The organism is Arthrobacter sp. BB-1, assembly GCF_006151685.1.
Lineage (GTDB): Bacteria > Actinomycetota > Actinomycetes > Actinomycetales > Micrococcaceae > Arthrobacter.
In genome coordinates this window covers 1-112,628 of record NZ_VDEV01000026.1, presented here as the reverse complement: position 1 = coordinate 112,628, position 112,628 = coordinate 1, and the positions used below count along the sequence as shown (strand labels likewise).

Annotated in this window: 116 protein-coding genes and 1 tRNA gene; 72 read left to right on the top strand and 45 right to left on the bottom strand. The window is 63.6% G+C overall.

The window, feature by feature from the left end; genetic code table 11:
- The first annotated feature begins 164 nt into the window (after positions 1 to 164).
- From FHJ30_RS14655 to FHJ30_RS14645, 3 genes are all read left to right on the top strand, one after another.
- On the top strand, positions 165 to 1,232 hold the full coding sequence (locus FHJ30_RS14655; RefSeq protein ID WP_139029973.1) for a UDP-N-acetylmuramate dehydrogenase: 1,068 nt from the start codon (positions 165 to 167) through the stop codon (positions 1,230 to 1,232).
- Positions 1,233 to 1,327: 95 nt separating this feature from the next.
- Positions 1,328 to 2,464: a winged helix DNA-binding domain-containing protein gene (locus tag FHJ30_RS14650; RefSeq protein ID WP_139029972.1), complete on the top strand. Its 1,137-nt coding sequence runs from the start codon at positions 1,328 to 1,330 to the stop codon at positions 2,462 to 2,464.
- A gap of 163 nt (positions 2,465 to 2,627) precedes the next feature.
- A complete protein-coding gene (locus FHJ30_RS14645; RefSeq protein WP_171059066.1) occupies positions 2,628 to 3,590 on the top strand; it encodes a type IV toxin-antitoxin system AbiEi family antitoxin domain-containing protein in 963 nt (320 codons plus the stop codon).
- Positions 3,591 to 3,677: 87 nt separating this feature from the next.
- On the opposite strand, the gene asd is transcribed toward FHJ30_RS14645, so the two are convergent.
- The 11 genes from asd to FHJ30_RS14590 all read right to left on the bottom strand — a co-directional run bounded on the left by asd (position 3,678) and on the right by FHJ30_RS14590 (position 13,815).
- The gene (gene asd / locus FHJ30_RS14640; protein ID WP_139029970.1) at positions 3,678 to 4,820 is read right to left on the bottom strand and encodes an aspartate-semialdehyde dehydrogenase; all 1,143 of its coding nucleotides are present in this window, start codon (positions 4,818 to 4,820) and stop codon (positions 3,678 to 3,680) included.
- A gap of 103 nt (positions 4,821 to 4,923) precedes the next feature.
- On the bottom strand, positions 4,924 to 5,340 hold the full coding sequence (locus FHJ30_RS14635; RefSeq protein ID WP_139029969.1) for a hypothetical protein: 417 nt from the start codon (positions 5,338 to 5,340) through the stop codon (positions 4,924 to 4,926).
- A 2-nt stretch (positions 5,341 to 5,342) separates the two neighbouring features.
- Positions 5,343 to 5,981 carry a hypothetical protein gene (locus tag FHJ30_RS14630; RefSeq protein WP_139029968.1) on the bottom strand — a complete coding sequence of 213 codons (639 nt, stop codon included), beginning with the start codon at positions 5,979 to 5,981 and terminating at the stop codon, positions 5,343 to 5,345.
- 23 nt (positions 5,982 to 6,004) lie between these two features.
- Positions 6,005 to 6,991: a WXG100 family type VII secretion target gene (locus FHJ30_RS14625; RefSeq protein ID WP_240793712.1), complete on the bottom strand. Its 987-nt coding sequence runs from the start codon at positions 6,989 to 6,991 to the stop codon at positions 6,005 to 6,007.
- Between the two features lie 111 nt (positions 6,992 to 7,102).
- Positions 7,103 to 7,321 carry an NF038396 family protein gene (locus FHJ30_RS14620; protein WP_139029967.1) on the bottom strand — a complete coding sequence of 73 codons (219 nt, stop codon included), beginning with the start codon at positions 7,319 to 7,321 and terminating at the stop codon, positions 7,103 to 7,105.
- A 3-nt stretch (positions 7,322 to 7,324) separates the two neighbouring features.
- Positions 7,325 to 7,909, bottom strand: coding sequence for a dihydrofolate reductase (locus FHJ30_RS14615; RefSeq protein WP_139029966.1), 585 nt, complete (start codon positions 7,907 to 7,909; stop codon positions 7,325 to 7,327).
- Positions 7,906 to 8,709, bottom strand: coding sequence for a thymidylate synthase (locus FHJ30_RS14610; RefSeq protein WP_139029965.1), 804 nt, complete (start codon positions 8,707 to 8,709; stop codon positions 7,906 to 7,908). The genes FHJ30_RS14615 and FHJ30_RS14610 overlap by 4 nt, the downstream gene beginning before the upstream one ends.
- Before the next feature lie 44 nt (positions 8,710 to 8,753).
- On the bottom strand, positions 8,754 to 9,722 hold the full coding sequence (locus FHJ30_RS14605) for an NUDIX hydrolase (RefSeq protein WP_139029964.1): 969 nt from the start codon (positions 9,720 to 9,722) through the stop codon (positions 8,754 to 8,756).
- Positions 9,723 to 9,733: 11 nt separating this feature from the next.
- The gene (locus FHJ30_RS14600; RefSeq protein WP_139029963.1) at positions 9,734 to 11,983 is read right to left on the bottom strand and encodes an RNA degradosome polyphosphate kinase; all 2,250 of its coding nucleotides are present in this window, start codon (positions 11,981 to 11,983) and stop codon (positions 9,734 to 9,736) included.
- A gap of 128 nt (positions 11,984 to 12,111) precedes the next feature.
- Entirely contained in the window at positions 12,112 to 13,083 is a 972-nt protein-coding gene (mshD, locus tag FHJ30_RS14595) for a mycothiol synthase (protein WP_139029962.1), read from the bottom strand.
- Between the two features lie 33 nt (positions 13,084 to 13,116).
- Positions 13,117 to 13,815 (bottom strand): response regulator transcription factor, encoded by a 699-nt coding sequence (locus FHJ30_RS14590; protein WP_139029961.1) that lies wholly within the window; start codon positions 13,813 to 13,815, stop codon positions 13,117 to 13,119.
- A 338-nt stretch (positions 13,816 to 14,153) separates the two neighbouring features.
- Between FHJ30_RS14590 and FHJ30_RS14585 the strand changes: the two genes are divergently transcribed.
- The 5 genes from FHJ30_RS14585 (at position 14,154) to FHJ30_RS14565 (ending at position 18,059) form a co-directional block, all read left to right on the top strand.
- Positions 14,154 to 14,921, top strand: a complete 768-nt coding sequence (locus FHJ30_RS14585; RefSeq protein WP_139029960.1) for a permease — start codon at positions 14,154 to 14,156, stop codon at positions 14,919 to 14,921.
- A 174-nt stretch (positions 14,922 to 15,095) separates the two neighbouring features.
- A complete protein-coding gene (locus FHJ30_RS14580; RefSeq protein WP_139029959.1) occupies positions 15,096 to 15,704 on the top strand; it encodes an FABP family protein in 609 nt (202 codons plus the stop codon).
- A gap of 17 nt (positions 15,705 to 15,721) precedes the next feature.
- Positions 15,722 to 16,459, top strand: a complete 738-nt coding sequence (locus tag FHJ30_RS14575; RefSeq protein WP_373683153.1) for a flavodoxin family protein — start codon at positions 15,722 to 15,724, stop codon at positions 16,457 to 16,459.
- Between the two features lie 98 nt (positions 16,460 to 16,557).
- A complete protein-coding gene (locus FHJ30_RS14570; protein WP_171059064.1) occupies positions 16,558 to 17,643 on the top strand; it encodes a folate-binding protein YgfZ in 1,086 nt (361 codons plus the stop codon).
- Positions 17,640 to 18,059 carry an ankyrin repeat domain-containing protein gene (locus tag FHJ30_RS14565; RefSeq protein WP_139029958.1) on the top strand — a complete coding sequence of 140 codons (420 nt, stop codon included), beginning with the start codon at positions 17,640 to 17,642 and terminating at the stop codon, positions 18,057 to 18,059. The genes FHJ30_RS14570 and FHJ30_RS14565 overlap by 4 nt, the downstream gene beginning before the upstream one ends.
- Before the next feature lie 51 nt (positions 18,060 to 18,110).
- Here the strand turns inward: FHJ30_RS14565 and FHJ30_RS14560 are convergent, their stop codons facing one another.
- From FHJ30_RS14560 to FHJ30_RS14540, 5 genes are all read right to left on the bottom strand, one after another.
- On the bottom strand, positions 18,111 to 18,827 hold the full coding sequence (locus FHJ30_RS14560) for a GNAT family N-acetyltransferase (protein ID WP_139029957.1): 717 nt from the start codon (positions 18,825 to 18,827) through the stop codon (positions 18,111 to 18,113).
- 99 nt (positions 18,828 to 18,926) lie between these two features.
- Entirely contained in the window at positions 18,927 to 19,952 is a 1,026-nt protein-coding gene (locus FHJ30_RS14555) for an ATP-dependent 6-phosphofructokinase (RefSeq protein WP_139029956.1), read from the bottom strand.
- A gap of 164 nt (positions 19,953 to 20,116) precedes the next feature.
- Positions 20,117 to 20,371, bottom strand: a complete 255-nt coding sequence (locus FHJ30_RS14550; protein ID WP_139029955.1) for a PspC domain-containing protein — start codon at positions 20,369 to 20,371, stop codon at positions 20,117 to 20,119.
- Positions 20,372 to 20,374: 3 nt separating this feature from the next.
- Positions 20,375 to 20,674 carry a hypothetical protein gene (locus FHJ30_RS14545; RefSeq protein ID WP_240793711.1) on the bottom strand — a complete coding sequence of 100 codons (300 nt, stop codon included), beginning with the start codon at positions 20,672 to 20,674 and terminating at the stop codon, positions 20,375 to 20,377.
- 1 nt (position 20,675) lies between these two features.
- Entirely contained in the window at positions 20,676 to 22,262 is a 1,587-nt protein-coding gene (locus tag FHJ30_RS14540) for a PspC domain-containing protein (protein WP_139029954.1), read from the bottom strand.
- Positions 22,263 to 22,386: 124 nt separating this feature from the next.
- Between FHJ30_RS14540 and FHJ30_RS14535 the strand changes: the two genes are divergently transcribed.
- Both FHJ30_RS14535 and FHJ30_RS14530 read left to right on the top strand, forming a co-directional pair.
- Positions 22,387 to 23,814 carry an ATP-binding protein gene (locus tag FHJ30_RS14535; protein WP_139029953.1) on the top strand — a complete coding sequence of 476 codons (1,428 nt, stop codon included), beginning with the start codon at positions 22,387 to 22,389 and terminating at the stop codon, positions 23,812 to 23,814.
- Positions 23,811 to 24,500 carry a response regulator transcription factor gene (locus FHJ30_RS14530; RefSeq protein WP_139029952.1) on the top strand — a complete coding sequence of 230 codons (690 nt, stop codon included), beginning with the start codon at positions 23,811 to 23,813 and terminating at the stop codon, positions 24,498 to 24,500. The genes FHJ30_RS14535 and FHJ30_RS14530 overlap by 4 nt, the downstream gene beginning before the upstream one ends.
- 139 nt (positions 24,501 to 24,639) lie before the next feature.
- Here FHJ30_RS14530 and FHJ30_RS14525 read toward each other — a convergent pair whose 3' ends face one another.
- Positions 24,640 to 25,857, bottom strand: a complete 1,218-nt coding sequence (locus FHJ30_RS14525) for a pyridoxal phosphate-dependent aminotransferase (RefSeq protein ID WP_139029951.1) — start codon at positions 25,855 to 25,857, stop codon at positions 24,640 to 24,642.
- A gap of 274 nt (positions 25,858 to 26,131) precedes the next feature.
- Here FHJ30_RS14525 and FHJ30_RS14520 point away from each other — a divergent pair.
- The 9 genes from FHJ30_RS14520 to rplL all read left to right on the top strand — a co-directional run bounded on the left by FHJ30_RS14520 (position 26,132) and on the right by rplL (position 32,685).
- Positions 26,132 to 26,204 (top strand) — tRNA-Trp (locus tag FHJ30_RS14520).
- A gap of 82 nt (positions 26,205 to 26,286) precedes the next feature.
- Positions 26,287 to 26,571: a preprotein translocase subunit SecE gene (gene secE / locus FHJ30_RS14515; protein ID WP_139029950.1), complete on the top strand. Its 285-nt coding sequence runs from the start codon at positions 26,287 to 26,289 to the stop codon at positions 26,569 to 26,571.
- 114 nt (positions 26,572 to 26,685) lie between these two features.
- Positions 26,686 to 27,498 carry a transcription termination/antitermination protein NusG gene (nusG, locus tag FHJ30_RS14510; protein WP_139029949.1) on the top strand — a complete coding sequence of 271 codons (813 nt, stop codon included), beginning with the start codon at positions 26,686 to 26,688 and terminating at the stop codon, positions 27,496 to 27,498.
- Positions 27,499 to 27,627: 129 nt separating this feature from the next.
- Positions 27,628 to 28,059, top strand: coding sequence for a 50S ribosomal protein L11 (rplK, locus tag FHJ30_RS14505; RefSeq protein WP_003803853.1), 432 nt, complete (start codon positions 27,628 to 27,630; stop codon positions 28,057 to 28,059).
- A gap of 186 nt (positions 28,060 to 28,245) precedes the next feature.
- A complete protein-coding gene (gene rplA, locus FHJ30_RS14500; RefSeq protein ID WP_115525236.1) occupies positions 28,246 to 28,953 on the top strand; it encodes a 50S ribosomal protein L1 in 708 nt (235 codons plus the stop codon).
- A gap of 123 nt (positions 28,954 to 29,076) precedes the next feature.
- The gene (locus FHJ30_RS14495) at positions 29,077 to 30,216 is read left to right on the top strand and encodes a GNAT family N-acetyltransferase (protein WP_240793710.1); all 1,140 of its coding nucleotides are present in this window, start codon (positions 29,077 to 29,079) and stop codon (positions 30,214 to 30,216) included.
- An 8-nt stretch (positions 30,217 to 30,224) separates the two neighbouring features.
- Positions 30,225 to 31,343, top strand: a complete 1,119-nt coding sequence (locus FHJ30_RS14490) for a GNAT family N-acetyltransferase (protein ID WP_139029948.1) — start codon at positions 30,225 to 30,227, stop codon at positions 31,341 to 31,343.
- A gap of 308 nt (positions 31,344 to 31,651) precedes the next feature.
- A complete protein-coding gene (gene rplJ / locus FHJ30_RS14485; protein WP_139029947.1) occupies positions 31,652 to 32,233 on the top strand; it encodes a 50S ribosomal protein L10 in 582 nt (193 codons plus the stop codon).
- Between the two features lie 77 nt (positions 32,234 to 32,310).
- Positions 32,311 to 32,685 (top strand): 50S ribosomal protein L7/L12, encoded by a 375-nt coding sequence (rplL, locus tag FHJ30_RS14480; RefSeq protein ID WP_139029946.1) that lies wholly within the window; start codon positions 32,311 to 32,313, stop codon positions 32,683 to 32,685.
- A gap of 137 nt (positions 32,686 to 32,822) precedes the next feature.
- Here rplL and FHJ30_RS14475 read toward each other — a convergent pair whose 3' ends face one another.
- Entirely contained in the window at positions 32,823 to 33,335 is a 513-nt protein-coding gene (locus tag FHJ30_RS14475; protein WP_139029945.1) for an aminoacyl-tRNA deacylase, read from the bottom strand.
- On the bottom strand, positions 33,335 to 34,534 hold the full coding sequence (locus FHJ30_RS14470; RefSeq protein WP_139029944.1) for an acetyl-CoA C-acetyltransferase: 1,200 nt from the start codon (positions 34,532 to 34,534) through the stop codon (positions 33,335 to 33,337). The genes FHJ30_RS14475 and FHJ30_RS14470 overlap by 1 nt, the downstream gene beginning before the upstream one ends.
- Before the next feature lie 249 nt (positions 34,535 to 34,783).
- Between FHJ30_RS14470 and FHJ30_RS14465 the strand changes: the two genes are divergently transcribed.
- The 8 genes from FHJ30_RS14465 to FHJ30_RS21875 all read left to right on the top strand — a co-directional run bounded on the left by FHJ30_RS14465 (position 34,784) and on the right by FHJ30_RS21875 (position 48,271).
- A complete protein-coding gene (locus FHJ30_RS14465; protein WP_139029943.1) occupies positions 34,784 to 35,266 on the top strand; it encodes a hypothetical protein in 483 nt (160 codons plus the stop codon).
- 324 nt (positions 35,267 to 35,590) lie between these two features.
- Positions 35,591 to 39,100, top strand: coding sequence for a DNA-directed RNA polymerase subunit beta (rpoB, locus tag FHJ30_RS14460; RefSeq protein WP_139029942.1), 3,510 nt, complete (start codon positions 35,591 to 35,593; stop codon positions 39,098 to 39,100).
- A 98-nt stretch (positions 39,101 to 39,198) separates the two neighbouring features.
- On the top strand, positions 39,199 to 43,098 hold the full coding sequence (locus tag FHJ30_RS14455; RefSeq protein WP_139029941.1) for a DNA-directed RNA polymerase subunit beta': 3,900 nt from the start codon (positions 39,199 to 39,201) through the stop codon (positions 43,096 to 43,098).
- 460 nt (positions 43,099 to 43,558) lie between these two features.
- Positions 43,559 to 43,933 carry a 30S ribosomal protein S12 gene (gene rpsL / locus FHJ30_RS14450; protein WP_009358312.1) on the top strand — a complete coding sequence of 125 codons (375 nt, stop codon included), beginning with the start codon at positions 43,559 to 43,561 and terminating at the stop codon, positions 43,931 to 43,933.
- Between the two features lies 1 nt (position 43,934).
- Positions 43,935 to 44,405 carry a 30S ribosomal protein S7 gene (gene rpsG / locus FHJ30_RS14445; RefSeq protein WP_026531948.1) on the top strand — a complete coding sequence of 157 codons (471 nt, stop codon included), beginning with the start codon at positions 43,935 to 43,937 and terminating at the stop codon, positions 44,403 to 44,405.
- A gap of 69 nt (positions 44,406 to 44,474) precedes the next feature.
- The gene (fusA, locus tag FHJ30_RS14440; protein ID WP_139029940.1) at positions 44,475 to 46,589 is read left to right on the top strand and encodes an elongation factor G; all 2,115 of its coding nucleotides are present in this window, start codon (positions 44,475 to 44,477) and stop codon (positions 46,587 to 46,589) included.
- 263 nt (positions 46,590 to 46,852) lie between these two features.
- Entirely contained in the window at positions 46,853 to 48,043 is a 1,191-nt protein-coding gene (gene tuf / locus FHJ30_RS14435; protein ID WP_104998637.1) for an elongation factor Tu, read from the top strand.
- A 102-nt stretch (positions 48,044 to 48,145) separates the two neighbouring features.
- Positions 48,146 to 48,271 (top strand): hypothetical protein, encoded by a 126-nt coding sequence (locus FHJ30_RS21875; RefSeq protein ID WP_255707989.1) that lies wholly within the window; start codon positions 48,146 to 48,148, stop codon positions 48,269 to 48,271.
- Between the two features lie 38 nt (positions 48,272 to 48,309).
- Here the strand turns inward: FHJ30_RS21875 and FHJ30_RS14430 are convergent, their stop codons facing one another.
- Complete coding sequence (locus FHJ30_RS14430) at positions 48,310 to 49,746, bottom strand: GH1 family beta-glucosidase (protein WP_139029939.1); 1,437 nt, start codon at positions 49,744 to 49,746, stop codon at positions 48,310 to 48,312.
- A 411-nt stretch (positions 49,747 to 50,157) separates the two neighbouring features.
- Here FHJ30_RS14430 and rpsJ point away from each other — a divergent pair, with 411 nt between their 5' ends.
- From rpsJ to FHJ30_RS14275, 31 genes are all read left to right on the top strand, one after another.
- Entirely contained in the window at positions 50,158 to 50,466 is a 309-nt protein-coding gene (gene rpsJ / locus FHJ30_RS14425) for a 30S ribosomal protein S10 (RefSeq protein WP_003803825.1), read from the top strand.
- Between the two features lie 17 nt (positions 50,467 to 50,483).
- Positions 50,484 to 51,134 carry a 50S ribosomal protein L3 gene (gene rplC, locus FHJ30_RS14420; RefSeq protein ID WP_013601833.1) on the top strand — a complete coding sequence of 217 codons (651 nt, stop codon included), beginning with the start codon at positions 50,484 to 50,486 and terminating at the stop codon, positions 51,132 to 51,134.
- A gap of 4 nt (positions 51,135 to 51,138) precedes the next feature.
- Entirely contained in the window at positions 51,139 to 51,762 is a 624-nt protein-coding gene (gene rplD, locus FHJ30_RS14415) for a 50S ribosomal protein L4 (protein ID WP_139029938.1), read from the top strand.
- Positions 51,759 to 52,064 (top strand): 50S ribosomal protein L23, encoded by a 306-nt coding sequence (gene rplW, locus FHJ30_RS14410; protein WP_009358306.1) that lies wholly within the window; start codon positions 51,759 to 51,761, stop codon positions 52,062 to 52,064. The genes rplD and rplW overlap by 4 nt, the downstream gene beginning before the upstream one ends.
- A gap of 29 nt (positions 52,065 to 52,093) precedes the next feature.
- On the top strand, positions 52,094 to 52,933 hold the full coding sequence (gene rplB, locus FHJ30_RS14405; protein WP_066277871.1) for a 50S ribosomal protein L2: 840 nt from the start codon (positions 52,094 to 52,096) through the stop codon (positions 52,931 to 52,933).
- 12 nt (positions 52,934 to 52,945) lie between these two features.
- A complete protein-coding gene (rpsS, locus tag FHJ30_RS14400; protein WP_003803803.1) occupies positions 52,946 to 53,227 on the top strand; it encodes a 30S ribosomal protein S19 in 282 nt (93 codons plus the stop codon).
- A gap of 38 nt (positions 53,228 to 53,265) precedes the next feature.
- A complete protein-coding gene (gene rplV / locus FHJ30_RS14395; RefSeq protein WP_009358304.1) occupies positions 53,266 to 53,631 on the top strand; it encodes a 50S ribosomal protein L22 in 366 nt (121 codons plus the stop codon).
- On the top strand, positions 53,632 to 54,468 hold the full coding sequence (gene rpsC / locus FHJ30_RS14390; RefSeq protein WP_104184333.1) for a 30S ribosomal protein S3: 837 nt from the start codon (positions 53,632 to 53,634) through the stop codon (positions 54,466 to 54,468).
- Positions 54,469 to 54,885: a 50S ribosomal protein L16 gene (gene rplP / locus FHJ30_RS14385; protein WP_013601829.1), complete on the top strand. Its 417-nt coding sequence runs from the start codon at positions 54,469 to 54,471 to the stop codon at positions 54,883 to 54,885. It abuts the gene before it with no gap.
- A gap of 2 nt (positions 54,886 to 54,887) precedes the next feature.
- Entirely contained in the window at positions 54,888 to 55,217 is a 330-nt protein-coding gene (rpmC, locus tag FHJ30_RS21925) for a 50S ribosomal protein L29 (RefSeq protein ID WP_013601828.1), read from the top strand.
- A complete protein-coding gene (gene rpsQ / locus FHJ30_RS14375; protein ID WP_013601827.1) occupies positions 55,214 to 55,519 on the top strand; it encodes a 30S ribosomal protein S17 in 306 nt (101 codons plus the stop codon). Before rpmC ends, rpsQ begins: the two co-directional genes overlap by 4 nt.
- 724 nt (positions 55,520 to 56,243) lie before the next feature.
- Complete coding sequence (gene rplN, locus FHJ30_RS14370) at positions 56,244 to 56,612, top strand: 50S ribosomal protein L14 (protein ID WP_009358299.1); 369 nt, start codon at positions 56,244 to 56,246, stop codon at positions 56,610 to 56,612.
- A 3-nt stretch (positions 56,613 to 56,615) separates the two neighbouring features.
- Positions 56,616 to 56,978, top strand: coding sequence for a 50S ribosomal protein L24 (rplX, locus tag FHJ30_RS14365; protein ID WP_013601824.1), 363 nt, complete (start codon positions 56,616 to 56,618; stop codon positions 56,976 to 56,978).
- Positions 56,978 to 57,559 (top strand): 50S ribosomal protein L5, encoded by a 582-nt coding sequence (gene rplE / locus FHJ30_RS14360; protein ID WP_102975105.1) that lies wholly within the window; start codon positions 56,978 to 56,980, stop codon positions 57,557 to 57,559. Before rplX ends, rplE begins: the two co-directional genes overlap by 1 nt.
- 95 nt (positions 57,560 to 57,654) lie before the next feature.
- Positions 57,655 to 58,053 (top strand): 30S ribosomal protein S8, encoded by a 399-nt coding sequence (gene rpsH / locus FHJ30_RS14355; RefSeq protein WP_041652213.1) that lies wholly within the window; start codon positions 57,655 to 57,657, stop codon positions 58,051 to 58,053.
- 18 nt (positions 58,054 to 58,071) lie between these two features.
- Complete coding sequence (gene rplF, locus FHJ30_RS14350; protein WP_050054319.1) at positions 58,072 to 58,608, top strand: 50S ribosomal protein L6; 537 nt, start codon at positions 58,072 to 58,074, stop codon at positions 58,606 to 58,608.
- 2 nt (positions 58,609 to 58,610) lie between these two features.
- Positions 58,611 to 58,994 carry a 50S ribosomal protein L18 gene (rplR, locus tag FHJ30_RS14345; RefSeq protein ID WP_079596676.1) on the top strand — a complete coding sequence of 128 codons (384 nt, stop codon included), beginning with the start codon at positions 58,611 to 58,613 and terminating at the stop codon, positions 58,992 to 58,994.
- Entirely contained in the window at positions 58,991 to 59,713 is a 723-nt protein-coding gene (gene rpsE / locus FHJ30_RS14340) for a 30S ribosomal protein S5 (protein ID WP_139029937.1), read from the top strand. The genes rplR and rpsE overlap by 4 nt, the downstream gene beginning before the upstream one ends.
- 2 nt (positions 59,714 to 59,715) lie before the next feature.
- A complete protein-coding gene (rpmD, locus tag FHJ30_RS14335; RefSeq protein ID WP_078027228.1) occupies positions 59,716 to 59,922 on the top strand; it encodes a 50S ribosomal protein L30 in 207 nt (68 codons plus the stop codon).
- Positions 59,923 to 60,408, top strand: coding sequence for a 50S ribosomal protein L15 (gene rplO / locus FHJ30_RS14330; protein ID WP_066277850.1), 486 nt, complete (start codon positions 59,923 to 59,925; stop codon positions 60,406 to 60,408).
- 215 nt (positions 60,409 to 60,623) lie between these two features.
- A complete protein-coding gene (secY, locus tag FHJ30_RS14325) occupies positions 60,624 to 61,934 on the top strand; it encodes a preprotein translocase subunit SecY (RefSeq protein ID WP_139029936.1) in 1,311 nt (436 codons plus the stop codon).
- A 5-nt stretch (positions 61,935 to 61,939) separates the two neighbouring features.
- Positions 61,940 to 62,509 carry an adenylate kinase gene (locus FHJ30_RS14320; protein WP_013601815.1) on the top strand — a complete coding sequence of 190 codons (570 nt, stop codon included), beginning with the start codon at positions 61,940 to 61,942 and terminating at the stop codon, positions 62,507 to 62,509.
- A 72-nt stretch (positions 62,510 to 62,581) separates the two neighbouring features.
- Complete coding sequence (gene map / locus FHJ30_RS14315) at positions 62,582 to 63,409, top strand: type I methionyl aminopeptidase (protein WP_139029935.1); 828 nt, start codon at positions 62,582 to 62,584, stop codon at positions 63,407 to 63,409.
- A gap of 103 nt (positions 63,410 to 63,512) precedes the next feature.
- Positions 63,513 to 64,448, top strand: coding sequence for a P1 family peptidase (locus tag FHJ30_RS14310; protein ID WP_139029934.1), 936 nt, complete (start codon positions 63,513 to 63,515; stop codon positions 64,446 to 64,448).
- Positions 64,449 to 64,615: 167 nt separating this feature from the next.
- Positions 64,616 to 64,837, top strand: coding sequence for a translation initiation factor IF-1 (infA, locus tag FHJ30_RS14305; RefSeq protein ID WP_009358723.1), 222 nt, complete (start codon positions 64,616 to 64,618; stop codon positions 64,835 to 64,837).
- A gap of 70 nt (positions 64,838 to 64,907) precedes the next feature.
- Positions 64,908 to 65,021, top strand: coding sequence for a 50S ribosomal protein L36 (gene rpmJ, locus FHJ30_RS14300; protein ID WP_009358722.1), 114 nt, complete (start codon positions 64,908 to 64,910; stop codon positions 65,019 to 65,021).
- Positions 65,022 to 65,204: 183 nt separating this feature from the next.
- Entirely contained in the window at positions 65,205 to 65,579 is a 375-nt protein-coding gene (rpsM, locus tag FHJ30_RS14295) for a 30S ribosomal protein S13 (protein ID WP_003803743.1), read from the top strand.
- A 57-nt stretch (positions 65,580 to 65,636) separates the two neighbouring features.
- A complete protein-coding gene (gene rpsK, locus FHJ30_RS14290) occupies positions 65,637 to 66,038 on the top strand; it encodes a 30S ribosomal protein S11 (RefSeq protein ID WP_018760435.1) in 402 nt (133 codons plus the stop codon).
- A 131-nt stretch (positions 66,039 to 66,169) separates the two neighbouring features.
- Positions 66,170 to 67,180 (top strand): DNA-directed RNA polymerase subunit alpha, encoded by a 1,011-nt coding sequence (locus FHJ30_RS14285; RefSeq protein WP_013601812.1) that lies wholly within the window; start codon positions 66,170 to 66,172, stop codon positions 67,178 to 67,180.
- A gap of 72 nt (positions 67,181 to 67,252) precedes the next feature.
- Entirely contained in the window at positions 67,253 to 67,822 is a 570-nt protein-coding gene (gene rplQ, locus FHJ30_RS14280) for a 50S ribosomal protein L17 (protein ID WP_139029933.1), read from the top strand.
- Positions 67,823 to 67,854: 32 nt separating this feature from the next.
- Positions 67,855 to 68,748 carry a tRNA pseudouridine(38-40) synthase TruA gene (locus FHJ30_RS14275; RefSeq protein ID WP_171059063.1) on the top strand — a complete coding sequence of 298 codons (894 nt, stop codon included), beginning with the start codon at positions 67,855 to 67,857 and terminating at the stop codon, positions 68,746 to 68,748.
- A gap of 67 nt (positions 68,749 to 68,815) precedes the next feature.
- Here FHJ30_RS14275 and FHJ30_RS14270 read toward each other — a convergent pair whose 3' ends face one another.
- On the bottom strand, positions 68,816 to 70,486 hold the full coding sequence (locus tag FHJ30_RS14270; protein ID WP_139029932.1) for a cell wall metabolism sensor histidine kinase WalK: 1,671 nt from the start codon (positions 70,484 to 70,486) through the stop codon (positions 68,816 to 68,818).
- 253 nt (positions 70,487 to 70,739) lie between these two features.
- Here FHJ30_RS14270 and FHJ30_RS14265 point away from each other — a divergent pair, with 253 nt between their 5' ends.
- Positions 70,740 to 71,531, top strand: coding sequence for a response regulator transcription factor (locus tag FHJ30_RS14265; protein WP_139029931.1), 792 nt, complete (start codon positions 70,740 to 70,742; stop codon positions 71,529 to 71,531).
- A gap of 7 nt (positions 71,532 to 71,538) precedes the next feature.
- Here FHJ30_RS14265 and FHJ30_RS14260 read toward each other — a convergent pair whose 3' ends face one another.
- The 19 genes from FHJ30_RS14260 to FHJ30_RS14170 all read right to left on the bottom strand — a co-directional run bounded on the left by FHJ30_RS14260 (position 71,539) and on the right by FHJ30_RS14170 (position 87,684).
- On the bottom strand, positions 71,539 to 72,003 hold the full coding sequence (locus tag FHJ30_RS14260) for an Hpt domain-containing protein (RefSeq protein ID WP_171059060.1): 465 nt from the start codon (positions 72,001 to 72,003) through the stop codon (positions 71,539 to 71,541).
- Between the two features lie 95 nt (positions 72,004 to 72,098).
- Positions 72,099 to 72,983 (bottom strand): type II secretion system F family protein, encoded by an 885-nt coding sequence (locus tag FHJ30_RS14255; protein WP_139029930.1) that lies wholly within the window; start codon positions 72,981 to 72,983, stop codon positions 72,099 to 72,101.
- A gap of 7 nt (positions 72,984 to 72,990) precedes the next feature.
- Positions 72,991 to 73,923: a type II secretion system F family protein gene (locus FHJ30_RS14250; protein ID WP_139029929.1), complete on the bottom strand. Its 933-nt coding sequence runs from the start codon at positions 73,921 to 73,923 to the stop codon at positions 72,991 to 72,993.
- A gap of 8 nt (positions 73,924 to 73,931) precedes the next feature.
- The gene (locus FHJ30_RS14245) at positions 73,932 to 75,437 is read right to left on the bottom strand and encodes a CpaF family protein (protein WP_139029928.1); all 1,506 of its coding nucleotides are present in this window, start codon (positions 75,435 to 75,437) and stop codon (positions 73,932 to 73,934) included.
- Positions 75,437 to 76,633, bottom strand: coding sequence for an AAA family ATPase (locus FHJ30_RS14240; RefSeq protein WP_139029927.1), 1,197 nt, complete (start codon positions 76,631 to 76,633; stop codon positions 75,437 to 75,439). The genes FHJ30_RS14245 and FHJ30_RS14240 overlap by 1 nt, the downstream gene beginning before the upstream one ends.
- Positions 76,630 to 77,388, bottom strand: coding sequence for a Flp pilus assembly protein CpaB (locus FHJ30_RS14235; RefSeq protein WP_171059058.1), 759 nt, complete (start codon positions 77,386 to 77,388; stop codon positions 76,630 to 76,632). Before FHJ30_RS14235 ends, FHJ30_RS14240 begins: the two co-directional genes overlap by 4 nt.
- Positions 77,389 to 77,422: 34 nt before the next feature.
- Positions 77,423 to 78,460, bottom strand: coding sequence for a TadE/TadG family type IV pilus assembly protein (locus tag FHJ30_RS14230; RefSeq protein WP_139029926.1), 1,038 nt, complete (start codon positions 78,458 to 78,460; stop codon positions 77,423 to 77,425).
- Positions 78,448 to 78,822 carry a TadE family protein gene (locus FHJ30_RS14225; RefSeq protein ID WP_139029925.1) on the bottom strand — a complete coding sequence of 125 codons (375 nt, stop codon included), beginning with the start codon at positions 78,820 to 78,822 and terminating at the stop codon, positions 78,448 to 78,450. Before FHJ30_RS14225 ends, FHJ30_RS14230 begins: the two co-directional genes overlap by 13 nt.
- 149 nt (positions 78,823 to 78,971) lie before the next feature.
- Positions 78,972 to 79,163: a Flp family type IVb pilin gene (locus FHJ30_RS14220; RefSeq protein ID WP_104998616.1), complete on the bottom strand. Its 192-nt coding sequence runs from the start codon at positions 79,161 to 79,163 to the stop codon at positions 78,972 to 78,974.
- Positions 79,164 to 79,432: 269 nt separating this feature from the next.
- Entirely contained in the window at positions 79,433 to 80,311 is an 879-nt protein-coding gene (locus tag FHJ30_RS14215) for a type II secretion system F family protein (protein WP_139029924.1), read from the bottom strand.
- Positions 80,312 to 80,320: 9 nt separating this feature from the next.
- Positions 80,321 to 81,262, bottom strand: a complete 942-nt coding sequence (locus tag FHJ30_RS14210; RefSeq protein WP_171059056.1) for a type II secretion system F family protein — start codon at positions 81,260 to 81,262, stop codon at positions 80,321 to 80,323.
- A gap of 2 nt (positions 81,263 to 81,264) precedes the next feature.
- Positions 81,265 to 82,737, bottom strand: a complete 1,473-nt coding sequence (locus FHJ30_RS14205; protein WP_139029923.1) for a CpaF family protein — start codon at positions 82,735 to 82,737, stop codon at positions 81,265 to 81,267.
- Complete coding sequence (locus FHJ30_RS14200) at positions 82,734 to 83,933, bottom strand: AAA family ATPase (RefSeq protein ID WP_139029922.1); 1,200 nt, start codon at positions 83,931 to 83,933, stop codon at positions 82,734 to 82,736. The genes FHJ30_RS14205 and FHJ30_RS14200 overlap by 4 nt, the downstream gene beginning before the upstream one ends.
- Entirely contained in the window at positions 83,930 to 84,541 is a 612-nt protein-coding gene (locus FHJ30_RS14195; RefSeq protein ID WP_240793709.1) for a Flp pilus assembly protein CpaB, read from the bottom strand. Before FHJ30_RS14195 ends, FHJ30_RS14200 begins: the two co-directional genes overlap by 4 nt.
- 166 nt (positions 84,542 to 84,707) lie before the next feature.
- A complete protein-coding gene (locus FHJ30_RS14190; RefSeq protein WP_240793708.1) occupies positions 84,708 to 85,754 on the bottom strand; it encodes a Tad domain-containing protein in 1,047 nt (348 codons plus the stop codon).
- A complete protein-coding gene (locus tag FHJ30_RS14185; RefSeq protein ID WP_139029919.1) occupies positions 85,751 to 86,158 on the bottom strand; it encodes a TadE/TadG family type IV pilus assembly protein in 408 nt (135 codons plus the stop codon). Before FHJ30_RS14185 ends, FHJ30_RS14190 begins: the two co-directional genes overlap by 4 nt.
- An 87-nt stretch (positions 86,159 to 86,245) precedes the next feature.
- Positions 86,246 to 86,440, bottom strand: coding sequence for a Flp family type IVb pilin (locus tag FHJ30_RS14180; protein WP_139029918.1), 195 nt, complete (start codon positions 86,438 to 86,440; stop codon positions 86,246 to 86,248).
- A 112-nt stretch (positions 86,441 to 86,552) separates the two neighbouring features.
- Positions 86,553 to 86,744 carry a Flp family type IVb pilin gene (locus FHJ30_RS14175; protein WP_240793707.1) on the bottom strand — a complete coding sequence of 64 codons (192 nt, stop codon included), beginning with the start codon at positions 86,742 to 86,744 and terminating at the stop codon, positions 86,553 to 86,555.
- A 277-nt stretch (positions 86,745 to 87,021) separates the two neighbouring features.
- Positions 87,022 to 87,684 carry a prepilin peptidase gene (locus tag FHJ30_RS14170; RefSeq protein WP_139029917.1) on the bottom strand — a complete coding sequence of 221 codons (663 nt, stop codon included), beginning with the start codon at positions 87,682 to 87,684 and terminating at the stop codon, positions 87,022 to 87,024.
- A gap of 295 nt (positions 87,685 to 87,979) precedes the next feature.
- Between FHJ30_RS14170 and rplM the strand changes: the two genes are divergently transcribed.
- Both rplM and rpsI read left to right on the top strand, forming a co-directional pair.
- Positions 87,980 to 88,423: a 50S ribosomal protein L13 gene (rplM, locus tag FHJ30_RS14165; protein WP_015937805.1), complete on the top strand. Its 444-nt coding sequence runs from the start codon at positions 87,980 to 87,982 to the stop codon at positions 88,421 to 88,423.
- Between the two features lie 38 nt (positions 88,424 to 88,461).
- Positions 88,462 to 88,968: a 30S ribosomal protein S9 gene (rpsI, locus tag FHJ30_RS14160; RefSeq protein ID WP_050684362.1), complete on the top strand. Its 507-nt coding sequence runs from the start codon at positions 88,462 to 88,464 to the stop codon at positions 88,966 to 88,968.
- Between the two features lie 383 nt (positions 88,969 to 89,351).
- On the opposite strand, the gene FHJ30_RS14155 is transcribed toward rpsI, so the two are convergent.
- Complete coding sequence (locus FHJ30_RS14155) at positions 89,352 to 91,064, bottom strand: glycosyltransferase family 39 protein (RefSeq protein ID WP_171059054.1); 1,713 nt, start codon at positions 91,062 to 91,064, stop codon at positions 89,352 to 89,354.
- Positions 91,065 to 91,273: 209 nt separating this feature from the next.
- Positions 91,274 to 92,512: a glycosyltransferase gene (locus tag FHJ30_RS14150; RefSeq protein WP_139029915.1), complete on the bottom strand. Its 1,239-nt coding sequence runs from the start codon at positions 92,510 to 92,512 to the stop codon at positions 91,274 to 91,276.
- 89 nt (positions 92,513 to 92,601) lie between these two features.
- Between FHJ30_RS14150 and FHJ30_RS14145 the strand changes: the two genes are divergently transcribed.
- Both FHJ30_RS14145 and glmM read left to right on the top strand, forming a co-directional pair.
- Positions 92,602 to 94,548, top strand: a complete 1,947-nt coding sequence (locus tag FHJ30_RS14145) for a DUF6541 family protein (protein ID WP_179997641.1) — start codon at positions 92,602 to 92,604, stop codon at positions 94,546 to 94,548.
- Between the two features lie 52 nt (positions 94,549 to 94,600).
- Entirely contained in the window at positions 94,601 to 95,962 is a 1,362-nt protein-coding gene (glmM, locus tag FHJ30_RS14140) for a phosphoglucosamine mutase (protein WP_139029913.1), read from the top strand.
- 64 nt (positions 95,963 to 96,026) lie between these two features.
- Here the strand turns inward: glmM and mscL are convergent, their stop codons facing one another.
- Positions 96,027 to 96,416: a large conductance mechanosensitive channel protein MscL gene (gene mscL, locus FHJ30_RS14135; protein ID WP_139029912.1), complete on the bottom strand. Its 390-nt coding sequence runs from the start codon at positions 96,414 to 96,416 to the stop codon at positions 96,027 to 96,029.
- Positions 96,417 to 96,596: 180 nt separating this feature from the next.
- Here mscL and FHJ30_RS14130 point away from each other — a divergent pair, with 180 nt between their 5' ends.
- Positions 96,597 to 97,661, top strand: coding sequence for an acyltransferase (locus FHJ30_RS14130; protein WP_139029911.1), 1,065 nt, complete (start codon positions 96,597 to 96,599; stop codon positions 97,659 to 97,661).
- A 53-nt stretch (positions 97,662 to 97,714) separates the two neighbouring features.
- Here the strand turns inward: FHJ30_RS14130 and FHJ30_RS14125 are convergent, their stop codons facing one another.
- Both FHJ30_RS14125 and coaA read right to left on the bottom strand, forming a co-directional pair.
- Positions 97,715 to 98,590: a D-alanyl-D-alanine carboxypeptidase family protein gene (locus tag FHJ30_RS14125; RefSeq protein ID WP_139029910.1), complete on the bottom strand. Its 876-nt coding sequence runs from the start codon at positions 98,588 to 98,590 to the stop codon at positions 97,715 to 97,717.
- Between the two features lie 5 nt (positions 98,591 to 98,595).
- Complete coding sequence (gene coaA, locus FHJ30_RS14120; RefSeq protein ID WP_171059052.1) at positions 98,596 to 99,591, bottom strand: type I pantothenate kinase; 996 nt, start codon at positions 99,589 to 99,591, stop codon at positions 98,596 to 98,598.
- A gap of 116 nt (positions 99,592 to 99,707) precedes the next feature.
- Between coaA and glmS the strand changes: the two genes are divergently transcribed.
- The 8 genes from glmS to FHJ30_RS14080 all read left to right on the top strand — a co-directional run bounded on the left by glmS (position 99,708) and on the right by FHJ30_RS14080 (position 112,572).
- On the top strand, positions 99,708 to 101,594 hold the full coding sequence (gene glmS / locus FHJ30_RS14115) for a glutamine--fructose-6-phosphate transaminase (isomerizing) (RefSeq protein WP_139029908.1): 1,887 nt from the start codon (positions 99,708 to 99,710) through the stop codon (positions 101,592 to 101,594).
- 206 nt (positions 101,595 to 101,800) lie between these two features.
- Positions 101,801 to 102,148, top strand: a complete 348-nt coding sequence (locus FHJ30_RS14110; RefSeq protein ID WP_013601780.1) for a holo-ACP synthase — start codon at positions 101,801 to 101,803, stop codon at positions 102,146 to 102,148.
- 24 nt (positions 102,149 to 102,172) lie between these two features.
- Positions 102,173 to 103,768, top strand: a complete 1,596-nt coding sequence (locus FHJ30_RS14105; protein ID WP_139029907.1) for an NAD(P)H-hydrate epimerase — start codon at positions 102,173 to 102,175, stop codon at positions 103,766 to 103,768.
- 67 nt (positions 103,769 to 103,835) lie between these two features.
- Positions 103,836 to 106,091: a glycogen debranching protein GlgX gene (gene glgX, locus FHJ30_RS14100; protein WP_139029906.1), complete on the top strand. Its 2,256-nt coding sequence runs from the start codon at positions 103,836 to 103,838 to the stop codon at positions 106,089 to 106,091.
- Complete coding sequence (gene treY / locus FHJ30_RS14095; protein WP_139029905.1) at positions 106,088 to 108,415, top strand: malto-oligosyltrehalose synthase; 2,328 nt, start codon at positions 106,088 to 106,090, stop codon at positions 108,413 to 108,415. Before glgX ends, treY begins: the two co-directional genes overlap by 4 nt.
- Positions 108,412 to 110,181, top strand: a complete 1,770-nt coding sequence (gene treZ / locus FHJ30_RS14090; protein WP_139029904.1) for a malto-oligosyltrehalose trehalohydrolase — start codon at positions 108,412 to 108,414, stop codon at positions 110,179 to 110,181. The genes treY and treZ overlap by 4 nt, the downstream gene beginning before the upstream one ends.
- 102 nt (positions 110,182 to 110,283) lie before the next feature.
- The gene (gene mgrA / locus FHJ30_RS14085) at positions 110,284 to 111,324 is read left to right on the top strand and encodes an L-glyceraldehyde 3-phosphate reductase (protein ID WP_139029903.1); all 1,041 of its coding nucleotides are present in this window, start codon (positions 110,284 to 110,286) and stop codon (positions 111,322 to 111,324) included.
- Positions 111,325 to 111,486: 162 nt separating this feature from the next.
- A complete protein-coding gene (locus FHJ30_RS14080) occupies positions 111,487 to 112,572 on the top strand; it encodes an inositol-3-phosphate synthase (protein ID WP_139029902.1) in 1,086 nt (361 codons plus the stop codon).
- Positions 112,573 to 112,628: the final 56 nt, after the last annotated feature.

Sequence of the window (112,628 nt, the reverse complement as noted above, 5' to 3'; positions counted from 1 at the left end):
ACCCAAGTGTGTGATCCGCTGGCTTGAAGGTACGCAGATATGACAAATTTGTAAATATCAAATACTAACTATGTTAGTTAATTGTCGATCTTGTTACTGAGCGGTGAGGGTGCACTTCGGCGGACGCCGTGAGGGCCCTTCCGGTTCCCTAGTATTGTGGTCTGGTGACTTCCACCCTGCTTTCCGAGCTGACCACGGCCGCCGTCGGAGGCCCCGCCGGCACCTACGTCGAGGCCCGCACCGAGGCTGAGATCATCGAGGCCGTCCGGTCTGCCGACGCAGCCGGGGAGCCTCTGCTGATCATCAGCGGCGGCTCCAACCTGCTGATTTCCGACGACGGGTTCCCCGGTACCGTGGTGAAGATCGCCTCGGAAGGCTTTACGGTCAACGCCGAGGATTCCTGCGGCGGCGTGGCAGTGGTGGTGCAGGCCGGCCACAACTGGGACAAGCTGGTGGAGTACGCGGTTCTTCACGCCTGGTCCGGGATTGAAGCCCTCGCCGGAATCCCGGGCTCCACGGGGGCCACGCCCGTGCAGAACGTGGGCGCCTATGGCTCGGACGTCTCCCAGACCATCGCCGCCGTCCGGACCTGGGACCGCGGGCGCAACGCCGTCAAGACCTTCACGAACTCTGAGCTGAAGTTCGGTTACCGGGATTCCATTCTCAAACAGACCACCACCAAGGGATCGCCGCGTTACGTGGTGCTGACCGTGGAGTTCCAGTTGCCCATCGGCCGGATGAGCGCACCCATCCGGTACGCGGAGCTGGCCCGCTCACTGGGAGTGGAGCAGGGCAAGCGCGCCTATTCCACGGACGTGCGCCGGGAAGTGCTGCGGCTGCGGGCATCAAAGGGTATGGTGCTGGACCCGGCCGACCGGGACACCTACTCCACGGGGTCGTTCTTCACCAACCCGATTGTTCCCGCAGAGGTCGCAGAAGCCCTGCCCGAAAACGCACCCCGTTACCCGGCAGGCAAGGACGGGCTGGTGAAGCTGTCTGCGGCATGGCTCATCGACCAGGCGGGCTTCGGCAAGGGCTTTGGACTGGAGCCGGGCAGCGTGAGCGGGGGCCGGGCGTCCCTGTCCACCAAGCACACGCTCGCCATCACCAACCGTGGCTCGGCCAGCGCCATGGACGTGGTGGCGGTGGCGCGCGAGGTGCGTGCCGGCGTCGAAAAGCGCTTTGGCATCGAGCTGCACCCGGAACCCCTGCTTATCGGCGTGCAGCTTTAGCGGCTTTCCCACACAGGGGCCTTTCCCGTGCATCAGTGCTGCCCCAGTTGCCGGGTGGCCATGGTCCGGGCCTGTACGGCGCATAGGATGGGGCCATGGCCGGGAAGCGCATCAGCCGCAAAACGATGGGCAGGCTGCGGCTGGTGTCGCAGCGGCTGGTGCCGGTCCCGGCGGGCCGGGTGCAGCCAAGAGAGCTGGGGCCAGACGTGCCGGGCTCCATTGCCGCGACCGTCCGCTGGATGACCGCCATGCAGGCCCAGGACCTGCAGGCGGCAGCGTGGGCTGTGGGCGCCAGGGTCCCTGAAGCGGGCCTGTCAGATGTCCGCTCCGCTCTCGATGCCGGCGCTGTGGTCCGCTCCTGGCCCATGCGCGGGACTTTGCACCTGGTGGCACCGGAGGACCTTCGGTGGATGCTTGGCCTCACAGCGGAGCGGCTCACCAAGGGCATCGCCTCCCGGCACCGCGAACTCGGCATCGCTTGGGCGGACGTGGAGAAATGCCGGGACATCGCGATGGAGCAGATTGCCGCCGACGGTCCCGCCAGCCGCGCTGAACTCTTTGGGATTTTCGACGCTGCCGGGCAGCCCACGCGCGGCCAGCGGGGCATCCACATCCTGGGGACCCTGTGCCGGCACGGCTGGCTGGTCCTGGGCCCGCTGGCCGGGAACCAGCAGCTGTTTGCGGCCTTCGACGACTGGATTCCCGTCTCGCGGACCCTGTCGCGGGAAGAGGCCGTGGCGGAGTTCCTGCTGCGCTACCTCCGCAGCCATGGCCCGGCAACCCTGCGCGACTTCGCCTGGTGGACGCAGCTACCCCTGACCGAGGTCCGGGCGGCTTTCGAGGATGTAAAAGACCAGCTGGTGGGGCTTGGCTACGACGGGACAAGCTACTTGCTGTCCCCGGAAACGGCATCACTGCTCGACGGCGGAGTCCCCGGCCAGCGGTCTGTCCTCCTGCTGCCCGGCTTCGACGAATTTGTGTTGGGGTACCAGGACCGGAGCCTGGTCCTGGCAGCGGAGCATGCCGGCAAGATCGTGCCGGGCGGCAATGGCGTCTTCAAAAAGACCCTGGTAGTCGGGGGAGAGGTGATTGGCACCTGGTCCCGCAGCGGTACCGGCCCTCGCGCCGCCGTCGCGCCTGAACTGTTCGATGGGACCCAGCCACTCGGTCCTGCCGCCACGGCTGCCCTCGCCAAGGAGGCCCGGCGCTACCTGGCCTTCCTCGAAGGCTGACCGCTTCCCGGAACTGCACGGGCGGCCCTGCCCCGCTTAACCGGTGCCGGGCAGCACCGTTCATGCGGGGCACGGCCGCTGTTGCAGTTGGAGGGCCACCGGGTTATCCACATCCGGCGCCTCGGGGCTTCGTATGAAGCCCGCGGCCCCGGAACCTAGGACCATGAAGCTTGAAATGATCCGGGAATTGGTGGATGGGCGCTGGCCGGCAACACCCCTGGCGTCAACCGCGCAGCTGGCGCGGGCCGGAATTGGGGACCGCCTCCTGACATCGGCAGTCCGGAGCGGCCTGATTCTCCGCCTGTTCCGTGGGGCCTACGTCCGGAGCTCGTACTGGCTGGGGATAAAGCCGTGGACCCGGGACAGGGTGCTCGTTCACGCTCATCATGCCGCCACAGGAGGGACCTCCCGCTACAGTCATGAGAGCTCCGCACGGCTCCACGAATGCCAGGTGTGGAATGCCGGACCGCTGATCCACGTCACAACCAGCTATGCCAATTCCCGGACGAGCGCGGGAAAGGACGTTCGGACGCACCGGGCGGAGTTGACTGAACGGGATATCACCACGCTCTGGACCGCGGACGGCAGGGAAATCCGGACTACCAGCCTGGAAAGGACGGTCCTGGACTGTGCCCGCATCCTGCCGCTCGAGCAGGCGGCCGTGATTGGTGATCACGCATTGCGCATGGGTGCCAGCCTCTCCGAGATCACGAGGCGCCTTGACGAAAGGCCGGAGAAGCGGGGGAGCCGGCGGGCGCGGCTCCTGCTCGATGCGCTTGATGGACGGTCCGAATCTGCCGGTGAGACACGGACCAGGCTCCTGTTGGACTCCTTGGGCCTGCGCGGTTTCATCCCCCAATTCGAGATTCCCACTGCCTCTGGATTGTTCCGGGCGGACTTCGCTGACCCGGAGTCGCGGCTCATCATAGAGTTTGACGGCGCCGGGAAGTACTCGGACTACCGCCCAACAGCGGATGTCCTCCTGGCAGAGCGCCACAGGGAGAACGCGATCATCGAGGAGGGATGGCTGGTTCTTCGGCTCGTCTGGAAGCACCTCGACCAGCCTGCGGACCTGAAACGCCGTGTCCTGGCTTTGGCGGAGCGCGCTCGACGCATTCCTGCTTGAAACAAAAAGCGGCCGTGCCCCGCATGAGCGGTGCTGGGCAGCAACGCTTGTGCGGGGGACGGCCGCTCTTGGGCAGCTGTGAAGAGGCTACAGGTTCCCGGTGGCGATGTTGAGCATGCGGCGCAGCGGCTCGGCGGCGCCCCAGAGAAGCTGGTCGCCCACGGTGAAGGCGCTGATGTACTGCGGGCCCATTTCCATCTTGCGGATACGGCCCACCGGAATGTCCAGGGTGCCGGAGGCGGCGACGGGGGTCAGGTCAGCCATGGAGGCTTCCTTCGTGTTCGGAACCACCTTGGCCCACTCGTTGTCCTCGGCCAGCAGCTTCTCGATCTCGGCAACAGACAGGTCCTCGCGGAGCTTGAGGGTGAGCGCCTGGGAATGGGAGCGCATGGCGCCGATCCGGACGCAGAGGCCATCCATGATGACGCGGTTTTCCTCGGAGGTGCCCAGGATCTTGTTGGTCTCAACCCCGGCCTTCCACTCTTCCTTGGACTGTCCGTTGCCCAGGTCCGCGTCGATCCAGGGGATCAGGGAGCCGGCCAGGGGGACGCCGAACTGGGTGGCGTCGATGTCCGTGCGCTGGTGGGCCAGGACCTTGCGGTCGATGTCCAGGATGGCCGACGCCGGGTCGTCCAGTTCCGTGCTGACCTCGGCATTGAGCGTCCCGAACTGGCTGAGCAGCTCACGCATGTGCCGGGCGCCGCCGCCGGAGGCAGCCTGGTAGGTCATGGACGTGCCCCACTCAACGAGCCCGTTCTTGAACAGGCCGCCAAGTCCCATGAGCATGCAGGACACGGTGCAGTTGCCACCGATGAAATCCTTGGTGCCGTTGACCAGGCCCTTGTCGATGACGTCCCGGTTGATCGGGTCCAGCACGATGATGGAGTCATCGTTCATGCGCAGGGTGGACGCTGCGTCGATCCAGAGGCCGTCCCAGCCGCGGCTGCGCAGTTCGCCGTGGACCTGCTTGGTGTAGTCGCCGCCCTGGGCGGTGACAATAATGGGCAGCTTGGCCAGCGTGTCGACGTCGAACGCGTCTTCGAGCCTGCCCGCGCTGCCTGCTGCTGTTCCAGCAAGCGTCGGCGCGGCACCTCCCGCATTGGACGTGGAGAAGAACACCGGGTTGATGTTGGCGAAGTCGCCCTCGTCCTGCATGCGCTGCATGAGGACGGAACCGACCATGCCGCGCCATCCGACCAGGCCGACGGAAGGGGTAGCTGCTGTAGTCATTGGTCCAGTTTAGACTTCGGAGCCGGCAGGGCGCAGTCGGTTACGTCACTGCCGGACCAGAAGGAGGCCACCGGCGGACGGCGCCGGGTGCCTGGCGGGAGGATCACTGGGAGACATGCCCTGCTCCTGGCTCAGGGGCCTGCCGTTCCTTCCTTATCTTCTTGGCCCGATACTCGTCCCTGGCCATGCCAAAGGTGTACCAGGCGCCGAAACCCCCCAGCACGATAGGGAACAATGCACCCCACTCCGGCCCCCCACCTTGCCCGAACGAGGCAAGGAACACCACCGAAGAACCGAGGAACAGGAGGCCCAGAAAGGCTGACACAATTCCCATGCCCCACCAGGATCGGACCTGCACCTGGCCCCGGCCGGGAGAAAAACCGATTTCGTCGCCGGGGTAGCTGTGCAGCTCGCCGGCATCGGTTCGCCGCAGGACGCGCTTCTCTCCCCGGGCGAGGGCCGCCTTGTGCTCGGCATAGACCTCATCGTTGCGGCGCTCACGCTCGCGATCGAATGTCATTGTCAGTCCTGGCGGATGGTGCGGATCTGGTCAAGCAGGGCAGCGTCATCAAGGCCAGTGGCCTCAACAATGTCCTTCTGCTGAGCGTTGGAGGTGCCGATGGTCCAGGTTCCGCCACCGCCATTCTTCACGTAAAGGGTCTGCCCCGTGGGTTCCTCCCGGCGGCGAACTGTTGCGCCGCCCTGCGGGTTGCTGTGCAGGTGCTGCTTGATGACCATGAGGTTGGCCTCGGCAGCTGTGACGTCTGGCCTCTGCGCCATGGCCCACCAGGTGAAGTAGGAGCGCGGCTGGAACAGAAGGTGGATGTCCGCACTTTCCATCGCGATCACGCTGTCGCCTCCTTCTGCAGTGAGCAGCGCAATCTCCATGCGGCGGCTGGCCGAAGAAAGGACAGTGGCAACTGCCGCGGTGGGTCCTGCCACCGCCAGAAGCCCGTCACTTCCGGCGGTTGCCAGGCCGCGGGCCACCAGGGAGGATGCGCCTGCGCTCACCATGTCCCTATCGCCAAGGTAGCTGCCAACCCGCAAGGCCTCCGCGCTGAGCACAGCTGCGTCACCGCCCCGCAGGCTCGCCAGGGCGGCCATCTCGGCAAATCCATAACCGATGGCGTCGGGGATGGCTTGTGCTGGTGTTTCAGTCATCGTCAGTACCTCTCTTAGTGTGCTCAGAACCCGAAGAAGTCGCCGACATTTTCGGCCGCGTCCCCGGCACCTTCCCACGCCGCTTTGGCACCGTCAGCGATGGATCCGCCGATGGCATTGACACTCTCCTTGACCACCGGGACGTTGTCGTAGATGGCGAGCGCGCCGGATGCAACCATTGCGGCGGTTCCAACAGGTGGCGGCGCGAAGCCCAATACGCCCAGGGCTGCCTTTGCGGTCGAATAGTAGGCTGCGCCGTTGTCATCCTGGTTGCCGTTGCTGAAGTTGTTGAAAGCGTCGAGGGCATCGAGTCCAACCCCCAGCCCGCCGAGGGCCTTGCCGCCGAACTCGAAGAACGTTGCAGCCTTGCCGCCGTCAACGAGGTTCAAGGCAGTATCCCACCGGCCGTCGAACAGCTCGGACGAAGTGTTGAAATACTGGCTGAGCATGTTGGTGTCCTGAAATGCCTTTGCCACGTCGCGGAAGTCCTTGGAGAAGAACTCGGCGAAGCTGTCTGCCTTCGTGATGAAGTGTGGCAGATCAAAGAGACCAGCCCGAAGGTTGGGAAGGGCCTTGGCCAGGTTGTAGATGTCCCAGCCCTTGCGGAAGGGAGAGTTGTCATTGTCGGCAATCCAGTCGGGGCCGAGCTGGAAGGGTGCACCGGGCGCGCCGGAGGGGCGGCCCGGGAAGCCCGCCGGGAGGACACCCTGCAGGCCGCCGCCAGATCCTGCACCTTCGGAACGGCTCGCATTCTCCTGCTCTTCGGCGTTGGTGAGCAAAAGCTTCGATTCCTGCTTCAGGCGTGCAGCCGTCTTTTGGAGGAGTGCCCGGTGGTTGCCGTTCCAGTCGGAACGGAAATGTTCCGCGTCCTGGCCTTTCCATGCCGGATTGTTGTTGATCTGGCTGCTCAGCTGCGTGGACTGCTGCAGCAGGAGGTCTGCCGTTGAGCTGAACTGCCGCGCGAGCGTCCGCAACTGGGCTGCGTCCGCGCCCCACAAGTTTCCTGCCACCAGGCATCCCCCAATCTTCGAAAACAGCCGTCCCTGACGCTGCAGGCCCCAGCCTAGTGAACAACCCGGGACGTGCGCGATGGGGTGTCCTCCCCATGTGCGCGAGGGCGGCTAGCCGCGGTCAGATTCCTCCCGCACGGCGGTTTTTCGGGCGCGCAACGCGAAGAACGCACCGAACGCGAACACCTGGGTGACCACCACCAGCACGATGGCTCCCGCGATCTTGTTGCCGCCCAGGATCATGGTCAGCCCGACAATTGCGGAGAGGAGCGCCAGCAGCGGGAGCAGCATGTAGCCCAGCACAAACAGGGTTTCGGGTTTCTTCAGCATGTCCTAGCCCTCCGTCCTTGACCATTTGGTGAACCTGTAGCGCGTGCCGTTGGCGGCGGTGAGCCAGCCGTCGGGAGGGACGGAGGCGGACGCCTCCCAACTGGTGCCCAGCTCGGGGGCGAACGTGTCGCCGTCGGCCTTCACGTCAATGGTAGTGACCACCGCAACGTTGGCGAGCTCAGTGGACTGCTGGAAAATCTCGCCGCCGCCCAGGATCCAGACCGTGTCCCCGCCGTCCACGAACTGGGACTCAAGCAGGGCGTCATCCAGGGAAGGAACCACGACGGCGCCCTCCGCCTCGGGCGTTTCGGCCCAGCTTTTCTGCCGGGTGACCACGATGTTGGTGCGGCCGGGCAGGGGGCGGAACTTGTCCGGAAAGGACAGCCAGGTTTTGCGGCCCATGATCACGGGGTGGCCCATGGTCAGCCGGTTGAAGTGCTTGAGGTCCTCGGGGAGGTGCCAAGGCATGTCCCCGTCCTTGCCGATCACGCCGTCCGGGGTCTGCGCCCAGACCAGGCCGACGCCCGTCACCGAGGCGGCGAGCTCTTCAGTAAAGGACTGCGGGTCGGTGAAGTTCTCTGTGCTCATACGGCGATCGGGGCCTTGATCGTGGGGTGGTGCCGGTAGCCCACCACTTCGAAGTCCTCAAGCGTGTAGTCGAAGATCGACGCCGGCTTGCGGGTGATCTTCAGCTGCGGGTACTCATACGGCTCCCGCTCGAGCTGCTTGAGGACCTGGTCCATGTGGTTCTCGTAAATGTGGACATCCCCGCCGGTCCAGATGAACTCGCCGGGCTCCAGCCCCACCTGTTGGGCCACCATGCAGGTGAGCAGCGCGTAGGAGGCAATGTTGAAGGGGACGCCCAGGAACATGTCCGCGGAGCGCTGGTACAGCTGGCAGGACAGCTTGCCCTCCGCCACGTAGAACTGGAAAAACGCGTGGCACGGGGGCAGGGCCATGTCATGGAGTTCGGAGACGTTCCAGGCGGACACAATATGCCGGCGTGAGTCCGGGTTGGACTTCAGGTTCTCAATGAGCTCGGCGATCTGGTCGATGTGGCCGCCGTCGGGGGTGGGCCAGCTGCGCCACTGCACACCGTACACCGGGCCCAGGTCGCCGTCGGCGTCGGCCCATTCGTTCCAGATGGTGACGCCCTGGTCCTGCATCCATTTCACGTTCGTCTCACCGCGCAGGAACCACAGGAGCTCCACTGCCACGGACTTGAAATGCACCCGCTTGGTGGTGATCAGCGGGAAACTCTTCGTCAGGTCAAAGCGCATCTGGCGCCCGAAAACGCTGGTGGTTCCGGTTCCCGTGCGGTCCGATTTGTGCGTGCCTGAAGCCAGAACATCGCGCAGGAGGTCTTCATAGGGGGTTGGGATGCTCACGCCTAAAGTCTACTTGGCTGATCCCTGGAGCAGCTGCGCGACATTCAATCATCGAACGGCTTGAACTGCTCCACCGCCACAACCCGCTTCCGCCCGTCCAGGGCCACGTGGCACACCAGCAACTCGCCGGGGGTAAGGTACGGCTCCTTGCCCGGGAGGAGGTCACGCAGGTGCGGCGGCATGTGCTCGCCGAGCTGGCTGAACACGGTGGGCAGCGCAGGGCGGTGCGTGCAGACCACCACTGGCCGCTGCTTGTCGAACAGGCCCTCGATGACGGCGGCCGTTTTCTTGGGGCTGCGCTGGTGCCGGTGCTCCGTGAGCGCTTCCGCCAGCTTCACCTTCGCGCCGGCGGCTTTTGCGTAGGGCGCCACCGTTGCGACGCACCGCAGCCAGGGGCTGGTCACCACGCGGAGCGGCATCCAGGTGTGCAGCAGCCGGCTGACCGCCTGCGCCTGCCGTGTCCCCGTGGCGGCCAGGGGCCGCTCGCCCTCGGCCTTGCTCCAGGATGAGCGGGGCTTCGCCTTGGCATGGCGGAGCACCACCAGCGGCCAGGTGTCCAGCTCCCCGCGCTTATGCGCCGCGGAAAGGTACTGGAGGGGCACGACGTCGGAGGGGTTGGACAGCAGCGCGGCCGCCTTCTCGGGGGCGCACCACATGACGCTGTCCACCTCGTTGCCATCGGGAAGCAGCCTGACCCCGTTGGCCTTGACGGCCCAGTAGTGGACAACCTTGAGGCCGGAGGCCACGTGGTAGTGGATGGGCGGCAGGGGAATGCCCAACTGCGCGACGAGCCCGATTTCCTCCCGCACCTCCCGGACCGCGCACTCAGGCACCGTTTCGCCGTCGTCAATCTTGCCTTTGGGCCACGACCAGTCGTCGTAGCGCGGGCGGTGGATCAGCAGGACCTCAAGCTTGTCCTTCACCACCCGCCAGGGCAGGGCCCCGGCAGCTGTTACGGCTACTGGTTCCCCCGGGTGGTCTGTTTGGTCTGCTACAAGTGCATCGCTCGACAAAACAGTGGCCCTTACCGGCGGCTCAGGCTGCGCTGCCGGGGGCGGGAAGCCAGCAGCCAGGACTGGACATCCTCCAGTGGGTTGCCGTCGTCGTCCAGGTGGTGCCGGGTCCAGACCCCCTGGTTGTCCAGGTGCCAGCTGGCGGTTTCCGGAGCCATGTAGCGCCGCAGCAGGTCAAGGACGTAGGTGATGTCGTCGGCGCTGGCCAGCTGGACCAGGGCCTCCACCCGGCGGTCCAGGTTGCGGTGCATCATGTCCGCGGAACCGATATACACCACAGGATCCCCACCGTTGGCGAAGGCGAACACCCGGGAGTGCTCCAGGAACCGGCCCAGGATGGAGCGGACGGTGATGTTGTCGCTGAGGCCCGGCACTCCCGGGCGGAGGGAACAGATCCCGCGGACCACCACGTCCACCTTCACTCCGGCCTGCGAGGCGCGGTACAGGGAATCGATGATGGCCTCGTCCACCATGGAATTGACCTTGATCTGCACGCGGCCGGGGATCCCGGCCCGGGCGTTGCGGATCTCGGTTTCAATGCGGTCGATCAGCCCGGAACGGACGGAACGAGGCGCCACCAGCAGCCTCTTGAACGTTGACTTGGGGGCGTAGCCGGAGAGCTGGTTGAACAGCTTGGACAGGTCCTCGCCCACCTGCTCGTTGGCGGTCAGCAGGCCCAGGTCCTCGTAGTAGCGGGCAGTCCGGGGGTGGTAGTTGCCGGTGCCGATGTGGCAGTAGCGGCGCAGCCCGTCCACCTCCTGACGGACCACCAGCGAGAGCTTGCAGTGCGTCTTGAGGCCCACGATGCCGTAGACAACGTGCACGCCGGCCTGTTCCAGCTTGCGGGCCCAGGAGATGTTCGCCTGCTCGTCGAACCGCGCCTTGATCTCTACCAGGGCCAGGACCTGCTTGCCGGCCTCGGCGGCATCGATCAGCGCGTCCACGATGGGCGAGTCGCCGGATGTGCGGTACAGGGTCTGCTTGATGGCCTGGACCTTGGGGTCCGCGGCGGCCTGCTCCAGGAACGCCTGGACGGAGGTGGAGAACGAGTCGTAGGGGTGGTGGAGCAGGATGTCACGCCGGCGCATGGCCGCAAACACGTTGGCAGCCTTGGACGTCTCCGACTCGTTGAGGTACCGGGACGTGTGCGGGACGTGCTTGGGGTAGTGGAGGTCGGCACGGTCGATGCCGGCGATCACGGACAGTCCGCGCAGGTCCAGTGGGGCCGGAACGGAGTACACCTCGGATTCCTCGACGCCCAGCTCCCGGATCAGCAGCGCGCGGATGTTCGGGTTGATGTCGTTGGTGACCTCAAGCCGCACGGGCGGGCCGAAGCGGCGCCGCAGCAGCTCCTTTTCGAGGGCCTGCAGGAGGTTCTCGGCGTCGTCCTCCTCCACCTCCACGTCCTCGTTCCTGGTGACGCGGAAGGTGTGGTGCTCCAGGACCTCCATCCCGGGGAAGAGCTTGTCCAGGTGGACGGCGATGACTTCCTCAAGGGCGATGAACCGGGCCACGCGCCCGGCCACGGCGCCGGCACGGGGACCGTCGATGGAGATCAGGCGCGGGAGCTGGTCCGGCACCTTGACGCGCGCGAAGAGCTCCTTGTCGCTGACCGGGTTGCGGACCACCACGGCGAGGTTGAGTGAAAGCCCGGAAATGTAGGGGAAGGGGTGGGCCGGGTCCACTGCCAGGGGCGTGAGGATGGGGAACACCTTCTCGGCGAACATCAGGCTGAGCTGCTGCTTGGCGGTCTCATCCAGCTCGTCCCAGTGCATGAGGTGGATGTGTTCGTAGGCCAGGGCGGGCCGGATCTGCTCGGCGTAGACCTGCGCGTGCCGCTGCTGGAGCCGGTGGGCCTCTTCGCTGATCCGCTCCAGCACCTCCACCGGGCTGAGGCCTGCGGGGGAGGGGACGGCCAATCCCGTGGCGATGCGCCGTTTGAGGCCGGCAACCCGGACCATGAAGAACTCGTCCAGGTTGGAGGCGAAGATCGACAGGAAGCTGACGCGCTCCAGCAGGTGGAGGGTGGCGTCCTCGGCCAGTTCCAGCACGCGGGAGTTGAAGCTGAGCCAGCTCAGCTCGCGGTCCAGGAAACGGTCCGGCCGGATGTCGCCCTCAGGCTGCAGGTTCGGCGCGAACTCGGGGATGTCAATGCGGTCCTGGGTGGCCCTGGACGCTGGAACCTCCGAGGAGCCGAAGCGGGCACGCACCGGCACTGCAACATCCTGTGACGTGGCTGATCCGGAAGGTTCCGGGTTCATGGCATCTCCTTTACCTGGCGGTTGATGCTGGCGCTTCCGGCCTGCGCGGTCCTGCTTCAACCTTACAAGCATTCAGCACGCCGACGACCGCTGATTTCCAGCCCGCACCGGATAATCCGCCTGCAGGACTACCCCGCTGCCACCGGCCCGTACATCACGTCCATGTCCCAACGGGTGAACCCCAGCCGCCGGTACAGCGAAACGGCCGGGGCGTTGTCCGCGTCGGTGTAGAGCATGACGGCGTGCAGCCCCAGGTCCTGGAGGTACCTGATCCCGGCCACGGTAAGTGCCTTGCCGAGGCCCATGCCCTGGGCTTCGGGCGCAACGCCTACCGCGTAAACCTCGCCGATGGCGGGGTGCGGACCATGTTTGGGGTGGACCTTGGTCCAGTGGAAACCAAGCAGCCGTCCCTGCCGGTCCTCGGCCAGCAGGAAGCCTTCGGGATTGAACCAGTCCTCGGCCATCCGGGCTTCAAGGTCGGCCCGGGTCAGGCTGCCCTGTTCCGGGTGGTGGGCGAAGGCGGCCCGGTTCAGGGCCAGCCAGGCGTCCTCATCCTGGCCGGGGACAAAGGCCCGGAGGGACACGCCCTCCGGCAGGACGGCCTCGGGAAGGTCCGCCCCCGCCGTCGTCATCCTCATCTTCCACAGCTCACGGACAGGCCCAAATCCGTAGCGGGCGGCCAGCTCCGCGGCGGCCTCATGGTTGCCGTGGGACCACGCCTTCAGCCCGTCCAGGCCGCGGCTGTCCTTCAGCGCACCCACCAGGCGGTCCGCCACTCCCTGGTTACGGTAGCTGGGGTGGACGGCGATCTCCAGCACCCCGCTGCCGTCCGCGGATTCCACCACCACGGCAAACCCGGCCAGGTCCTGCCCGCTGGAGGGATCGTTGTCCTCGTCCGGGGCATACAGCGCCAGGGTCAGCACCGAGTGCTCCGCAGAATCGCCGGCGCGCATGGTCACCTGGGTCTGCTCCGAAATGGAGGGGTTGCCGTCCGATTCCTCTGCCGCGGCCAGGAGGTCCCGGCAGTCCTTCAGGAGCTGCCGGTCAACCCCGCCCCGTTCAGCATGGACGGGCCACTTCTCTGGGTGCGCTGGAGTCATGAGGCAAGGCTATACGGGAAGCGGCGCCGGCGCTCAGGCCTCGGTGAGCTCGTCTTCCTGCTGCCGCACCAAGGTCAGGCGGTAGCCCACGTTGCGTACGGTGCTGATGAGGTTCTCGTGATCGGCGCCCAGCTTCGCCCGCAGGCGCCGGACGTGGACATCCACGGTGCGCGTGCCGCCGTAATAGTCGTAGCCCCACACTTCGGTGAGCAGCTGCTGCCGGGTGAAAACACGGCCGGGGTGCTGCGCCAGGTACTTCAGCAGCTCAAATTCCTTGAAGGTCAGGTTCAGCGGTGCGCCGTTCACGCGGGCGGTGTAGCTCGCTTCGTCGATGACGACGCCCGCGGCGCGGATCTCTGTTGGCGTGTCCTCCTGGTCGGGGACGGCACGGGCAACGGACAGCCTGATGCGGGCTTCCACTTCAGCCGGCCCGGCGGAGTCCAGGACGATGTCGTCCACGGCCCACGCTGAGGAAACAGCGGCCATGCCGCCTTCGGTCAGGATCAGCACCAGGGGAGCGCTCAGGCCGGTGGCCTTCAGCAGCTGGGTAAGGGAACGGGCGCCCACCAGGTCCTTGCGGGCATCCAGCAGCACGATGTCGCAGGGATCGGTCTCCAGCAGCGCCGTGGGCTCGGCAGGGAGGATGTGGACCCGGTGGTTCAGCAATTCCAAGGCAGGCAGGATGTCCACCGAAGAGCCAGAGCTGTTCGTCAAGAGCAGGATGTGCGACATTGTTCCTCCAAGGGCCGTCCGCGCATCATTGGGCGACTGAACCGGGTTTCCACCGGCCGGTACTGGCTTCCTGCTGGGGTTTGGGCCATTGTTCAGGGCGCCGGCCGGCCACCTCAGCAGGGAGCGTAGCTGAGCTTTGAGTATACCCGGCGGCGCCTTCGCAGCCATGGATCCGGCCTGGATGAGGGTACGTTTTGCGACATATGCCGTTCATATAAGGCAGGATTGAGCCAGGGGCCCCGACGCCCTCCGCGAAGGGCGGCCCGCCTTTCCAGGTCGACGCCAGGATGGGATTGCAGCGCAGTGAGTGCAGAAACTAAGTCCAGGCCGGGTTCCGCATGACGGCGGAACTGCAGGCTCCTGCGCGGTCCTTGGGCTCGTGGACCATCGGCGTGGTGGGAATGGCCGGCCTGGCCGCGATCATTGCCGGCGTCTACACGTCCCGCGAGGTCCTCGTGGGTGTCGCGGTGGCCATCGCCGCCGCCATCGGGGCCGGTTGGCCCCACTTCCTCCGTATTCCTGCCAAGAAGACCCTGGCCGCTGTGATTGCCGTGCCCGGAGCCGGCGCCGCGGTTGGTGCGGCCCTCGCTCCCGCTCCCGGGTACCTGGACTGGACCCCCGCGTTCATCGCGCTGGGCATGATCGCCGTGTTCGTGGTGCAGCTGATCCGCGGAACCGGGCAGGCGCAGCGGCTGGAATCCACCCTGGGATGCTGCGCAGGAGTGCTGCTCGCGTGCCTGGGCTCCGGATGGATAGCGGGCGCACGGTTCAACGGTGTCCGCGAGATGCTCCTGGTGGCGGCCATCAGTGCCGCCGTCGCCCTGCTCGCGGGGCTGATCCGCTGGCCGGACAGCATCGTGGCGCCCCTCGGAATCGTGATGGCCGGACTTGCCGGGCCCCTCGCCGGGCTGGTGCTCTCAGACATAGCGGTCCTGCCGGCCGCCATCTTCGGTGTGGTGGTGGGCGCTGTGTTGGCAAGCTTCCGGCGGCTGGTCACGCTCCGGGGTGCACCCCTGAACGTCCAGGCAGCCCTTAGCATTGGCCTTGCCCCCGTTGCTGCGGTGGGTTCACTGGCCTACTTCATAGACAAACTACTCATCTACTAACGCGTTAGGATGGCATCATGTCCGTACTTGCATTTGAAATCTTCTTCCTTGTCCTGCTCGGCGTTGCCAGCCTCGCCATGGCCTGGTTTGCCGGCTTCGTGGTCTACCGCCTGTTCAAAGGCCAGAAGTAGTCCCCTTCCTTTCCGGAGCTAGCCGTTTCCCGAGGTAATCGCAGTGCCCATTGAGATTCCTACAGACCTGACTCCAGAACTTGTTCCGCTTTCCTGGCTCATTGGTGAGTGGGAAGGCCGCGGCCGCCTCGGCAGCGGGGACGAGGACTCGGAGCATTTCCTGCAGCACGTTTCCTTTACGCACAACGGGCTGCCGTACCTTCAGTATCGCGCGGAGAGCTGGCTGACGGACGACGACGGCACGCGCCTGCGGCCGCTCACGGTCGAGACCGGCTTCTGGGCGCTGGAGCGCAAACAGCTTGATGCCGACGGCGGCCCCGGCCTGATCCCCGCGGACATCGTCCCCGCGCTGAAGAGTGCCGACGAGGTGGAGGCCCTCCGCAACAGCGAGGGCGGGTTCGACATCTCGGTGTCGATCTCGCACCCCGGCGGCATTTCGGAGCTCTATTACGGCCAGATCAAGGGCCCGCAGATCCAGCTCACCACGGATATGGTGATGCGGGGCAGCCATTCCAAGGACTACAGCGCCGCCACGCGCATCTTCGGCCTTGTGGACGGAAACCTCCTGTGGCGCTGGGACGTCGCCGTTGGCGGCAAGGAAGGAAAAGGCCTGGAAGCGCATGCCTCGGCCTTCCTGAAGAGGGTTTCCTAGGCAGAGGGAGCGTTGCCGTGGATGACGTGGGAAACCTCAGGGACTACAGCGACCTCAAGGCTGTCTTCTTCAACGGCACACTGAAGCGGTCGCCCCAGGTCAGCAATACTGACGGCCTGATCGCCATCAGCCGGCGGATCATGGAAAAGCAGGGCGTCAGCACCCGCCTGATCCGCACCGTGGACCACGACATCGCCAGCGGCGTCTACCCCGACATGACGCAGTACGGCTGGGAGACCGACGAGTGGCCGGAGCTGTACCCTGCGGTCCAGGAGGCAGACATCCTGGTGGTTGCCGGGCCCATCTGGCTTGGCGACAACTCGTCCCAGACCAAGAAGCTGATAGAACGCCTGTACGCCCACTCCGGCCAGCTCAACAGCAAGGGCCAGTGGGCTTTCTACCCGAAAGTGGGCGGCTGCCTGATCACCGGCAACGAGGACGGCATCAAGCACTGCTCCATGAACATTCTCTACAGCCTGCAGCACATCGGGTTCAGCATTCCGCCCCAGGCCGACGCGGGCTGGATCGGGCCGGTGGGTCCGGGACCCAGCTACCTCGACGAAGGTTCGGGCGGTCCCGAAAGCGACTTCACCAACCGGAACACCACCTTCATGACCTGGAACCTCCTGCACCTCGCCCGGATCCTCAAGGATGCGGGCGGGCTGCCCGCCTACGGCAACCTGCCGCAGGAATGGTCGGCAGGAACCCGGTTCGGCTTCGAAAATCCGGAATATCGCTCCCCAACCTCTCCCTAACCTCGCAGGCTCGGCCAGGGAACCCCTGCGGTCGGGGCCCTGGCGAGTGAGCCTCCGAAAACCGGAATACCCACTGACTGAAGGACGTTGCCCCAAGTATGACTACTCCCAGCCCACTGTTGTCGCGCCCTGGCGCCGTCGAGGCGGCCGGTGCCGACGCCGGTGTTGCCGCCCATTACGGCGAGCCGCTCCGCGAGCAGCGCGCCCTCGCGGCCGGAACCGCCGTCGTCGACCTCTCCTCCCGGGGCGTGGTGACGGTGACCGGCCCGGACCGCCTCAGCTGGCTCAACACTCTCTCTTCGCAGCAGGTCACGGGCCTGCAGCCGGGTGAGTCCAGCGAGATGCTCCTCCTGAGCGTGCAGGGCAGGATCGATTTTGACGCCCGGGTCATTGACGACGGCGGCACCACCTGGCTGATCGTCGAGGCCGCCGAGGCCGCCCCGCTGGCCGAGTTCCTCAACAGGATGAAGTTCATGCTGCGCGTGGAGATCGCCGATGTCTCAGCCGACTGGGCGGTTGTTGGCAGCACGAAGGCAGTCCCCGAATGGCAGGACCTGCTGTCCTGGCAGGACCCGTGGCCGCATGTGGGGGCGGGCGGCTACTCCTACGCCACGATTCCGGAGTCGAGCCATCCCGGGCTGGAACGGCCCTGGTTCGAGTACCTGGTGCCGGCCAACGAGCTGGAGCAGAGGGTGGGAGAGCGCCCCCTTGCCGGCGTCCTCGCCGCCGAGGCGCTGCGCGTGGCCGCGTGGCGTCCCCGGATCGGGGCCGAGACGGACGACAAGACCATTCCGCACGAACTCGACCTCCTCCGGACTGCCGTGCACCTGGCCAAGGGCTGCTACAAAGGCCAGGAAACCATCGCCCGGGTGCACAACCTGGGCCACCCGCCCCGGCGGCTCGTCTTCCTCCAGCTGGACGGCTCCCAGCACACGCTGCCCCAGGCCGGCAGCCCCGTGCTGGCGGGCGAGCGGAAGGTGGGGACCGTAACGTCCGTGGCGCAGCATTACGAGATGGGCCCAGTGGCCCTGGCAGTCATCAAGCGTTCGGTTGCACCCGATGAGATACTGACGGTCCTGGACGGCGACGAGCCGTACCCCGCTGCCCAGGAACTCATCGTTGCCCCGGACGCCGGCCAGGTGGTGGGGCGCCAGACCGGATTCCTCAGGGGGCCACGCTCATGACCGAAGACGCCGAACCGAACCCAGCAACGCAAAACACAGCGCCCGACGACGAGACGCTGGCTCTGGCGCAGACGCTTTTCCAGGCGGCGCGGGAGGGGGAGACTGCACTGTTGCGTGCCTATCTCGACGCAGGTGCTCCCGCCACCTTGACCAATGCGGCGGGGGATTCGCTGCTGATGCTGGCCGCCTACCACGGCCGCGCGGAGACCGTTCAGCTCCTCCTGAAACACGGTGCCGACGCGAACTCCGCCAACGACCGGGGCCAGACCCCGCTCGCTGGGGCCGCATTCAAGGGCTACACGGACGTTGCCCGCGTCCTGCTCGACGCCGGAGCCGATCCGGAGGCGGGCTCGCCGTCCGCGCGCGCAGCTGCCCAAATGTTCGCCCGCACGGAGATCCTGGACCTCCTGGGCTAGGTGGACGTCAGCCCGGTCATGTGGGTGACCGGGCGCGGCGCCAGTCCGGGGTCAGCCAATATGGACGCTGGTCTGGATTCCGCCGGCTGACATGCCGAGCTTGCGCGCCAGCGCCAAGGCTCCGGTGTTGCTGACGTCCGTCCGCCATTGCAGGGTAAGCCCGGCGGCCAGGGCCTCGTGCGCCGCGATGGAGGCAGCCAGGGTGCCCAGGCCCCGGCGCCGCCATTCCGGATCCACCAGGACACCCAAGTGGGCCAGCAGGCCCTCCCACTCGGAGTAGGCTCCGCAGGCAAGCGGCACGCGCCGGCCCTCCACTTCGTGGACGATCGTGTAGCGGTTCTCAAGGTCCGACAGGCCCACCTCATTGACGTCGTCCGGCGGGCAGTTGCCTTCCAGCTCGATAGCCTCCGGGTTGCCGTGCGAAACAGTCATCTCTTCCGGGGGCTGCTTCAGGGGGAGGTCGTCAGCGAAGAACAAGGCCGCTGCGCCCAGGCCGTGGCCGCCGTGGGTCCGCGTCAGTGTCAGGAGCGTGACATGCTGGGCCATCTCCTCGTCGGAGATGCCCTCCGCGGCGTCAATGACCCACTGCGGCCCCACCAGGGCCGAGCTGCCAAAGAGCCTGACAAATTCCACTGTCCGCGCGTCGTTGTCTGCGCGGACGATCCGTTCCCCGGACGCCAGGGCGGACCCAAAGGCGTCGTCGTCGAGTCCCAGGTGCCGGGCCCACGCGAGCTGGATGATGGCGGCGGAACCGGGGTCAAGTGTCATGCCTCCAGCCTAGGGCGGGCAACGCGTGCCGCCGAACAGGACCACACGCGCCGCCAGGGAGAACCGCACTTACATGGAGGGCCGGCGTCCCGGGGCAACTCAGCCGAACAGGACGGCGGCTTCGTCGTAGCGCTTCTGCGGCACCGTCTTGAGCTGGCCGAGGGCCTCCTGGAACGCAACGTGCTCGATGTCCGTCCCCTTGAGCGCCACCATGGTGCCCCAGTAGCCTTCCACCACGGAGTCGATGGCCGCCATGCCCAGGCGGGTGGCCAGGACGCGGTCGAAAGCGGAGGGCACGCCGCCGCGCTGGATGTGGCCAAGGATGGTGGCTCGGGTCTCGATGCCGGTCCGGGCTTCCAGTTCCGGGGCGAGCTGGTCTGCGATGCCGCCCAGGCGGGGCCGGCCGAACGTGTCCAGGCCGCGCTCGGAATGCGGGGTTTCCATGTGTTCCGGGACGAAACCTTCCGCCACCACCACCAGCGGCGCACGGCCGCGGGCATGGGCTTCCTTCACCCATTCGGTGATCTGGTCGATGCTTACTTTCTGCTCCGGGATGAGGATGGCGTGGGCGCCTGCGGCCATGCCGGCGTGAAGGGCGATCCAGCCCACGTGCCGGCCCATGACTTCGGCAATCATGCAGCGGTGGTGGGACTCGCCGGTGGTGCGCAGGCGGTCGATCGCTTCGGTGGCGATCTGCACGGCGGTGTCGAAGCCGAACGTGTAGTCCGTGGCGTCAAGGTCGTTGTCCACGGTCTTGGGGACGCCCACGATCTTCAGGCCAGCGTCGGTGAGGCGCTTCGCCGCGGCCAGGGTTCCCTCACCGCCGATTGCGATGATGGCATCAATTCCCAGCCGGTCCATGTGGGCCTTGATGACCTCAGGGCCGCCGCCGTTTTCGAACGGATTGGTGCGTGAGGTGCCAAGGATGGTGCCGCCCTGCTTGGCGATGCCGCGGACCATGGTCCGGGGGATGTCGATGATGTCGCCCTCAACAACGCCGCGCCAGCCGTCGAGGAAACCAACGAACTCGTGGCCATGGATAGCGATGCCTTTGAGGACGGCGCCGCGGATGACCGCGTTCAGTCCGGGGCAGTCGCCACCGCTGGTAAGGATTCCAATTTTCATGTCTCGCTCAAATCCTGGGGAGAGGGTTTACAGGCAGAGCGCCACGCTGAGCTCACATAGAGTCTAGTGGCGTGTGTGGGGTACGACACAAACCGGTTACACAAGGCCCCCGCTCCGTTTCAGTCGGAGCGGGGGCCTTTGAATGCTGTTGCCGGGGACGGTTCCTAGCCGTTCAGGGACCGCCTCTCGAGGAATACCTGGAGCGGGATGACGTCCTTCTGGTCCGGGAGGACCGCCCAGGCGAGGAGGTAGAAGATGACGGCCGGGCCGGGGAGCAGGCAGAAGACCAGGAAAGCGATGCGGACGAAGGCGACGTCCACGTTGAGCTTGGCCGCTATGCCTCCCAGCACGCCTCCGAGCCAGCGTTCCGGTCCGCGTTTCAGGCCGAGGCCCCTGACGATGCTGAAAAACTTGTCCATGATTCAAGACTTCCGTGTTGTTGGGTTGTTGTCACGTTTCCGGGCGGACAGGAGGCCGCCCAGCACCAGGGCCGCGCCCGCTCCGATCATCAGTCCGATCAGGACGTAGGTCCCGTTGAGGGTGACGATGCCCAGTTGGGCGATGATGATCAGTGCGGCGAGGGCCAGGACGATCAGGCCCCAGACGATGGTTCCCACGCGTGCCCCGGAAGCTGGGGCAGGAGAGGCGCCTGCCGCCGTCGTGCTTGCCTGCGCAGAGGGATCTGGAACGTACGGGTTTGGGCCCGGAGTTTGGCTGCTCATGTCAGTTGCCTTCCTGGATGGTGACGTTGCTGACGGTGCCGTTGATCTGGACGACCAGATGGCTGCCGGGCTTGTCGGAGTTGTAGCTGCTTTGCCGGGTGGTGATGCCGCCCCGTTGGTTCCCTCGTTCGTTCAGGTTTCCGAGGGTCATGTCTGCCTTGATGTCCACGGGCACGTCGCCCGGAATGATCACCGTGACGTTGCTGGCGGTGATGTCCAGGGGGACGCGGACCTCCGACGTGAGCGGAGTATCCAGGGACATGGCCGTGAGGTCCACGGTTCCGCTGCCGGCCGTGATGTCGAACCCGCCGCTGGCCTGCTGGATGCTCGTCGGCGCCCAGTCAACCTGCTGGAAGCGGACGCGGTCTCCGTTATTGCCCACCACGTTGAAGATTCCCCCTGTGATCAGGGCCGCCACCGCCAAGAACGAGAGGATTCCGGCGGTGCGGCCGCGGAGGCCAAGGATGAGGATGCCCAGGCCCAGGACGGCTGCCGCGCTGGCCCAGGCAACTGCATTGGCGGAGTTACCGAGGTCGATCACGTTGGTGATGTCCAGGGCTTTCAGGCCAGCGCCCACCAACAGGGCACTGCCTGCGGCGATTGCGACGGCGGGTGTGCCGGGACCTGCGGCCCGCACCTTGGGTGCGGGGGGCGGAACAGGCGAGGGCTGGCTGCCGCGGTACCCGCCGCCGGCCCATCCGCCACCGCCGGAACCGGCGCCTGTGGCGCTGCCTGTACCGCTGCCTCCGTACGCGTTGCCGGCAAAGGGGCCGCTGCCGGCGACGTCCGAGTATGGCGGCGTCGTTGGGGTGGACGTGCCCGCTGAGTAGGCGGTGGTGCCGGCCGCGGCGGAATGCGTCGGCGTGCCGGCGGCTGTTTTGTTGCGCTGCACCAGGTAATAGACCAGGTAGATGGCACCGCCAACCCACAAAAGGGACCACAGGAAGGGGCCCACACCCTGGTTGCCCCAGCCCCAGAAGCCGTTGCCGAGGCCGCTGAATCCTGCCACGACCGCGATCAGGGAACCCGTCATGCCGGTGGTCCAGCGCCCCGCGCCGGCCTCCTGGACGTGGATCCGCCCGTCGGGCTCGGGCAGGAAGGCCCAGGCAAGGCCGTAGAGGAGCACGCCGATCCCGGCGAAGAGGGCAAGGATGATGAAGATGCCGCGGACAATCAAGGGGTCGATTCCCATACGTTGCGCGATGCCGCTGGAAACGCCGCCCACCCAGCGGTCTTGGCCGCGCGTTATTCCCTGGCTGCGGACCCAGGTGAAGAAATCAGTTTGCTGGCCCGGGATCCCGGCATAGGAGTAGCCGCCTCCGCCCGGGGTTTCCTGCCGCGGAGGATCCTGGGACCGGGGAGCATGCGGATAGTCCTGGGCGGATTCCTGCTGCGTGCCAAAGGCCGTTTCCTGTGCCGGGCCCGGAATGGAGGACTCCTGTGAAGATGCGGACGGGGAAGGATGCGGCACCAGGGGCTGCGTTGGGTTTTCCCGCCGGGGGAGCGGCTCCGTGGGGTTTTCTTTTTCCGGGCTGGTTGGGGGCTCGTCCGGCTGGCCGTCATGGGGGTTTGGGGTTAGCGAGTTCATACCTCGATCCTGCCGCTGCCTCCCTGTCCGCTCTACTGGGGGACACCCTGAGCCGTCCCTGAGAGGCCCCCGGTTCCCGTGCCAACCCGGTCCGGGGGGCCCTGATCCGTGCTTGGATTGAACCATGACATCCGCCCCCGCCCGCCCACCGCTGGTCCGGAGCAGCGACCGCTTCATCGCGGGCGTCTGCTCAGGCCTCGCTGCCCATCTTGGGCTGCCGGTGAATACCGTGCGCGTGGCGATGGTGCTGGCGTCATTCGCAGGAGGGGCCGGCGTCGTGTTTTACGCCTGGCTCTGGATTATGGTGCCCACCGCCTACGAAAGCGCCCGGCGCCAGGAACGGCGGCCGGCGTCGCCCATTGCTCCAGCCGTGAGCCTCGAGCCCGTGCCCGCCGGGATCCCGGTGGAGCACCTTCAAGGAGCGGGCGGCGCCGGGACAGCAGGAGCCGGGACGGGCGGCGCCGGATTAGGCGCGCCGCCGGCGGATGCCGGCCCGGGCAATGTTCCTGGCGCCGCGCTCCCCGCGGAGGCCGTGCCCGCGCCGTGGTTCCGCTTCCGCGAGATGCGGTACGGCAAGGAGATCCTGCTCGGTGTGGGGCTGCTCCTGGTGGCGGGCATCCTGAGCGCGCAGCTGCTGGGCGTCGACGTCCCGCTGGGAACCATCATTCCCGCGGCTGCGGTCCTGGGCGGAGCCTCCATCGCGTGGATGCAGCTTGATGAGACCCGGAGGGCCGGGCTGGTGGACAAGACCAAAGCCAACCAGGCGGGCGGCTGGGCCCGGCTTGCCGCCGGCCTGGCATTGGTGGTGGCAGGCGTCCTGGTGATGGTTTCCGGTTCCGGTTCCTGGGAGCAGACCTGGCTGGCGCTGCTGGCATCCGTGGCGGTTCTTGGCGGGGTGGTGCTGGTCCTGCTGCCGTGGGCGCTGAAGTTCTGGCGGGACCTCGAAGCTGAGCGCGCGGGCAGGATCCGCGAAACCGAACGCGCGGAAATCGCGGCACACCTCCACGATTCGGTACTGCAGACGCTGGCACTCATCCAGCGGCGCGCCGCAAACGAGCACGACGTCATCCGCCTGGCCCGGGCGCAGGAGCGCGAACTCCGGGGCTGGCTGTTCGAGGACCCCGGAAAGGACGCCGGGCAGCTCTCGGACAGGATCAAGGCAGTCGCCGCGGAAGTTGAGGACCTGCTGGGCAACGCGGTGGAGGTGGTCAGCGTGGGAGACACTGCAGTCACCGAAGGCCACGAAGCGCTGATCCAGGCCAGCCGTGAGGCCATGCTTAACGCCTCCCGGCACGGCGGCGGTGCGGTTGCGGTCTATCTTGAGGTCACCGGCGGACGCGCCGAAGTGTTCGTCAAGGACCGCGGCCCCGGCTTCGAGCTCCAGGATGTCCCCGAAGACCGGCTGGGCGTGCGGGAATCCATTATCGGCCGGATGAACCGGCACGGAGGCTCGGCCATCATCACCAGCACCAGTGAAGGCACGGAAGTCCGGCTGGGATTCCCGGCCGCGCAGGCGGACAAGCAACTGCAGAACATGGAAGGCAAGCCATGAACCCAGCACAAGGAGCCGGCAGCGGGACCGGCCGCGCCGCACAGTCTGTCCGGGTGGTGCTCGTGGACGATCATGCGATTTTCCGTTCGGGGTTGAAAGCGGACCTCGACCCCAGCGTCCAGGTGGTGGGCGAAGCTGCCACGGTGGAGCAAGCCATCGCCGTCATCGCGCAGGAGCGGCCGGACGTGGTGCTGCTGGATGTCCACCTCCCCGGCGGCCTCGGCGGCGGTGGCCGGGAGGTCATCGCCGGCTCTGCCGCCCTCCTGTCCACTACGAGGTTCCTGGCGCTCAGCGTCTCCGACGCCGCGGAGGACGTGGTGGCGGTCATCCGGGCCGGAGCCCGGGGCTACGTCACCAAGACCATCTCCGGGGCCGAAATCACCGACGCCGTATACCGGGTGGCCGGGGGAGACGCCGTCTTCTCGCCGCGGCTGGCCGGTTTTGTCCTGGACGCCTTTGGCACCGCGCCAGCGGACATCGCCGATGACGAGCTGGACAGGCTCTCCGCGCGGGAGCTCGAGGTGATGCGCCTCATCGCCCGCGGTTACAGCTACAAGGAAGTGGCCAAGGAGCTCTTCATCAGCATCAAGACGGTGGAAACCCACGTCTCGGCAGTGCTCCGCAAACTCCAGCTGTCCAGCCGCCACGAGCTGACCAAGTGGGCCGCCGAACGCCGCCTCCTCTGACCCAGTCCCTCTCTCACTTGACGCGGCTTTTCCCCCGACGCTCTCTCACTCGATGCGCATTAAACCCAAACGCTCTATCACTCTCCCGAAGGGAGTGATAGAGCGTTTGCGTTTTTCCCGCGTTAAGTGAGAGAGGGTCTTACTGCGCCTTGCCCAGGAAGTCCTGCAGGCGCTGCACACCTGTGGCCAGGTCGTCGTCGCCCAACGCGTAGGAAAGGCGGACGAAACCGGAGGGGCCGAAGGCCTCGCCGGGAACCACTGCCACCTCAACCTCGTCCAGGATCAATGCAGCCAGCTCGGCGGAGGTCTGCGGCGTGGCGGTGCCGGACGCCGTCGGAAATTCCTTGCCCAGCAGCGCGCGGACATCCGCGTACACGTAAAAGGCGCCCTTCGGCGTCGGGCATTCCACCCCGTCGATGGCGTTCAGGCCCGCGACAATGGCTTTGCGGCGGCGGTCGAAAGCAACCTTCATCTCGTCGACGGCGGTCAACGGGCCGGACACCGCGGCGAGGGCGGCAATCTGCATGATGTTGGAAACGTTGGACGTGGCGTGCGACTGCAGGTTGGTGGCGGCCTTGATGACGTCGGCCGGGCCGATCATCCAGCCCACGCGCCACCCGGTCATGGCATAGGTCTTGGCAACACCGTTGAGGATGACCACCTTGTCGCCCAGCTCGGGGGCGGCGGTTGCGATGGAGGTGAAAGGAACGCCGTCATAGGTCAGGTGCTCGTAGATCTCGTCGGTGACAACCCACAGGCCCTTCGCCGCGGCCCACTTGCCGATCTCCGCCACCTGCCCGGGGGAGTAGACAGAACCGGTAGGGTTCGACGGCGAGACGAACAGCAGGATCTTCGTCTTGTCCGTGACAGCAGCCTCAAGCTGTTCAACCGTGACGAGGTAGTCCTGCTCCGGCCCGGCGAAGACCTCCACGGGCACGCCGCCGGCGAGCCGGATGGCCTCCGGGTAGGTGGTCCAGAAAGGAGTGGGAACAATGACCTCATCGCCCGGGTCCACCAACGTGGCGAAGGTGTTGTAGACGGCCTGCTTGCCGCCGTTGGTCACCAGGACCTGGGAAGGCTCGACGGCGTAGCCGGAGTCCCGCAGGGTCTTCTCGGCGATGGCCTTCTTCAGCTCGGGCAGCCCGCCAGCAGGGGAGTAGCGGTGGTACTTGGGCTGGCCTGCCGCTTCAATGGCAGCCTGGACGATGTAGTCCGGGGTGGGAAAGTCGGGTTCACCCGCACCGAAGCCAATAACCGGCCGTCCTGCTGCCTTCAGCGCCTTCGCCTTGGCATCAACGGCGAGGGTTGCGGATTCGGCAATGGCGGAAATGCGCTGGGAAACGCGGGCGGCAGACATGGCAGGTCCGTTCTTCGCTTGCAGCCTGGCGGCTGGAATGTGGGATTCGACGAGTTCTACTCTATGCTGTTCACCGGACCCTCCGGGTTGCCCGTTTTGATTTGTGACTGTTGCAGTCAGTGTCAGCCAGGGCGACGGTTGGGGGCCGGAAACGGGCCGGTTCGACGAACGCGAAGTTGTTGCGTAGACTGGTTCACCGGTGTTGAAACACGGATGATGACGTGCGCCCCAGTGCAGCTGGCGGTCGGTCATCGGAGAGTGGCATTCACTCCATAGGGTAGTGGCGCAATTGGTAGCGCAGCGGTCTCCAAAACCGCAGGTTGCAGGTTCGAGTCCTGTCTGCCCTGCGCAAGCTGCCCCGGACCAGGGTCCGGGGCACGCGCAGCAACCATGGTTCTGATCAGGGCCGGGTAATCCAACATTGCAAAGATGAGCGAGGACCAGGTGACCGAAACAGCTGCCAGCAGCTCCAAGGGCCGCCCAGCTAAGAAGGACGCCAAGGCAAACTTCTTCGCCCGCATTGCACTCTTTGTCCGCCAGATCATCGGCGAACTGAAGAAGGTTGTTGCACCAACCCGCAAGGAACTGATTAATTACACACTCGTGGTGCTGGTGTTCGTGGGCATCATGATGGTCATCGTCAGCCTGCTGGACGTTGGTTTCGGATCCGCCGTCGGCTGGCTCTTCGGCGGTAAAGGCCCCACGGACAGCTAAGGCTGCACCGTCCGCAGGCCGAGTGTTCCGTCCGGGAATCCGGAGGGAAGCACCGGTGTGCGGAATTGAGCCATTTAAATAGGCATGTTAGGCAATGAGGAAGCAGGAGACCAAGTGTCTGAGCAGGAGCTCGAGGTAACCGAGACTGAGCTGGAAGAGTCCGCGGACATCACGGCAGAAGCCGGTAACGAGTCTGAGGTTGAGTCCTCCGCGCCCGAATCCGATGACGCCGATTCCGATGACTTCGACGCAGAGGCTGATGACGAGGCCGGCACCGAGGAAGAGTCCACCGACGCCCTCGCCGCTGCCGCCGCCAAGGCTGACGTTGACCCCGCAGAAGAGTTCAAAGCCAAGCTGCGCCGCCAGGAAGGTGACTGGTACGTCATCCACTCCTACGCAGGTTACGAAAACCGCGTGAAGGCCAACCTGGAAACCCGCATCCAGACCCTGGACATGGAAGATTACATCTTCGAGATCCAGGTGCCGATGGAAGAAGTCGTTGAGATCAAGAACGCTCAGCGCAAGGTCATCAACCGCGTCCGGATCCCGGGCTACGTGCTGGTCCGTATGGACCTGACCGACGCCTCCTGGGGCGCCGTCCGGCACACCCCCGGCGTGACCGGCTTCGTGGGCAACGCCCACAACCCGGTGCCGCTGCGCCTCGACGAGGTCTTCTCCATGCTCGCCCCCGTCTTCGAGGAAGAGCAGGCGGAGAAGGGCAAGCCGGTCAACAAGCAGAACCAGGCCCCGGTGGACGTCGACTTCGAGGTCGGCGAGTCCGTCATCGTCAAGGAAGGCCCGTTCGAGACCCTTCCCGCCACGATCTCCGAGATCAAGGTCGAATCCCAGACCCTCGTGGTGCTGGTTTCCATCTTCGAGCGCGAAACGCCGGTCACCCTGGCGTTCAACCAGGTCACCAAGATCTGATTATCCAAAGAATTCGTCCCGGCGCTGCCCGCTTAGCAGCACCGGAACGGCCGGCCGCCTCGCCATGGCGGCCAAAAACCTGAGGCACGCTCCTGTGCCCCAGGACGTTATTGAGAGAAGGACCCTACATTGGCTCCCAAGAAGAAGGTCACCGGCCTCATCAAGCTGCAGATCCAGGCAGGTGCCGCTAACCCGGCTCCGCCGATCGGTCCTGCACTTGGCCAGCACGGTGTCAACATCATGGAATTCTGCAAGGCGTACAACGCTGCGACAGAAGCCCAGCGCGGAAACGTCATCCCCGTGGAAATCACGGTCTACGAGGACCGTTCCTTCACGTTCATCACCAAGACCCCGCCGGCTGCAGAGCTCATCAAGAAGGCTGCAGGCGTTGCCAAGGGTTCAGCTACCCCGCACACCGTCAAGGTGGCCAAGCTGACCCAGGCCCAGGTCAACGAGATCGCTTCCACCAAGATGGAAGACCTCAACGCAACCAGCCTCGAAGGCGCCGCGAAGATCATCGCCGGCACCGCCCGCTCCATGGGCATCACCGTCGAAGGCTAGTCGCTTCCGCCGCTTGGGAGTTTGGCTCGGGGAACCGATCACGACGACGGGCGGCACCGCCGGGACAACCGGCACCATCACTATTGAGATGTTGGACATCCGGCACGGATAACGGTCCGGAGCACCAACTGTGGCAGGGCCCAGCGCGGTCCGCAGACCACAACTGCACAAGGAGAAACAAGCAGCATGGCAAAGCGCAGCAAAGCATATGAGGCAGCAGCCGCCAAGATCGACGCGGAGAAGTTCTACGCGCCGTTCGAGGCAGTAACGCTCGCCAAGGACACCAACCCGTCCAAGTTCGACGCCACCGTTGAGGTTGCATTCCGCCTCGGCGTCGACCCCCGTAAGGCTGACCAGATGGTCCGCGGCACGGTCAACCTGCCCCACGGCACCGGTAAGACTGCCCGCGTCCTGGTTTTCGCCACGGGTGACAAGGCTGAGGCAGCAATCGCTGCCGGCGCCGACTTCGTTGGTTCCGATGACCTGATCGAAAAGATCGCCGGCGGCTGGACCGACTTCGACGCCGCCGTCGCCACCCCTGACCTCATGGGCAAGGTTGGCCGCCTCGGTAAGGTTCTGGGTCCGCGTAACCTGATGCCGAACCCCAAGACGGGCACCGTGACCCCCGACGTCACCAAGGCCGTCAACGACATCAAGGGTGGAAAGATCGACTTCCGCGTTGACAAGCACTCCAACCTGCACTTCATCATCGGCAAGGTGTCCTTCGACGCCGTCAAGCTGGCCGAGAACTACGCAGCAGCACTGGAAGAGGTGCTTCGCCTGAAGCCGTCCGCTTCCAAGGGCCGCTACATCCAGAAGGCCACCGTTGCCACCACGTTCGGTCCCGGCATCTCGGTTGACCCGAACGTCACCAAGGTTCTGACCGAGGCGTAAATCCTCACCTGAACTTTTGCTGCGGACCCGTCCGCAGCAAACACAACCGCCCGGCACCCGTGCCGGGCGGTTGTGTTTTAACGTGCCTGTCCCGGAAGGGGTGCGTTTGCCTAAGCTGGAGAAATGGCTGAACCGGAACTGGACGCCGTCCCAGGAATGCCCCCTGACCTCACCATCTCCCCGGTGGACGTCCTCCTGGCGCCAGGCAGCGGAACAGTGGCGGATCCCGGGGAGGTAACCGCCGACTTCAACGCCTGCCACGCCATGCGTGTGGCACACGAGCTGGAGCTTTGGGGCAACCTGGACCGCTGCCCCACGCTGGCGGAAGCTGTGGAATTCTGGCGGGGCAATGAGTACGAGGAACGGCAGATTTTCCTTGCCAGGCTGGGCGGGGATCCAGTAGGCCTTTGCTCCGTGACGCTCCCGCTCCGGGAGAACACGTCCACCGCCGGAATCGACGTCCTCATTTCCCCGGCCCACCGGCGCCACGGCTTTGGGCGCATCCTTCTGGAGCACGCCGAGGCCATAGCCAGGGAGCGGGGGAGGACATCCTTGGACGCCTATCATGAGGTTCCGCTGGAAAGTGGGGACGGAGCCGAACTGCTGCCGGCCAAATCCGGTGCGGGTGCCCTGCCGCTCGCTGAGCCCGCCGTGGCCTTTGCCGTTGCTTCCGGCTATGAGCTGGAGCAGGTGGAGTGCTCCAGCCGCCTTCCGTTGCCGGTGGCGCCGGAACTGCTGGACCGGTTGGAGACTGAAGCCTCTTCCCGGGCTGCAGGCTACGAACTCACCGGCTGGGACGACCACTGCCCGGAGGGCCTGGTTGACGCCTACGCCCGGCTCAAGGCCACGATGACCGAGGACGTTCCCATCGCCGGCATGGACTGGGAAGGGGAGGACTGGGATGCGGCCCGGGTGCGTGAAGAGGAACGGGCGCTGGTCCAGGGCGGAGTCCAGTCCGCTGTGACGGCGGCCCGCCACCAAACTACGGGAGAACTCGTTGCCTACACCGTCCTGAACTGGCGGTCCGGAGTCCCCGACACGATGGTCCAGCAGGACACGCTGGTCGTCGGAAGGCACCGCGGCCACCGGCTCGGGCTCCTGATCAAAGCGGCGAACCTCCGGCGGGCCCAGGACCGGTGGCCCTCGGCCCGCTCAGTGTTGACATGGAATGCCACCGAAAACCAACATATGCTGGCCATTAATATTGCCCTTGGATTCAGGCCCGCCGGCTATGAAGGTGAGTGGCAGAAACGGCTGGGATGAAGACGCCAATGGCAAAAGACGTGAAGATCGAACAGCTCTGGATCCCGGACTCCCTGGACTCACCGGACGCCGCGGACTTCCTTGCCGCTGTGGAGGTGGGCCGGAAGGTCCGGATGCAGACGTGGGGGAGCGACGACCTCGCCTACGGGCCGCTGGAAAAGCTCCTGGAATTTGAAGATCCCTACGAGCGGCAGCTCATCCTGGTGGCCAAGATTGACGGCGACATCGTGGGCACGGTGGACATCGCCCTGCCCCTCACCGACAACCTGGACCTCGCGGAGTTCACGCTCGACATCCTGCCGGAGTTCCAGCGCCAGGGCGTGGGCAGGCGGCTGCTCCAGGCCGCCGAACAGCTGGCCCGCGCCGAAGGCCGCACCATGATCCTGGTGGACACCAACCATCCGGGCGCGTCCCTTCACGAGTTCGAAAAGGCGCAGCTGGTCCCCGGCTCGGGGCAGGGCTTCGTGCCCCTGGAAAGCCGCGAAGTGGAGTTCGCGCAGAAGACCGGGTACACGCTGCAGCACATCGAGCAGTTCAGCTCGTGCCTCCTGCCGCTGGACTCGAAGCTGGTGGCTGACCTGCAGGCGGAGGCGGAGGAGGCCAACAACGGCCGGTACCGGCTGCATCACTGGACGGACCGATGCCCGGAGGAGTGGCTCGAAGCTGTCGCCGTCCTTGAGAACCAGGCGGGCGCCGACGTCGATCCCGCCTTGGAAGCGCCCGTAGAGCAGGACATGGTGTTCGACGGCGGCATCCTCCGGGAAGCGGAAGACGTCGCCATCGCGCAGGGACGGCGCACGGTGGTCACCGCCGTCGAGCATCTCGCCACCGGAGCCCTCGTGGGCCTCACCACCATCACTGTCCTGGCGCACCGCGCCGATGTTGTCTTCCAGGACGACACGCTGGTGCTGCAGGAACACCGAGGCAACAAGCTCGGCCTGCTGATCAAGGTCGCCAACATGGAACGGCTCACCGAACAGTTCCCCGACGCCCGGATCATCTACACCTGGAATGCCCCGGAAAACCGGTACCTCCTCACGGTCAACAAGCAGTTGGGGTTCCAGACGGCAGGCGTGACCGGCATCTGGCAGAAGGAACTCCCGCACCTGGGCACAAGCACCAGCTGAGGGCGCGATTTGACCCGATTTTGCGGAGCTGCAGGCTCTCCCGTAGACTTGGAGGACCAAAGACCGTCGGTTGTTGGAAATCCACTCTCTCGAACATGGCTCAACTCTGCAGTTGTGCGCGGGAGATGCAGTGGATTTCTGGACGAAGGACCCTCAACGTAGGGCGGCCAGCGCAGGTGAACGAAGCAGCAGCTCCATGGATTATCCGTGTTGAGCCAAGCCCCGTGCATCTGCGCGGGGCGTTTTTAGTTTTAGCTCACCTTGAGCGGGGACCGTCGAATACCGGCACTATCCCCGGAAGGAGGGTTATGGCAACGCCTACCAAGGTTTCAGCAGTAGCTGAGATCACTAACGATTTCAAGGAATCGAACGCCGCTGTCCTGACCGAATACCGCGGGCTCACCGTTGCACAGCTCAAGCAGCTGCGTGTTTCTCTCGGCCAGGACACCAAGTTCGCGGTCGTCAAGAACACCCTGACCGCCATTGCAGCCAAGGAAGCCGGCGTTGAAGCATTCAACGACCAGCTCTCCGGCCCCACTGCAATCGCGTTCATCAAGGGTGACGCAGTTGCCGCTGCCAAGAGCCTGACGGATTTTGCCAAGACCAACAAGCAGCTCGTCATCAAGACCGGCTACTTCGAGGGCAAGGCACTGAACGCCAGCGAGGTTGCCGAACTGGCAGCCCTCGAGTCCCGTGAGCTGCAGCTCGCCAAGGTTGCAGGCGTCCTCAAGGCCCCTGCCGCCGCCGCTGCACGCATCATTGACGCACTGCGCCTCAAGCTTGAAGAAGAGAACGGTGCACCGGCAGCTGCCGAGGCGCCCGCCGCTGAAGAAGCACCTGCCGCAGAAGCTGAAGCCCAGGCTGAAGCTCCCGCAGCTGAAGAGAACTAAGACTCTTCACCCCACCAGACTCCGGTGTGATGCCCGGCCCCGCGCCGCTGAACACCACAACAGGAAGGACGCCTACCATGGCGAAGCTCAGCAACGAAGAGCTCATTGAAGCTTTCAAGGAACTGACCATCATCGAGCTCTCCGAGTTCGTCAAGCTCTTCGAAGAGACCTTCGAAGTTACCGCTGCTGCCGTAGCTGTTGCTGGCCCCGCCGGCGCTGCTGCTGAAGAGGTTGAAGAGAAGACTGACTTCGACGTCGTCCTCGAAGCAGCCGGTGACAAGAAGATCGCAGTGATCAAGGAAGTTCGCGCCATCACTTCCCTGGGCCTGAAGGAAGCAAAGGACCTGGTTGACAGCGCTCCCAAGGCTGTCCTCGAAGGTGCTACCAAGGAAGCTGCCGAGAAGGCCAAGGAGCAGCTCGAGGCTGCAGGCGCCACCGTTACCCTCAAGTAACAACGCCTTTTCCGCGAAAAGCCCCGTCCACGTTGTGTGGGCGGGGCTTTTGCGTTCCCAGCCCAAGTAGGTAGCGCCAAGTGTCGTTTTGGGGCTTCAAAACGACACTTGGCGCTACCCAGTTGGGTCCGGGGAGGTCAGGCGGGGTCGCTGATGTCCGCGACCACGGCACCCAGGGCTGCGGTCAGGGCGTCGGCGTCCACAAAAGCGCTGTAGCCATGGGCGCCCGCACCCATTGAGATCCTGCGTCCGGTGACGGTGGCGTCCGCATACACCGGCCAACTGTTGGTGCTGCCCAGCGGAGTGATGGTCCCGCGCTCGTAGCCGGTGGCGTCCAGGGCCACGTCCGCGGGCGGCAGCGACAGCTTGTTGACGCCCACCAGGGTCCGCAGCTTGGGCCACGAGATCTGGCGGTCGCCGGGGATCAGCGCAAACAGGAACGAGCCGTCCTTGTGCTTGACCACCAGCGACTTCACGATGTCCGCCGGCGTGATTCCCAGGATGCCGGCCGCCTCCTCCAGGCTCCTGGCGGCTGGCCGTTCCACAACGTCAACCTGCAGTCCGCGCGCGGCGGCGTCCGCCAGGAAGCGTTCCCGGCCGACGGCGGCGCCATCCTGGGTGCCATTGCCGGCGGCAGTTGCCTCCGCCATCAGTCGCGGTACAGCAGGAGAGCTTCGCCCTGCCCGCCGCCGCCGCACAGGGACACCGCCGCCTTGCCCGTTCCGCGGCGCTTGAGCTCATGCGCGGCGTGCACGGCCAGGCGCGCGCCCGAAGCCCCGATGGGGTGGCCCAGCGCAATGGCCCCGCCATGGATATTGCACTTCTCGAGGGGGTAGTCCAGGTCCTTCAGGGACTGAACCGCCACCGAACCGAAGGCCTCGTTGATTTCAATGAAGTCGAGGTCGGCGGTGGTCCAGCCCGCCCGCGCCAGGGCATTACGGATGGCGTTGGACGGCTGGGAGTGCAGGGAGTTGTCCGGCCCAGCCACCTGGCCGGGCTTCCCCACCAGAGCCAGGTACTCCAGGCCGTGCTTCTCCGCATAGCCACGGGAGGCGAGCACCAGTGCCGCGGCCCCGTCGGACAGGGGAGAGGAGTTGCCCGCGGTGATGGTGCCGTCCGTGACGAAGGCCGCGCGCAGGCCGGCGAGTGAATCCACCGACGTATTGGGCCGGACCCCCTCGTCCGTGGCCACCACGATGGGGTCGCCCTTGCGCTGCTTCACGCTGACCGGGACGATTTCGTCGTCGAACGTCCCATTCTTGGCAGCCAGCGCGGCACGCTGGTGGGACTGGGCAGCCACGTTGTCCTGGGACGTCCGGTCGATCCCCAGTGCCAGGTTGCGGGTTTCGGTGGAAAGGCCCATGGACTGCCCATCGAAGGCGTCGGTCAGGCCGTCGTGGGCGGCGGCGTCCAAGGCCTGGATTGAGCCGTAGGTCCACCCCTGCCGGGATCCGGGCAGCAGGTGCGGGGCCCGGGTCATGGATTCCTGGCCGCCGGCCACCACAACTTCGGCTTCCCCGCTCCGGATCAGCCGGGCGGCGTCAATCACCGCAGTGAGCCCGGAGAGGCACACTTTGTTGACGGTCACGGCAGGGACGTCCCAGCCGATGCCGGCGCCGATGGAACTTTGCCGCGCGGGGTTCTGGCCGGCGCCCGCCTGCAGCACCTGTCCCATGATCACGGCGTCCACATCGGCGGCGTCCACGCCGCTGGCCTCCAGTGCAGCCGTGATGGCGCGGGCACCAAGCTCCACCGCTGAGAAGCTTGCAAGTTGCCCGTTGATCCGGCCCTGCGGTGTGCGCGCTGCTGCGAGTATGACAACGTCAGTGTTGTCAGGAGAGTTGCCCATGGTTATCTCTTCCGGTCCGTTTTCGGTCTAGGCCATCAAGGCTACCGTGACCCTGGTCACCTAACTATTCAAACGCCTGTGCCGCCGGCTGCATTCCGCGAGGGGCATTCCGGAAAGCGGACGGCACTGTGGGGGAGGGGTCCCCATCCGCGCAGAGTGCACGACGACGGCGGCCTGCGTAGGGTAGGCAGCGGAAACTTTTGCAGGGGTACGGCAGGTCCGTGTTCCGGAGGCGGTTGGAGCAGCAGCGTGACAAGATTCCTGGCCACGGCGGCGGTCGCCGCCCTCGCGGGGCTGACCGCCTGCTCCGGATCCGCTCCCGTCCAGGAGGACCGCGTAACGGCGCCCGTCCAGCCGGAGCCAACCGCCGCCCAGTCCGCCCCCTCCACAGGCGCGGGAGGCGGCACTGCCAGGCCGCCGTCGTCGTCCGCTTCGAGCGGCGCCAAGGAAGCATGCCTGCTCTTCAACTCCCTTTTTGCTGGCTACGCAGCGGTCCCTTCCGGGGACGCCGAAGGGTATGAGGACATCTACCGGAGGGCCGTGGGCGCCAAGGACACTGTGTCAGGCGACCTCCGCGGACTGTTCGCCTCGCTCAGCCTCCTCGCGATTGACCATTCAGCCGCGGCCGCGTCCGGTGGGGAGCCCCAGCAGGAATCAAAGGACGCCGTGCGGGATGCCGTCTTCGCGAATGCGGGGACGTGCACCGCGGAGGGCGTCATCCTGACGCTCTAGCGGCCCGTCGGAGCGGGCGTCGCGGACCTGCGCAGGAGCTGCCCCGGATTCAGTGCTTGCAATCGGGCCGGATGTGGGGTAGACATGTAGGTTATTTTGCCGTATCGTAGATATTTGCGTCTTCCCTGTTTACCTTCAGCCTTCATATAGCGGTGGGCTTTGCCTGGCAGCTGACAATCAACGTGCCGTCAACAACGTCACAGCATGGTCAGCACGGGCCCCGGGTCATATAGCGGAACCGGACTGGTAGCACTGCGGAGCATTCCGCAGGGTGCACAGCGGGGGAGATCTGAAAACGCCTGAAGGTCTGTGGAAGGATCCCTCTTGGTCGCCTCGAGCACCTCTAATAACGAAACCGCTAACACCGCCGACAGCACTGATGGTGCCACTCGCCGGCTCTCATTCGCAAAGATTCACGAACCTCTTGACGTTCCGAATCTGCTTGCCCTCCAGACGGACAGCTTCGACTGGCTGGTCGGAAATGAGCGCTGGCAGGCACGCGTAGCGAAGGCTGTCGAAGAAAACGATCTCAGCGTCGCCACCACGTCCGGCCTGTCGGACATCTTCGAAGAGATCTCCCCGATCGAGGACTTCCAGGGCACCATGTCCCTGAGCTTCTCCGATCCGGAGTTCGCTGACCCCAAGTACACCATGGCCGAGTGCAAGGACCGGGACGCTACGTACTCGGCTCCGCTGTACGTCAAGGCCGAGTTCATGAACAACAACACGGGCGAAATCAAGCAGCAGACCGTGTTCATGGGTGACTTCCCGCTGATGACCGAGAAGGGCACCTTCGTCGTCAACGGCACCGAGCGTGTCGTTGTCTCCCAGCTGGTCCGTTCCCCGGGCGCCTACTTTGAGCGTGCCGCTGACAAGACCAGCGACAAGGACATCTTCACGGCGAAGATCATCCCGTCCCGCGGCGCCTGGTTCGAGCTCGAGATCGACAAGCGCGACCAGGTGGGCGTGCGCCTTGACCGCAAGCGCAAGCAGTCCGTCACCGTCCTGCTGAAGGCCCTCGGCTGGACCGAAGGCCAGATCCTCGAAGAGTTCGGCCAGTACGACTCCATGCGGGCAACCCTGGAGAAGGACGCCACCGAAACCCGCGAAGACGCGTTGCTGGACATCTACCGGAAGCTGCGCCCGGGCGAGCCGCCCACCGTCGAGGCTGCCCAGTCGCTGCTGGACAACCTGTACTTCAACTCCAAGCGCTACGATCTGGCCAAGGTTGGCCGCTACAAGATCAACCGCAAGCTTGGCATCGACCGCTCCCTTGGCGACAAGGAAGCCTCGGTCCTGCACGTTGAAGACATCGTTGCCATGATCAAGTTCCTCGTGGCGCTGCACGCCGGCGAGAAGACCATCAAGGGCACCCGCGATGGCCAGGAAGTGGACCTGCGCGTCGAAATCGACGACATCGACCACTTCGGCAACCGCCGCATCCGCGCCGTCGGCGAGCTCATCGAGAACCAGGTCCGCACCGGCCTGTCCCGCATGGAGCGCGTTGTCCGCGAGCGTATGACCACCCAGGACGTCGAGGCCATCACGCCGCAGACCCTGATCAACATCCGCCCCGTGGTCGCCGCGATCAAGGAGTTCTTCGGAACGTCCCAGCTCTCGCAGTTCATGGACCAGAACAACCCGCTCTCGGGTTTGACCCACAAGCGCCGCCTGTCGGCCCTTGGCCCGGGTGGTCTGTCCCGTGACCGCGCCGGCATGGAAGTCCGTGACGTGCACCCGTCCCACTACGGACGTATGTGCCCCATCGAAACGCCTGAAGGCCCGAACATTGGCCTGATCGGTTCGCTGGCATCCTACGGTCGCATCAACCCGTTCGGCTTCATCGAGACCCCGTACCGCCTGGTCAAGGACGGCGTTGTTTCCGACGACGTCCAGTACCTGACGGCCGACGATGAGGCTGAGGTGCTGATCGCCCAGGCCAACGCGCCGCTGGACGAGAACAAGAAGTTCGCCGAAGACACCGTCCTGGTGCGTGCCCGCGGTGGTGGAGGCGAGCCTGTCCTCGTGCCCGCCGAGGACGTCGAGTTCATGGACGTTTCCCCGCGCCAGATGGTGTCCGTGGCTACGGCCCTGATCCCGTTCCTTGAGCACGACGATGCAAACCGCGCACTCATGGGTGCCAACATGCAGCGCCAGGCCGTGCCGCTGGTCCGTTCCGAGGCTCCCTTCGTGGGCACCGGCATGGAGCGCGCCGCAGCCGTCGACGCCGGTGACGTTGTCATCGCGAAGAAGGCCGGTGTGGTCACCGAGGTTTCCGCCGAGCTCGTCATCATGCTTAACGACGACGGCACCGAGACCAACTACCGCATCAACAAGTTCGCCCGCTCCAACCAGGGCAACTGCTACAACCACCGTGTCCTGGTGAACGAAGGCCAGCGCCTGGAAGTTGGCGGCATCATCGCCGACGGCCCGGCAACGGACCAGGGCGAGCTCGCCCTCGGTAAGAACCTGCTCGTGGCATTCATGTCGTGGGAAGGCCACAACTTCGAGGACGCCATCATCCTCTCGCAGCGCATTGTTGCCGAGGACGTCCTTTCCTCCATCCACATCGAGGAGCACGAGATCGATGCCCGCGACACCAAGCTTGGTGCCGAGGAAATCACCCGTGACATCCCCAATGTGTCCGAGGAAGTCCTGGCTGGCCTGGACGAGCGCGGCATCATCCACATCGGTGCCGAGGTTGAGGCAGGGGACATCCTGGTCGGAAAGGTCACCCCCAAGGGTGAAACCGAGCTGACCCCGGAAGAGCGCCTGCTGCGCGCGATCTTCGGCGAGAAGTCCCGCGAAGTCCGCGACACCTCCCTGAAGGTTCCTCACGGCGAGTCCGGTACGGTCATCGGCGTGCGCGTCTTCGACCGCGACAACGACGACGAGCTGCCCCCGGGCGTCAACCAGCTGGTCCGCGTCTACGTGGCTGCCAAGCGCAAGATCACCGACGGCGACAAGCTCGCCGGCCGCCACGGCAACAAGGGTGTTATCTCCAAGATCCTCCCCGTTGAGGACATGCCCTTCCTCGCCGACGGCACCCCCGTTGATATCGTCCTGAACCCGCTGGGTGTCCCGGGCCGTATGAACGTGGGCCAGGTGCTCGAGACGCACCTCGGCTGGGTTGCCAAGACCGGCTGGAAGATCGAAGGCGAGCCCGAGTGGGTCAAGCAGCTGCCGAACCTGCCGCGCGAGAGTGGCCAGACCACTGTTGCAACGCCGGTGTTCGACGGTGCCCGCGAAGAGGAAATCACGGGCCTGCTGGACTCCACCAACGTGACCCGCGACGGCGAACGCCTGATCAACTCCTCCGGCAAGACCCGCCTGTTCGACGGCCGCTCCGGCGAGCCGTTCCCGGATCCGATCTCGGTCGGCTACATGTACATCCTGAAGCTCCACCACCTGGTGGACGACAAGATCCACGCGCGCTCCACCGGCCCGTACTCCATGATCACGCAGCAGCCGCTGGGTGGTAAGGCACAGTTCGGTGGCCAGCGCTTCGGTGAAATGGAAGTGTGGGCGCTCGAAGCTTACGGCGCCGCCTACACGCTCCAGGAGCTCCTCACGATCAAGTCTGATGACATCCATGGTCGCGTGAAGGTCTACGAAGCCATCGTGAAGGGCGAGAACATCCCCGAGCCGGGTGTTCCCGAGTCCTTCAAGGTCTTGATCAAGGAAATGCAGTCGCTGTGCCTGAACGTGGAAGTCCTCTCCACGGACGGAACCACAATTGAAATGCGTGACTCTGATGACGCAGTCTTCACGGCTGCGGAGGAACTGGGTATCGATCTGTCCCGCGCAGAGCCCAGTTCCGTAGAAGAGGTCTAAGGAGCCCGACGACGGCGGGCCGCGCCCGTCGTCGTCCTCCTTCCTCATCCCGCACCCAAGACTTCAGAATTTAGAGAACAAGAGAGAACAGGGACCATATGTCCAGCGAATCCTCCTTCGGCCTCATGCAGATCGGCCTCGCCACCGCGGAAGACATCCGCGGCTGGTCTTACGGCGAGGTTAAGAAGCCGGAAACCATCAACTACCGCACGCTCAAGCCCGAGAAGGACGGCCTCTTCTGCGAGAAGATCTTCGGCCCGTCCCGGGACTGGGAATGCTACTGCGGCAAGTACAAGCGCGTGCGCTTCAAGGGCATCATCTGCGAGCGTTGTGGCGTTGAGGTCACCCGCGCAAAGGTCCGCCGCGAGCGCATGGGCCACATCGAACTGGCCGCACCCGTCACGCACATCTGGTACTTCAAGGGTGTTCCCTCCCGCCTGGGCTACCTCCTTGACCTGGCACCGAAGGACCTCGAAAAGGTCATCTACTTCGCTGCCTACATGATCACCAGCGTTGATGAAGCCGCCCGCCACGAGGAACTGCCCAACCTGCAGGTTGAGCACGACATCGAGAAGAAGCAGCTGATCGACAACCGCGACTCCGACATCGCGGCCATTGCCCGCGACCTCGAAGGCGAAATCGCCCGTCTCGAAGGCGAAGGCGCCAAGGCCGCCGACAAGAAGAAGGCCCGCGACTCCGCCGACCGCCAGATGGCCAACGTGCGCAAGCGCGCCGACGCCGACATCGAGCGCCTCGAGCAGGTCTGGGACCGCTTCAAGAACCTCAAGGTCGCTGACCTTGAAGGTGACGAAGGACTGTACCGCGAGCTGCGCGACCGCTATGGCATGTACTTCGAGGGCTCCATGGGTGCCGAAGCCATCAAGAAGCGTCTTGAAAGCTTCGACATGCAGGCCGAGTCGGACCTGCTGCGCGACATCATCGCCAACGGCAAGGGCCAGCGCAAGACCCGTGCCCTCAAGCGCCTGAAGGTGGTCAACGCGTTCCTGACCACCAACAACAGCCCGCTTGGCATGGTCCTCGACGCCGTCCCGGTGATCCCGCCGGAACTGCGCCCCATGGTCCAGCTGGACGGCGGCCGCTTCGCGACCTCCGACCTCAACGACCTGTACCGCCGTGTGATCAACCGCAACAACCGCCTCAAGCGCCTGCTTGACCTGGGTGCTCCGGAGATCATCGTCAACAACGAGAAGCGCATGCTTCAGGAAGCTGTTGACAGCCTCTTCGACAACGGCCGCCGCGGCCGTCCGGTCACCGGACCGGGCAACCGTCCGCTGAAGTCCCTGAGCGACATGCTCAAGGGCAAGCAGGGCCGTTTCCGCCAGAACCTCCTCGGCAAGCGCGTGGACTACTCCGGCCGTTCGGTCATCGTCGTCGGCCCGCAGCTGAAGCTGCACCAGTGCGGCCTGCCCAAGCAGATGGCGCTGGAGCTCTTCAAGCCGTTCGTGATGAAGCGCCTGGTTGACCTCAACCACGCCCAGAACATCAAGTCGGCCAAGCGCATGGTTGAGCGTTACCGCCCGCAGGTCTGGGACGTGCTGGAAGAGATCATCACCGAACACCCGGTGCTGCTCAACCGTGCACCTACCCTGCACCGCCTCGGCATCCAGGCCTTCGAGCCGCAGCTTGTTGAAGGCAAGGCAATCCAGCTTCACCCGCTGGTTTGCGGCGCCTTCAACGCCGACTTCGACGGCGACCAGATGGCAGTCCACCTGCCGCTGAGCCCCGAAGCCCAGGCTGAAGCCCGCATCCTGATGCTGTCCTCGAACAACATCCTGAAGCCCTCCGACGGACGTCCGGTCACCCTGCCCTCGCAGGATATGATCATCGGCCTCTACCACCTGACCACCAAGCGTGTCGGTTCAGCTGGCGAAGGCCGCATCTTCGGTTCGGTTTCCGAAGCCATCATGGCCTTCGACGCCCGCGAGCTGCACCTGAACTCGCAGGTCAAGATCCGCCTCGAAGGCTTCGTACCGTACGCAGGCTGGGAAGCTCCGGAAGGCTGGGAGCCGGGTCAGCCCGCACTCGTCCAGACCTCCCTGGGCCAGGTCCTCTTCAACGAGACCCTGCCCGAGGACTACCCCTGGGTCGAGGCTGTTGCCGACAAGGGCGAACTGTCCCGCATCGTCAACGACCTCGCCGAGCGCTACCCGAAGGTCGTCACCGCGGCAACGCTGGACAACCTGAAGGACGCCGGTTTCTACTGGGCCACCCGTTCAGGCGTCACCGTTGCCATCTCGGACATCGAGGTTCCGGCCGCAAAGCCGGAGATCCTCGCCGGCTACGAAGAGCGCGCCGCCAAGATCCAGGGCCAGTACGACAAGGGCCTGATCGACGACGACGAGCGTCGCCAGGAACTGATCGAGATCTGGAACAAGGCAACCAACGAGATCGCCCAGGCGATGCGTGACAGCCTGTCCCCGATGAACACCATCAACCGCATGGTGTCCTCCGGTGCACGTGGTAACTGGATGCAGGTCCGCCAGATCGCGGGTATCCGTGGCCTGGTGGCCAACCCGAAGGGTGAAATTATTCCCCGTCCCATCAAGTCCTCCTACCGTGAGGGCCTGTCGGTTCTGGAATACTTCATCGCCACGCACGGTGCCCGTAAGGGTCTTGCCGACACCGCGCTGCGTACCGCCAACTCGGGTTACCTGACCCGTCGCCTGGTGGACGTCTCGCAGGACGTCATCGTCCGTGAAGAGGACTGCGGCACGGAGCGTGGCCTGGTCACGCCCATCGCCGTCGCCGATTCCAACGGTGAGCTGGTCCTGGACGAGAACGTCGAGAACAGTGCCTACGCACGTACCCTCGCCGTCGACGTCGTGGACTCCGAGGGCAAGGTTCTCGCAGCCGCCGGCACCGACTGCGGCGACGTCGTCATCGACGAGCTGTTCAAGGCAGGCATCACCGAGGTCAAGGTCCGCTCCGTACTCACTTGTGAGTCCAGCGTCGGTACCTGTGCACTGTGCTATGGCCGTTCGCTGGCCACCGGCAAGACCGTGGACATCGGCGAGGCCGTGGGCATCATCGCCGCACAGTCCATCGGTGAGCCCGGTACCCAGCTGACCATGCGTACGTTCCACACCGGTGGTGCTGTCTCCGCCAGCGGCGGCGACGACATCACCCAGGGTCTGCCCCGTATCCAGGAGCTCTTCGAAGCCCGTACTCCGAAGGGTGTTGCACCGATTGCAGAAGCAGCCGGCCGCATCACCATCGAAGAGTCCGAGCGCCAGATGCGCCTGGTCATCACCCCGGATGACGGAACCGAAGAGATCGCCTACCCGGTCCTGCGCCGTTCACGCCTGCTGATCGAGGATGGCGACCACGTCACCGTCGGCCAGAAGCTGATCAACGGACCGGTGGATCCCAAGCAGGTCCTGCGCATCATGGGTCCGCGTGCGGCACAGAAGTTCCTGGTGGACGAGGTCCAGGGCGTGTACCGCAGCCAGGGCATCGGTATCCACGACAAGCACGTCGAGGTTATCGTCCGCCAGATGCTGCGCCGCGTCACGGTCATCGAGTCCGGCGAATCGGACCTGCTGCCCGGCGAGCTCGCCGAGCGCAGCCGCTTCGAGGACGCCAACCGCCGCGTTGTGTCCGAGGGCAAGACTCCGGCATCCGGACGTCCTGAGCTCATGGGCATCACCAAGGCGTCGCTGGCCACCGAGTCCTGGCTGTCCGCTGCTTCCTTCCAGGAGACCACCCGCGTCCTGACGCAGGCGGCCATGGAAGGCAAGAGCGATCCGCTGCTGGGCCTCAAGGAGAACGTCATCATCGGTAAGCTGATCCCGGCCGGCACGGGCCTCCCGCGCTACACCGAGGTCACCGTGGAGCCCACTGAAGAAGCAAAGGCCAACCTGTTCACCGGCCCCAGCGCATTCAGTGACTTCTCGTACGACACCCTGGGCGGCGACGGAGCTCCTGAGTTCCACGCCATCCCGCTGGATGACTACGACCTGGGCAACGACTTCCGCTAAAAGGCAGTCCGCGTGGGCCCCGCCTCAACCTGCTTGTCGGCAGGGGGAGGCGGGGTCTTCCCGTTAACCCAACTAGGTAGCGCTAAGTGTCGTTTTGGGGGTTCAAAACGACACTTAGCGCTACCTACTTGGGGGAGTGGGGCCCTGATTAAGGGGTATGGGCCGTCCGTGCTAGACTTGTTACCAATTGTTATTGTGGCAGTGGATGAGTGCGCCGGTACCAGCTGAAAAGCTGAACCAGAGCGACGTTTCCGGTTTGCAGGGTTCTTGTGCAACGTATGCCACATTTTTGCATGCCTAGGGACCATTGAAGACGCGAGTCAGTCCCTATGGATGCGATCCGACTATTAAGGCTTCGCCTTCGCCGCCATGGAGAACTTCTTCAAGGCCCGGGCGGCGGGGCAACGCAACAAGAGAGTGGCCGGAAGCGGCCACTCCGGATAAAACGGAGAACACGAGAGTGCCTACGATTAACCAGCTGGTCCGTAAGGGCCGCACGCCTAAGGTCTCAAAGACCAAGGCTCCCGCGCTTAAGGGCAGCCCCATGCGCCGCGGTGTCTGCACCCGCGTCTACACCACCACCCCGAAGAAGCCGAACTCGGCTCTGCGTAAGGTGGCACGTGTGCGCCTCAACGGCGGCGTGGAAGTTACCGCCTACATCCCCGGTGTTGGCCACAACCTGCAGGAGCACTCCATTGTGCTCGTTCGCGGTGGTCGTGTGAAGGACCTTCCGGGTGTCCGCTACAAGATCGTCCGTGGCGCCCTCGATACCCAGGGTGTCAAGAACCGTAAGCAGGCACGCAGCCGCTACGGCGCAAAGATGGAGAAGAAGTAATATGCCTCGCAAGGGTCCGGCCCCCAAGCGGCCGCTCGTACTAGATCCCGTTTACGGCTCCCCGCTGGTCACCCAGCTCATCAACAAGGTGCTTGTTGACGGCAAGAAGTCCACTGCAGAGCGCATCGTCTACGGTGCCCTCGAAGGTGCTCGCGCCAAGTCCGGCGGCGACCCCGTAGCAGCCCTCAAGAAGGCCATGGACAACGTCAAGCCTTCCCTCGAGGTCCGCTCCCGCCGCGTCGGCGGCGCCACCTACCAGGTTCCGGTTGAGGTCAAGCCGGGCCGTTCCACCGCACTCGCCCTGCGCTGGCTGGTTGGCTACTCCAAGGCCCGCCGCGAAAAGACGATGACCGAGCGCCTCCAGAACGAAATCCTGGATGCGTCCAACGGTCTCGGTGCCGCTGTGAAGCGTCGCGAAGACACCCACAAGATGGCCGAGTCCAACAAGGCCTTCGCACACTACCGCTGGTAATACTTCCCGGACGCCGCCGGCTCAACCGAGCCGGCGGCGAACGTGCAGTCCATCCGAAAGGGAGACACCGTGGCACAGGACGTGCTTACCGACCTTAGTAAGGTCCGCAACATCGGCATCATGGCCCACATTGATGCCGGCAAGACCACCACCACCGAGCGCATCCTGTTCTACACGGGTGTGAACCACAAGATCGGCGAAACGCACGACGGCGCTTCGACCACTGACTGGATGGAACAGGAAAAGGAACGCGGCATCACCATCACGTCTGCCGCCGTGACCTGCTTCTGGGAAAACAACCAGATCAACATCATCGACACCCCCGGCCACGTTGACTTCACCGTTGAGGTTGAGCGCTCCCTGCGCGTCCTCGACGGTGCCGTCGCCGTCTTCGATGGCAAGGAAGGCGTTGAGCCTCAGTCTGAGACCGTGTGGCGCCAGGCTGACAAGTACAACGTTCCCCGCATCTGCTTCGTCAACAAGATGGACAAGCTGGGTGCTGACTTCTACTTCACCGTAGACACCATCATCAGCCGCCTCGGCGCCAAGCCGCTGGTCATGCAGCTGCCGATCGGTGCCGAGAACGACTTCATCGGCGTTGTGGACCTGCTCTACATGCGCGCCCTCGTGTGGCCCGGCGATGCCAAGGGTGACGTGACCATGGGTGCGAAGTACGAGATCCGCGAGATCCCTGCCGACCTCCAGGCCAAGGCTGAAGAGTACCGTGCGAACCTCGTTGAGACCGTCGCAGAGTCCTCCGAAGAACTGATGGAGAAGTACCTCGAGGGCGAAGAGATTTCGATCGACGAGCTCAAGGCCGGCATCCGCAAGATGACGATCAACTCCGAGCTGTACCCGATCTTCTGCGGCTCTGCCTTCAAGAACCGCGGCGTCCAGCCCATGCTCGATGCAGTTGTGGACTACCTGCCGAACCCGCTCGACGTCCCCCCGATGATCGGTCACGATCCCCGCGACGAAGAGAAGGAACTGACCCGCAAGCCTTCCGCTGACGAGCCGTTCTCCGCTCTCGCGTTCAAGATCGCGGCCCACCCGTTCTTCGGCCAGCTCACCTTCATCCGCGTGTACTCCGGTCACGTGGAAGCAGGCGCGCAGGTGGTCAACTCCACCAAGGGCAAGAAGGAACGCATCGGCAAGCTGTTCCAGATGCACGCCAACAAGGAAATGCCCGTCGAGGGCGCTACCGCCGGCCACATCTACGCAGCGATCGGCCTGAAGGACACCACCACGGGTGACACCCTGTGTGACTCCGCGAACCAGATCGTCCTCGAGTCCATGAGCTTCCCGGAGCCCGTGATCTCGGTTGCCATCGAGCCGAACACCAAGGGTGACCAGGAGAAGCTCTCCACGGCCATCCAGAAGCTCTCCGCTGAGGACCCCACCTTCCAGGTGTCCCTCAACGAAGACACCGGCCAGACCATCATCGCCGGCATGGGCGAGCTCCACCTGGACATCCTGGTGGACCGCATGCGCCGCGAGTTCAAGGTCGAGGCCAACGTGGGCAAGCCGCAGGTCGCCTACCGCGAAACCATCAAGCGTGCTGTAGAGCGTCACGACTACACGCACAAGAAGCAGACCGGTGGTTCGGGCCAGTTCGCAAAGATCCAGATCGCGATCGAGCCGCTGGACACTGCCGAGGGCGAGCTGTACGAGTTCGAGAACAAGGTCACCGGTGGCCGCGTTCCCCGCGAGTACATTCCTTCGGTTGATGCGGGTATCCAGGATGCACTGAACGACGGCGTCCTGGCCGGCTACCCGGTTGTCGGCATCAAGGCCACGCTGGTTGACGGCGCGTACCACGATGTCGACTCCTCGGAAATGGCATTCAAGATCGCCGGCCGTATGGCTTTCAAGGAAGCTGCACGCAAGGCGAACCCTGTCCTGCTCGAACCGCTGATGGATGTCGAGGTCCGCACCCCTGAGGAATACATGGGTGAAGTTATCGGCGACCTCAACTCCCGCCGTGGCCAGATGCAGTCCATGGAGGATGCACAGGGCGTCAAGGTCATCCGTGCACACGTCCCGCTGTCCGGCATGTTCGGCTACATCGGTGACCTGCGCTCCAAGACCCAGGGCCGTGCTGTGTACTCCATGACGTTCAACAGCTACGCCGAGGTCCCGAAGGCTGTTGCCGACGAGATCATCCAGAAGAGCCGCGGCGAATAGTCCTAGGACTTTTCAAAGCGAACAACCTCGGGTGCGCCTGGCCGGAAACGGACAGCGCAGCCGGTGCAGGTGGCCGGGCCGGTCGGATTCATCCGGTCAAGCCGGGTTCCGGCCATCTGCACGAACAGGTCCAAGGCACTAGTATTAGTTCCTGAATCTGCAATTTCACCAATCCAAAGCCCCCCAAGTAGACTTACCTGAGTTTCCGCCGCGACAAGCGCGGCTGAAGGGTACGTCATTTGAAAACGTTCTAGGAGGAACCTGTGGCAAAGGCAAAGTTCGAGCGGACTAAGCCGCACGTTAACATCGGCACCATTGGTCACGTTGACCACGGTAAGACGACGTTGACGGCCGCCATTTCCAAGGTGCTGTACGACAAGTACCCGGATCTCAACGAGAAGCGCGACTTCGCGTCGATCGACTCTGCTCCCGAAGAGCGTCAGCGCGGTATTACCATCAACATCTCCCACGTGGAGTACCAGACCGAAAAGCGCCACTACGCACACGTAGACGCCCCGGGTCACGCTGACTACATCAAGAACATGATCACCGGTGCTGCCCAGATGGACGGCGCAATCCTCGTGGTTGCTGCTACCGATGGCCCCATGGCACAGACCCGCGAGCACGTTCTGCTCGCCCGCCAGGTTGGTGTTCCCTACCTGCTGGTCGCCCTGAACAAGGCTGACATGGTTGACGATGAGGAACTGCTGGACCTCGTTGAAATGGAAGTTCGTGAGCTCCTCAGCTCGCAGGGCTTCGATGGCGACGAAGCACCGGTTGTCCGCGTCTCCGGCCTGAAGGCCCTGGAAGGCGACCCCGAATGGGTCAAGTCCGTTGAGGACCTGATGGCTGCTGTGGACGAGTCCGTTCCGGACCCCATCCGCGACCGCGACAAGCCCTTCCTGATGCCGATCGAAGACGTCTTCACCATCACCGGCCGTGGCACCGTTGTTACGGGCCGCGCCGAGCGTGGAACCCTCGCCATCAACTCCGAGGTCGAGATCGTCGGCATCCGTCCGGTCCAGAAGACCACGGTTACCGGTATCGAGATGTTCCACAAGCAGCTCGACGAAGCATGGGCCGGCGAGAACTGTGGCCTCCTGCTCCGCGGTCTGAAGCGCGACGATGTCGAGCGTGGCCAGGTTGTCGTCAAGCCGGGTTCCATCACCCCGCACACCGACTTCGAGGCTAACGTCTACATCCTCTCCAAGGACGAAGGCGGACGTCACAACCCGTTCTACTCCAACTACCGCCCGCAGTTCTACTTCCGTACCACGGACGTAACCGGCGTTATCACCCTGCCCGAGGGCACGGAAATGGTTATGCCTGGCGACAACACTGAGATGACCGTTGCGCTCATCCAGCCGATCGCAATGGAAGAGGGCCTCGGCTTCGCAATCCGCGAAGGCGGCCGCACCGTTGGTTCAGGACGCGTTACCAAGATCATCAAGTAATTCCTTGTTGAACTGAAGAACAGCCCCGCTGCTACTGCAGCGGGGCTGTTCTTTTCTGTTAACAGGGCCCTGATACTGTTACTGGACCGAAAGGAGCTCACCATGGGCTGGCTTATTTTCCTGATCATCGCTGTTGCCGTCGTTGCCGGCGTCTTCTGGGCGAAGAAGTATTTCCGCCACGAGATCGACCGCGCCAAGCGCATCAACAGGTCAAACAAGGACCTGTAGCTGCTCCCGCAGGATCACTGTCCTCGGCGGGGCGCAGGCTAAAGCCCGCCGGCCTTCCTTGCCTGGCTGAGTGCCTGGTACCAGTAGAAGGACTGTTTCGGGGTGCGCGCCAGGGAGTCGAAGTCCACGTGGACCAGTCCAAAGCGTTGCGAATACCCGGCCGCCCATTCGAAGTTGTCCATAAGGGTCCACACGTAGTAGCCGCGGAGGTCCACGCCGGATGCGATCCCGTCGGGAGCCGTGGCATCGAGGGCCGCCCCAAGATGCGTTGCCAAATAGCGCACCCGCTCCTCGTCCTGCAGTGTCCCGGACACTGTCTCGGGCTCCGGGAAGCTGGCCCCGCCCTCAGTGATGAACACCGGCGGCAAAACTTCGCCGTACCGGTCCTGGAGCTCCTTCAGCAGGACGCCCAGATGGTCCGGCGCCACAGGCCAGCCAAACCCGGTGCTGTCGTACTCCGGGTAGCCCACCTCGTGGAACGGCAGCCTCGCCACCGCCTTGTGGATGTCCGCCGGGATTGATGCTGCGCCACGTCCCAAGGCAACCTTGACCGGAAAGTAGTAATTCAGTCCGTAAAAATCCAGTGGCTGGTGGATGGTGCGCAGATCGGCATCGGAAATCCTGCCGATGGAGCGCAGCCACGGCTTGGCATACAGCGGAAGCTTCGGGTACCGGCCCAGCAGCACCGGGTCTGCGTAGATCCTGTTCATCAGCAGGTCATAGAGGTGGGCCACCAGCCGGTCGCCGATCTTGCCGGTGGCTGGCCGCACGGGCGCGTGCAGGTTGGTCACGCCGATGCCCCCGGCCACGCCCGCTGCCCGCAGGGCCTGTACGCCGAGGCCGTGGGCCAGCAGCTGGTGGTGGATGGACGGGAGCGCATCGAACATGAGCGCGTGGCCGGGGGCATGGACGCCCAGGGCGTAGCCGTTCAGGGTCACCGAGACAGGTTCGTTCAAGGTGACCCACTGCGCAACACGGTCCCCGAAGCGTTCGCCCGCAGCACTGGCGTATTCGCCAAACCGCTCGGCCGTCTCCCGGTTCATCCAGCCGCCGCGGTGTTCCAGCGGCAGCGGGGTATCCCAGTGGTAAAGCGTTGCCATGGGACTGATCCCCGCTGCCAGCAGCTGATCAAGGAGACGGTCGTAGAAGTCCAGGCCCTCCTTGTTGAAGCCTCCCCGCCCCTCGGGCTGGATCCTCGGCCAGGACAGTGAGAAGCGGTAGGAGTCCACGCCCAGGTCCTGCAGCAGGGCCACGTCCTCCGGCAACCTGTTGTAGTGGTCGCACGCCACGGCGGGGGAGTGGCCGTCCACGATCGCGCCTGGCTTCTCGGCGAAGGCGTCCCAGCCGGAGGGCCCCCGCCCGCCGTCGGCCAATGCTCCTTCAATCTGGAAGGCAGCGGCGGCTACCCCCAAAGTGAACGACGGCGGCATGCGGCTGGCGAGCTCCGTCGCCGATTCGGTGCGTTCCAGGGTCATGCCCCTATCATCCATTCGGTAGGGACCCGGGGGCAATGGCCCCGGCAGGGCCTCCCTCAGCGGAGGCCTGAGCGGCGCGATTCGCTTCTGCCGCCAAATTCCGGCATACTAGATGAGTTGTTCAAGCGCTTCTTCGCGTCCCGATCCGGATAATGCCGGATGCCAGGGTCCAAGTGGAAGACCAAACATAACCCACTCCCCATGGATAGCGGATTTGTATGCGTGAAAAGCGCGACACGCCCGACCGCGGGGGTCGGTTGCGCCGGCAAGGTGAGGAACCCGGATTCATCCGGATTCAGTTTGTGCGGCGGGTGGTAGTTACGACTTCAAATGCTTCGGCAGCCATACAACGAGAAATGAACAGGGCAGCCCTAACCAGGGGAAGCACAGACTGAAAGAGAGTCAGGCGACATGGCGGGACAAAAAATCCGCATCCGGCTGAAGTCATACGACCACGAGGTCATTGACGTTTCAGCACGGAAGATCGTTGAGACGGTCACGCGCGCAGGCGCAACGGTAGTCGGCCCCGTGCCGCTGCCTACGGAGAAGAACGTGTACTGCGTGATCCGCTCTCCGCACAAGTACAAGGACAGCCGCGAGCACTTCGAAATGCGCACGCACAAGCGTCTTATCGACATCATCGATCCCACGCCGAAGGCTGTTGACTCGCTCATGCGTCTCGACCTGCCGGCTGACGTGAACATCGAAATCAAGCTGTAGGGAGGTGCTGAGAGACTATGACCGCAACCCGTAACGTAAAGGGCCTGCTGGGCACGAAGCTCGGCATGACCCAGGTCTGGGACGAGAACAACAAGCTCATCCCCGTCACTGTGGTCCAGGCAGATTCGAACGTCATCACCCAGCTGCGCAATGCAGAAGCTGATGGCTACGTCGCCGTTCAGATCGGCTACGGCCAGATCGATCCCCGCAAGGTCACCAAGCCGCTGGCTGGTCACTTTGAAAAGGCGGGCGTCACGCCTCGCCGCCACGTCGTCGAACTCCGTACCGCAGATGCTGCTGAGTACGAGCTTGGCCAGGAGCTCTCCGTAGAGGTCTTCGAAGCCGGCCAGAAGATCGACGTCATCGGCACCACCAAGGGTAAGGGCTTCGCCGGTGTTATGAAGCGTCACGGCTTCCACGGCGTTGGAGCTTCCCACGGTGCCCACAAGAACCACCGTAAGCCCGGTTCAATCGGTGGCGCATCCACCCCGAGCCGCGTCTTCAAGGGCATGAAAATGGCCGGCCGCATGGGCGCCGTTCGTCACACCACGCTGAACCTTACGGTTCACGCGGTTGACGTCGAGAAGTCGCTGCTCCTCATCAAGGGCGCCGTTCCCGGCGCCCGCGGCCAGGTCGTCCTCGTACGCACCGCCGTGAAGGGAGCTTAGTCCAATGGCTAACACTGTCCAGGTTGACCTGCCTGCAGAGATCTTCGACGTCCAGACCAACGTGCCGCTGCTGCACCAGGTTGTCGTTGCACAGCTCGCTGCTGCTCGCCAGGGTACCCACAAGACCAAGACCCGCGCTGAAGTTTCCGGTGCAGGACGCAAGCCGTTCAAGCAGAAGGGCACCGGCCGCGCCCGTCAGGGTTCAATCCGTGCTCCCCACATGACCGGCGGTGGCGTTGTCCACGGTCCCACCCCGCGTGACTACAGCCAGCGGACCCCCAAGAAGATGATTGCTGCTGCACTGCGCGGCGCACTGTCTGACCGGGCACGCAACGGACGCATCCACGTTGTCGCCGAGCTGGTAGAAGGCACCAAGCCTTCCGCCAAGGCTGCACTGGCAGCACTGCGCGGTGTCTCCGAGCGCAAGAACCTGCTGGTCGTCATCGAGCGCGCCAACGATGTTGCTGCACTGTCCGTGCGCAACCTCGCCGGTGTTCACGTTCTGTACGCAGACCAGCTGAACACCTACGACGTTCTCGTGTCTGATGACGTTGTCTTCACCAAGGCTGCCTACGACGCATTCGTTGCCGGCAAGGCAGTGGCAAAGAACGAGGAGGATGCCAAGTGAGTGCAGCCACCATCAAGGATCCCCGCGACGTCGTGCTTGCACCCGTCGTGTCGGAAAAGAGCTATGGCCTGATCGACGAGGGCAAGTACACCTTCCTGGTGGACCCCCGCTCGAACAAGACCGAGATCAAGCTGGCCGTGGAGAAGATTTTCTCCGTCAAGGTCGAATCGATCAACACCATCAACCGTGCCGGTAAGCGCAAGCGCACCAAATTCGGATGGGGTACCCGCAAGAACACCAAGCGTGCGATTGTCACCCTCAAAGAAGGCACCATCGACATCTTCGGCGGTCCGCTCTCGTAGCGGAGACCACTTTAACGAGGAAATAAATTATGGGAATCCGTAAATACAAGCCGACTACCCCGGGCCGTCGTGGCTCGAGCGTAGCGGACTTCACCGAAATCACGCGGTCGACGCCGGAAAAGTCGTTGGTACGTCCGCTGCCCAAAAAGGGCGGCCGTAACAACACCGGTAAGATCACCACCCGTCACAAGGGTGGCGGACACAAGCGCCAGTACCGTCTGATCGACTTCCGTCGTCACGACAAGGACGGCGTGGACGCCCGCGTTGCTGAAATTGAGTACGATCCGAACCGTACGGCTCGCATCGCCCTCCTGCACTACGTTGATGGCACCAAGCGTTACATCATCGCCCCGAACAAGCTGTCCCAGGGTGACTTCGTAGAGGCCGGCGCCAACGCTGACATCAAGCCTGGCAACAACCTGCCCCTGCGCAACATCCCCGTGGGTACCGTTATCCACGCAGTTGAACTGCGTCCGGGTGGCGGCGCCAAGATGGGCCGCTCCGCCGGCGCATCCATCCAGCTTGTTGCCAAAGAAGGCCGCTTCGCCCAGCTGCGTCTGCCTTCCGGCGAAATCCGCAACGTTGACGTGCGCTGCCGCGCAACCGTCGGCGAGGTCGGCAACGCCGAGCAGTCGAACATCAACTGGGGCAAGGCCGGCCGCATGCGCTGGAAGGGCGTCCGCCCGACCGTCCGTGGTGTCGCCATGAACCCGGTTGACCACCCGCACGGTGGTGGTGAGGGTAAGACGTCCGGTGGACGTAACCCCGTCAACCCCAACGGTCAGCGGGAAGGCCGCACCCGCCGCCCCAACAAAGAGAGCGACAAGCTTATTGTTCGTCGCCGTCGTACTGGCAAGAACAAGCGATAGGAGCCTGGACACATGCCACGCAGCCTGAAAAAAGGTCCTTTCGTCGACCAGCACCTCTTTGTGAAGGTAGCCAGGGAAAACGAAAAGGGCACCAAGAACGTCATCAAGACCTGGTCCCGCCGTTCGATGATCATCCCCGACATGCTCGGACACACGATCGCCGTACACGACGGACGCAAGCACATCCCGGTGTTTGTCACCGAGTCGATGGTCGGGCACAAGCTCGGCGAATTCGCTCCCACGCGGACATTCCGCGGCCATGTCAAGGACGACCGTAAGGGCAAGCGCCGCTAGGCGCCTGCACTTACGTCAAAGACGAGAGAAGGAAAGCAATGGAAGCCAAGGCAATTGCGCGCCACATCCGCGTAACGCCTATGAAGGCCCGGCGCGTCGTCAACCTTGTTCGTGGATTGCAAGCGAATGAGGCTCTGGCAATTCTGAAGTTTGCCCCCCAGGCAGCTTCGGAGCCGGTATTCAAGGTAGTACAGTCGGCAATCTCCAACGCCCGGGTCCTCGCGGACCGCGACGGCGTGGCGTTTGACGAAGGTGACCTCATCATCAGCGAAGCGTTTGTTGATGAAGGCCCGACCATGAAGCGGTTCCAGCCGCGTGCCCAGGGTCGTGCATTTCAGATCAAGAAGCGCACCAGCCACATCACCGTGGTAGTCGCTACCCCGGAGAAAGAGGAGGCTCGCTAAGTGGGACAGAAAGTAAACCCGCACGGGTTCCGACTCGGCATCACCACCGATCACGTATCGCACTGGTTCGCTGACAGCACCAAGGCCGGCCAGCGGTACAAGGACTTCGTTCGCGAAGACATCCGCATCCGCCAGCTCATGTCTACGGGCATGGAGCGCGCCGGGATCGCCAAGGTTGAGATCGAGCGCACCCGTGACCGCGTCCGCGTGGACATCCACACGGCCCGTCCCGGCATCGTCATCGGCCGCCGTGGAGCAGAAGCAGACCGCATCCGCGGCGAGCTCGAAAAGCTCACCGGCAAGCAGGTCCAGCTGAACATCCTCGAGGTCAAGAACCCCGAGATGGAAGCCCAGCTTGTAGCCCAGGGCGTTGCTGAGCAGCTGACTTCACGCGTGGCATTCCGCCGTGCAATGAAGAAGGCCATGCAGTCCGCGCAGCGTGCAGGTGCCAAGGGCATCCGTATCGCCTGCTCCGGTCGACTCGGTGGCGCTGAAATGTCCCGCTCGGAGTTCTACCGCGAAGGCCGTGTGCCCCTGCACACCCTCCGCGCGAACATCGACTACGGCTTCTACGAAGCCAAGACCACCTTCGGCCGCATCGGCGTGAAGGTCTGGATCTACAAGGGTGACGTCACCGCCAAGGAACTGGCCCAGCAGGCCGCTTCCGCCCCGTCCCGTGGCCGCGGTCCCAGCGACCGTCCGGGCCGCCCGGGTGGCGCTGACCGTGGTGACCGCCGCCGTCGCAACGACCGCCCGGCCGCTGACGCAGCTCCTGCTGCCGAGGCTCCGGCAGCTGAGGCTGCACCTGCTGCAGCTGTAGAAGGAGGACAGGCTTAAATGCTTATCCCACGTCGAGTCAAGCACCGTAAGCAGCACCACCCGGGTCGTTCCGGCGCTGCTACGGGCGGCACCAAGGTCTCCTTCGGTGAGTACGGCATCCAGGCTCTGAGCCCGGCATACGTCACCAACCGTCAGATCGAGTCTGCCCGTATCGCGATGACCCGCCACATCAAGCGTGGCGGTAAGGTCTGGATCAACATCTACCCGGACCGTCCCCTGACCAAGAAGCCTGCCGAAACCCGCATGGGTTCCGGTAAGGGTTCACCGGAATGGTGGGTCGCAAACGTCAAGCCGGGCCGGGTTCTCTTCGAGATCTCCGGTGTCGAGGAATCGGTAGCCCGCGAGGCCCTGCGCCTGGCAATCCACAAGCTCCCGTTGAAGGCACGCATTCTGCGTCGCGAAGGTGGTGAATAGAAATGGCAGTAGGATCCAAGGATCTGGCTCCCGCACAGCTGGACGGTTTCGACAACGAGCGTCTCGTTGAAGAACTCCGCAAGGCCAAGGAAGAGCTGTTCAACCTGCGTTTCCAGTCCGCCACCGGACAGCTGGAGAACCACGGTCGTCTGCGCGCGGTAAAGAAGGACATCGCCCGCATCTACACCGTTCTCCGTGAGCGCGAGCTGGGCATTCGTGCCGAGGTTGCCGCACCGGTTGTGGAAGCCAAGGAAGAGAAGAAGTCCAAGAAGGCAGCAACCAAGAAGGCCGAGCCGGCTGAAACGGTTGAGACCGAGGAGGATGCCAAGTGAGTGAAAAGGACGAGAACGTGACGGAAACTGCTACCGCAGCCACGGCTGAGCAGCGCGGTTACCGCAAGACGCGTCGCGGCTACGTGGTCTCTGACAAGATGGAAAAGACCATCGTTGTCCAGGTTGAGGACCGCGTGAAGCACGCCCTGTACGGCAAGGTCATCCGCCGTACCTCCAAGGTCAAGGCTCACGATGAGAACAACACCGCCGGCATCGGCGACCTCGTTGTCATCGCCGAGACCCGCCCGCTGTCCGCCACCAAGAACTGGCGGCTCGTGGAGATCCTCGAGAAGGCCAAGTAGCACCTGCTGCTTCGGCATCCGGAAGCCCCTGCTCCCTCTGGGAGCGGGGGTTTCCGCGCTTAACCATGCAACCGCGCCACGCGGGGCAGGCCTTGGCGGAGGCACGACGGCGCGTCCCGCCGTCGTGCCTCTTCCCCCGGACGCTCTCTCACTTAACGCGGGAAATTCCGGGACGCTCTCTCACTGTCCTCAAGAAAGTGAGAGAGCGTCCGCCGAAAGGGCGTGTTGAGTGAGTGAGCGCCGGCCGAAACGACGCGTTAAGTGAGAGAGCGTCCGCCGAAAGGGCGCGTTAAGTGAGAGAGCGTCCGACGGCGGTGGGCGGGACCCGGGGGAGTGGCACCAAAGGCGGGGTGTGAGGCTGCCGCGCGCGGCGCGTCGTCCGCCATGCCCGCTGAAGTCCGCGGTGCCCGCCGTCGTCCGCCTTGCGGGGGAGCGCCTCCCGGTGATATGGGAACCGGCCGAAACTGTGCTAAGATTTTGAGTTTGTATGGCGCCTTTCGTGCGCCGTCATCAACCTCGTAAACAAGCGTGCCACGGCATAGTGCCCCCTTGCGCCCAGGACCAGTCCTGGACCGGATGGGAGCAACTGCTTCTGGCACGGGAGTTTAGGCCTGGTCTGGCAAAATCCAGGGAGGTCAAGAGACACCCCGATCAACCGTTCCGCAAGGCTCATTCCGTAGGAAGATTTTCGGTCTGAGAACCGGCGCGACGCAAGGAGTAAATAGTGATTCAGCAGGAGTCGCGACTCAAGGTCGCCGACAACACGGGTGCTAAGGAAATCCTTACCATTCGCGTTCTCGGTGGATCTGGCCGTCGCTACGCAGGCATCGGTGACGTCATTGTCGCCACCGTCAAGGATGCAATCCCGGGCGGCAACGTAAAGAAGGGCGATGTTGTTAAGGCAGTCATCGTCCGTACCAAGAAGGAACGCCGCCGTGCGGATGGTTCCTACATCAAGTTTGACGAGAACGCAGCTGTGATCCTGAAGGGCGACGGTGACCCCCGCGGTACCCGTATCTTCGGACCGGTTGGTCGTGAACTCCGTGACAAGAAGTTCATGAAGATCGTTTCTCTGGCTCCGGAGGTGCTCTAGTCCATGGCTGCAAAGATCAAGAAGGGTGACCTGGTTCAGGTCATCACTGGCGCCAAGGCTGAGCGCGGCGGCGACCGCGGCAAGCAGGGCAAGGTCCTGCGCGTGTTCACCGACACCAACCGCGTGTTGGTTGAGGGCATCAACCGCGTAACCAAGCACACCAAGGTCGGTCAGTCGCAGCGCGGCACCAAGACCGGTGGCATCGAGGTTGTTGAAGCCCCGATCCACATCTCCAACGTGGCTCTGGTCGACCCGTCCACCAAGAAGCCCACCCGCGTTGGCTTCCGCACTGAGACCGTTGAGCGCAACGGCAAGCAGCGCGAAGTCCGCATCCGCGTGGCCAAGAGCTCAGGGAAGGACATCTAATGACTGAGACTCTCGAGACTCCGGCAACGAAGATCGTTCCTCGTCTGAAGACCAAGTACGCCGAATCCATCAAGAGCACGCTCATTGAGGAATTCAAGTACCAGAACGTCAACCAGGTTCCCCGCCTCGTGAAGGTCGTTGTGAACATGGGTGTTGGAGATGCCGCCAAGGACTCCAAGCTGATCGACGGCGCCGTCCGCGACCTCACCCAGATCACCGGCCAGAAGCCGCAGGTAACCAAGGCCCGCAAGTCGATCGCACAGTTCAAGCTGCGCGAAGGCATGCCCATCGGTGCACACGCTACCCTGCGTGGCGACCGCATGTGGGAATTCCTGGATCGTCTTGTCACCCTGGCGCTGCCCCGAATCAGGGACTTCCGCGGTCTCTCCGGCAAGCAGTTCGATGGCAACGGCAACTACACCTTCGGTCTGACCGAGCAGGTTATGTTCCACGAAATCGACCAGGACAAGATCGACCGCGTCCGCGGTATGGACATCACGGTTGTTACCACTGCCAAGACCGATGACGAAGGCCGCGCGCTGCTGAAGGCGCTTGGCTTCCCGTTCAAGGCCGAAGACTAATCTAACTACGTAAAAGGTCCGGCGGTACGGATCCCTGGCCCAGGCCGGGGACGCTGCACCGCGGAAACCGTTACGAGGAAGGGCAAGAGCCCACCATGACAATGACAGATCCTGTCGCAGACATGCTTACGCGTCTGCGCAATGCAAACTCGGCATACCACGACACCGTGACCATGCCGTACAGCAAGCTCAAGGCACGCGTCGCCGACATCCTCAAGGCCGAAGGCTTCATTGCCGGCTGGAAGGAAGAGGACGCTGAGGTTGGCAAGAAGCTGACCATCGAGCTCAAGTTCGGACCGAACCGCGAGCGTTCAATTGCTGGTGTTCGCCGTATCTCCAAGCCGGGCCTGCGTGTTTACGCAAAGTCCACCAACCTGCCGCACGTGCTCGGTGGCCTGGGTGTCGCAATCCTGTCCACCTCTTCCGGCCTCCTGACTGACAAGCAGGCCGGCAAGAAGGGCGTGGGCGGCGAAGTCCTCGCGTACGTCTGGTAACGGGAAAGGAAGAGAATAATGTCACGTATTGGACGTCTCCCCATCACCGTTCCTGCCGGCGTTGAGGTCAAGGTTGACGGCTCTGTCGTCAGCGTCAAGGGATCCAAGGGCGAGCTGAACCACACTGTGGCCAGCCCGATCGAGGTCACCCTGGATGCAGACACCCTGACTGTCGCCCGCCCGAACGACGAGCGCGCCTCCCGTTCACTCCACGGCCTGACCCGCACCCTGATCTCCAACATGATCGAGGGCGTTACCAAGGGCTACGAGAAGAAGCTTGAAATCGTCGGTACCGGTTACCGCGTTCAGGCCAAGGGATCTGACCTTGAGTTCGCTCTCGGTTTCAGCCACCCGGTCAATGTCTCCGCACCGGAAGGCATCACCTTTGCAGTTGAGACCCCGACCAAGCTCTCTGTTTCAGGTATCAACAAGCAGCAGGTCGGCGAGGTTGCTGCCAACATTCGCAAGCTGCGGAAGCCGGACCCCTACAAGGGCAAGGGCATCCGTTACGCCGGCGAAGTCATCCGCCGCAAGGTCGGAAAGGCTGGTAAGTAACCATGGCCATCTCAATTAACAAGAAGCGTACGAACAAGAGCAAGTCTGCTTCGCGCAGCCGCCGCCAGCTTCGTATCCGTAAGCGCATCTCCGGTACGGCTGTACGTCCGCGTCTGGTCGTCAACCGCTCCGCACGCCACGTATTCGTCCAGGTTGTCGATGACACCAAGGGCCTGACCGTAGCGAGCGCCTCCACTCTGGAAGCCGACCTTCGTGCATTCGACGGCGACAAGACTGCCAAGGCCAAGCGCGTTGGCGAACTCGTCGCAGAGCGTGCCAAGGCTGCCGGTATCGAAGCTGTTGTCTTCGACCGCGGTGGTAACAAGTACCACGGCCGGATCGCCGCCGTCGCTGACGGCGCACGTGAAGGTGGGCTGTCACTGTGACGGAAGCAAACAAGGAAAAGGACACTGTGTCTGCAGATCAGAAGGCTACTGAAGCCGTAGCTGCCGCTGAGACCACTGCCCCCGCAGCTGCCGATGACCGCCGTGGTGGCGCTCGTCGCGGCGAGCGTGGCGACCGTGGCCAGGGCCGCGGCGACCGTGGTGGCCGTGGCGGCCGCGACGGCGGCCGTGAAGCCGAGAAGAGCCAGTTCGTAGAGCGCGTCGTCACCATCAACCGCGTTTCCAAGGTGGTCAAGGGTGGTCGTCGCTTCAGCTTCACCGCCCTGGTCGTCGTTGGTGACGGTAACGGCATGGTCGGCGTTGGCTACGGCAAGGCTAAGGAAGTTCCTGCCGCAATCGCGAAGGGCGTTGAAGAAGCTAAGAAGTCCTTCTTCCGCGTTCCCCGCGTTGGCAACACCATCCCGCACCGCGTTCAGGGTGAGGCTGCCGCAGGCGTCGTAATGCTGCGTCCGGCTTCCGCCGGTACCGGTGTTATCGCCGGTGGTCCGGTCCGTGCAGTACTGGAATGCGTGGGAATCCACGACATCCTCTCCAAGTCGCTCGGTTCCTCCAACGCCATCAACATCGTTCACGCGACTGTTGACGCCCTGAAGCGCCTCGAAGAGCCGGCAGCAGTGGCAGCACGCCGCGGCCTGCCCCTCGACGAGATCGCTCCGGCGGCACTGGTGAAGGCCCTCCTGGCTCCGAAGGCAGGTGCCTAGTCATGGCTAAGAACCTGATTCCCTCCGACGCCCAGTTGGAGATCACTCAGATCAAGTCCGCCATTGGCGGCAAGCAGAACCAGCGCGACACCCTGCGGTCCCTCGGCCTGAAGCGTATCGGACAGACCGTTGTCCGCACCGCCGATGCCGTGACCGTGGGAATGCTCAACACGGTTCCGCACCTGGTAAAGGTAGAGGAGGCGAAGTAAATGGCAGAGAACACTGCTGATAAGGCACAGGCTGCTGAGAAGCAGAACGCCCTGAAGGTTCACCACCTGCGTCCCGCCCCGGGTGCCAAGACCGCCAAGACCCGCGTTGGTCGTGGCGAGGGATCCAAGGGTAAGACCGCCGGACGTGGTACCAAGGGTACTGCAGCCCGTTACCAGATCAAGGCTGGCTTTGCCGGCGGCCAGCTGCCGCTGCACATGCGCCTGCCGAAGCTGCGCGGCTTCAAGAACCCGTTCCGGGTTGAGTTCCAGGTTGTGAACCTGGACAAGCTCAACGAGCTGTTCCCCGAAGGTGGCGCAGTCACCGTGGAGAACCTGGTCGAAAAGGGTGCCGTTCGCAAGAACCAGCCCGTCAAGGTGCTGGGCACCGGCGACATCACCGTCAAGGTTGACGTCACCGCCCACGCATTCTCGGCCAGCGCTGCTGAAAAGATCGCCGCAGCAGGCGGAAGCACCACCGCTCTCTAGAGCCGGTGGGCGCCAAGCCCGTTGTTGAACTCCCGGTCCCGGGGCTACGGCCCTGGGGCCGGGAGTTTTTTCCATCCGCCCGGCGTTTTTTCGCCGCCATCCGGCGCAGTGGCGCTTCCGCGGATTGTTCGCAGGGCGCATACACCCGTTAGACTCGGTTGTTGGGATTTATAGATCCCCATCACACCACTCTTATATACACCACAGGAGGACGCTTGCTTAGCGCATTTGGCCGGGCCTTTCGCACGCCTGATCTGCGACGCAAGTTGTTGTTCACGCTGGGAATCATCACCATCTTCCGCTTGGGTGCTTTCATTCCCTCGCCTGGTGTGAACTACCAGAATGTCCAGCAATGCTTGCAGAACGGTCAGACGGCAGGCGGGCTCTACCAGCTCGTGAACCTGTTCAGCGGCGGCGCGTTGCTCCAGGTGTCCATCTTCGCCCTGGGCATCATGCCGTACATCACGGCAAGCATCATCGTCCAGCTGCTCCGGGTGGTCATTCCCCGGTTCCAGGAGCTCTACGAAGAGGGCGCCTCAGGTCAGTCGAAGCTGACCCAGTACACCCGTTACCTCACCATTGCACTGGGCCTGCTCAATGCCACGACCCTGGTGTCGCTGGCGCGTTCCGGCCAGTTGCTTCCGGGCTGCAACCTGCCGATCATTCCTGACAGCAGTGTGATCACCACCATCCTGATCATCATCACCCTCACGGCAGGCACCGGCCTGATCATGTGGATGGGCGAGCTCGTCACTGAGAAGGGCGTGGGCAACGGCATGTCGCTGCTGATCTTCACGTCCATCGCCGCCACCTTCCCCACCTCCCTCGGCGCCATCTGGACCTCGCAGGGTCCCGGAACGTTCTTCATCGTCCTTGCCGTGGGCCTGCTCACCGTTGCCCTGGTGGTCTTCGTTGAGCAGTCGCAGCGCCGGGTTCCGGTGCAGTACGCGAAGCGGATGATCGGCCGCCGGACCGTGGGCGGAACCAGCACCTATATCCCCATCAAGGTCAACATGGCCGGCGTCATCCCGGTGATCTTCGCTTCCTCCATGCTGTACCTGCCGGGCCTGATTGCGCAGTTCAACCAGCCCAAGCAGGGCGAGCAGCTGCAGCCGTGGGTTGAATGGATTAACAACAACCTGGTCCGCGGCGACCAGCCGATCTACATGGTCCTGTACTTCGCCATGATCGTGTTCTTTACCTACTTCTATGTCGCGATCACCTTCAACCCTGAAGAGGTCTCGGACAACATGAAGAAGTACGGCGGCTTTATCCCGGGTATCCGCGCGGGTAAGCCGACCGCTGACTATCTGCAGTACGTGCTCTCCAGGATCACCCTGCCCGGAGCCCTCTACCTGGGCTTCGTGGCGCTGATCCCGCTCGTGGCACTGGTACTGATCAACGCGAACCAGAACTTCCCGTTCGGTGGCACCTCGATCCTGATCATGGTGGGCGTGGGTCTGGAGACCGTCAAGCAGATTGATGCGCAGCTACAACAACGTCACTACGAAGGGCTTTTGCGATGACGAGAATGCTGATTATTGGACCTCCGGGGTCCGGAAAAGGAACGCAGGCGGAACGGATTTCAGAGCGCCTCGGCGTTGTGGCCATCTCCACCGGCGACATCTTCCGTGCGAACGTGAAGGGCGAGACGCCGCTTGGCATTGAGGCCAAGAAGTACATGGACAATGGCGACTTCGTTCCGGACAGCGTGACCAACAAGATGGTGCGGGACCGGCTCAGCGAGGCCGACGTCGAAAACGGCTTCCTGCTGGACGGCTACCCCCGCACCACCGCCCAGGTGGATTACCTGGACGAGATCCTCGCCAAGGGTGAGGAGAAGCTCGACGTCGTCCTGCAGCTGACTGCGGACGATGAGGAACTGGTCCACCGGCTCCTGGGCCGGGCCAAGGAAACGGGCCGGAGCGACGACAATGAAGCCGTCATCCGCCACCGCCTTGACCTGTACCACGAGCAGACCGAAGCCGTGGTGGCCAAGTACGCCGAGCGCGGCATCCTCACCCAGGTGGACGGAATCGGCCCCATCGACGAGGTCACCGACCGCGTCATGGAGGCTATCAAGGCTGCCCAGGCAGCCTGATCCAGCCGGCAGTACATCGAGGCTCCTCCCGTCATCCGGGAGGAGCCTCAGCCATTTGAAAGAAGGAACCCCATGGCCTTTGGCCAGCCCCGCATCGAATACAAGACCAACGCCCAGATGCGCACCATGCACGAGGCAGGCCTGGTCCTGAGCCGCGCGCTCGATGCTGCCGTCGCCGCCGCCGTGCCCGGCGTGACAACCAAGCACCTGGACGACGTCTTCGCCGCTGTGCTGAACGAGGCCGGCGCCAAGTCGAACTTCCTCGGCTACCACGGCTTTCCGGCCACCATCTGCACTTCGGTCAATGAGGAGGTGGTGCACGGCATCCCCGGCAGCCGGGTCCTCAAAGACGGTGACATCATCTCGATAGACGGCGGCGCGATCGTCAACGGCTGGCACTCCGATTCCGCGCGGACCGTCATTGTGGGCACGGCGGATCCGGAGGACCAGCGCCTCTCGGACGTCACCCGTGCTGCAATGTGGCGGGGGATCGCGGCGCTGGCCACCGGCAAGCATGTCGGCGACGTCGGGGCGGCCATCGACGACTACGTCTCCTCCGTTCCGGGCAAGCCGCTTGGCATCCTGGAAGATTACGTGGGCCACGGCATCGGCTCGGAAATGCACATGGCCCCGGATGTGCTGAACTACCGCACCAGCCACCGCGGCCCGAAAATCCGGCCGGGCCTGTGTCTCGCCATTGAGCCCATGCTGGTGCGCGGCGGCATCGACACCGCAGTCCTGGAGGACGACTGGACCGTGGTCACCACGGACGGCAAGCGTTCCTGCCAGTGGGAGCACTCGGTGGCTGTCCATGAGAAGGGCATCTGGGTGCTGTCAGCGCCCGACGGCGGCGCGGAGCACCTGGTGCCCCTCGGCGTCACCCCGGTGCCGATCCCCTAAGTTCTCCGCCGCCTTCCCAAGTAAGTAGCGCTAAGTGTCGTTTTGAGGGTTCAAAACGACACTTAGCGCTACCTGGTTGGGGGGAGGGGGAAGAATGGGTGCCATGGGAGCGATCACTGATGTGCCCGGGATCCGGGTTGGCCATGTGCAGAAATCCGACGACGGCTGGCTGACTGGCGTGACGGTGGTCCTGCCGCCGCCGGGTACCGTCGGTTCTGTGGACGTCCAGGGAGGCGGCCCCGCCACCCACGAGACGGACGCACTGGATCCCACCACCCTGGTCAGCGCCGTCGACGCCGTGGTCCTCACCGGCGGCAGCGCCTACGGCCTCGCTTCAGCCGGAGGCGCCCAGTGCTGGTGCGAGGAGAACGGCCGCGGGTTCGCTGTGCCGGGGGGAGTGGTGCCCATCGTCCCGGCCGCCGCGATCTTCGACCTCGGCCGGGGCGGCGACTTTAAAGCACGTCCGACGCCGGACATGGGCTACGCGGCCACCGCCGCCGCGGCTGCGGAGCAGGACGGGCACGACGTCGGACGCGGCAACGTTGGTGCCGGCACCGGGGCCCTCATCGGCAGGCGACAGTTCAAAGGCGGCGTTGGCACTGCCTCCATCGCGCTGGACAACGGCGTCATTGTCGGAGCCCTAGCCATCGTCAACGCGTTGGGACTCCCGTTTGGTTTCGAAAAGCCCGATCACCATGATGCAGACGCGCCGCTGAATACCACCCTTGTTGTCGTCGCCACCAACGCCGTCCTGGATGTGGCGGAATGCAAAAGAACGGCGTCGGCTTCGCATGCCGGGATCGCACGGGCGCTTAATCCCTCCCACACCCTGGCTGACGGTGACACTGTCTTCTGCCTCGCAACTGGTGCCGTGCACCTGGACCGCTCGGACGGACCTGCCCGGCAGGCTAGCCTCATCACGCTGCAGAGTGCGGCAGCCGACGTCGTACGCCTGGCCATACTCGACGGGGTGGCCAGTGCCCAAGCAGTGAGCACTCCGGCGGGGGATTATGGTGCGTACGGCGGCGAGATGCGCTAGCATGGCTGGATTTAACTTTCGCCGCAAAGTGGCGTAGTGTTGTTTGTTGGTTGTCTGGACTGCCACGCCCTTTTGGGTCTGGAGCCGGCAATCGATCCAACCAAAACGTTCGTGGCCATGCCCGGTGCAATCCGGCAGGGCTGCGGCAACAACAGTTAGCGGAGGGTATGGCCAAGAAGGACGGGGTCATTGAGATCGAAGGCGTTGTGACCGAGGCGCTGCCTAACGCGATGTTTCGCGTTGAGCTCACCAACAAGCACATCGTTCTGGCACACATCTCTGGAAAGATGCGTCAGCACTACATCCGAATCCTCCCAGAGGACCGCGTAGTGGTGGAGCTGAGCCCGTACGACCTCACCCGTGGTCGTATCGTCTACCGCTACAAGTAAATTGCTGGGCGGCTTCAGTGAATGCTGACTGCCGCTCCAGCTGACCAACTGTTACACGCAAAGGAATGCCATGAAGGTCAAGCCGAGCGTCAAGCAGATCTGCGAAAAGTGCAAAGTGATCCGCCGTAATGGCCGGGTCATGGTGATCTGCGAGAACCCGCGCCACAAGCAGCGCCAGGGCTAATTTCCCTTCACCGGGAAATCCTGGGTTGCTAACCCACGCAAGTAAATAAAGGCAGCACAAGCTGATCTGGAACATTGAGCTCGAAAGAGTCCGGACAGCTAACCCCCGGTCGGAGGCTGGGGCCGCACAGAACGTGCGGGTGTACTGCCTAGGACCTCCGGTTTATCAAGGAGTACTGCCACTATGGCTCGTCTCGCTGGCGTAGACATTCCCCGCGAAAAGCGGCTGGAAATTGCGCTTACTTACATCTACGGCGTGGGCAAGACCCGTGCACACGAAACCCTGGCTGCCACGGGCATCAGCGCTGACGTTCGCGTCAAGGACCTGACTGACGCCCAGCTGGTTGAGCTGCGTGACTACATTGAAGGCAACTACAAGGTTGAGGGTGACCTTCGCCGCGAAGTAGCAGCAGATATCCGCCGCAAGGTTGAAATCGGCAGCTACGAAGGCCTGCGCCACCGCAAGGGCCTGCCCGTACGCGGACAGCGTACGAAGACCAACGCACGTACCCGCAAGGGCCCGAAGCGTACCGTCGCCGGCAAGAAGAAGGCCCGTTAAAATCCCGGCCGGGATTTTTTACGGAGCATTCCCCAATAACTTTCTGTAGGAGAAAAAATGCCCCCGAAGACTCGTGGCGCGGTTCGCAAGCCGCGTAAGAAGGACAAGAAGAATATCGCGCTTGGCCAGGCGCACATCAAGAGCACTTTTAACAACACCATCGTTTCCATCACGGACCCGAGCGGCGCTGTTATCTCTTGGGCTTCCTCAGGTGAGGTTGGCTTCAAGGGCTCGCGTAAGTCCACCCCGTTCGCAGCCCAGATGGCTGCCGAAGCTGCTGCCAAGCGTGCGCAGGAGCACGGCATGCGCAAGGTAGACGTTTTCGTCAAGGGCCCGGGCTCCGGACGCGAGACCGCCATCCGTTCGCTCCAGGCCGCCGGCCTCGAGGTTGGCTCCATCCAGGACGTCACCCCCGCTGCGCACAACGGCTGCCGCCCGCCGAAGCGCCGCCGCGTCTAAGGCTTCCAGCGCCGCTTGAGCTTGCCCGGACCGTCGATGGTCCGGGCAAGCCCAGCGCGTTAAGTCTTCAGACCGAATTTCCACCACCTGTGTTGCGTCATATAGCGGATGCTCGCCGAAAGGAAACCTAAGTGCTCATTGCACAGCGCCCCACCCTCTCCGAAGAGGTAGTCTCCGAAAACCGTTCGCGTTTCATCATTGAACCGCTGGAACCGGGCTTCGGCTACACCCTCGGAAACTCCCTCCGCCGTACCCTGCTCTCCTCCATCCCCGGTGCTGCCGTAACCAGCATCCGGATCGATGGCGTGCTGCACGAGTTCACCACGGTTCCGGGTGTGAAGGAAGATGTCACTGAGATCATCCTGAACATCAAGAGCCTGTCGGTCTCCTCTGAGCACGACGAGCCGGTTGTCGCATACCTGCGCAAGCAGGGCCCCGGAGTCGTCACCGCCGCGGACATCGCTCCGCCGGCCGGCGTCGAATTCCACAACCCGGATCTGCACATCGCCACGCTGAACTCGAAGGGCAAGTTCGAACTCGAACTGACCATCGAGCGCGGCCGCGGCTACGTTTCGGCAGCTCAGAACAAGTCCGGCGACGCAGAGATCGGCCGTATCCCGGTCGACTCCATCTACTCGCCGGTGCTGAAGGTTACTTTCCGCGTGGAAGCAACCCGTGTTGAGCAGCGCACCGACTTCGACAAGCTGATTGTCGACGTCGAGACCAAGCAGGCCATCGCCCCGCGCGATGCTGTTGCTTCCGCAGGCACCACCCTGGTGGAGCTCTTCGGTCTGGCACGTGAGCTGAACACCGCAGCTGAAGGTATCGAGATCGGTCCGTCGCCCACCGACGCTGCCCTGGCAGCCGACATGGCACTGCCGATCGAGGATCTGGACCTTACCGTCCGTTCCTACAACTGCCTCAAGCGTGAGGGCATCCACACCGTGGGTGAACTCGTTGCCCGCTCCGAGGCTGACCTGATGGACATCCGCAACTTCGGTGCAAAGTCCATTGACGAGGTCAAGGCAAAGCTGGTTGAACTGGGCCTGTCCCTCAAGGACTCGCCTCCCGGTTTTGACCTCGCAGCACGCGCCGCAGCAATCGAAGAGGACGACGCCGCCTTCGGCGACGACGAACTCTAAACCAGACCTTGGCCGGCGGGCAGGGCACCACGGTGTGCAGCGCCCACGGCTTCCATTTGAGGAGAAACAATTATGCCTACCCCCACTAAGGGTCCGCGCCTCGGAGGCGGCCCGGCTCACGAGCGCCTCATGCTCGCGAACCTGGCAGCATCCCTGTTCGAGCACAAGCGGATCACCACCACGGTGACCAAGGCGAAGCGCCTGAAGCCGTACGCAGAGCGCCTGGTGACTTTCGCCAAGCGTGGCGACCTTGCTTCCCGCCGCCGCGTGCTCGGCCTGATCAGCAACAAGGGCGTCGTCCACGAGCTGTTCACCGACATTGCCCAGGCAGTGGAGAACCGCGACGGCGGCTACACCCGCATCACCAAGATCGGCAACCGCAAGGGCGACAACGCCCCCATGGCTGTCATCGAGCTGGTCCTCGAGCCCGTTTCCGCCAAGCAGGCCGTTGTAGCCGAGGCTACCCAGGCTGCTGCCAAGGCCGCTCCGGCTGCCGAGGAAGCACCCGAGGCTGAGGCTACCGAGGCTCCGGCTGAGGAAACCACCGAGGCTCCTGCCGCTGAAGAGGCTGCAACCGAAGAGGCTCCGGCCGCTGAGGAAGCTGCTGAAGAGCCCGCTGCCGAGGAGAAGGACGCGAAGTAATTCGCTGACTTCCTTCGCATAGACTTGAGTCTATGAACGACCAAAAACCCGCTGCCCCCGTTTTGGGGGGCGGCGGGTTTTTGCGTGTCCGGCTTGATGTGTCGTACGACGGCGGCCCGTTCAGCGGGTGGGCATTGCAGCCAGGGCTGCGGACGGTCCAGGGAGTCCTGGAAGAGGCCCTGCACCTGCTGGTCCGCCGGCCGATCCGGGTCACCGTCGCAGGCCGGACTGACGCCGGGGTGCACGCACGGGGCCAGGTTGTCCATCTCGACCTGACGGAAGCCGAGTGGCGGGGACTCCCGCGCGGGCACGAACTGGATCCCGCCGTCGCCATGCTGCGCAGGATCCGCGGCGCCCTCAGCCGCATCCTCGGGGATCTCACCGGGGCGGTGGAGGTGCACCGGATTTCACTGGCCCCGCCCGGCTTCGACGCACGGTTCTCGGCCCTCTGGCGCCGCTACAGCTACCGCATTGCGGACGGGCCCGCCCTGTGGGACCCGCTGGGCCGATACTCAACCCTGTGGCACAAGAACCTGCTGGACGTTGGCCTGCTGAACGAAGGTGCGTCCAAGCTCCTGGGCCTGCAGAACTTCCTGTCCTTCTGCAAGCCGCGCGAGGGCGCCACCACCATCCGGGAGCTGCAGCGCTTCGAGTTCACCCGCGCGGAGGACGGCGTCATTGTGGCCACCGTCCAGGCGGACGCGTTCTGCCACAACATGGTGCGTGCCCTGATCGGCTCCGCCCTGTATGTGGGCGAGGGCGTGGAAGAACCGGGCTGGCTGTACGAGCGGCTGCTGGCCCGGAAACGCGACGCGAAGTCCGTGCTGGCCGCGCCGCATCCGCTGGTGCTGGAGGAAGTGGCCTACCCGTCCGACGACGAGCTGCTGGCACGTGCCGAACTCACCAGGGCGCTGCGCGAGCACTAGTCCCCATCGATTGCTGCGTAGACGCCGTTTTGAGCTGCTATGAGGGCAGTTACGGAGCAATCGATTCCTAAAACGACGGCGGCGGGCCGTCCGCCGGGAGCGTCAGCGTGAACGTGCTGCCCTTTCCCTGACCGCTCTCGCAGGTGATGGTGCCGCCGTGGCCCTCCACGATCATCTTGGTGATGGACAGGCCCAGGCCAGCGCCGGAAATGGCCGCCTTCCGCGCAGATTCCGTCCGGAAGAAACGCTTGAAGACACTGGCAGTGTCCTCACTGCTCATGCCCATCCCCGTGTCGCTGACGCTGAGCCGGACCCAATCCTCACTGAAGCTGGCGCTGACGCTGACCGTGCCGCCGTCGGGAGAGTACTTGATGGCGTTGGAGACGAGGTTGTCCAGTGCCTGCCCAATCCGCAGCGGGTCCGCGTAGGCCCACAGCGGCGAGGGAACGTCAGCCCTGAGTTCGATGTGTGCCCGCTCTGCCTGGGCCTGCGCGGAGCCGAGGCTGGTTTCCACCAGGCTGGCCAGGTCTGTCCGCTTGGGGTGCACGTTCAGGGCAGCCGACGCCGACGCCGAGAGGTCCGCCACAAGGGCCATCAGCCGCTCCGCGTTCCGCTGGACCACCAGCAGGCGCCGGGCTGCCTGCGGCGGCAGTTCCGCGCCGACGTCGTCCAGGACAAGGTCGATGTTGCCGATGATGGAATTCAGGGGCGTCTTGAACTCGTGGGAGACGTTTGTGACGAGTTCCTGGTTGGCCGCCAGGGCCTCCACCCAGCCGGTGACATCGCTGTACACCACCACTGCGCCGTTGAAGCTGCCGTCCTCCTTGACCAGGGGCCGCGCGGCCGTGGATACGGCGCGCTGCTCTGCACCTTCACCGGCCCACACCAGGTAGTCGGCGAAGGACTCGCCCGCGATCGCCCGGCTGATGGGGCGTTTCTCCGGCGGCAGCAGGGTCCGCCTGTCCTGGCCGAAGATCAGCTGGTGTCCCTGCCCCGGCACGGCATCGTCGGCACCGGTGGCCCGGCGGAAGTTCCGCTGCCTGTCGTTGGAGACGAGGAAGTGGCCGGAACGGTCGACGGCGGCAATTCCTACGTCAGTTGCGTCCAGCACCGTCTGGAGCAGCTTTTCCCGTTCCCGGCTCTCGCGCAGCAGCTTCCTGAGCTCCCTGTCCTTCTCAGCGAGTTCACGCTGCTGGACGCGGACGTGGATACTGGCGAACCGGATGGCGAGGGACACGGCGAGCATCATGAGGGGGAAGAGGACCACCGTGGTGACGTCCGAGGCGGTCACGTTGGGGAAACGTCCGGCCACAGTGGGGACCATGATGAACAGTGGGCCAACAAAGCTGAGTACCAGGCTGGTGCGTGTGAGCATTCCTGAGGCGGAAAGCCAGATCACCGGAAAGACCACCAGGACAGCGAGCCCAGGCAGGAGCGGTGCGGCGCCGTTGCGCAGGAACCCGATGGCCGCGAAGTCCAGGACGGGGACAAACAGATAGGACCGGTGGCCCAGGCGTTCCCACGGCACCAGGAAGCAGCCCAGGAAGAGGATGCCGTGCAGGAGGATTCCGGCCATATAGAGGGGACTGTGCAGCAAAGTTGGCCAGGCGACGGGCGTGGCGGCCGCCAGGGCGGCAACGATCAAGGTGAGCGGAAGCTGGCACAGAACTACCTGGGCCCGGGGTCCGAGACCTCGGAAAAACCGTGCAGGTCCACGCTGGAACAGGTGCTCAGCCATGAGTGCGTTTCAAACCCCGCGGACCTGAATTGAGAGGCCGGGCGGCACGTGCGTTCGAATTCCTGCGGGTCACCCTTAGCACATCCTTTCGGCTCGTAATCCACATGTCTTGTCATGATAATTGACTTTCTGCAATGAATGGGGATGAGGATGTGATCAGCAGGGTGAACGAGTAGCGTATAAATGGTTGGAGCGGGTATGGCATTGGCGCTGGGCTGATGGGGGGCCATGTCCGCCTGGCATGGGGATATCAATGGACGAACTTGGTGTGGCTGTAGTAATTGAAGACGATGCCGACGTGCGCAACCTCCTTGAAGGAGTGTTGACGCAGGCAGGTTTTGAAGTACATACAGCGGCAGACGGACGGGCCGGTGTGGAAGTGGTCCGCAATAAGCAGGCAAATGTGGTGACGCTGGATATCGGGCTTCCGGATATCGACGGTTTTGAAGTACTGCGGCGGATCCGACATTTCAGCAACGCCTACGTGGTGATGCTGACCGGCAGGACAGAGGAGCCGGACCTGCTGTCCGCACTCAATGCAGGTGCGGACGACTACATCGCCAAGCCTTTCCGGCCCAGGGAACTGCGCGCCCGCGTTGCCGCCATGATGCGCAGGCCGCGGCATGAAGTCGGCGGGCAGAAGCCGGACGTGCCCGCGGGGGGAGCGCCTGCCGCTCCAGCCGCCGCAGCGCGAACCCATGACGCCGCCGTCCTGCACCACAACGGACTGACGCTGAACCACCGCACGCGAACGGTGGAGATCAAAGGCGAGCCGCTTGGGCTCACACGCAGTGAGTTCGATCTGCTCCACGTGCTGCTGCGCGGCGGCGGCGCAGTGTGCACCCGGGCGGACCTGGTCCGGGCTGTGCGGGGCGAGTTCTATGACCACGACACGTACATCAGCGAGGCGGACGAACGCGCCGTCGAAGTCCACGTGGGAAACCTGCGGCGCAAGCTCAAGGAGGACCAGGTATCCCCGCGCTGGCTGCAGACAGTCCGCGGCGTGGGCTACCGGCTGGCTCCCGCAAGGCCGCCGGAAAGGTAAGCAGGATTCAGTCGTTTTCCAGGATGTAGTTGGCCTGGAGCTCGGACACCGTCTGCCCGCCGTCCTCGGCCACCCGCACCATCAGCACCTGGCCCTGGCCGAAGTCACCCATCCGGATGACCGCTTCCAGCAGTTCCGCAAGTTTGGCCAGCCGGAGCCCGCCCACCATGGCTGACGTGATCTTCAGGCTGATCACGGCATCCAGGGCTGAGGCCCGGTCCTGGCTGGCAACGGCTGCTGCCAGCCGGGCGTAGCGCTGGTCCCACATGGCAGCGTAGTCGCGGGCGAATCGCTGGGCCAGGCCGGAGCCGGCGAGCTCGTCCTCGAGCTCTTCGAGGACGGCTGCGTCAACGAGCGGCAAGAGTCCGGCCGCTTCCTGTGAGAGTGGGGTTCCTGCGGCTGAAGCGACCCCGGACGGCAGGGAGCCCGCAGCGGCGGCCTCGCTGCCGGAACCGGGATCTTGACTGTGCATTGTTCAAGGCTACTTCCTGTAATTCTTCCGTTGTCCTATTTCGGGTGATCCTGTGGAAACCTTGAGGGGATCCTTGAGCCGGAGGCCGTGGCGCCCTATTGTCCGCTCAATGTCACCACGGTGTTGATAACGGCCGGCCCAAGAATGGCGATGAACAGGACCGGGAAAATGAAGAAGAGCAGTGGAAACAGGATCATCACGGGAAGCTTCATCGCCTTTTCTTCCGCACGCTGCCGCCGCTTCATGCGCATCACCTTGGCTTGGACGCGGAGGACCCGGCTGATGGCGATGCCGTAGGTGTCCGCTTGGACTATGGCCTGTACAAAGCTGCGCAGCTCAGGGATACTGGTCCGTTCGGCCAGCGCCAAGTAGGCTTCCCTGCGGCTGCGGCCCACCTGCATGTCCTGCAAGGTGCGCACCAGCTCCTCTGCCAGAGGGCCCTTGCCGTTCTCTCCCGCCCGTGCCATGGCGCCCTCAAAACCCAGGCCGGCTTCCACGGAAATTAGCATCTGGTCGAGGGTGTTCGCGAGTTCCAGCTGGATGACCTTCTGCCGTTCCTTTCCCTTGCTATACAACAGGAGGTCAGGAATGAAATAACCAAGGAACAGGACGAAAAGTCCTGCAAGTTTCATAAGCGGTGTGGTTCCCACGGCCGTCATGTAGAGCCCCACCACGACTCCCGTGACGCCGAGCGCCAGCTTGGTGCCCAACACTTTGCCCAGAGGCATGGAAAGGGGGCGCCCGGCAAGCGAAAGTAAACGGTCCAGGAACGCGACGTAGCCTGGGGGAGTTAGGCGGCGACCGATTGTTTCGAGCAGGCTTCGCTTGGCAGCTGGCGCCATGCTGACCGAAGCGGCTCCCCTTGCCAGCAGTTCACCAACCGCAACCTGGCCCTGCTTATCGATTGTGAGGACAGACCAGGCTAGCCCGGCCACGGGAACGCAGACCAGGATGACCGAGACGAGAATGATTAGGTTCATGCTTCACTCAGAACTTCAGGTCGATGATCTTGCGCATCCACAACGCGCCGATAGTCATGAGGACGAAGGAGACCCCGATCATCGCCCAGCCTAAAGGATGGGCGAACATGGAGTTCATGTAGGTCGGGCTCATGGCCACGAGCATGGCTACAATGCCGAAGGGCATGGCGATCAGGATGTAGGCGGAGAACTTGCCCTCTGCTGCCAGGGCCTTGATATGGCCTTTGATTTCGGCGCGTTCACGGATTGTTTCGCCGGTTTGGTCGAGGACGTCGGCCAAGTTGCCGCCCACCTCCCGATTGATCTGGATGGCTTGCGAGATCCACACAAAGTCCTCGTTCTTCATCCGTTCAGCGGTGTCGTTGAGGGCGGCCAGCAAGTCGCGCCCCAGGCTAGTCTCCGTGATGACCCGCCGCATCTCCTCCGAGGTAGGTTTCTGTGATTCCGAAGCCGCTGCATCGATGGCGCGCAGGATGCTGTGGCCGGCCCGCAGACCGCCGGAGAGCAGTTGCAGGGTGTCGCCCAACTGACTATCGAAGGCGGCGCGGCGTTTTCCAGCAAGGAATCCCAAGACGATTCTTCCAACAACCGGCGCCAGCAGCGCAAGCAGTAACCCGAGCAAAGGCCCGATAATAACAAGGCCTACCAGCATGCCCACGCACGCGCCGATTCCCACTAGGAGGAAGAACTCGGCCTGGCTCAGGCGAAGTCCGGCATTTTCCAGTTCCGCGCGGGAGAACATCTTGACCTCCCGCCCGGCCAGGAGCCGCTCAAAGGCCCTGATAGCAGACCCCGCTAGCCGGGACAGGGAGGACGGAGGTTCCGATTCAAAAGGACGACGGCGGTCCAGCGGCACCTCAGGCGTGCTTGGCAGGAGCATGGTTGCCCCGAGCAGTACCACGGCGACAAGCAGGATGGTTGAGCCAACAGCAAGGATCATGGCGTCGGTCACCTTCCGCCGGGGTTTTGCCCGGCCGGCGTTTGCGGCCCGGCGAAGACGCTGGGGGACACATGGATGCCCAGGTCCTCAAATCGGTCGATGAACCGGGGCCGGATTCCGGTGGCCACGGGTTTGCCGAGGAAACGGCCATGAGTATCCACTCCCGCCGAGTAGTCGAAGACGAAAGCATCCTGGAGGGTGACAATGTCTCCCTCCATTCCCTGGACTTCAGTGACATGGGTGATGCGCCGGGAGCCGTCCCGCAGCCGGGAGATCTGGACGATGAGGTTGACCGCGGAAGCAATTTGTTCGCGGATGGCCCGCAACGGGAGGTCCATGCCAGCCATCAGCACCAGCGTTTCGAGGCGCGCCACCGCGTCCCGGGGGGAGTTGGAGTGGACAGTTGAGAGTGAACCGTCATGGCCGGTGTTCATGGCCTGGAGCATGTCAAGCGATTCGCCGCCACGGACCTCGCCCACCACAATCCGGTCCGGGCGCATACGAAGGGAGTTCCGGAGTAGCTCGCGGATGGTCACCTCGCCCTTGCCTTCAGTATTCGGGGGGCGGCTTTCGAGCCTGACAACGTGCTCCTGTTGGATCTGGAGTTCCACGGCGTCCTCGATGGTGACGATGCGTTCGTCCGAAGGGAGGAAGGAGGACAGCACATTGAGGAGCGTGGTCTTGCCGGTGCCCGTGCCTCCGGAGACGATGATGTTGAGTTTTGCCTTCACACAGGCGTTCAGCAGTTCCGCCATTTCCGGAGTAAGGGTTCCGAAATTGATTAGGTTCTGGACGGTCAGCGGAGTTTTGCTGAATTTGCGGATGGTCAGTGAGGAACCCCCCACGGCCAGCGGCGGGATAACGGCGTTGACACGGGAGCCATCTTCAAGGCGCGCATCCACTAGGGGAGAGGACTCGTCGATCCGCCGGCCCACCTTGGACACGATCCGCTCAATGACCTTGCGCAAGTGCTCCTCAGAACTGAATCGGGACTCGGAGAGGGTCAGCTTGCCCTTGCGTTCAACGTAGATCTGGTCCATACGGTTGACCATGATTTCGCTGACGTCGGGATCATCGAGAAGGCGCTGAAGCGGGCCATAGCCCAGCACATCGTCAGCCACGTCGCGTACGAGGCGAGTGCGTTCCTCAGGCGACAGCGGAACCTGCTCGGCGTCGATGATGCGGGTCAGTTCCTCTTTGGCAGTGGTCCGGAGCTCCTGCTCGGTAACCGCAGCATCGTTAAAGCGTGCACCCATCCGTTCAAAAAGGGCGGTGGCGGCCCGGTGCTTCATGGCGGCGAAGACATCCACCGGCTGTGCCTTGGGCGCATTGGAGGCACCGCCGTCGGACGCTACCGTTATGGGAGCCTGCTGGGCAGGAAGGCGCCGGGCTTCGCTCTCCCTGGCCGGAGCCGGAACGGGGGCTGCCGGGCGTGGCTGTTCAAGCACGGCGACGTTGCCGCCGGCTGCCTGGTTACGGTCCTGGACTGCGATGATCCGCTCCGAGAGCTTCATCAGATAACCACCCTTCGGTGAAGCTTGCGCTGGGCCTGGGCACGCCACGCCGGGTTGAACCGCTCCACCAGTTGGCGGAGGCTCTTCACGGCGGGGTCCTTTTTGGATTCCTGGAGGACGGGGATGCCCCGGTTCGTAGAAAGGGCTACAGCGCGGGAACGGGGGATGCTGACATCCACAGGCGCGCCAATGGTGGACTCGACGTCCTGGACGTTGAGTCCGGCCTTGGCATCCGCCATGTTCAGGACCACATGCCGTGACTCCGGCATGATCTCCAGTTGGCGGAGCACCTCGAGTCCGGACCTGAGTCCGCGGAGGCTGGGGATGTCCATGGCGCTGACCCAGACGGCGTCGGTGCACTGCTCCATGGCGGCGAGGCCGATCTCCTGCATGCCCGGAGCCGTGTCCAGGACCACATACTGGAATTCGTGGGACAGCTGTTCCACGAGGCGGCTGACCTGTTCCGGAGTGATGTGATCCGCGTCCACGGGGTTTGGTGGTGCGCACAGGGCGTAGATCCCCGCCGGGTGCACCGTGAGGAAGGCCTTGAGGACCAGGGAGTCCTGGGTGGCTGCGGGGGTGACTGCGTCCGTGACGGTGTGCTCCGGGTTCAGGTACAGGCCGGAGGCGACGTCGCCGAATTGCAGGTCCAGGTCCACGATGACCACGCTCATGGGCGCGATCTGTCCCAGGCCGATGGCGATGTTGGTGGCGAGCGTGGTCTTACCGACGCCGCCCTTGGGGGAGAAGACGCCGATCACCAGGCCCTTGCCGCCGTTCTCCGTGGGCGGTGCCTCGTGGTTGCGGTGCCGGGTGGCGAAGGACTGGCAGGCACGTTCCAGGAGGACACGGATTTCCGCTGCGTCCGCCTGGGGGCTGAGGATGTCCCGGATGCCTGCGCGCATGGCGTGCAGGAGGAAAGACGGGTCCACGTCGCTGACGAGGACCAGGCTGAGGCCGGGGACTTGGACGTCGAAGACCTTGGCAAACCGCAGTGCCTCATCGTGGGGGACATCGGGTCCAATGATCAGGACTTCCGGCTGTTCCTGGTTAAGAAGGGCGAACAGTTCGGCCGGGCCAGCCGGGAGTATGTCCGAGGCGATGGTTTGGACGGACCCGCGGAGGCCGTGTGCGACGGCATCGCGCAGTTTCTGGTCAAATTCGGCGCTGGGCGAGAGCAGGACGAAGCGGCTCACTTGTAGACCACTTCCGTGCGTTCGATCCGCGCACCGTTGTCCTGGGCGTCGAGAGGTTCCTTGGTGAGCCAGAGGGTGCCGTTGATAGATGTGAAGATGATTTTGCCGGCGTCGACGTCGGTGACGGCGACGGTGATCATGAGGGAACCCTCGGGGAGGGTCGTGTCTTGGGAATTGGCCTCACCCTCGGCTGGCTTCTCTGTGCTTGCAGGCTGAGGCGCGCGTTGGACGGCGGTGACGAGTACCTTCCGCAGGGTCAGCTGGGTGGTGGCGTCGTCCGCCTTGGCCTTGTAGGCACCTTTCTCGAAGTTCAGGGCGATACCAACGTGGTCACCCACATTGATCCGGCCACCCACCACGCGTTTCGGTTCTACCTCGAAGGAGACTTCCTGCAGGCCGGCAGGCACCTCGACGGCGCCCTGGGCTTTGACATCGGCCGGGGCGACGAGCCGCTCGGCCAGGAGTTGTTCCCCGGGAACAAGGTCAACGGCGCTGACGGTGCCGGCTTTGTTATCCAGGTTGCTCAAGGCTGTATCGGATACTCCGGCGGCGGGAAGCTTCTCCAAGGCGAGGGAGGCAGTCATATCGTTTACTGGGGTGCCGGCGGGAATGGCAGTCTTCACCACCAGGACCTCCACTGGCTGGGTGGTGGCAATGGCGCGCTGGTCGGCGCCCTGGGCATAGAAAATGATGAGGAGGGCTCCCACGAGCGCCAGGGCGACCGCGGCGCTTCCTGCCACTAGGCGAGACTTCACTTATTGCTCCTGGTGAGGTGTAACTGGGTTTGGGTCACGGGGACATGCGGACGATCGTGGCCCCGTACTCGTCCACGGGTCCGAGCGTGTAGCCATCGGCGAGGGAAACGTACTTGACGAACTTGCCAATAATGCCACGGCACTCACCCGTGCAGGCCGTCGTGGAGGTGACGCCGGTCGTCGTCGAACTTTCGCTGCGGAACTCGTAGGGCAGACCGGCGCTTCCCGTGAACTTCCAGCCCGTGACCTCAAAGGCAGCGAAGGAAACCAATCCATAGATGGCGCCGTTACCTGTTCCGGTCACCTTGTTGAAGATCGGCAGGAGGACTGTGACCTTCCGGCCCGCGTTGATATCGTCAGCCCACTTCTGCAGGGTGGTACCGCAGTTGCCTGGGGCGTTGTTGCCTGGGTCGCTACCGCCTTCACTGACGGCTAGGTCAATGGTTCCACCGCACTTACCCTGGTCCTGCACCAGCCAGCCAAAGCCTCCTTCGACAGCCGCCCCGGACGGGCCGTAGTTGCAGTCGAGGTTGGAGTTCTTGCCGTGTTCCTGGAGTAGCTGGAGCGAGCCGCCGATGTGGTCTTTGACCTGGCAAACGGAGAAGGCGAGGGGAAATGCGGTACGGCCAGACTTGGGACTGCCCCAAACGGCTGATGCCCGCGCACCGACTTCCTTGGTTGGAATGCCGAGAACGTCCGCAAAGAACAGGGAGACGGAATTGTCTGTGCCCCCGATTTCCTTGGCAGACGTGGTAACGCTGACTTTCCTCGTCGTTTTGTCGAGGTCGATGGTGCGAACCTTGCTCATGCCGTCCAGTGCGTTCTCGTTGGCAAGGGTGCCGGCGAGTGACGACGTTGTCGAGCATTCCACTCCGTTTGCGTCCCGGGCGCATTTCTGTGCCGTGGCGACTGCGGAGGCGTCCGCACCATTTTGCAGCTGGGCGCGTTCTGAGTAGATCACTCCGACGTCGACAGCGATTGCCACGAAGCCGAGGAGGGCCACCATAAGGATGGCCACGATGACGCTGATAGCGCCGCGTTCGCTCGTGATGCCACGTTTCACCCCCCGCACAGCATGACCCCTTTGCCTGTCATCGTGAATGGACCGGCTATTCCGGTGATGGTGGCCAGGCTGTACTTGATGGTGAGGGTGACTTGGGCATTGGTGCTGCAGGCATCGGTGCTCAAGGTTATGTTCGAATCTGGGATCGATGTGCTGACGGACGCTGCTGCGTTCTTCGCGGCTGTCCGGGCGCCAGCAGGGTCATTGTTGATGGCCATAACCCGGACACCATCGCGGGCGGCGTTGGTGAGGGTGATTTGGGCGTTGTATGCCCGGCCGAATTCGATCGTGCCGAGAACCAGCAGCAGAAGTACCGGAAGAAGAATCGCGAACTCAACGGCGGCTGCCCCGCGTTCGGATGTTTCAGGCATTCTCTGCGTCTTTCTTCTCCAGCATCAGCTGCGTCTTACAAGGCATAAACAACGTTGTGCGGCGCAGGCTTGGGCTGCACCGCACAACGGGTAAGGCGCGTTTTTGTCGCCGCGCCACCGCATCGTGTTTGTGAGGAAAGACCAGGCGCCTAGATTGTGACGTTTACCTTGTCGAACATACCGTCGAGCGTTGTGCCCAGAAGCTGGACAGCGATGATGATGACGACGGCGATGAGGCCAACCATGATGCCGTATTCGACGGCGGTTGCGCCCTTTTCGTTGCTGAGACGGTTCTTGAGGTTGAAGCCGAGGGTCTGAAGGGTGGCGATAAGAGAAAGCATTCTGTACTCCTGAGCGAGACGGATGGCTGGCCCTGTACCAGCGCTAATACGAAGTTAGCAACGGGTTTACGGCCTCGGGCCGCATCTTGGGACATCCTGCGCAAAGGCTTTTCGCACTGTGCCTTTCCTGCGCTTTTCCAGCCTCTTTCTTGAGGAAAAGTGGGGCGGGGGCGTGGGCGACCATCGTAGGGAACGCAAACGGACCCCCTCGGTTCTGGGTGCCGAGGGGGTCCGGTCTTTGGGCGCCCCTTGGGCGCAGTTGGGGTTGCCTATGTGAAGGCTTCGACGATCTTGATGGCCGCCGGTCCGAGGAGAACGATGAAGAGCACAGGGAAAATGCACAGCAGGAGCGGGAAGAGTACCTTCACCGGCAACTTCATCGCTTTTTCTTCAGCCCTTTGGCGACGCTTGACACGGGCCTGTTTCGCCTGCGTTCGTAGAACCTTGGCGATGCCGATTCCGTACTTATCGGCCTGGACCACGGCGCGCACAAAGCTCCGCAGGTCTTGCACCGAGGAACGCTTGGCCAGCGCCTCGTACGCCTCCTGCCGCGGACGCCCGACTTGGATGTCCTGGAGCGTGCGCATAAGTTCCTGGGCAAGGGCCCCGCCGCCACTACCGCCGGCTCTGGCCATTGCAGCTTCGAAGCCAAGTCCAGCCTCCACAGAGATGAGCAACTGGTCCAGGGTGTTTGGCAGTTCAAGCTCAATTTCTTGTTGCCGTTTGACGCCCTTGTTGTAAATCAGCAGGTCAGGGAGGAAATAAAGGAAAGCCGACAAAAATAATCCCAGTGCGATGACCTGCGCTGACGGGGAACTGGCAAACATCAGCAGTCCCAGCGTTGCACCCGCCAGGGCTAGCAGCGGTTTTGCAATGATCAACCGGTCCAAAGGCAGGGAGGCTGGTCGCCCTGCGAGTGACAACCAACGGTCCAGCTTTGCCTCATAGCCTTTTGGAGTCAGTCGCTTTGACACGTCCAGGAGTGCAGGCGGACGTTGGATTGCCACTCCGCCGTCTTGTGTAAAGCCTTGAGCGAGATTGGTTTGTACGGCCAGTGCGGCTTTGCGGTCAGTAGTGGCCAGTGCCCAGACCAGATACGCCACTGGTAGTACCACCAGTGAGATGTAGAGCCACGCTATCGGTGTCATCGTGTCCCCCTAGAACTTGATCTTCACGACGCGGCTCATCCAGAAGCCGCCTACTGTGAACATGACTATGGCGCCGGCCAGCATCAGAAGGCCGAGTGGCTTCTCTACGAACACGTTGAGATACCCGGGATTGATGAAGGCCAGGATGAAAGCAACGCCCACTGGCATTGCCATCAAGACGTAAGCGGACATCTTTCCTTCAGCGCTCAGGGACCTGATCTGGCCCTTGATCTCACTGCGTTCACGTATGGTCCCGGCAACCTGTTCGAGTACTTCCGCCAGATCCCCGCCGACTTCGCGGTTGATCTGGATCGCCTGGGAGATCCAGCGGAAGTCCTCGCTGTCCATGCGGTTGGCAACGTCATCCAAGGCCAACCGGGCATCCTTGCCGATCCGTGTCTCGTTCACAATGCGAAGGAGTTCTTCTGAGGTCGGCGCGTCTGCCTCTTGAGCCGCAGCTTCAACCGATCGAAGAACACTATGACCAACCCTGAGCCCGCCAATGAGCATCTGTATGGTGTCTGTCAACTGCTCCTCGAACTTGGCCCGGCGCCTGTCCCTGAGAATGATGAGGACAACCTTGGCAAGAAAGGGTGTTGCTGCTCCCGCCACGAGCCCCAAAAGGGGGTGAGTCAGCAGCGCCGCAAATGCCGCTATCAAAAACGAGGCAAGAGCCACACCTACCGTAAAGTCCGCGGGTGCCATCTTGACGCCCGCGTTGTAAAGCACTTCGCGGTTATACGGCCCGCCCGATTCGCCAATGACATTCTCAACAGCGTTGACCGCTGTTTGTGAGACGCGGGCAACTGCTGACTTGTCTTGCTGGAGGCCGAGCCGCCTTCGTTCCAGTGGAACAGACCCGAACCGTGGTTTCAAGACGACGAAAACCACTAGCACTATGGCGGACAGGCAGAGCGTCACGGCAAGGACGAAAATCATTGGGGAGTCCATGGCTACCGCCTTCCTGCTGGTGCCACTCCCGCACCGAATACAGCTGGTGATACGGAAATGCCAAGTTCGGAGAAGCGGTCCAGGAAGCGGGGGCGTATGCCGGTGGCTACTGGCCTGCCTAGGAAGCGTCCCTGGGCATCCATGCCTGCCGAGTAGTCGAAGAGGAACGCATCCTGCAAGGTGACAATGTCGCCTTCCATTCCTTGGACCTCTGTCACATGGGTTACGCGGCGGCTACCGTCCCGGAGGCGGGTCACCTGGATGATGAGGTCGACGGCGGATGAAACCTGTTCGCGGATCGCCCTCAGTGGAAGGTCCATGCCGGCCATGAGTACCAAGGTCTCCAAGCGTGCGACGGCATCCCGGGGTGAGTTGGCGTGGACCGTGGACAATGAGCCGTCGTGGCCGGTGTTCATGGCCTGCAGCATGTCGAGGGACTCGCCGCTCCGAACTTCGCCCACAATGATGCGGTCCGGCCGCATGCGAAGGGAGTTGCGGACCAGTTCGCGGATGTTCACTGCACCCTTGCCTTCAATGTTAGGAGGGCGGCTCTCCAAGCGGACGACATGCTCCTGTTGGAGCTGCAACTCCACTGCATCTTCGATCGTGACGATGCGGTCGTCCGGAGGAATGAAGGAGGACAGCACATTGAGCAGGGTTGTCTTGCCGGTGCCTGTGCCTCCCGAAACGATGATGTTCAACCGCGCCCGCACACAAGCGCTCAACAGTTCTGCCATCTCGGGGGTCAGCGAACCCCAATCGATCAGGTTCTGCACGGTCAAAGGCACATGGCTGAATTTCCGGATCGTCAGTGATGGCCCATTGACTGCAAGCGGCGGGATAATCGCGTTGACCCTGGAACCGTCCTCCAGCCGAGCATCCACCAAGGGTGACGACTCATCTATCCTGCGGCCCACCTTGGACACGATCCGTTCGATAACAGTCCGAAGGTGGTCATCGGAGCTGAACCGTGCACCCGTGAGAGTCAGCCGACCGTGCCGCTCAATGTAGATCTGGTCAAATCGGTTGACCATAATTTCCGTGACTGAAGGATCCTCCAAGAGGCGCTGTAGCGGACCGTAGCCCATCACCTCATCTGCAATTTCACGAATCAGCCTGCGGCGTTCCTCGGGCGACAGGGGAACCTGTTCCTGGTCAATGACCGCGGACAACTCTTCGACAGCCGAAGCCCGGAGGGCCTCTTCAGTAGAAGCCGAGTCGCTGAACCGGGTTCCCATGCGTTCGAAGAGCGCTTGGGCTGCCCTTTGCTTGAGGCCGGCCAAAGCATCCACAGCGGGTGATGCTCCGGCGGCCACTGAAGCTGCTGCCGGAACTGACAGGAGCGCCGGGGGCGCGGATGGCGATGAGGCCAGAGCAGAGGCCGGCGGCTCGGCGGGAACTTCCGGGGTGGCCGGATTTAGCACTGGCCCGGCCGGCGTGCCACTGGACCGTGAAAGCCGATCTGAGAGTTTCATGAGACAACCACCCGTCTGTGTTGCTTGGTCTGTGCGGAGGCTAACCATTGGGGATCAAAGCGGTCCACGAGCTTTTTTAGCCCCTTGGACGCGGAGTCCCTGGCGTTGCTTTGCAGGATAGGTATGCCGCGATTAGTGGAATAGGGAAGGGTCCTCGAGCGCGGAATGACCGTATCCACGGGCACTCCAATGGTCGCTTCAACATCCTGAACTGAGATTCCGCTCTTACGGTCGGCGAAGTTCAGGACCGTGTGGCGGCCCTGGGGAAGCAGTTGGAGTTCCCGAAGCACCGCGAAGCATTTATGGAGTCCACGAATACTGGGCACGTCCATCCCGCAAACCCAGACCCCGTCCGTAGCCTGTTCCAGGGTTGCCAGGACATGTTCACCCAACCCAGGCGCGGTGTCCACAATCACATATTTGAATTCGCTTGCCAGTTGATTGATGAGCCGGCTGACGTGTTCGGCAGTAATGAAGTCAGATTCAGCAGGAGTTCTAGGTCCACAAAGTGCGTAAATGCCAGCTGGGTGGACGGTAAGAAAGGCCTTTAAGACCATGGAATCCTGGGAAGCTGCTCCATTGACTGCCTCGCTGATGGAGTGCTCCGGATCAAGCAGAAGGCCGGAAGCAACATCTCCGAATTGCAGGTCAAGGTCCACGAGCACGACGCTCATTGGCGCGACTTTGCCCAATCCGATGGCCAGGTTCGTGGCTACCGTTGTCTTACCCACGCCTCCCTTCGGTGACATAACCGCAATGACCCTGCCTCGGTCCTGGTTTCCCTCGGCCGCGGGAGCCATACCGCGGCGGCGGCTTGCCGATGCAAGGCAGGCTCGTTCAAGAAGAACGCGTAGTTCACTGACGCCTATCTCTGAAGTCACTACGTCGCGGATTCCCGAGTGCATGGCTCGCATCACCAGTTCAGGACTGGGCTCGGCAATTAGAAGAAGGCTGACCTCTGGATATTGGAGATCAAAGACCGTTGCCAGTTTGAGGGCTTCATCCGGTGCGACGCCCGGGCCCAGGATGAGCACTTCCGGCGGTGCCCCGCTGAGCAGTTTGAACACGTCGTCCGGCCCGCCTGCCAGCACTGTCGGGGATAAGGTCTGCAGCTCACCGTGGAGCGCGCCCGTGATGGCCTGCCGGATGCGGCCTTCGAAGTCGCGGACCGCGGTAATGGCTACGAAGCGACTCATTGGTACAGCCCTCCAAAGGTGGTCACAGGAGGATTAGTCTTTGTTGTTGTGTCGGTCTGCTTGGCAAGCCAAAGCTTGCCGAATTCCGCGCTGTATATCAGCTTTGAGGCATCGGCGTCGCTTCTGGCAAAAGTGATGAAGGCGGATCCCGTCGGCATTTCTACTGCGGGGTCGGACGAACCGGCGCCCGACGCGTTTTTCGCTTCGGACGGGGCCTTCTGCACTGCAGTCACCAGGACGTCGTAGAAGAGCAGGCCCGTTTGCTGGTCCGTTTTTTCGAAGGAGGTGTAGATGGTCACCTTGTCTCCCGCTTCAAGCCGGCCACCGAGGATGCGTTCAGGGGACAGCAGGAGCGTCACCTCTTCCAACCCGTCTGGCACAGGCACGGTGCCTGGCACCAATTCCCGGGGGTCGACCAGCCGGGCGGAGAGCAGCTGCTCGCCCGGCTCCAGGCTAACCGCCGTGACTTTACCCTCCTGCTGGTCGAGGGTGGCCAGGGCGCCCTCAGGCACCGCGGACTTAGGCACGGCCTCGGAACGGACCTTGCCGGCAAGATCTGATGAGGGAGTTCCGGCGGGAACTCGTTCAGCGACGACAAGGACGTTCACAGGTTCAAGACCTGCCTGTGCCCGGGCCGATGCGCCTTGTACATAAACAAAGAGGAGAACCGCTCCGATTACTGCCAGTAATAGCGCAGCCAAGCCTCCCAGTAGGCGTGATTTCACTTCGTTTGCTCCTTTGTGGACGTGGAATGTGGGATGCGTGGTGTTCCGTTCATTGGGTCAGGTGAACCTTTATGGCGCCGAAATTGGTGCCTCCGCCGGTGGTTAGGGCGCCCTCTTCCAAAGTCACGAAGCGGACGAAGTAGCCCTGGAGTCCACGGCAATTTCCGCTGCAGTCCGGAGCGAGGTCGTCATCGATTTCAAGTGAGCCGCCGAACTTATAGCCAGTCACCTGGAAGGCGGCGAAGCCCACCAATGTGTAGACGGTGTTCGAACCTCCATCCGTGGCAGAGTCGAAGAGCGGCACCAAGGCTGGTTGGTCCATGATGGTGGCCAGGATGGCGTCGCACTCTGCCGCGGTGGGGAAGTGATTTCCCGGTTGGCCCTCGACCGAGGAGTCGACGTCGAGATCTGCTGTACAGCCGTCTGTAGTTTCTAGCCACCCGAAACCGCCCGGCTGGTAGCCGTTTTGAGTTGCGCACCCCGGGTAGTCGGGAGTGTTCTCGTCGTATCGCAGGAGTATGTGGGTAGCTGTTGGGTCCCCGGTGAAGCTTCCCGTCGTGTCGAGCTCATGCAGCTGGCTCGGGGTCAGGTATCTGCGGAAAACACACTCACTGACTGTCCACGGCAGGGTTGATCCGGAATTCGGGGGGCCCCACGAAGCCTCCGCAACTGCTGTTATTCCGGTTGATTCGATGCCCAGGGCCCTGGCGAAAAAGAGGGAAAAACTGTCGCTCCCGGAGCTGGCCTCGCGGGCATTCGTTTCAACACGGATGGTGTTGGGATTGGGGCGCGTAACGGAGAATACCCCCGTGGAGTGGTCGTTGGCATTGGCATCAGCCAAGCGGTTGGCAGGGGCGCTCATGGCGGTGGTGCAGCTCAGTCCCTTGGCGCAGTCCCCAGCGATGGCAAGGGCTGTAGCGTCGGCCCCGTTCTGAATTTGCGCCTTCTCCGCGTACATCGCTCCGACGTCGACGGCCAGGGCAGCGAAGCCGAGCAGCGCCACCATGAGGACTGCCACCAGTATGGTGGCCGCTCCCCGCTGGGGCTCCTCTGCTGTAACGGAACGATCCTCTGCATGAGTTGCCCGCCGTGTCATCCGCCACATCTCATTACCCCCACTCCTGTCATGGACAGCGGAAAGATGCCGGGTGCTCCAAAGAAGCCGGCATCCAGAAAGCCTGTCAGTGAAGGCAGCGCCACCCTTGTCTGGACCTGGACGTTGGAACCAGATGCGCAACTGCTGGCATTGTCAGTTACGGATACAGGGAGCCCCGAAAGTGTGGGTGCCGCGGCAAGGGTGGCTCCCCGGACATCAAAACTAGGGTCGCCATGATGAATAGCCGCGTAACGTGCACCTTCTCGTGCTGCTTGAGTCAGGGACACCTGGATGTTTAAGACCCTGCCGAATTCGATAATCCCCAGAAGTATCAGCAGCAGTAGCGGGAGGACGATTGCCATCTCAACCGCAACCGCGCCTTTTTCCTTGCCTTTTGTCTTCATGACGTCTCCCAGGTGTCCCTTGAAAATTGGTTGATGTGGTAGCTGTGGCAGTGCCTGGTGGGACCACTGCCACAGCTGCGGCCGACCCTAGAGGGAGGCTGAGACTGAAGTGAACAGGCCAGCAATTTGAGGGCCGAGGACAATGACGGCCACCATAACCAGGACGGCGATGAAGGCGACCATGATCCCGTACTCGACCATGGTGGCGCCCTTCTCGTTCACCGCGAGGCGCGCCTTCGCGGTGTGAAGAACGGAACTGAGAGTGGCGATAAATGCGTTCATTTTTGTACTACTTCCTTCCGAGCGTTGGACAATGGATCCGATTGAATACAGGTCCTGAGCGGCAGCAGGGCGAGGACCTCAATGAGACCCTCGCCCGTCGCTGGCTGAAGCCTTAGAGCGAGGCCGATACCCGGGTGAACAGGCCGGCGATCTGCGGGCCGAGGACAATTACCGCCACCATAACCAGGACGGCGATGAAAGCGACCATGATGCCGTACTCCACCATCGTGGCTCCCTTTTCCGACTGGAAACGATCCTTGATGCCGGCGATGTAAGCAGTCATTGAGACCATGAGAGAAGTCATTGTAAATTCCTTTAATTCGGTGAAATGGACTGATTTGATTTCAACGAATTTCCAGCTGCCCCCATAATTCTTTAGCGGCTGGACTTCGCTAAGAAAAGATTGTCAGTGTGGGGGAAGGGCAACAATGCGTAGTTGTACTCGAATTTTTTGGCAGGTCCGGTATGGCCGTACTCAGAGGGAGGTTGCTGTACTCAGGTATCGGCCGTTTGTCAGATTCGACTACTTGGGCGACCCTGCGTTTGAAGAGGGCTGACCGGGCAATGCAGCCCGATCAGGATCAAATTACGAGAAGGGCAACGGCCGTAGTGGCAAGCAGCATGGAAGGACCGTGGGGCACCTCTGCCCCACTAATACGGCGGTTTCTGCTAGCGGCTACGGCGGAGACCAGGCCGTTGATAATGAAGCCTAGGAGACCGCCGTAGAGAAGTTGACTCCAACCTAGGTACCCCAGGTAAAGCCCGATGGGAGCAGCGAGCTTAACGTCGCCCATCCCGATGCCCGCCGGCGAAATTAGGGCCAGAATCAGGTACGCGGCGAACAGGATTACGCAGCCAGCGAGTGCTCGCGCCAAATCAGCAGCCTGATTATTGAAGAACGCCGGCAGCAGCAGCAAGAGACCGCCAATAAGAAGTGTTAAGACGAGGGGGTTGGGCAGCAGGTGCCGGGCTATGTCAATTCGCCCCAGCTGCGTACCCATAACCGCCAGGAATAGAAAAGCAGGCAGGCTCAGGGTAATTCCGAAGCGAAGGGAAAAGGCTGCACACGCTGCGAAGGTAATTGCCGCCGTCGTGATTTGAACAGAGATGCTGGGGCGGACACCTGCCCTGGGCAGGAAGCGGGCAATGGCAACCTCCGCGGCAGGGGAGAGGATGCCGCCCAGGACGGCGGCTCCGACGACGAAAAGCCACCCAGCAGACCCATCGTTGACCCAAGAATTCACTGTTTCCCCCTGTGAACGTCGATCCGGCTCGGCGCGCACCAGCGTCCGGCTACCCCATTTTGACCCTGAACCCCTTAACGCGCTAATCTTGGTAGTCGTTGTGCGTGTCCTATTCCGATGGTGCGTGCCCGCTTGAGAATCCGGTTGCAGGATGACTACTCAACGTGCACATTCGGAAGCAAAGGATGACTGGTTACATAGAGCCCTCACCTCTGTTCCGGTAGCGCGCAGATAGTAGGTGCACGAGCTAGTGACACCTAAACAAGAACGCCAGAACAAGAACGAGGCAAACACCGTGCGTACGTACACCCCGAAGCCCGGCGATATCAACCGCCAGTGGCACGTCATTGACGCCACAGACGTTGTCCTTGGTCGTCTCGCGAGCCAGACCGCAATCCTGCTGCGCGGCAAGCACAAGGCCACCTTTGCGTCCCACATGGACATGGGCGACTTCGTCATCATCATCAACGCTGAAAAGGTCGCCCTGACCGGCGCCAAGCTGGAGCAGAAGCGCGCATACCGCCACTCCGGCTACCCGGGCGGCCTGACCTCCGTCAACTACGCGGAGCTCCTGGAGTCCAACCCGGTCCGCGCCGTGGAGAAGGCCATCAAGGGCATGCTCCCCAAAAACTCCCTCGCTGCCCAGCAGCTCGGCAAGCTGAAGGTGTACCGCGGTGCTGAGCACCCGCACGCCGCCCAGCAGCCCAAGACTTTCGAAATCACCCAGGTCGCCCAGTAGTCCTGGCCACCAAACAACTTATCTATACAAGGAGAATCGTGGCTCAGAACGAAGAGACCACCGAAGCCGTTGAGGCTGAGGAAACCCTGACCAGCTACACCTCTGAAAGCTCAGCTGCCGACGCCGCTGCGCCGAAGAAGGAGCGCCCGGCCCTGACCGTCGCCGGTGCAGCTGTTGGCCGCCGCAAGGAAGCTGTTGCACGCGTCCGCGTTGTCCCCGGCTCCGGCAAGTGGACCATCAACGGCCGTGCGCTGGACAACTACTTCCCGAACAAGCTGCACCAGCAGGACGTCAACGAGCCCTTCAAGATCCTTGATCTCGAAGGCGCCTATGACGTCATCGCCCGCATCCACGGCGGCGGCATCTCCGGCCAGGCCGGCGCACTGCGCCTCGGCATCGCCCGTTCCCTGAACGAGATCGACGTCGAGAACAACCGCGCCACCCTGAAGAAGGCCGGATACCTCTCCCGTGACGCCCGAGTCATCGAGCGTAAGAAGGCCGGTCTCAAGAAGGCCCGCAAGGCCCAGCAGTACTCCAAGCGTTAAATCCGCTTGCACAGAAGCCCGTCCCGCCTTTCGGCGGGGCGGGTTTTTGTTGTCGCACCATTCGGTAGGAAAGCCGCGGCGAAGGTGGAAGCCAGGCAGTCTTTTCAGTGGGGCAGAGCTGGGCGTGTGTGGCGCCCTCTTTACGGCTCCGCTTCGCTAGTTCAGGATGACAAAATCTTCCTGAGTCGCCTCAAGATCGTCGGTGATGTTGGCCCAGCGCCAAAGAATCCTGATGCAGATTCAGGGGCCGGAATCGCTGAGGTTGGCTGTCCATCCGGCAGGGCGGGGGACGGTGAGGCGTTCCCATTCAGACCGCGGGATCTCACGATGATTAGTTTGAATTGGACGAGCTACCCGCCAAAGTGCGTGGAGTGTGGAAATTCCTATTGAAGCAAATCGTAATACTGCGCGTCGCCAATCTGCTCGACAGAAAAGCTTTGCCGTACCCAAGCGACGATCTTCGCCGACTCGCCGCGTCCTTCAAGCGTCAGAGGAGGCAACTCGTGGATGACAAGTGAAGCCACCTTGCCCTCTCTGACCATTGTCTGAAACTGCTCCAGTGTTGGATAGGGGTCCGTCCCATCAAAACCGCCAATGGGCAGCACGGAGCGTCCGCTCTCCAGTTGGTAGTTGGCCGCCGTCTCTGACCCCACCATGGCAGCCGTCCATCGTGTGCTTTCAGGGGCCGCACGAAGCCTAGAGACCACTGCTTGTTCCGGAACGTCGCCGAACATCACCGCGATGAAGCTGGCAGGCACGTCCGGTCCGAGCTGCTTCCGATCGGGATGGTCTGTCCTGATCCCCAGAATGCTGGGCCCGGCTACAACGCCAGCGCCGATGTGAGGGCTTAATACCGTGTTTATGGACCAGACGACAGGGCCGACCATGAGCGCGACCGCGAGAATACCCACGGAGACAGCTCTAAGAATCCGAGAAGGTGGAGGAAGAACCGTCAGGGCGATTGCGGCTGACCCTACAGCGAGCGCAACCTCCGGCCCCAACGGAAAATCAGCAGTTGAGCGGCTAGCGGAGACGAAGCCAATGATCATTGTTGCCAGGAGAGTGCCTGTTAGCGCGACGCGCATCCCTGGGCGGTGTCGGAGACGATACATGTGGATCAGGCCCATGGCCGCCAGACAACTCAACGGAGGTACAAGGGTCAACGAATAGTAGGGGTGGACGATCCCGGACATGAACGCCAAGACCGTGGCCGAACAAAGAAACCAGACGCCGCAAAGAACCAGGAGCGCTCGGTATTGCTTGCTGCCGCTGCGCCGCTTGATGTGCCATATTGCCAGGCAAAGGCCAACGATCGCTAGGGGCAGGAACCACCCGAACTGTCCGGAAAATTGTGGCTGAAGGAAACGTTGAAACCCCGGATCGAGTTTTTCCGCGAGGTTGGCTGCAGTTGGGGACATGGTGCGGCTGGCGTCTTCACCGGTAAGCCGATCCAGGCCGTTGTACCCCAATGTGAGCTCAACGGCGCTATTGAAACGGGACCCTCCTACAAAGGGTCGGCTGGAAGGCGGGGTCATCTGTACCAGCACGAACCACCAGCCGCCTGTGACGCAGGCCGCCAAGAGAGCGGCCACGAGGTGGAGAAAACGCTTCAGAATCGGGGCACTGGCAAATACAAGGTAGCTGATGGCAACAGCAGGCAGAACGAGTGCAATCTGAAGTTGCTTGGTTAGCAGAGCGGCTCCTGTGAGCGCTCCGGCCAAAATAAGCCACCGCACACTGCTGCGCCGGATTGACTCTAGGGTGGCGTACGCAACTCCGATCATCAGCAAAGTGAGCAGTGCATCGGGATTGTTGTAGCGGAACATAACCGTCGACACGGGAGTTATGGCCAGGGCGGTGGCAGCAAGAAAGCCAGCAGCCGCGCTGACACTTGTATGAAGCATGCGGTAAAGCAGATAAACGCTTGCGACTCCCGTTAGCGCCTGTGGCACCAGAATGCTCCACGGATTCAAGCCGAACGCCCATACGGACGCCGACATCACCCAAAGACTAAGCGGAGGCTTATCGACGCTGATGGCGTTGCCCGGGTCAGAAGACGAAAAAAAGAAGGCGGTCCAGTCCTGGGAACCGGCCATGGCAGCTGCGGAATAGTAAGAATTTGCCCAGCCGTTGCGGTCCAAGCCCCAGAGATATAAGAGGCTTGTCAGTGCTAGGAGAATCCAGAGGGGCCAGCCCTCGCTCGCCCGAAGGGCAGCGGGGTAGAGCGGCCGCGCCGTAGCCCTCAAGATGGAGAGTACTTTTCCCGAAACTTCAGATGCCCCAACAGAGCTCTCGGTCGTAGCCTTCAAGCGGCCGACGCAACTTTGGCGCTCGAAGGGATGGGCTGGGAAGCATATTCCACGGTGCGAAGTCGGAATACCCAGATACGCAGCAGGACGAAGCGCATGAGAGTGGCAAGGACATTTGCTCCGGTCAGTGTCACGAGCTCCATCGTAGATGAGGCGTCCGGCGAAATGGCATGCAGGGCCAAAAGCGATGATGACGTTAAGGACCAGGCCAAAGAAAATACAACGAGTCCCTGGAACTGCTGTGTGAAGAGCTTTTCCGGACCGTTGATACCGAACGTAAATCGTCGGTTGGCGGCCGTGTTGCCGATCGCCGTCAGGAGGAGGGCCAGGAAGTTGGCCTGCTGAGCCCCAAGCGGACCTTGGAACAGCAGAAACAACAGCGCGAAGGCCACAGTGGATATACCTCCAACCATGCCGAATCGAATGACCTGGCCGAAGAAGCTTGGTCGAGACTGCGGAACGATTGGGCGTCGCCCGAGCTCAGCGTAGATGGCTTGAACAGGAATCGACCCCCTCACCAAGGATCCTGCAACACGAACAAGTCCCCGAATGTCGTCGATCGCAGTCTGTTTGATATCCACTCTGCTGTCCGGGTCGTCAACCCAATCAACTGGGATTTCGTGGATCCGAAGTCCTGACCGCTCGGCAATAATCAGGAGCTCTGTGTCAAAGAACCATCCGTTGTCCTCGATGTGAGGAAGCAGCGTCCTGGCGACGTCGGCTCGGATAGCTTTGAAACCGCATTGCGCATCGGAAAAGCGCACCTGCATCGTGCGCTTCAGTAGAAAGTTGTACGACCGCGAAATGAATTCCCGTTTAGGGCCACGGCTGACGCGGGAACTCTGACCTAGTCTTGTGCCGATGGAGATATCTGAGTGACCGGACAACAGGGGTGCAACTAACGGCGGCAGGGCCGCCAGGTCCGTGGAGAGGTCTACGTCTACATATGCCAAGACTTCGGCCGTGGACGCGCTCCATGCGTCGCGAAGGGCACGCCCGCGCCCCTTTGCGTCCAAACGCCTGTAGGCGACGTTGGGCATAACCTCAGCCAGCCGGGCGGCAATAATTGGTGTGTTGTCAGTGCTGGCGTTGTCAGCAATGGTAATCTGCCACGACGCCGGCATTTCCAGTTTCAGATAATTCGCGAGCTCGGTGATGCTCTTTTCGAGTACTGATTCCTCATTAAAAACCGGTACAACAATTTCAAGCGCCAGGCCCCCGTGGCTAAGTTTCATGCTGTGTATGCTATAGACGCGCGTGGGGGACCCGCTAGCGCAGAGTGGGATCTTGGGCATTAACTGATGGAAAACTTGGGGAATCCTTGATGGAGTGGGTTTTAGCTTTGCCAGGCCTTGCAGGAGCGGTCGTCGTGCTCTTATGTCCAGGACTGCTCCTGGGCTGGGCGTTGGGGCTCCGGCAGGTGTGGATGATTTCACTTGCACCCGTCTTGACGGCATCACTTGTTGCGGTGTCCACGCTCGCCAGTTGGTGGCTGCATATTGGCTGGAATGTCAGTGTCTTCGCCTTCACTGTTGCGTTGTTCGCTGGATTGGTCCTTGTCGTGGTTCGTTTCATAAGTAAACGCTGGCCGGACAGCTTTGCTTGGCGACCAGTCGGCGACACGGCGGGGTCTGCATACTGGATTGCCCTGTTGGCAAGCGGCCTCTTCCTGACGGTCCGCTATGTTCAGATTGTTGAGCGGCCTGGCAACATCAATCAGGGCATCGATGCGCCGTTTCACCTGAATCTTGTACAGCAAATTCTCGATTCCGGGGACGGCTCGCCATTTTCCGTACGGGCATTACTGGGTGAGTCGTCCGGTTTTTATCCTCAAATCTGGCACGCGCTCGCGGCGTTGACGTCGCAGGTGACGCGGCTGCCCGTGGTTGAAGCCGCCAACGCCCTCAACTTCGCCATAGTCGCTCTCTCCTGGCCGCTTGGCGTGCTTCTTCTTGTTTACTTGGTTGTCGGCCCTAAAGCTGTTGCCCTAGTTTGCGCTGGAGTTGCCAGCGCGGGTTTCTTCGCCTTCCCCTTCACAGTGATGCAGAGCCAGAAGAGTGATTTTGGGCCGCTGTTTCCCTACATGCTTGCTGTGACTTTCCTGCCGCCGCTCATTGCGGTTTTGGCGACGGCATTGAAGTTTGGCAACAGGATGCCGATGCCATGGCCATTGGCCGCAGGAACGCTCGCGCTAGGGCTTCCGGGATTGGTCAACACGCACATGTCGGGCCTCGTAGCTCTCGTTGGGCTTTCATCAATCTTCGCGGTGATGGCAGCTAGGAGGTCATTCCGGGGGCTCAGACAACGGCGGTCGGATCTTTTTGGATATCTGAAATGGACGGCGTTATGGATCACGGCCTTTTCCTCGGGTCTCATAGTGTGGGCGGTCGTACGCCCTTGGACCACTACTTGGGATCCAATTGATTCCCTCCCGGCCGCAGCCGGCAGTGTACTTCTCACCGCACCTACCCATGGGGATGTGACCTGGGCACTCGCGGCCCTGACTTTGATTGGAACCGCACAGCTAGTTCGGCACCCAAGGGAACGATGGTTTCTGGCGTCCTATGGGGGTGCGGCAGCACTTTACTTGGTGGCGGCCGCTGTTCCGGCTTCCGCACCCCTGATCAGGGAGATAATCATCGGCGCATGGTACGGCGACCCTCCCCGCCTTGCTGCACTCCTTCCGATGTTCTGGGCGGTACTTGCCGGCGCAGCCAGTGCTTGGATCTTCGAAAGCCTGAAGCGATACAGGGTACGCTGGATCGTTCCAGTGGGCGTCGCAGCGTTGGCCCTGTCCATCGTCATTTGGCCAACAAACTCCGAAACGGTCCCCGGCCGGGAGCGGACCTACGCTTTGGCTGACGACTCTCCTCTACTAAGTCCTAACGAACTTGAGCTGCTCAGCCGGTTAGGTACTCATGTACCAAAAGGTGCCGTTATAGCGAATAACCCTTGGAACGGCAGTTCTACGGCATATGCCGTAGCAGATCGCCGAGTACTTTTTGCGCACGCGTACACTGGTTCCAATCCAGACCGCCTGATAGCAGCGGAAAAGCTTAACCAGGCCAATCCTGAATCTGACCTCTGCGAGGCCGTGAAAAGGGAGAACATTCAGTTCCTCTTGGACTTCGGCAGGAAATACATTGATCCAAAACGCAAGGAAGTCAACGACTTCCCCGGCATAGAGGTCCCGAAAAACTCGTCGGCCTTCGTCAAGGTAGACGAGGAAGGGGACGCAGCCCTGTACAGGTTTGTCGGCTGCGACTCCTAGCTACCGGCCCGTAGATACAAGGTGCTGAAGCCCCATCCTCTAGACTTGACCGGTGCCTAGATTATTTGGAACTGATGGTGTCCGGGGCCTTGCGAACGGCCTGTTGACTGCGGAGCTGGCGATGCAGCTGGCCCAGGCGGCCGCCGTCGTGCTCGGCCACGACCGCAACTCGAACGGGTCACGGCCGCGCGCCGTCGTGGCCCGCGATCCGCGCGCCAGCGGTGAGTTCATCGCCGCCGCGGTGGAGGCAGGGCTCTCCAGCTCGGGCATTGACGTCTACGACGCCGGCGTCCTTCCCACACCCGCGGCGGCCTACCTGGTCGCTGACCTGGACGCTGACTTCGGTGTAATGATCTCCGCGTCCCACAACCCCGCTCCGGACAATGGCATCAAGTTCTTCGCCCGCGGCGGCCAGAAACTCCCGGACGACGTTGAGGACGCTATCGAGGCGCAGATGTCCAAGGAAGCAGTGCGCCCGGTCGGTGCCGACGTGGGCCGCATCCAGCGCTTCTCCGACGCCGAGGACCGCTACATCGTGCACCTCCTGCGCACGCTGCCGCACAACCTCGAAGGCCTCAAAGTGGTCCTCGACTGTGCCCACGGCGCCGCCAGCGGCTGTTCACCCCAAGTGTTCAAGGATGCAGGCGCGGAAGTCGTCGTCATCGGTGCCGACCCTGACGGCCACAACATCAATGACGGCGTCGGCTCCACCCACCTCGGCCCCCTCAAGGAGGCGGTGCTGAAGTACAGTGCGGACCTCGGCATTGCGCACGACGGCGACGCTGACCGCTGCCTCGCCGTGGACCACGAAGGCAACGAGGTGGACGGCGACCAGATCATGGCCATCCTCGCGGTGGCCCTGAAAAAGTCCGGCAAACTCAAGGACGACGTCCTGGTGGCCACGGTCATGAGCAACCTGGGCCTCAAGATCGCGCTCCGCAACGCGGGCATCACCATCCGCGAAACAGCTGTAGGGGACCGCTACGTCCTTGAGGAAATGCGCGACGGCGGGTTCAACCTGGGCGGTGAACAGTCCGGCCACGTGATCTTCGCCGACCACGCGACAACAGGCGACGGCGTCCTCACCGGCCTGCAGTTGGCGGCCCAGATTGCCCTGACCGGAAAACCGCTCAAGGAACTGGCCGCCGTGATGACCAAGCTTCCGCAGGTGCTCATCAACGTCAAGGGCGTGGACCGCACCCGGGTGGGCAAGAACGACGTCCTGGCCCAGGCCGTGGCGGCGGCGGAGGCCGCGCTTGGCGATACTGGCCGTGTGCTGCTCCGGCCCTCCGGCACGGAGCCGGTGGTGCGCGTGATGGTGGAAGCCGCTGACGAAAACACAGCGCAGTCCATCGCCGAACACCTGGCTCAGGTGGTGCGCACCGAGCTGGCACTGGAACTGGTCAGCGAGTAACACGCCGGCAAACAAGAAGTGGCCCGTTCCGAAGGGGAACGGGCCACTGTCGTCTGGAAATACGCTAGGACGCCCGGCTCTTCAAAGCGTCCCGAATTTCCGTAAGCAGGGCTATCTGCGGGTCCTCCGCGGACTCCTTCTTCACGTCCTGGCCGATCCCCAGCCTGCGGTTACGGCGCTCGATCATGAGGTTCATCGGCAGGATCACAACGAAATAGATGGCGGCGGCGATCAGCACGAACGAGATGACCGAGGAGATGACCCGCCCGTACAGGAAGCCCTCCCACTGCATTTCCTCAATGCCCTTCGCCTGGAAAAGGAGTCCGATCAGCGGGGTCAGCAAGCCTTCCACGATCGATGTCACGACGGCGCCGAACGCGGCACCCATCACGACGGCGACGGCAAGGTCAACGACATTGCCCTTCATGATGAAATTCTTGAATCCAGTCAGCATGTGAACCAAGCTAGTGCAGGCGGATGCAGGCAACGAAAACGAGACTCCAACCGTCGGAGAGGTTACAGCGTCTCTTGCGATCCGTAGGACGAATAGTCGAACCCTGCCAATTCTTTAGTCGTATTCTTCCGCAGCGTCTGGCTCGGCCTTAGGATGAGCTGATTAGTTGATGGGGGCAGCTTGACACTCGACACAGCCTTTATAGCGGGCAGAAACTCGCTGAATGCCTTGCGTCTGCTAATGGCAGCGTTGGTGATCGTGGCCCACAGTTGGTGGTTGACTGGGCTTGGTCCAGGACCCGCTCTGGCGGGAGGGCAGCTCGGGTCGTGGTCTGTAGTGGGTTTTTTTGGGATTTCTGGGTATCTCATCACTCTCAGCCGGATCCGGGCCGTGAGTAGCCTAGCCTTCTTTAGCGCGCGCTTTCTTAGAATAATCCCTGGCCTTGCGGTGTGTTTGGCGGTCACGGCCTTTGTGTTCGCGCCCCTGGCAACACTATTCGGTAACCGCAGCTACAGCCTTGACGAGGCGATTGACTATGTGCTCATCAACATCACTATCCTAGGAACTCAGCTCGGACGGACGCCCATAGGATCGACTCTTTCAGGTATTCCAGGTGCCGACGAATGGAACTCTCCCTTATGGACGCTGTTTTGGGAGGTCATGTGTTATCTCTTGATTGGATTTCTCGCCTACCTCAAGCCTGAGCTGTTCCGCGCTGCTATCGTCGTGATCTTCGGAGTTGTAGTGGGAGCTCTGCTGATGCAAGTGGCTGCTTACGGGCCGACCGCTGGCGTTTGGGGAAGGGTTCTTTGCCCTGTCGCCACCTTTTTGGCAGGGTCCCTGTTGTGCCTGTTTCGGGCGCGTGTCGTCATCAAGACGAGTGTCGTGTCCATGGCGTTGTGCCTGCTGGTGGTTTCGTTCTTGGCAGGAAATACCTTGGCGTTATGCCCTCTGCCGTTTGCCTACCTCACCCTTGTTCTTGGCGCCTCACCCGTGTTTCATCGCATCGGATCTCGTTTCGACATTTCATACGGCATGTATATCTACGGATGGCCAGCCCAACAGATTCTGGTTCTCGCTGGTGTGGCAGCCGCGGTGCCATTAGGAACCTTCGCATTCCTTTCATTAGCCGTAACGGCGCCTCTAGCGTGGTTGAGCTGTGCATTCGTCGAAGGTCCTGCGCAGGAAGTTGCCCGTCAGGTGGGAGCTCGCAACCGGTTTAGCAGGCACCTGACGATCTCTTGATGCTGGCAGTTAGTCTGCCAAAATGGCCCTTAGCCGATCCCGCCGAAAGTCGTTCACGGATACCCCGGCGCAGCCTCCACGCCGAAGTACTCCTCGAGCGTGAAAATCCCGCGCGCAACCATGTCCGTAGCCGCTTCCACCCCGATGTACCGGAGGTGCCACGGTTCGTAGTAGTAGCCCGTGATGGGATGGAACATCCAGGGGTAGCGCACCACGAACCCAAACCGATGACCGTTCGCCTTGGCCCACACGGCTGCGGGCTGGTCCGCAAAGCAGGGCTGGAAACTGCACGCGCCCGCGCCGTCGGCGATGTCGAACGCCCACCCCGTCTGGTGTTCCGAGTAGCCGGGCCGGGCACTTGCAGTGTCCGCATCCGCCTGGCCCCGCGCAGCAACATAATTGTTGTACGTTGCCACCTGCGTGGCGTAGGAGCGGTACCCGCTGGCCAGGACCATGGCAACGCCATCCCGCGCGGCAGCCGCAAACATCGCCTCCGCAGCGGCCGCCGTCGTGCTGTTCAGCAGCGTAGCCTCACCGGAAGCGGTCATCGCGACGGCGGGCGCCACCAGGTCAGCCGGCACATAGGTAGCCGGGACCAGGGGGCGGTGCTTGTTGACCACCAGCCAAGGGCTTGCAGGGTCCGTGACGGAGAACTGCCGCGGCAGCGCTGCGGAGGGCGACGGCGCGGGGGACGGCGCAACAGGCGCGGCAACCTCGGTGGCGGGCGCCGCCGTCGTGCTTTCCGGAGCGGGCGTAGAGGTAATGGGTGAAGAGGCGAAAGCGGACGACGGCGCCACTGCCGCGGGTGCCTCCGGCGTGCACGCTGCCAAAACAGTCAGTCCGGCACCGGCCGCGAGGAAGCGGGTGAAGCTGCGCCGGCTGGTCGCGGCTGCCGCAAGGGAGGGGACAGCGGAGCAGTCGTGGCACACCTGGGTTAAACCTTCCGGAGCAACATGCGGCGGATGGTGTGGTCCGCCTCCTTGGTGAGCACCAGCTGTGCCCGGCCCCGCGTGGGGAGGACGTTCTCTTCCAGGTTGGGTTCGTTGATCCGCTTCCAGATGTCCCGCGCCGTGGTCTCCGCCTCCTCGTCGGAAAGGCTGGCGTAGCGGTGGAAGTACGATTCCGGCTGGGCAAACGCGGTGCTCCGCAGCTTGCGGAACCGGTCCACGTACCATTCCTCGATGTAGGAGGTCTTGGCGTCGACGTAAATGGAGAAGTCGAAGAAGTCGCTCAACGCCAGGCCCTGCCGGCCGTCGTGCCGCGGCCGCGCCGGTGCCAGGACGTTCAGCCCCTCGACAATCAGGACATCCGGCCGGCGGACCACCACTTCCTTGTCCGGGACGATGTCATACGTCACGTGCGAATACCACGGGGCGCGCACTTCCTCCGCGCCGCTCTTGATCTCACTCACAAAACGCAGCAGGGCACGCCGGTCGTACGACTCCGGGAAGCCCTTGCGCTCCAGCAGCTGCCGCCGCTTAAGTTCGGCGAGCGGGTACAGGAAGCCGTCCGTGGTGATCAGTTCCACATTGGGGGTGCCGGGCCAGCGCCGCAGCATCTCACGGAGCACGCGCGCAATGGTCGACTTCCCCACCGCCACGGACCCCGCCACGCCGATCACAAACGGGGTGCGCTGGGTGTGCTCACCGAGGAACGTGGTCGTGGCGGCGTGCAGCTGCCCGGCAGCCTCGACATACAGGTGGAGGAGCCGCGACAGGGGAAGGTAGACCTCTCGGATTTCCTTCATGTCCAAGGGATCCCCGAGGCCGCGGAGACGGATGATGTCCTCTTGGTTGAGAGGCTGTTCCATCTCGTCTGCGAGCCGGGACCAGGTCTGCCGGTCCAGCTCGACGAACGGGGAGACACCCTCCCCGTTCGCCTCGTTGCGTTGCAAAGTCACGTTAGAGATTCTGCCCCTCGCCCGGCGCATAGCGAAATGGAAGCTGATTTGAGCGCGGCGGCTGCGTCAAAGCTCACCGCGTATAACGGCCCGCGCAGAGTGTCCCGGTTTAGATGTAGGGCACCCCTGCCGATAGTCTTGAGCCTATGTGTGGAATCGTGGGATATGTAGGCCGTTCTGATAACGGCGGAAGTCACAGTGCGCTGGATGTTGTCCTTGAGGGGCTGCGCCGCCTGGAATACCGGGGCTACGACTCCGCCGGGGTGGCTGTGGTGTCCCAGGGCGTGATCGAGTCCCGGAAGAAGTCCGGGAAGCTGAGCAACCTGATCGCCGAACTTGAGGCGCGTCCGCTGCCGGAGACGGTCACCGGGATCGGCCACACCCGCTGGGCCACGCACGGCGGCCCGACGGACCGGAACGCGCACCCGCACCTGGCCGACGGCGGCAAGCTCGCCGTGATCCACAACGGCATCATCGAAAACTTCGCCGAGCTCAAGCAGGAGCTGCTGGACAAGGGCGTGACGTTCCTGTCCGAGACGGACACTGAGGTGGCCGCGGCGCTGCTGGGTGACATTTTCCGGAACAAGCTTGGCGGGGACGCGTCCGACGGCGGCCTGACCCGGGCCATGGAGCTCGCCTGCCAGCGCCTTGAGGGTGCGTTCACGCTCCTTGCGGTCCACGCTGACCAGCCCGACGTTGTGGTGGCAGCCCGCCGCAACTCGCCCTTGGTGGTGGGCCTGGGCGAGGGGGAGAACTTCCTCGGCTCGGACGTGTCCGGGTTCATCGACTACACCCGCCGTGCGGTGGAGCTGGGCCAGGACCAGATTGTCACGATCACCGCGGACACGGTGGAGATCACCGACTTTTACGGCAACCCGGCCGCGGGCAAGGAATACCACGTGGACTGGGATCCTGCCTCCGCCGAAAAGGGCGGGTTCAGCTCGTTCATGGAGAAGGAAATCCATGACCAGCCCGACGCCGTCGCGCAGACCCTGCTGGGCCGCTCCGACATCAACCACAAGCTGACCCTGGATGAGCTGCGGATCGATCCGGAGCAGCTGAAGCAGGTCAACAAGATCATCGTCCTGGCCTGCGGCACCGCCGCGTATGCGGGCATGGTGGCCAAGTACGCGATCGAGAACTGGTGCCGGATCCCCACCGAGGTGGAGCTCGCGCACGAGTTCCGCTACCGGGACCCGATCCTGGATGCGAACACCCTGGTGGTGTCCATCAGCCAGTCCGGGGAAACCATGGACACCCTGATGGCCGTCCGCTACGCCCGTGAACAGGGCGCCAAGACCATCTCGATCTGCAACACCAACGGCTCCACCATCCCGCGCGAGTCCGACGCCGTGCTCTACACGCACGCCGGCCCGGAAATCGCGGTGGCCTCCACCAAGGCGTTCCTGGCCCAGATCACCGCCGCGTACCTCCTGGGCCTGTACCTGGCCCAGCTGCGCGGGAACATCTTCTCCGGCCAGATCAAGGACGTCCTCGCGGACCTGAACAAGATCCCCGCGAAGATCCAGACCATCCTGGACAACGCCGGCCCGCTCCGCGAACTGGCCCGCAGCATGGCCAACGAGAAGTCGGTGCTGTTCCTGGGCCGCCACGTGGGCTACCCCGTGGCCCTCGAAGGCGCTTTGAAGCTGAAGGAAATCGCGTACATCCACGCCGAGGGCTTCGCCGCCGGCGAGCTCAAGCACGGCCCCATCGCCCTGATCGATGAAGGCCAGCCGGTGTTCGTGGTGGTCCCGTCCCCGCGCGGCCGCGACTCCCTGCACGCCAAGGTGGTCTCCAACATCCAGGAAGTCCGCGCCCGCGGCGCCCGCACCCTGGTCATCGCCGAGGAAGGCGACACCGCCGTCCGCGACTACGCCGAGCACGTCTTCTACGTCCCGGAAACCCCCACCCTGCTGATGCCGCTGCTGACCACCGTCCCGCTGCAGATCTTCGCCGCGGAACTCGCCCAAGCCAAGGGCTACGACGTGGACCAGCCACGCAACCTCGCCAAGAGCGTCACGGTCGAGTAACCAGTCGTGATCGAAACGCTGAAGCCCCGGGCACGCCGCCCGGGGCTTCAGCGTTTTTGGAACCTGTTCGCGTGACTTTTGCCGGTCCCGGCAGCAGGGGGCCCGGAAGCACAGGGCAGCCATTAAGCTGTGGGCCCAAAAACCACGCATTCCTGCCGGGCCCGGCAGGGGCGGGAGTCATCGGGCGCCACCGTAGAATAAGCCGCATGATTGTTGGCATTGGCGTTGACGTTGTAGACATCGAGCGGTTCGGCCGCCAGCTTGAGCGCACCCCCGGCCTCCGGGACCGGCTGTTCGTTCCTGCCGAGCGGGAGTTGAACACCCGGTCCCTCGCCGCGCGGTTTGCCGCGAAGGAAGCTGTGGCCAAGGTCCTGGGAGCGCCCGCCGGCATGAACTGGCAGGACTGCTGGATCGGCCTGGACCACAACGGGCCCACCGTCCAGGTGAAGGGCACCGTGCTGGCCGTGGCAGAGGCCAAGGGCGTCAAGCGCTGGCACCTCTCCATCAGCCACGACGGCGGCATCGCCACGGCCACGGTCCTGGCCGAAGGCTGAGCCGGCGCCCGCTCCAGGACTGACGTGATCAGCGCCTACACCGGCACCCAGGTCCGGCAAGCCGAGGAACCGCTCCTCGCCTCCGGACTGGCCGACGTCCTCATGCAGCGCGCGGCGCACGGCCTTGCCAATGCGGTCATCGCGGAGCTGAAGGCCCGCGGCCGCCGAATCTACGGCGCCAGCGTCGTGGTGCTGGCCGGCAAGGGCAACAACGGCGGGGACGGCCTGTACGCGGCCGCTTTCCTAGCGGCCCGGGGTATGCGTACGACGGCGGTGCTCACCGGGGACTCCGCCCACGCCCTGGCGTTGGCTGCCTTTGAGCGCGCCGGCGGCCGGCTGCGGCACGTTACGGAAGCGGCACCCGGGGAACTGGCGGCAGAGGCGGCGCCTGCCGACGTCGTCATCGATGCCGTGCTGGGCACAGGTGCGAAAGGCGGGCTGCGGGGGAGCGCTGCCGACCTTGTGTCCGCCCTCGCCGGGCTTGTGGCCGGCCGCGGCGGACACAGCTTTGTTGTGGCCTGCGACCTTCCCAGCGGGGTGGACGCCGATAGCGGCGAGGCCTTCCTGCCGGTGCTGCCGGCGGACCTGACCGTCACGTTCGGCGGCGCCAAGGCGGGCCTGCTGGCCGACCCCGGTGCCGACTACGCCGGCAGGGTGGACGTGGTGCCGATCGGCATCGAGGAACACCTTCCCGAACCTTCGCTGCACCGGCTCGACGGCCTGGACCTGGCCCGGCTGCTGCCACGCCCGGCCCGCCGCGCCCACAAGTACTCGCGCGGGGTGCTGGGGGTGGTGGCAGGCTCCGCCGAGTATCCAGGGGCGGCCGTGCTGGCCTGCCGGGGCGCGCTGGCAGCCGGGGTGGGGATGGTCCGCTACCTCGGTCCGCCCGAAGTGGCGGACCTGGTGCGGCAATCCTGCCCCGAGGTGGTCTGCAGCACCGGCACCGTTGCCGAGAACCGTGTCCAAGCGTGGCTGGTGGGCTCGGGGATGGGGCCGGGGGACCACGACCAGCTCCAGCGCGCCCGCGACGCTGTGGACTCCGACCTCCCGGTTGTGGCGGATGCCGGGGCCCTGCCCGCGCTGCCCGATGTCCTGCCGCCGCACGTTGTGCTCACCCCGCATGCCGGCGAGCTGGCCGCACTCCTGCAGCGCCTCGGCGGGACCGAGGACAGGGATGCCGTCGAGGCCGGCACCCTGGCCGCCGTCCGCCGGGCTTCGGAACTGACCGGTGCCACAGTGCTGCTCAAGGGCGCCACCACCCTGGTGGCCGCCCCCTCCGGCGGCGTGTACAGCCAGGCCGACGGCACACCCTGGCTCGCCACCGCCGGCAGCGGGGACGTCCTGGCCGGCGTCATTGGTGCGCTGCTCGCCCAGGGAGGTTCCGACGTCGGACGCTTCCGGAAGGCAGGCATCGACGCGGAGGCGCGGTGGGCGGCCATTGCCGCGCTGGGAGCCGCGCTGCACGGCAGGGCCGGCACCTCGGCGTCGGACGCTTGCTCCGGCGGTCCGATCGCTGCTGGCGGAATTGCCGACGCCTTACCCGAAGTGTGGGGTAAAGTCAGCATGCTTAGTAACGCTGGGGCCGGGAAATGTAATAGTCACAGCCAGCCGCTACGGTAGGCATTAGTTCGCACCGGCAGTAGGGGCGCTCCTGCTCCTCTGCTGCCGAATCACAAAGAGGAGCATTATGGAAGTCTGGCCTGGATCGGCTTATCCCCTTGGCGCCACGTACAACGGCACCGGCACCAACTTTGCCCTGTTCAGCGAACGAGCAGAAAAGGTCGAACTTTGCCTTTTTGACGAGGAGGGCAAGGAAACCCGCATCGAACTGGACGAAGTGGACGGGTATGTGTGGCACTGCTACATCCCGCAGGTCCAGCCCGGCCAGAAGTACGGCTACCGCGTCCACGGGCCCTACGACCCCGCGTCCGGCAACCGCTTCAACCCCAACAAGCTCCTGCTGGACCCCTACGCCAAGGCTGTCCACGGCCAGGTCGACTGGGATCCGTCGCTGTTCACCTACAACCTGGGCGAGCCGGACTCGATCAACAACGAGGATTCCGCCAGCCACATGATGATGGGCGTGGTCATCAACCCGTTCTTCGACTGGGACGGCGACCAGAACCTGCGGATCCCCTACCACCAGTCGGTCATCTACGAAGCCCACGTCAAGGGCCTCACCCAGCTGCACCCGGAAATCCCCGAGGAGCAGCGCGGCACCTATGCCGGCGTGGCGCATCCCGCCGTCATCTCCCACCTGCAGAAGCTCGGCGTCACCGCCATCGAACTGATGCCGGTGCACCAGTTCGTCAACGACGGCACCCTGCAGGACAAGGGCCTGAACAACTACTGGGGCTACAACACCATTGGCTTCTTCGCGCCGCAGAACACCTACAGCTCCACCGGCGACACCGGCCAGCAGGTCCAGGACTTCAAGGCCATGGTCCGGTCCCTGCACAAGGCCGGCATCGAGGTCATCCTGGACGTGGTGTACAACCACACCGCCGAAGGCAACCACCTGGGTCCCACGCTGTCCTTCAAGGGCATCGACAACGCCGCCTACTACCGGCTGATGGAGGGCGACGAGAAGCACTACATGGACTACACCGGCACCGGTAACTCCCTGAACGTCCGCCAGCCGCACTCCCTCCAGCTGCTGATGGACTCGCTGCGCTACTGGGTCACCGAGATGCACGTGGACGGCTTCCGCTTCGACCTCGCCTCCACCTTGGCCCGTGAGTTCTATGACGTTGACAAACTGTCCACCTTCTTCGAACTCATCCAGCAGGACCCGGTAGTCTCCCAGGTCAAGCTCATCGCCGAACCCTGGGACGTGGGCCCCGGCGGCTACCAAGTGGGCAACTTCCCGCCGCAGTGGACGGAATGGAACGGCAAGTACCGCGACACCGTCCGCGACTTCTGGCGGGGCGAGCCCGCCACGCTCGGCGAATTCGCCTCCCGCATCACCGGCTCCGCGGACCTCTACGAGCACTCCGGCCGGCGCCCCGTGGCGTCCATCAACTTCGTCACCGCGCACGACGGCTTCACACTGGCGGACCTGGTGTCCTACAACGAGAAGCACAACGACGCCAACGGCGAGGGCAACAACGACGGCGAATCCCACAACCGGTCCTGGAACTGCGGTGTTGAAGGTCCCACCGATGACCCGGTAGTCCTTGGCCTGCGCGCCCGCCAGCAGCGGAACTTTATCGCCTCGCTGCTGCTGTCCCAGGGCGTCCCCATGCTCCTGCATGGCGACGAACTGGGCCGCACCCAGCAGGGCAACAACAACGGCTACTGCCAGGACTCCGAACTGACCTGGATCAACTGGGACACGGTGGACCAGCCGCTGATCGAGTTCACGTCAGCGGTCAACGCGCTGCGCGCCAAGCACCCCACCTTCCGCCGCAGCCGGTTCTTCGACGGCCGGCCCGTGCTGCGGGGCGAGGGCGAACGCCTGCCGGACATCGTATGGCTGGACCCGTCCGGCGAGACCATGAAGCCGGAAGCATGGGACAGCGGATTCGGCCGGTCCGTGGGCGTCTTCCTGAACGGGCACGGCATCCAGGGCAAGGACAGCCGCGGGCGGAGGATCACCGACGTGAACTTCCTGCTGTACTTCAACGCGCACGATGACACTGTGAAGTTCACGCTGCCATCCGACGAGTACGCCCCCGCCTGGGACGTCATTATCGACACCGCCGGGCAGAACGCGGACACCAAGCCGGTCAACGCCGGCGAGCCGCTGCCCGTGGAGGCGAAGTCCCTGGTGGTCCTGCGGGCCCACACCATCGAGGAAGTGGAACCCGACCATTCCGTGGCGGCCTCCCTGGCGGCATTGACCCAGACCGCCACCAGCGAAACCGAGTCGCTCACCGCGCCCATGGTGGCCGAGCCCGGGAAGACCACCAAGGTGGGCGCACGGAAGTCCCCCAACAAATGAGGGTTCCCGCGTCCACCTACCGCCTGCAGATCCGCAAGAGCTTCACCCTGTTCGACGCCGCGGAAAAGGTCCCTTACCTTAAGGACCTCGGCGTCGACTGGGTCTACCTCTCACCCATACTGACCGCTGAGCAGGGCTCGGACCATGGCTATGACGTGACCGACCCCTCCGCCGTGGACCCGGAGCGGGGCGGCCCCGAAGGCCTGCTCGCCCTGTCCAGGGCTGCACGCGAACACGGCATGGGCGTCCTGGTGGACATCGTGCCTAACCACGTGGGCGTGGCAACGCCTGCCCAGAACCCGTGGTGGTGGTCCCTGCTGAAGGAAGGGCAGGGCTCGCCCTATGCTGAAGCCTTCGACGTCGACTGGGACCTGGGCGGAGGAAAGATCCGGCTGCCGATGCTCGGCTCCGGCGAGGACCTGGACAAGCTGGAGGTCAAGGACGGGGAGCTCCGCTACTACGACCACCGCTTCCCGCTCGCCGAAGGTTCCTACTCCGACGGCGATACGCCCCAGGAGGTGCACAGCCGCCAGCACTACGAGCTGATGGACTGGCGCCGCGCGGATGCCGAGCTGAACTACCGGCGTTTCTTTGCGGTCACAACTTTGGCGGGCATCCGGGTGGAACTTGCCAGCGTTTTCGAGAAGGCGCATTCCGAGGTGGGCCGGTGGTTCAAGGAAGGCCTGGTGGACGGCCTGAGGGTGGACCACCCGGACGGCCTGGCTGATCCTGCGGGCTACCTTCGCTGGCTGAAGGACCTCACCGGCGGAGCCTACGTGCTGGTGGAGAAGATCCTCGAGCCGGGCGAGGTCCTGCCGCAGGACTTCGCCACCGAGGGCACCACCGGCTATGACGCACTGGCGGATGTGGACCGGGTGTTCATTGACCCGGCCGGCCAGCAGGCGCTGGATGCCCTGGACGCTGCCCTGCGGGGCTCACCAGCTCCGGCGGATTACGCCGAGATGATCCGCGGCACCAAGCGGATGATCGCGGACGGTATCCTCCGGTCCGAGGTGCTGCGGCTGGCCCGGCTGGTGCCGGAATCCCACGGACTTTCGGTGGAGCAGGCCGCTGACGCCATTGCGGAAATCATCGCGGCCTTCCCGGTGTACCGGAGCTACCTGCCTACCGGTGCCGAGATCCTCAAGGAGGCGTGCGAGTCCGCCGCCGCCCGCCGGCCCGAGCTGGACGTTGCGGTGGGGACGCTGCTGCCGCTGCTCCTCGACCCTGCCAACCCCATCGCAGTCCGGTTCCAGCAGACCTCCGGCATGGTGATGGCCAAAGGCGTGGAGGACACTGCGTTCTACCGCTACACCCGCCTGGGCACCCTGACCGAGGTGGGCGCCGAGCCCACCGAGTTCTCGGTGTCCCCGGAGGAGTTCCACCACCGGATGCTGCGGCGCCAGCAGGAACTGCCCCTGTCCATGACCACCCTGTCCACCCACGACACCAAGCGCAGCGAGGACGCCCGGGCCCGGATCTCGGTCATCGCCGAACTTCCCCAGGAGTGGACGGACACCCTGGACACCCTCCGGGAGCTGGCCCCCGTTCCTGACGGCCCGTACGAGAACCTTCTCTGGCAGGCGATCGTCGCCGCCTGGCCGGCCAGCCGGGAACGGCTCCAGGGCTACGCGGAAAAGGCCGCCCGGGAAGCCGGCAACTCCACCACCTGGACGGACCCGAACGAGGAGTTCGAATCGCAGGTCAAGGCGGCGGTGGACGCCGTGTTCGACGACGAGCGGGTCACCAAAGTGGTGGAGGACTTCGTGGCACGGATCGATTCGCACGCCGCCTCCAATTCCGTGTCCGCCAAACTGGTCCAGCTGACCATGCCCGGCGTGCCGGATGTGTACCAGGGCAGCGAGTTCTGGGAACGGTCCCTCACGGATCCGGACAACCGGCGGCCGGTGGACTTTGCGGTCCGCCAGGAGGAGCTGGCAAAGCTCGACGGCGGAACATTGCCTGAGGCGGGTACCGAAGCCAGCAAGCTCCTGGTCACCTCCCGGGCACTCCGGCTCCGGCGCGACCGGCCCGAACTGTTCCAGGGCTACAGCCCGGCGACGGCCACAGGTCCGGCGGCCGGGCACCTGCTCGCGTTCCACCGCGGGACGGAAGGCGCGCCCGGTGCCCTGACGCTGGCCACCCGGTTGCCCGCCGGACTGGCAGCCGACGGCGGCTGGCGGGACACCGCCGTCGAACTTCCCGTTGCCATGCAGGACGCGCTCACCGGCGCCGGTTACGCAGCTGGCGCCGTTTCGGTCGCGGACGTGCTGGGTACCTACCCGGTGGCTTTGCTGGTACCGGTGGATGGAGAACAGGCATGACCCTTGTGAACAGTGGCCCCGAGCGCTTCGACGTCTGGGCTCCGGAGGCCTCTTCGGTGACCCTAGTGGCCGACGGCCGGCAGTACCCGATGCTGAAGAAGGAGACGGCGCCCGGCTCGGAAGGCTGGTGGACCGCTCCGGACGCGCCGGGCAGTGGCGAGGTGGACTACGGCTACCTGCTGGACGGGGACGGCCACCCGGTGCCGGATCCGCGCTCGCGCCGGCTGCCGGCGGGAGTACATGAACTGTCCAGGACCTTTGATCCCGCCGCCCACGCCTGGCAGGACAGCGGCTGGAAGGGGAAGGAGCTGCAGGGTTCTGTCATCTACGAACTCCACGTGGGAACCTTCACGCCAGAGGGAACCCTGGAGGCCGCAGCCGCAAAGTTGGGCTACATGGCAGACCTCGGCGTCGACTTCGTGGAACTGCTGCCGGTCAACGGCTTCAACGGAACCCACAACTGGGGGTACGACGGCGTCCAGTGGTACGCGGTCCATGAAGGTTACGGCGGGCCGGCGGCCTACCAGCAGTTCGTGGACGCGGCGCATGCTGCCAGCATTGGGGTCATCCAGGACGTTGTCTACAACCACCTCGGCCCCAGCGGCAATTACCTGCCCAGGTTCGGCCCGTACCTGAAGCAGGGCGACGCCAACACATGGGGCGACTCGGTGAACCTGGACGGCCCCGGCTCCGACGTGGTGCGCGAGTACATCCTGGACAACCTGGCGCTATGGCTCCGCGACTACCACGTGGACGGGCTTCGGTTGGACGCGGTGCACGCCCTGCGCGACGAGCGGGCCGTGCACATCCTGGAGGAATTCGGTGCCCTGGGCGACGCGGTCTCCGCCGAAACGGGCCTGCCGAAAACCCTGATCGCAGAATCGGACCTGAACAATCCGCGCCTGCTCTATCCCCGGGATGCCAACGGCTACGGACTGGACGGGCAGTGGAGCGACGATTTCCACCACGCGGTCCATGTCAGCGTCAGCGGCGAGACCACCGGGTACTACTCCGACTTCCAGTCCCTGGGGGTGCTGGCGAAGGTCCTCAAGGACGGCTTCCTGCACGACGGCAGCTACTCCAGCTTCCGGGGGCGCCACCACGGCCGGCCCATCAACGCTTCGCTGGTACACCCGGCGGCGCTGGTGGTCTGCAACCAGAACCACGACCAGATCGGCAACCGCGCCACAGGGGACAGGCTGTCCCAGTCGCTGTCCTACGGGCAGCTGGCCGTTGCCGCCGTACTCACGCTGACCTCGCCCTTCACGCCGATGCTGTTCATGGGCGAGGAGTTTGCCGCCAGCACGCCTTGGCAGTTCTTCACATCGCACCCGGAACCGGAGCTCGGCAAGGCGACTGCGGAAGGGCGCATCAAGGAGTTCGAGCGCATGGGGTGGGATCCCGCCGTCGTGCCCGATCCCCAGGATCCGGAAACCTTCCGCCGGTCCAAGCTGAACTGGGACGAGGCCGCCGCGGGCGACCACGCGCGGCTGCTGGAGCTGTACCGTTCCCTGACGGCGCTTCGCCGGGAGCATGTCGAACTTGCCGGGCTTGGCTTTGGCGGGACGGACGTGACGTACGACGACGACGCCGGCTGGCTGCGTTTCCGGCGGGGGAGCGTTGAGGTGCTGCTGAACCTGTCGGACGCCAAGGTCCGGCTGGAAAATGTCCCCGGCTCAGTCCTGCTGGTGACCGATGAGGCTACCGCCCTTGAGGGTGAGGCCCTGGCGCTGGCGCCCTGGAGTGCGGCTATTGTGAAGTCCTGACCCGACATTCAGGCAAGGTTACGCCGCGGGCTGTTGTCAGCCCGCGGCGTAACTTTTGCTCCTTCGGTTGTTGCCCGCGTCACAGCTGGCAGGATGGGACCTATGACTTACTCCGCGGCGGAAGACCGCTACGAATCCATGCCCTACCGCCGCGTCGGCCGCAGCGGACTCAAACTCCCGGCCATCTCCCTCGGCCTCTGGCACAACTTCGGCGACGACAAGCCCTTTGACGAACAGCGCGCCATCCTCCGCCGCGCCTTCGACCTCGGCGTGAACCACTTCGACCTTGCCAACAACTACGGCCCGCCCGCCGGATCGGCCGAGACCAACTTCGGCCGGCACCTGCGTGACGACTTCAAGCCCTACCGCGACGAACTCATCATCTCCACCAAGGCCGGCTACTACATGTGGCCTGGCCCGTTCGGGGAATGGGGCTCCCGCAAATACCTCATTTCCAGCCTGGACCAGTCCCTGCAGCGCATGGGCCTGGACTACGTGGACATCTTCTACAGCCACCGGCCGGATCCCGAGACTCCGATGGAAGAGACGATGGGCGCCCTGGACTACGCCGTCCGTTCGGGCAAGGCGCTGTACGCCGGCATCTCCTCCTACACCCCGGAGCAGACGCTTGAGGCGGCCCGGATCCTGAAGGAACTCGGCACGCCGCTGCTGATCCACCAGCCCAGCTACTCCATGCTCAACCGGTGGACGGAGAACGGCACCCCCAACCTCTACGAGGCTTTGGACCAGGTGGGGGCGGGCTCCATCGCCTTCTCACCGCTTGCCCAGGGCATGTTGACGGACCGGTACCTCAGCGGCATTCCCGCCGATTCCCGGGCCGCGCAGCACAAGTCCCTGGACCAAGGCCTGATCACCGAAGAGAAGCTAAACCGGGTCCGGGGCCTGCACAGGATCGCCGAGGGCCGCGGGCAGTCCCTGGCCCAGATGGCCGTCGCGTGGATCCTGCGGGACCAGCCGAAGGGCTCGCCGGTCACGTCCGCCCTGATCGGTGCCTCAAGCGTCCGGCAGTTGGAGGACACCCTGTCCGCCATCAACAATCTCGACTTCACCGCGGATGAGCTGAACGCCATCGATGAATTCGCCGTGGAATCGGACATCAACCTCTGGAAGCAGACCGTCTGACTCCGTTACGGCTGTTTCACTGAGTGGGACAGGGGAACACTCCCTTGTCCCACTCCGTTGGGTACTATGAAAAGGCGCCGCGCGGCGCCGTGCCTGCCGGCCGCCGTCGTACTTCCTCCGAAGCCGAACCGGCCGGCTGACGTTTGTCCTCAAAGGAGTTCCGTGTCTTCACATCCGATTCGTGTTGCAATCGTCGGCGTAGGAAACTGTGCCGCTTCGCTGGTCCAGGGCGTCCACTACTACAAGGACGCAGACCCCAAGGCCACGATCCCCGGCCTGATGCACGTTGAGTTCGGCCAGTACCATGTGGGTGACGTTGAGTTCGTCGCCGCGTTCGACGTCGACGGCAAGAAGGTCGGCGTTGACCTGGCCGACGCCATCCTGGCCAGCGAAAACAACACCATCAAGATCGCCGACGTGCCGCCCACCGGCATCACCGTCCAGCGCGGCCACACCCTCGACGGCCTCGGCAAGTACTACCTCGAGACCATCGAGCAGTCCACCGAAGAGCCCGTGGACGTTGTCCAGGCACTCAAGGTCGCCAACGTTGACGTTATGGTCTGCTACCTGCCCGTCGGCTCGCAGGAAGCTGCAGAGTTCTACGCCCAGTGCGCCATCGACGCCGGCGTGGCCTTTGTCAACGCCCTGCCCGTGTTCATCGCCGGAACCAAGGAGTGGGCTGACAAGTTCACCGCCGCCGGCGTGCCGATCGTGGGCGACGACATCAAGAGCCAGATCGGCGCCACCATTACGCACCGCGTCATGGCCAAGCTGTTCGAAGACCGCGGCGTTACCCTGGACCGCACCTACCAGCTCAATGTCGGCGGCAACATGGACTTCAAGAACATGCTGGAGCGCGACCGGCTGGAGTCCAAGAAGATCTCGAAAACCCAGGCCGTCACGTCCAACGTCGAAGCCGAACTGGCCGCCAAGGACGTGCACATCGGCCCGTCCGACTACGTCCAGTGGCTCGATGACCGCAAGTGGGCGTTTGTCCGCCTCGAGGGCCGCAACTTCGGCGACGCGCCCGTGTCGCTTGAGTACAAGCTGGAGGTCTGGGACTCACCCAACTCCGCCGGCGTGATCATCGATGCCATCCGCGCCGCCAAGATCGGCCTGGACCGCGGCATCGGCGGACCCCTGCTTTCGGCATCGAGCTACTTCATGAAGTCCCCGCCGGAGCAGTTCAACGACGACCTCGCCCGCGAAAAGGTGGAAGCCTTCATCCGCGGAGACCTCGAGCGCTAAGCGTTGAGCCCGTCTGCCCCCTTGCGACCCTCTCTCACTTAACGTCGGTTTCTGGA

Excerpts from the sequence above, each read along its gene's own strand:
- FHJ30_RS14650 (WP_139029972.1), top strand. The coding sequence starts at position 1,328 with ATGGCCGGGAAGCGCATCAGCCGCAAAACGATGGGCAGGCTGCGGCTG.
- FHJ30_RS14645 (WP_171059066.1), top strand. The coding sequence starts at position 2,628 with ATGAAGCTTGAAATGATCCGGGAATTGGTGGATGGGCGCTGGCCGGCA.
- asd (WP_139029970.1), bottom strand. The coding sequence starts at position 4,820 with ATGACTACAGCAGCTACCCCTTCCGTCGGCCTGGTCGGATGGCGCGGC.
- FHJ30_RS14635 (WP_139029969.1), bottom strand. The coding sequence starts at position 5,340 with ATGACATTCGATCGCGAGCGTGAGCGCCGCAACGATGAGGTCTATGCC.
- FHJ30_RS14630 (WP_139029968.1), bottom strand. The coding sequence starts at position 5,981 with ATGACTGAAACACCAGCACAAGCCATCCCCGACGCCATCGGTTATGGA.
- FHJ30_RS14620 (WP_139029967.1), bottom strand. The coding sequence starts at position 7,321 with ATGCTGAAGAAACCCGAAACCCTGTTTGTGCTGGGCTACATGCTGCTC.
- FHJ30_RS14615 (WP_139029966.1), bottom strand. The coding sequence starts at position 7,909 with ATGAGCACAGAGAACTTCACCGACCCGCAGTCCTTTACTGAAGAGCTC.
- FHJ30_RS14600 (WP_139029963.1), bottom strand. The coding sequence starts at position 11,983 with ATGAACCCGGAACCTTCCGGATCAGCCACGTCACAGGATGTTGCAGTG.
- mshD (WP_139029962.1), bottom strand. The coding sequence starts at position 13,083 with ATGACTCCAGCGCACCCAGAGAAGTGGCCCGTCCATGCTGAACGGGGC.
- FHJ30_RS14590 (WP_139029961.1), bottom strand. The coding sequence starts at position 13,815 with ATGTCGCACATCCTGCTCTTGACGAACAGCTCTGGCTCTTCGGTGGAC.
- FHJ30_RS14585 (WP_139029960.1), top strand. The coding sequence starts at position 14,154 with ATGACGGCGGAACTGCAGGCTCCTGCGCGGTCCTTGGGCTCGTGGACC.
- FHJ30_RS14570 (WP_171059064.1), top strand. The coding sequence starts at position 16,558 with ATGACTACTCCCAGCCCACTGTTGTCGCGCCCTGGCGCCGTCGAGGCG.
- FHJ30_RS14565 (WP_139029958.1), top strand. The coding sequence starts at position 17,640 with ATGACCGAAGACGCCGAACCGAACCCAGCAACGCAAAACACAGCGCCC.
- FHJ30_RS14560 (WP_139029957.1), bottom strand. The coding sequence starts at position 18,827 with ATGACACTTGACCCCGGTTCCGCCGCCATCATCCAGCTCGCGTGGGCC.
- FHJ30_RS14555 (WP_139029956.1), bottom strand. The coding sequence starts at position 19,952 with ATGAAAATTGGAATCCTTACCAGCGGTGGCGACTGCCCCGGACTGAAC.
- FHJ30_RS14550 (WP_139029955.1), bottom strand. The coding sequence starts at position 20,371 with ATGGACAAGTTTTTCAGCATCGTCAGGGGCCTCGGCCTGAAACGCGGA.
- FHJ30_RS14545 (WP_240793711.1), bottom strand. The coding sequence starts at position 20,674 with ATGAGCAGCCAAACTCCGGGCCCAAACCCGTACGTTCCAGATCCCTCT.
- FHJ30_RS14540 (WP_139029954.1), bottom strand. The coding sequence starts at position 22,262 with ATGAACTCGCTAACCCCAAACCCCCATGACGGCCAGCCGGACGAGCCC.
- FHJ30_RS14535 (WP_139029953.1), top strand. The coding sequence starts at position 22,387 with ATGACATCCGCCCCCGCCCGCCCACCGCTGGTCCGGAGCAGCGACCGC.
- FHJ30_RS14530 (WP_139029952.1), top strand. The coding sequence starts at position 23,811 with ATGAACCCAGCACAAGGAGCCGGCAGCGGGACCGGCCGCGCCGCACAG.
- FHJ30_RS14525 (WP_139029951.1), bottom strand. The coding sequence starts at position 25,857 with ATGTCTGCCGCCCGCGTTTCCCAGCGCATTTCCGCCATTGCCGAATCC.
- secE (WP_139029950.1), top strand. The coding sequence starts at position 26,287 with ATGAGCGAGGACCAGGTGACCGAAACAGCTGCCAGCAGCTCCAAGGGC.
- rplA (WP_115525236.1), top strand. The coding sequence starts at position 28,246 with ATGGCAAAGCGCAGCAAAGCATATGAGGCAGCAGCCGCCAAGATCGAC.
- FHJ30_RS14495 (WP_240793710.1), top strand. The coding sequence starts at position 29,077 with ATGGCTGAACCGGAACTGGACGCCGTCCCAGGAATGCCCCCTGACCTC.
- FHJ30_RS14490 (WP_139029948.1), top strand. The coding sequence starts at position 30,225 with ATGGCAAAAGACGTGAAGATCGAACAGCTCTGGATCCCGGACTCCCTG.
- rplJ (WP_139029947.1), top strand. The coding sequence starts at position 31,652 with ATGGCAACGCCTACCAAGGTTTCAGCAGTAGCTGAGATCACTAACGAT.
- rplL (WP_139029946.1), top strand. The coding sequence starts at position 32,311 with ATGGCGAAGCTCAGCAACGAAGAGCTCATTGAAGCTTTCAAGGAACTG.
- FHJ30_RS14475 (WP_139029945.1), bottom strand. The coding sequence starts at position 33,335 with ATGGCGGAGGCAACTGCCGCCGGCAATGGCACCCAGGATGGCGCCGCC.
- FHJ30_RS14470 (WP_139029944.1), bottom strand. The coding sequence starts at position 34,534 with ATGGGCAACTCTCCTGACAACACTGACGTTGTCATACTCGCAGCAGCG.
- FHJ30_RS14455 (WP_139029941.1), top strand. The coding sequence starts at position 39,199 with ATGTCCAGCGAATCCTCCTTCGGCCTCATGCAGATCGGCCTCGCCACC.
- rpsG (WP_026531948.1), top strand. The coding sequence starts at position 43,935 with ATGCCTCGCAAGGGTCCGGCCCCCAAGCGGCCGCTCGTACTAGATCCC.
- FHJ30_RS21875 (WP_255707989.1), top strand. The coding sequence starts at position 48,146 with ATGGGCTGGCTTATTTTCCTGATCATCGCTGTTGCCGTCGTTGCCGGC.
- FHJ30_RS14430 (WP_139029939.1), bottom strand. The coding sequence starts at position 49,746 with ATGACCCTGGAACGCACCGAATCGGCGACGGAGCTCGCCAGCCGCATG.
- rpsJ (WP_003803825.1), top strand. The coding sequence starts at position 50,158 with ATGGCGGGACAAAAAATCCGCATCCGGCTGAAGTCATACGACCACGAG.
- rplC (WP_013601833.1), top strand. The coding sequence starts at position 50,484 with ATGACCGCAACCCGTAACGTAAAGGGCCTGCTGGGCACGAAGCTCGGC.
- rplD (WP_139029938.1), top strand. The coding sequence starts at position 51,139 with ATGGCTAACACTGTCCAGGTTGACCTGCCTGCAGAGATCTTCGACGTC.
- rplB (WP_066277871.1), top strand. The coding sequence starts at position 52,094 with ATGGGAATCCGTAAATACAAGCCGACTACCCCGGGCCGTCGTGGCTCG.
- rpsS (WP_003803803.1), top strand. The coding sequence starts at position 52,946 with ATGCCACGCAGCCTGAAAAAAGGTCCTTTCGTCGACCAGCACCTCTTT.
- rplV (WP_009358304.1), top strand. The coding sequence starts at position 53,266 with ATGGAAGCCAAGGCAATTGCGCGCCACATCCGCGTAACGCCTATGAAG.
- rplP (WP_013601829.1), top strand. The coding sequence starts at position 54,469 with ATGCTTATCCCACGTCGAGTCAAGCACCGTAAGCAGCACCACCCGGGT.
- rpmC (WP_013601828.1), top strand. The coding sequence starts at position 54,888 with ATGGCAGTAGGATCCAAGGATCTGGCTCCCGCACAGCTGGACGGTTTC.
- rplX (WP_013601824.1), top strand. The coding sequence starts at position 56,616 with ATGGCTGCAAAGATCAAGAAGGGTGACCTGGTTCAGGTCATCACTGGC.
- rplE (WP_102975105.1), top strand. The coding sequence starts at position 56,978 with ATGACTGAGACTCTCGAGACTCCGGCAACGAAGATCGTTCCTCGTCTG.
- rpsH (WP_041652213.1), top strand. The coding sequence starts at position 57,655 with ATGACAATGACAGATCCTGTCGCAGACATGCTTACGCGTCTGCGCAAT.
- rplF (WP_050054319.1), top strand. The coding sequence starts at position 58,072 with ATGTCACGTATTGGACGTCTCCCCATCACCGTTCCTGCCGGCGTTGAG.
- rplR (WP_079596676.1), top strand. The coding sequence starts at position 58,611 with ATGGCCATCTCAATTAACAAGAAGCGTACGAACAAGAGCAAGTCTGCT.
- rpmD (WP_078027228.1), top strand. The coding sequence starts at position 59,716 with ATGGCTAAGAACCTGATTCCCTCCGACGCCCAGTTGGAGATCACTCAG.
- rplO (WP_066277850.1), top strand. The coding sequence starts at position 59,923 with ATGGCAGAGAACACTGCTGATAAGGCACAGGCTGCTGAGAAGCAGAAC.
- FHJ30_RS14320 (WP_013601815.1), top strand. The coding sequence starts at position 61,940 with ATGCTGATTATTGGACCTCCGGGGTCCGGAAAAGGAACGCAGGCGGAA.
- map (WP_139029935.1), top strand. The coding sequence starts at position 62,582 with ATGGCCTTTGGCCAGCCCCGCATCGAATACAAGACCAACGCCCAGATG.
- FHJ30_RS14310 (WP_139029934.1), top strand. The coding sequence starts at position 63,513 with ATGGGAGCGATCACTGATGTGCCCGGGATCCGGGTTGGCCATGTGCAG.
- infA (WP_009358723.1), top strand. The coding sequence starts at position 64,616 with ATGGCCAAGAAGGACGGGGTCATTGAGATCGAAGGCGTTGTGACCGAG.
- rpmJ (WP_009358722.1), top strand. The coding sequence starts at position 64,908 with ATGAAGGTCAAGCCGAGCGTCAAGCAGATCTGCGAAAAGTGCAAAGTG.
- rpsM (WP_003803743.1), top strand. The coding sequence starts at position 65,205 with ATGGCTCGTCTCGCTGGCGTAGACATTCCCCGCGAAAAGCGGCTGGAA.
- rpsK (WP_018760435.1), top strand. The coding sequence starts at position 65,637 with ATGCCCCCGAAGACTCGTGGCGCGGTTCGCAAGCCGCGTAAGAAGGAC.
- rplQ (WP_139029933.1), top strand. The coding sequence starts at position 67,253 with ATGCCTACCCCCACTAAGGGTCCGCGCCTCGGAGGCGGCCCGGCTCAC.
- FHJ30_RS14275 (WP_171059063.1), top strand. The coding sequence starts at position 67,855 with ATGAACGACCAAAAACCCGCTGCCCCCGTTTTGGGGGGCGGCGGGTTT.
- FHJ30_RS14270 (WP_139029932.1), bottom strand. The coding sequence starts at position 70,486 with ATGGCTGAGCACCTGTTCCAGCGTGGACCTGCACGGTTTTTCCGAGGT.
- FHJ30_RS14265 (WP_139029931.1), top strand. The coding sequence starts at position 70,740 with ATGGACGAACTTGGTGTGGCTGTAGTAATTGAAGACGATGCCGACGTG.
- FHJ30_RS14260 (WP_171059060.1), bottom strand. The coding sequence starts at position 72,003 with ATGCACAGTCAAGATCCCGGTTCCGGCAGCGAGGCCGCCGCTGCGGGC.
- FHJ30_RS14255 (WP_139029930.1), bottom strand. The coding sequence starts at position 72,983 with ATGAACCTAATCATTCTCGTCTCGGTCATCCTGGTCTGCGTTCCCGTG.
- FHJ30_RS14250 (WP_139029929.1), bottom strand. The coding sequence starts at position 73,923 with ATGATCCTTGCTGTTGGCTCAACCATCCTGCTTGTCGCCGTGGTACTG.
- FHJ30_RS14245 (WP_139029928.1), bottom strand. The coding sequence starts at position 75,437 with ATGAAGCTCTCGGAGCGGATCATCGCAGTCCAGGACCGTAACCAGGCA.
- FHJ30_RS14225 (WP_139029925.1), bottom strand. The coding sequence starts at position 78,822 with ATGCCTGAAACATCCGAACGCGGGGCAGCCGCCGTTGAGTTCGCGATT.
- FHJ30_RS14220 (WP_104998616.1), bottom strand. The coding sequence starts at position 79,163 with ATGCTTTCTCTTATCGCCACCCTTCAGACCCTCGGCTTCAACCTCAAG.
- FHJ30_RS14215 (WP_139029924.1), bottom strand. The coding sequence starts at position 80,311 with ATGACACCGATAGCGTGGCTCTACATCTCACTGGTGGTACTACCAGTG.
- FHJ30_RS14210 (WP_171059056.1), bottom strand. The coding sequence starts at position 81,262 with ATGGACTCCCCAATGATTTTCGTCCTTGCCGTGACGCTCTGCCTGTCC.
- FHJ30_RS14205 (WP_139029923.1), bottom strand. The coding sequence starts at position 82,737 with ATGAAACTCTCAGATCGGCTTTCACGGTCCAGTGGCACGCCGGCCGGG.
- FHJ30_RS14200 (WP_139029922.1), bottom strand. The coding sequence starts at position 83,933 with ATGAGTCGCTTCGTAGCCATTACCGCGGTCCGCGACTTCGAAGGCCGC.
- FHJ30_RS14190 (WP_240793708.1), bottom strand. The coding sequence starts at position 85,754 with ATGACACGGCGGGCAACTCATGCAGAGGATCGTTCCGTTACAGCAGAG.
- FHJ30_RS14185 (WP_139029919.1), bottom strand. The coding sequence starts at position 86,158 with ATGAAGACAAAAGGCAAGGAAAAAGGCGCGGTTGCGGTTGAGATGGCA.
- FHJ30_RS14180 (WP_139029918.1), bottom strand. The coding sequence starts at position 86,440 with ATGAACGCATTTATCGCCACTCTCAGTTCCGTTCTTCACACCGCGAAG.
- FHJ30_RS14175 (WP_240793707.1), bottom strand. The coding sequence starts at position 86,744 with ATGACTTCTCTCATGGTCTCAATGACTGCTTACATCGCCGGCATCAAG.
- FHJ30_RS14155 (WP_171059054.1), bottom strand. The coding sequence starts at position 91,064 with ATGGCCGGTTCCCAGGACTGGACCGCCTTCTTTTTTTCGTCTTCTGAC.
- FHJ30_RS14150 (WP_139029915.1), bottom strand. The coding sequence starts at position 92,512 with ATGAAACTTAGCCACGGGGGCCTGGCGCTTGAAATTGTTGTACCGGTT.
- FHJ30_RS14145 (WP_179997641.1), top strand. The coding sequence starts at position 92,602 with ATGGAGTGGGTTTTAGCTTTGCCAGGCCTTGCAGGAGCGGTCGTCGTG.
- mscL (WP_139029912.1), bottom strand. The coding sequence starts at position 96,416 with ATGCTGACTGGATTCAAGAATTTCATCATGAAGGGCAATGTCGTTGAC.
- coaA (WP_171059052.1), bottom strand. The coding sequence starts at position 99,591 with ATGCGCCGGGCGAGGGGCAGAATCTCTAACGTGACTTTGCAACGCAAC.
- glmS (WP_139029908.1), top strand. The coding sequence starts at position 99,708 with ATGTGTGGAATCGTGGGATATGTAGGCCGTTCTGATAACGGCGGAAGT.
- FHJ30_RS14110 (WP_013601780.1), top strand. The coding sequence starts at position 101,801 with ATGATTGTTGGCATTGGCGTTGACGTTGTAGACATCGAGCGGTTCGGC.
- glgX (WP_139029906.1), top strand. The coding sequence starts at position 103,836 with ATGGAAGTCTGGCCTGGATCGGCTTATCCCCTTGGCGCCACGTACAAC.
- treY (WP_139029905.1), top strand. The coding sequence starts at position 106,088 with ATGAGGGTTCCCGCGTCCACCTACCGCCTGCAGATCCGCAAGAGCTTC.
- treZ (WP_139029904.1), top strand. The coding sequence starts at position 108,412 with ATGACCCTTGTGAACAGTGGCCCCGAGCGCTTCGACGTCTGGGCTCCG.
- mgrA (WP_139029903.1), top strand. The coding sequence starts at position 110,284 with ATGACTTACTCCGCGGCGGAAGACCGCTACGAATCCATGCCCTACCGC.